This is a genomic window from Pseudomonas sp. MWU15-20650, from assembly GCF_023242475.1.
Classification (GTDB): domain Bacteria; phylum Pseudomonadota; class Gammaproteobacteria; order Pseudomonadales; family Pseudomonadaceae; genus Aquipseudomonas.
Genome location: NZ_JALJFG010000018.1, coordinates 1 through 104,028 on the forward strand (window position 1 = coordinate 1; position 104,028 = coordinate 104,028).

At 61.3% G+C, this 104,028-nt stretch carries 105 protein-coding genes and 1 pseudogene; 58 read left to right on the top strand and 48 right to left on the bottom strand.

The annotated features are described in order from the left end of the window. Window positions 1-73: 73 nt before the first annotated feature. Window positions 74-190, top strand: a pseudogene (locus tag M5B43_RS15155) (AraC family transcriptional regulator); the annotation flags it as partial. Between the two features lie 7 nt (window positions 191-197). Here the strand turns inward: M5B43_RS15155 and M5B43_RS15160 are convergent. Then, window positions 198-2,561, bottom strand: a complete 2,364-nt coding sequence (locus M5B43_RS15160; RefSeq protein ID WP_248750864.1) for a penicillin acylase family protein — start codon at window positions 2,559-2,561, stop codon at window positions 198-200. A gap of 157 nt (window positions 2,562-2,718) precedes the next feature. Between M5B43_RS15160 and M5B43_RS15165 the strand changes: the two genes are divergently transcribed. Both M5B43_RS15165 and M5B43_RS15170 read left to right on the top strand, forming a co-directional pair. Then, window positions 2,719-3,825, top strand: coding sequence for a GNAT family N-acetyltransferase (locus tag M5B43_RS15165; RefSeq protein WP_248750865.1), 1,107 nt, complete (start codon window positions 2,719-2,721; stop codon window positions 3,823-3,825). Next, complete coding sequence (locus M5B43_RS15170; protein ID WP_248750866.1) at window positions 3,822-4,700, top strand: hypothetical protein; 879 nt, start codon at window positions 3,822-3,824, stop codon at window positions 4,698-4,700. The genes M5B43_RS15165 and M5B43_RS15170 overlap by 4 nt, the downstream gene beginning before the upstream one ends. On the opposite strand, the gene M5B43_RS15175 is transcribed toward M5B43_RS15170, so the two are convergent. The 4 genes from M5B43_RS15175 to M5B43_RS15190 all read right to left on the bottom strand — a co-directional run bounded on the left by M5B43_RS15175 (window position 4,678) and on the right by M5B43_RS15190 (window position 7,337). Next, window positions 4,678-5,895 carry a DegT/DnrJ/EryC1/StrS family aminotransferase gene (locus tag M5B43_RS15175; RefSeq protein WP_248750867.1) on the bottom strand — a complete coding sequence of 406 codons (1,218 nt, stop codon included), beginning with the start codon at window positions 5,893-5,895 and terminating at the stop codon, window positions 4,678-4,680. The two genes, M5B43_RS15170 and M5B43_RS15175, sit on opposite strands and share 23 nt — an antisense overlap. Continuing rightward, entirely contained in the window at window positions 5,892-6,305 is a 414-nt protein-coding gene (locus tag M5B43_RS15180; protein ID WP_248750868.1) for an EamA family transporter, read from the bottom strand. Before M5B43_RS15180 ends, M5B43_RS15175 begins: the two co-directional genes overlap by 4 nt. Then, window positions 6,305-6,661: an EamA family transporter gene (locus M5B43_RS15185; RefSeq protein WP_248750869.1), complete on the bottom strand. Its 357-nt coding sequence runs from the start codon at window positions 6,659-6,661 to the stop codon at window positions 6,305-6,307. Before M5B43_RS15185 ends, M5B43_RS15180 begins: the two co-directional genes overlap by 1 nt. A gap of 97 nt (window positions 6,662-6,758) precedes the next feature. Further along, window positions 6,759-7,337, bottom strand: a complete 579-nt coding sequence (locus M5B43_RS15190; RefSeq protein WP_248750870.1) for a DUF6436 domain-containing protein — start codon at window positions 7,335-7,337, stop codon at window positions 6,759-6,761. 98 nt (window positions 7,338-7,435) lie between these two features. Here M5B43_RS15190 and M5B43_RS15195 point away from each other — a divergent pair, with 98 nt between their 5' ends. Continuing rightward, window positions 7,436-8,377: an alpha/beta hydrolase gene (locus M5B43_RS15195; RefSeq protein WP_248750871.1), complete on the top strand. Its 942-nt coding sequence runs from the start codon at window positions 7,436-7,438 to the stop codon at window positions 8,375-8,377. A gap of 131 nt (window positions 8,378-8,508) precedes the next feature. On the opposite strand, the gene M5B43_RS15200 is transcribed toward M5B43_RS15195, so the two are convergent. Then, window positions 8,509-9,261, bottom strand: coding sequence for a DUF2059 domain-containing protein (locus tag M5B43_RS15200; RefSeq protein WP_248750872.1), 753 nt, complete (start codon window positions 9,259-9,261; stop codon window positions 8,509-8,511). Window positions 9,262-9,392: 131 nt separating this feature from the next. Between M5B43_RS15200 and M5B43_RS15205 the strand changes: the two genes are divergently transcribed. Next, a complete protein-coding gene (locus M5B43_RS15205) occupies window positions 9,393-10,025 on the top strand; it encodes a 2OG-Fe(II) oxygenase (RefSeq protein ID WP_248750951.1) in 633 nt (210 codons plus the stop codon). Between the two features lie 111 nt (window positions 10,026-10,136). On the opposite strand, the gene M5B43_RS15210 is transcribed toward M5B43_RS15205, so the two are convergent. After that, entirely contained in the window at window positions 10,137-10,643 is a 507-nt protein-coding gene (locus tag M5B43_RS15210) for a transporter substrate-binding domain-containing protein (protein ID WP_248750873.1), read from the bottom strand. A 134-nt stretch (window positions 10,644-10,777) separates the two neighbouring features. Here M5B43_RS15210 and M5B43_RS15215 point away from each other — a divergent pair, with 134 nt between their 5' ends. After that, on the top strand, window positions 10,778-11,218 hold the full coding sequence (locus tag M5B43_RS15215) for a DUF4399 domain-containing protein (protein WP_248750874.1): 441 nt from the start codon (window positions 10,778-10,780) through the stop codon (window positions 11,216-11,218). A 67-nt stretch (window positions 11,219-11,285) separates the two neighbouring features. Here the strand turns inward: M5B43_RS15215 and serA are convergent, their stop codons facing one another. Next, window positions 11,286-12,515, bottom strand: coding sequence for a phosphoglycerate dehydrogenase (gene serA / locus M5B43_RS15220; protein ID WP_017139511.1), 1,230 nt, complete (start codon window positions 12,513-12,515; stop codon window positions 11,286-11,288). A 205-nt stretch (window positions 12,516-12,720) separates the two neighbouring features. On the opposite strand from serA, the gene M5B43_RS15225 reads away from it, so the two are divergent. The 4 genes from M5B43_RS15225 to M5B43_RS15240 all read left to right on the top strand — a co-directional run bounded on the left by M5B43_RS15225 (window position 12,721) and on the right by M5B43_RS15240 (window position 17,162). Continuing rightward, entirely contained in the window at window positions 12,721-14,115 is a 1,395-nt protein-coding gene (locus tag M5B43_RS15225; protein ID WP_248750875.1) for an FAD-binding oxidoreductase, read from the top strand. A gap of 22 nt (window positions 14,116-14,137) precedes the next feature. Next, a complete protein-coding gene (locus M5B43_RS15230) occupies window positions 14,138-14,803 on the top strand; it encodes a fumarylacetoacetate hydrolase family protein (RefSeq protein WP_248750876.1) in 666 nt (221 codons plus the stop codon). 400 nt (window positions 14,804-15,203) lie between these two features. After that, the gene (locus tag M5B43_RS15235; RefSeq protein ID WP_248750877.1) at window positions 15,204-16,127 is read left to right on the top strand and encodes an SdiA-regulated domain-containing protein; all 924 of its coding nucleotides are present in this window, start codon (window positions 15,204-15,206) and stop codon (window positions 16,125-16,127) included. A 120-nt stretch (window positions 16,128-16,247) separates the two neighbouring features. Continuing rightward, window positions 16,248-17,162 carry an SdiA-regulated domain-containing protein gene (locus M5B43_RS15240; RefSeq protein ID WP_248750878.1) on the top strand — a complete coding sequence of 305 codons (915 nt, stop codon included), beginning with the start codon at window positions 16,248-16,250 and terminating at the stop codon, window positions 17,160-17,162. A gap of 54 nt (window positions 17,163-17,216) precedes the next feature. Here the strand turns inward: M5B43_RS15240 and rpiA are convergent, their stop codons facing one another. Next, entirely contained in the window at window positions 17,217-17,888 is a 672-nt protein-coding gene (gene rpiA / locus M5B43_RS15245; protein ID WP_248750879.1) for a ribose-5-phosphate isomerase RpiA, read from the bottom strand. A gap of 137 nt (window positions 17,889-18,025) precedes the next feature. Here rpiA and ilvA point away from each other — a divergent pair, with 137 nt between their 5' ends. Together ilvA and M5B43_RS15255 are read left to right on the top strand one after the other, a co-directional pair. Next, window positions 18,026-19,540: a threonine ammonia-lyase, biosynthetic gene (gene ilvA / locus M5B43_RS15250; protein WP_248750880.1), complete on the top strand. Its 1,515-nt coding sequence runs from the start codon at window positions 18,026-18,028 to the stop codon at window positions 19,538-19,540. 41 nt (window positions 19,541-19,581) lie between these two features. Beyond that, window positions 19,582-19,995 carry a DUF2269 family protein gene (locus M5B43_RS15255; protein ID WP_248750881.1) on the top strand — a complete coding sequence of 138 codons (414 nt, stop codon included), beginning with the start codon at window positions 19,582-19,584 and terminating at the stop codon, window positions 19,993-19,995. A gap of 110 nt (window positions 19,996-20,105) precedes the next feature. Here the strand turns inward: M5B43_RS15255 and M5B43_RS15260 are convergent, their stop codons facing one another. After that, a complete protein-coding gene (locus M5B43_RS15260) occupies window positions 20,106-20,762 on the bottom strand; it encodes an HAD family hydrolase (protein ID WP_248750882.1) in 657 nt (218 codons plus the stop codon). Between the two features lie 143 nt (window positions 20,763-20,905). On the opposite strand from M5B43_RS15260, the gene M5B43_RS15265 reads away from it, so the two are divergent. Both M5B43_RS15265 and ptsP read left to right on the top strand, forming a co-directional pair. Further along, entirely contained in the window at window positions 20,906-21,385 is a 480-nt protein-coding gene (locus M5B43_RS15265; protein ID WP_053128161.1) for an RNA pyrophosphohydrolase, read from the top strand. A 22-nt stretch (window positions 21,386-21,407) separates the two neighbouring features. Further along, a complete protein-coding gene (ptsP, locus tag M5B43_RS15270; protein WP_248750883.1) occupies window positions 21,408-23,687 on the top strand; it encodes a phosphoenolpyruvate--protein phosphotransferase in 2,280 nt (759 codons plus the stop codon). A gap of 120 nt (window positions 23,688-23,807) precedes the next feature. Here the strand turns inward: ptsP and M5B43_RS15275 are convergent, their stop codons facing one another. Continuing rightward, the gene (locus tag M5B43_RS15275; RefSeq protein WP_248750884.1) at window positions 23,808-24,554 is read right to left on the bottom strand and encodes an NRDE family protein; all 747 of its coding nucleotides are present in this window, start codon (window positions 24,552-24,554) and stop codon (window positions 23,808-23,810) included. A gap of 217 nt (window positions 24,555-24,771) precedes the next feature. On the opposite strand from M5B43_RS15275, the gene lgt reads away from it, so the two are divergent. Both lgt and M5B43_RS15285 read left to right on the top strand, forming a co-directional pair. Continuing rightward, the gene (gene lgt, locus M5B43_RS15280) at window positions 24,772-25,584 is read left to right on the top strand and encodes a prolipoprotein diacylglyceryl transferase (protein ID WP_248750885.1); all 813 of its coding nucleotides are present in this window, start codon (window positions 24,772-24,774) and stop codon (window positions 25,582-25,584) included. A 51-nt stretch (window positions 25,585-25,635) separates the two neighbouring features. Next, window positions 25,636-26,469 (top strand): thymidylate synthase, encoded by an 834-nt coding sequence (locus M5B43_RS15285; RefSeq protein ID WP_248750886.1) that lies wholly within the window; start codon window positions 25,636-25,638, stop codon window positions 26,467-26,469. A 69-nt stretch (window positions 26,470-26,538) separates the two neighbouring features. On the opposite strand, the gene cadR is transcribed toward M5B43_RS15285, so the two are convergent. Then, window positions 26,539-26,988, bottom strand: coding sequence for a Cd(II)/Pb(II)-responsive transcriptional regulator (cadR, locus tag M5B43_RS15290; RefSeq protein ID WP_248750887.1), 450 nt, complete (start codon window positions 26,986-26,988; stop codon window positions 26,539-26,541). An 85-nt stretch (window positions 26,989-27,073) separates the two neighbouring features. Here cadR and M5B43_RS15295 point away from each other — a divergent pair, with 85 nt between their 5' ends. The 9 genes from M5B43_RS15295 to M5B43_RS15335 all read left to right on the top strand — a co-directional run bounded on the left by M5B43_RS15295 (window position 27,074) and on the right by M5B43_RS15335 (window position 37,364). Further along, entirely contained in the window at window positions 27,074-29,362 is a 2,289-nt protein-coding gene (locus tag M5B43_RS15295; RefSeq protein ID WP_248750888.1) for a heavy metal translocating P-type ATPase, read from the top strand. 16 nt (window positions 29,363-29,378) lie between these two features. Next, window positions 29,379-30,242 carry a LysR family transcriptional regulator gene (locus M5B43_RS15300; RefSeq protein WP_248750889.1) on the top strand — a complete coding sequence of 288 codons (864 nt, stop codon included), beginning with the start codon at window positions 29,379-29,381 and terminating at the stop codon, window positions 30,240-30,242. Window positions 30,243-30,489: 247 nt separating this feature from the next. Then, on the top strand, window positions 30,490-31,554 hold the full coding sequence (locus tag M5B43_RS15305; RefSeq protein WP_248750890.1) for a putative 2-aminoethylphosphonate ABC transporter ATP-binding protein: 1,065 nt from the start codon (window positions 30,490-30,492) through the stop codon (window positions 31,552-31,554). 1 nt (window position 31,555) lies between these two features. Then, window positions 31,556-33,268, top strand: coding sequence for a putative 2-aminoethylphosphonate ABC transporter permease subunit (locus tag M5B43_RS15310; RefSeq protein WP_248750891.1), 1,713 nt, complete (start codon window positions 31,556-31,558; stop codon window positions 33,266-33,268). 22 nt (window positions 33,269-33,290) lie between these two features. Next, window positions 33,291-34,313, top strand: a complete 1,023-nt coding sequence (locus tag M5B43_RS15315) for a putative 2-aminoethylphosphonate ABC transporter substrate-binding protein (protein ID WP_248750892.1) — start codon at window positions 33,291-33,293, stop codon at window positions 34,311-34,313. Between the two features lie 125 nt (window positions 34,314-34,438). Then, on the top strand, window positions 34,439-35,572 hold the full coding sequence (locus M5B43_RS15320; protein WP_248750893.1) for a TIGR03364 family FAD-dependent oxidoreductase: 1,134 nt from the start codon (window positions 34,439-34,441) through the stop codon (window positions 35,570-35,572). Then, the gene (locus M5B43_RS15325) at window positions 35,572-36,126 is read left to right on the top strand and encodes a phosphonate degradation HD-domain oxygenase (protein ID WP_248750894.1); all 555 of its coding nucleotides are present in this window, start codon (window positions 35,572-35,574) and stop codon (window positions 36,124-36,126) included. The genes M5B43_RS15320 and M5B43_RS15325 overlap by 1 nt, the downstream gene beginning before the upstream one ends. A 91-nt stretch (window positions 36,127-36,217) precedes the next feature. Further along, window positions 36,218-36,793 (top strand): hypothetical protein, encoded by a 576-nt coding sequence (locus M5B43_RS15330; RefSeq protein WP_248750895.1) that lies wholly within the window; start codon window positions 36,218-36,220, stop codon window positions 36,791-36,793. Window positions 36,794-36,815: 22 nt separating this feature from the next. Continuing rightward, the gene (locus tag M5B43_RS15335; protein WP_248750896.1) at window positions 36,816-37,364 is read left to right on the top strand and encodes a hypothetical protein; all 549 of its coding nucleotides are present in this window, start codon (window positions 36,816-36,818) and stop codon (window positions 37,362-37,364) included. Window positions 37,365-37,381: 17 nt separating this feature from the next. Here the strand turns inward: M5B43_RS15335 and M5B43_RS15340 are convergent, their stop codons facing one another. Next, window positions 37,382-38,761, bottom strand: a complete 1,380-nt coding sequence (locus M5B43_RS15340) for a DUF3482 domain-containing protein (RefSeq protein WP_248750897.1) — start codon at window positions 38,759-38,761, stop codon at window positions 37,382-37,384. After that, the gene (locus M5B43_RS15345) at window positions 38,754-40,133 is read right to left on the bottom strand and encodes a DUF2868 domain-containing protein (protein ID WP_248750898.1); all 1,380 of its coding nucleotides are present in this window, start codon (window positions 40,131-40,133) and stop codon (window positions 38,754-38,756) included. The genes M5B43_RS15340 and M5B43_RS15345 overlap by 8 nt, the downstream gene beginning before the upstream one ends. Before the next feature lie 69 nt (window positions 40,134-40,202). On the opposite strand from M5B43_RS15345, the gene M5B43_RS15350 reads away from it, so the two are divergent. Next, a complete protein-coding gene (locus tag M5B43_RS15350; RefSeq protein ID WP_248750899.1) occupies window positions 40,203-40,721 on the top strand; it encodes a dihydrofolate reductase in 519 nt (172 codons plus the stop codon). Between the two features lie 70 nt (window positions 40,722-40,791). Here M5B43_RS15350 and M5B43_RS15355 read toward each other — a convergent pair whose 3' ends face one another. Further along, window positions 40,792-42,180, bottom strand: coding sequence for an L-cystine transporter (locus M5B43_RS15355; RefSeq protein ID WP_248750900.1), 1,389 nt, complete (start codon window positions 42,178-42,180; stop codon window positions 40,792-40,794). Between the two features lie 241 nt (window positions 42,181-42,421). On the opposite strand from M5B43_RS15355, the gene M5B43_RS15360 reads away from it, so the two are divergent. Then, a complete protein-coding gene (locus M5B43_RS15360; protein WP_248750901.1) occupies window positions 42,422-43,480 on the top strand; it encodes a haloacid dehalogenase-like hydrolase in 1,059 nt (352 codons plus the stop codon). 199 nt (window positions 43,481-43,679) lie between these two features. Here the strand turns inward: M5B43_RS15360 and ilvD are convergent, their stop codons facing one another. The 3 genes from ilvD to M5B43_RS15375 form a co-directional block, all read right to left on the bottom strand. Continuing rightward, window positions 43,680-45,521 carry a dihydroxy-acid dehydratase gene (gene ilvD / locus M5B43_RS15365; protein ID WP_248750902.1) on the bottom strand — a complete coding sequence of 614 codons (1,842 nt, stop codon included), beginning with the start codon at window positions 45,519-45,521 and terminating at the stop codon, window positions 43,680-43,682. Between the two features lie 362 nt (window positions 45,522-45,883). Beyond that, window positions 45,884-46,342 (bottom strand): transposase, encoded by a 459-nt coding sequence (locus tag M5B43_RS15370; RefSeq protein ID WP_248750903.1) that lies wholly within the window; start codon window positions 46,340-46,342, stop codon window positions 45,884-45,886. 230 nt (window positions 46,343-46,572) lie between these two features. Further along, window positions 46,573-47,769 (bottom strand): class I SAM-dependent rRNA methyltransferase, encoded by a 1,197-nt coding sequence (locus M5B43_RS15375; protein WP_003195152.1) that lies wholly within the window; start codon window positions 47,767-47,769, stop codon window positions 46,573-46,575. Window positions 47,770-48,010: 241 nt separating this feature from the next. Here M5B43_RS15375 and M5B43_RS15380 point away from each other — a divergent pair, with 241 nt between their 5' ends. After that, a complete protein-coding gene (locus tag M5B43_RS15380) occupies window positions 48,011-48,877 on the top strand; it encodes an HDOD domain-containing protein (protein WP_248750904.1) in 867 nt (288 codons plus the stop codon). Between the two features lie 21 nt (window positions 48,878-48,898). After that, window positions 48,899-49,711: a bifunctional DNA-formamidopyrimidine glycosylase/DNA-(apurinic or apyrimidinic site) lyase gene (gene mutM / locus M5B43_RS15385; RefSeq protein ID WP_248750905.1), complete on the top strand. Its 813-nt coding sequence runs from the start codon at window positions 48,899-48,901 to the stop codon at window positions 49,709-49,711. Window positions 49,712-49,842: 131 nt separating this feature from the next. Here the strand turns inward: mutM and M5B43_RS15390 are convergent, their stop codons facing one another. From M5B43_RS15390 to M5B43_RS15410, 5 genes are all read right to left on the bottom strand, one after another. After that, window positions 49,843-50,094 carry a YfhL family 4Fe-4S dicluster ferredoxin gene (locus tag M5B43_RS15390; protein WP_003195146.1) on the bottom strand — a complete coding sequence of 84 codons (252 nt, stop codon included), beginning with the start codon at window positions 50,092-50,094 and terminating at the stop codon, window positions 49,843-49,845. A 226-nt stretch (window positions 50,095-50,320) separates the two neighbouring features. Continuing rightward, window positions 50,321-50,800, bottom strand: coding sequence for a pantetheine-phosphate adenylyltransferase (gene coaD, locus M5B43_RS15395; protein WP_003176711.1), 480 nt, complete (start codon window positions 50,798-50,800; stop codon window positions 50,321-50,323). 114 nt (window positions 50,801-50,914) lie between these two features. Continuing rightward, window positions 50,915-52,510 (bottom strand): GMC family oxidoreductase, encoded by a 1,596-nt coding sequence (locus M5B43_RS15400; RefSeq protein WP_248750906.1) that lies wholly within the window; start codon window positions 52,508-52,510, stop codon window positions 50,915-50,917. A gap of 37 nt (window positions 52,511-52,547) precedes the next feature. Continuing rightward, the gene (locus tag M5B43_RS15405) at window positions 52,548-53,093 is read right to left on the bottom strand and encodes a twin-arginine translocation pathway signal protein (RefSeq protein WP_248750907.1); all 546 of its coding nucleotides are present in this window, start codon (window positions 53,091-53,093) and stop codon (window positions 52,548-52,550) included. Window positions 53,094-53,120: 27 nt separating this feature from the next. Further along, window positions 53,121-54,548 (bottom strand): coniferyl aldehyde dehydrogenase, encoded by a 1,428-nt coding sequence (locus tag M5B43_RS15410; RefSeq protein WP_248750908.1) that lies wholly within the window; start codon window positions 54,546-54,548, stop codon window positions 53,121-53,123. Between the two features lie 145 nt (window positions 54,549-54,693). On the opposite strand from M5B43_RS15410, the gene M5B43_RS15415 reads away from it, so the two are divergent. Together M5B43_RS15415 and M5B43_RS15420 are read left to right on the top strand one after the other, a co-directional pair. Then, entirely contained in the window at window positions 54,694-55,365 is a 672-nt protein-coding gene (locus tag M5B43_RS15415) for a TetR/AcrR family transcriptional regulator (protein ID WP_248750909.1), read from the top strand. A 33-nt stretch (window positions 55,366-55,398) separates the two neighbouring features. After that, the gene (locus M5B43_RS15420; RefSeq protein WP_248750910.1) at window positions 55,399-56,253 is read left to right on the top strand and encodes a sulfurtransferase; all 855 of its coding nucleotides are present in this window, start codon (window positions 55,399-55,401) and stop codon (window positions 56,251-56,253) included. 30 nt (window positions 56,254-56,283) lie between these two features. Here M5B43_RS15420 and M5B43_RS15425 read toward each other — a convergent pair whose 3' ends face one another. The 4 genes from M5B43_RS15425 to M5B43_RS15440 all read right to left on the bottom strand — a co-directional run bounded on the left by M5B43_RS15425 (window position 56,284) and on the right by M5B43_RS15440 (window position 60,798). Next, on the bottom strand, window positions 56,284-57,279 hold the full coding sequence (locus M5B43_RS15425) for a hydrolase (protein WP_248750911.1): 996 nt from the start codon (window positions 57,277-57,279) through the stop codon (window positions 56,284-56,286). A gap of 63 nt (window positions 57,280-57,342) precedes the next feature. After that, complete coding sequence (rsmD, locus tag M5B43_RS15430; RefSeq protein WP_248750912.1) at window positions 57,343-57,960, bottom strand: 16S rRNA (guanine(966)-N(2))-methyltransferase RsmD; 618 nt, start codon at window positions 57,958-57,960, stop codon at window positions 57,343-57,345. Next, window positions 57,960-59,450, bottom strand: coding sequence for a pitrilysin family protein (locus tag M5B43_RS15435; protein WP_248750913.1), 1,491 nt, complete (start codon window positions 59,448-59,450; stop codon window positions 57,960-57,962). Before M5B43_RS15435 ends, rsmD begins: the two co-directional genes overlap by 1 nt. Further along, on the bottom strand, window positions 59,443-60,798 hold the full coding sequence (locus M5B43_RS15440) for a pitrilysin family protein (protein ID WP_248750914.1): 1,356 nt from the start codon (window positions 60,796-60,798) through the stop codon (window positions 59,443-59,445). The genes M5B43_RS15435 and M5B43_RS15440 overlap by 8 nt, the downstream gene beginning before the upstream one ends. A 338-nt stretch (window positions 60,799-61,136) precedes the next feature. Between M5B43_RS15440 and ftsY the strand changes: the two genes are divergently transcribed. From ftsY to rpoH, 4 genes are all read left to right on the top strand, one after another. Next, complete coding sequence (gene ftsY / locus M5B43_RS15445) at window positions 61,137-62,555, top strand: signal recognition particle-docking protein FtsY (protein ID WP_248750915.1); 1,419 nt, start codon at window positions 61,137-61,139, stop codon at window positions 62,553-62,555. After that, window positions 62,552-63,223, top strand: coding sequence for a cell division ATP-binding protein FtsE (gene ftsE / locus M5B43_RS15450; RefSeq protein WP_003234627.1), 672 nt, complete (start codon window positions 62,552-62,554; stop codon window positions 63,221-63,223). The genes ftsY and ftsE overlap by 4 nt, the downstream gene beginning before the upstream one ends. Then, complete coding sequence (gene ftsX, locus M5B43_RS15455; protein WP_248750916.1) at window positions 63,220-64,242, top strand: permease-like cell division protein FtsX; 1,023 nt, start codon at window positions 63,220-63,222, stop codon at window positions 64,240-64,242. The genes ftsE and ftsX overlap by 4 nt, the downstream gene beginning before the upstream one ends. A gap of 129 nt (window positions 64,243-64,371) precedes the next feature. Beyond that, window positions 64,372-65,226, top strand: a complete 855-nt coding sequence (gene rpoH, locus M5B43_RS15460; RefSeq protein ID WP_016972967.1) for an RNA polymerase sigma factor RpoH — start codon at window positions 64,372-64,374, stop codon at window positions 65,224-65,226. Window positions 65,227-65,354: 128 nt separating this feature from the next. Here the strand turns inward: rpoH and mtgA are convergent, their stop codons facing one another. Further along, complete coding sequence (mtgA, locus tag M5B43_RS15465) at window positions 65,355-66,077, bottom strand: monofunctional biosynthetic peptidoglycan transglycosylase (protein WP_248750917.1); 723 nt, start codon at window positions 66,075-66,077, stop codon at window positions 65,355-65,357. A 74-nt stretch (window positions 66,078-66,151) separates the two neighbouring features. On the opposite strand from mtgA, the gene M5B43_RS15470 reads away from it, so the two are divergent. From M5B43_RS15470 to trmB, 4 genes are all read left to right on the top strand, one after another. Continuing rightward, window positions 66,152-66,529, top strand: coding sequence for a DUF423 domain-containing protein (locus M5B43_RS15470; protein WP_248750918.1), 378 nt, complete (start codon window positions 66,152-66,154; stop codon window positions 66,527-66,529). A 71-nt stretch (window positions 66,530-66,600) separates the two neighbouring features. Continuing rightward, window positions 66,601-66,801, top strand: a complete 201-nt coding sequence (gene thiS, locus M5B43_RS15475; protein ID WP_032865944.1) for a sulfur carrier protein ThiS — start codon at window positions 66,601-66,603, stop codon at window positions 66,799-66,801. A gap of 64 nt (window positions 66,802-66,865) precedes the next feature. After that, window positions 66,866-67,660, top strand: a complete 795-nt coding sequence (locus M5B43_RS15480) for a thiazole synthase (RefSeq protein ID WP_032884143.1) — start codon at window positions 66,866-66,868, stop codon at window positions 67,658-67,660. Window positions 67,661-67,669: 9 nt separating this feature from the next. Then, window positions 67,670-68,395, top strand: a complete 726-nt coding sequence (gene trmB, locus M5B43_RS15485; protein WP_060753471.1) for a tRNA (guanosine(46)-N7)-methyltransferase TrmB — start codon at window positions 67,670-67,672, stop codon at window positions 68,393-68,395. An 84-nt stretch (window positions 68,396-68,479) separates the two neighbouring features. Here trmB and M5B43_RS15490 read toward each other — a convergent pair whose 3' ends face one another. The 9 genes from M5B43_RS15490 to M5B43_RS15530 form a co-directional block, all read right to left on the bottom strand. Beyond that, window positions 68,480-68,803 carry a DUF3392 domain-containing protein gene (locus tag M5B43_RS15490; RefSeq protein WP_003176691.1) on the bottom strand — a complete coding sequence of 108 codons (324 nt, stop codon included), beginning with the start codon at window positions 68,801-68,803 and terminating at the stop codon, window positions 68,480-68,482. Between the two features lie 19 nt (window positions 68,804-68,822). Beyond that, the gene (gene hemW / locus M5B43_RS15495; RefSeq protein ID WP_248750919.1) at window positions 68,823-70,025 is read right to left on the bottom strand and encodes a radical SAM family heme chaperone HemW; all 1,203 of its coding nucleotides are present in this window, start codon (window positions 70,023-70,025) and stop codon (window positions 68,823-68,825) included. Next, complete coding sequence (gene rdgB / locus M5B43_RS15500; protein WP_248750920.1) at window positions 70,022-70,618, bottom strand: RdgB/HAM1 family non-canonical purine NTP pyrophosphatase; 597 nt, start codon at window positions 70,616-70,618, stop codon at window positions 70,022-70,024. The genes hemW and rdgB overlap by 4 nt, the downstream gene beginning before the upstream one ends. Then, a complete protein-coding gene (locus M5B43_RS15505; protein ID WP_248750921.1) occupies window positions 70,615-71,049 on the bottom strand; it encodes a DUF4426 domain-containing protein in 435 nt (144 codons plus the stop codon). Before M5B43_RS15505 ends, rdgB begins: the two co-directional genes overlap by 4 nt. 21 nt (window positions 71,050-71,070) lie before the next feature. Beyond that, window positions 71,071-71,691 (bottom strand): methionine biosynthesis protein MetW, encoded by a 621-nt coding sequence (gene metW, locus M5B43_RS15510; RefSeq protein ID WP_248750922.1) that lies wholly within the window; start codon window positions 71,689-71,691, stop codon window positions 71,071-71,073. Between the two features lie 7 nt (window positions 71,692-71,698). After that, window positions 71,699-72,838 (bottom strand): homoserine O-acetyltransferase, encoded by a 1,140-nt coding sequence (locus M5B43_RS15515; protein WP_248750923.1) that lies wholly within the window; start codon window positions 72,836-72,838, stop codon window positions 71,699-71,701. A gap of 203 nt (window positions 72,839-73,041) precedes the next feature. Beyond that, window positions 73,042-73,629: a YggT family protein gene (locus M5B43_RS15520; RefSeq protein ID WP_248750924.1), complete on the bottom strand. Its 588-nt coding sequence runs from the start codon at window positions 73,627-73,629 to the stop codon at window positions 73,042-73,044. A 24-nt stretch (window positions 73,630-73,653) separates the two neighbouring features. Further along, entirely contained in the window at window positions 73,654-74,472 is an 819-nt protein-coding gene (gene proC, locus M5B43_RS15525; protein WP_248750925.1) for a pyrroline-5-carboxylate reductase, read from the bottom strand. Between the two features lie 34 nt (window positions 74,473-74,506). Next, the gene (locus M5B43_RS15530; protein WP_248750926.1) at window positions 74,507-75,193 is read right to left on the bottom strand and encodes a YggS family pyridoxal phosphate-dependent enzyme; all 687 of its coding nucleotides are present in this window, start codon (window positions 75,191-75,193) and stop codon (window positions 74,507-74,509) included. Window positions 75,194-75,250: 57 nt separating this feature from the next. Between M5B43_RS15530 and M5B43_RS15535 the strand changes: the two genes are divergently transcribed. Then, window positions 75,251-76,285, top strand: coding sequence for a type IV pilus twitching motility protein PilT (locus M5B43_RS15535; protein WP_248750927.1), 1,035 nt, complete (start codon window positions 75,251-75,253; stop codon window positions 76,283-76,285). 74 nt (window positions 76,286-76,359) lie between these two features. Here the strand turns inward: M5B43_RS15535 and M5B43_RS15540 are convergent, their stop codons facing one another. Beyond that, the gene (locus M5B43_RS15540; protein WP_248750928.1) at window positions 76,360-76,995 is read right to left on the bottom strand and encodes a C40 family peptidase; all 636 of its coding nucleotides are present in this window, start codon (window positions 76,993-76,995) and stop codon (window positions 76,360-76,362) included. 250 nt (window positions 76,996-77,245) lie between these two features. Between M5B43_RS15540 and M5B43_RS15545 the strand changes: the two genes are divergently transcribed. After that, complete coding sequence (locus tag M5B43_RS15545) at window positions 77,246-77,674, top strand: TM2 domain-containing protein (RefSeq protein WP_248750929.1); 429 nt, start codon at window positions 77,246-77,248, stop codon at window positions 77,672-77,674. Window positions 77,675-77,816: 142 nt separating this feature from the next. On the opposite strand, the gene M5B43_RS15550 is transcribed toward M5B43_RS15545, so the two are convergent. The 7 genes from M5B43_RS15550 to gshB form a co-directional block, all read right to left on the bottom strand. Continuing rightward, window positions 77,817-79,088 carry a dihydroorotase gene (locus M5B43_RS15550; protein WP_248750930.1) on the bottom strand — a complete coding sequence of 424 codons (1,272 nt, stop codon included), beginning with the start codon at window positions 79,086-79,088 and terminating at the stop codon, window positions 77,817-77,819. Further along, window positions 79,085-80,089: an aspartate carbamoyltransferase catalytic subunit gene (locus M5B43_RS15555; RefSeq protein ID WP_248750931.1), complete on the bottom strand. Its 1,005-nt coding sequence runs from the start codon at window positions 80,087-80,089 to the stop codon at window positions 79,085-79,087. Before M5B43_RS15555 ends, M5B43_RS15550 begins: the two co-directional genes overlap by 4 nt. A 24-nt stretch (window positions 80,090-80,113) precedes the next feature. Continuing rightward, complete coding sequence (gene pyrR / locus M5B43_RS15560) at window positions 80,114-80,620, bottom strand: bifunctional pyr operon transcriptional regulator/uracil phosphoribosyltransferase PyrR (protein WP_248750932.1); 507 nt, start codon at window positions 80,618-80,620, stop codon at window positions 80,114-80,116. Between the two features lie 81 nt (window positions 80,621-80,701). After that, window positions 80,702-81,139, bottom strand: coding sequence for a Holliday junction resolvase RuvX (gene ruvX / locus M5B43_RS15565; protein WP_003195067.1), 438 nt, complete (start codon window positions 81,137-81,139; stop codon window positions 80,702-80,704). After that, window positions 81,139-81,708: a YqgE/AlgH family protein gene (locus tag M5B43_RS15570; RefSeq protein ID WP_248750933.1), complete on the bottom strand. Its 570-nt coding sequence runs from the start codon at window positions 81,706-81,708 to the stop codon at window positions 81,139-81,141. Before M5B43_RS15570 ends, ruvX begins: the two co-directional genes overlap by 1 nt. A 98-nt stretch (window positions 81,709-81,806) precedes the next feature. Further along, on the bottom strand, window positions 81,807-82,712 hold the full coding sequence (locus M5B43_RS15575; protein WP_248750934.1) for an energy transducer TonB: 906 nt from the start codon (window positions 82,710-82,712) through the stop codon (window positions 81,807-81,809). Window positions 82,713-82,789: 77 nt separating this feature from the next. Next, complete coding sequence (gene gshB / locus M5B43_RS15580) at window positions 82,790-83,743, bottom strand: glutathione synthase (RefSeq protein WP_248750935.1); 954 nt, start codon at window positions 83,741-83,743, stop codon at window positions 82,790-82,792. Window positions 83,744-83,983: 240 nt separating this feature from the next. Here gshB and pilG point away from each other — a divergent pair, with 240 nt between their 5' ends. The 6 genes from pilG (at window position 83,984) to M5B43_RS15610 (ending at window position 93,818) form a co-directional block, all read left to right on the top strand. Then, the gene (pilG, locus tag M5B43_RS15585; RefSeq protein ID WP_124364796.1) at window positions 83,984-84,391 is read left to right on the top strand and encodes a twitching motility response regulator PilG; all 408 of its coding nucleotides are present in this window, start codon (window positions 83,984-83,986) and stop codon (window positions 84,389-84,391) included. Window positions 84,392-84,438: 47 nt separating this feature from the next. Then, window positions 84,439-84,804, top strand: a complete 366-nt coding sequence (gene pilH / locus M5B43_RS15590) for a twitching motility response regulator PilH (protein ID WP_248750936.1) — start codon at window positions 84,439-84,441, stop codon at window positions 84,802-84,804. A 12-nt stretch (window positions 84,805-84,816) separates the two neighbouring features. Beyond that, on the top strand, window positions 84,817-85,341 hold the full coding sequence (locus M5B43_RS15595; protein WP_248750937.1) for a chemotaxis protein CheW: 525 nt from the start codon (window positions 84,817-84,819) through the stop codon (window positions 85,339-85,341). Beyond that, entirely contained in the window at window positions 85,338-87,389 is a 2,052-nt protein-coding gene (locus M5B43_RS15600) for a methyl-accepting chemotaxis protein (protein ID WP_248750938.1), read from the top strand. The genes M5B43_RS15595 and M5B43_RS15600 overlap by 4 nt, the downstream gene beginning before the upstream one ends. 161 nt (window positions 87,390-87,550) lie before the next feature. Continuing rightward, window positions 87,551-93,370 carry an Hpt domain-containing protein gene (locus M5B43_RS15605; protein ID WP_248750939.1) on the top strand — a complete coding sequence of 1,940 codons (5,820 nt, stop codon included), beginning with the start codon at window positions 87,551-87,553 and terminating at the stop codon, window positions 93,368-93,370. Next, window positions 93,363-93,818: a chemotaxis protein CheW gene (locus M5B43_RS15610; protein ID WP_248750940.1), complete on the top strand. Its 456-nt coding sequence runs from the start codon at window positions 93,363-93,365 to the stop codon at window positions 93,816-93,818. Before M5B43_RS15605 ends, M5B43_RS15610 begins: the two co-directional genes overlap by 8 nt. Before the next feature lie 369 nt (window positions 93,819-94,187). Here M5B43_RS15610 and M5B43_RS15615 read toward each other — a convergent pair whose 3' ends face one another. Further along, window positions 94,188-94,475 carry a HigA family addiction module antitoxin gene (locus M5B43_RS15615; protein ID WP_073525967.1) on the bottom strand — a complete coding sequence of 96 codons (288 nt, stop codon included), beginning with the start codon at window positions 94,473-94,475 and terminating at the stop codon, window positions 94,188-94,190. 14 nt (window positions 94,476-94,489) lie between these two features. After that, a complete protein-coding gene (locus M5B43_RS15620; protein WP_248750941.1) occupies window positions 94,490-94,768 on the bottom strand; it encodes a type II toxin-antitoxin system RelE/ParE family toxin in 279 nt (92 codons plus the stop codon). Window positions 94,769-94,847: 79 nt separating this feature from the next. Here M5B43_RS15620 and M5B43_RS15625 point away from each other — a divergent pair, with 79 nt between their 5' ends. The 10 genes from M5B43_RS15625 to madM all read left to right on the top strand — a co-directional run bounded on the left by M5B43_RS15625 (window position 94,848) and on the right by madM (window position 102,292). Then, entirely contained in the window at window positions 94,848-95,117 is a 270-nt protein-coding gene (locus M5B43_RS15625) for a hypothetical protein (RefSeq protein ID WP_248750952.1), read from the top strand. Between the two features lie 37 nt (window positions 95,118-95,154). Next, the gene (mdcA, locus tag M5B43_RS15630) at window positions 95,155-96,825 is read left to right on the top strand and encodes a malonate decarboxylase subunit alpha (protein ID WP_248750942.1); all 1,671 of its coding nucleotides are present in this window, start codon (window positions 95,155-95,157) and stop codon (window positions 96,823-96,825) included. Continuing rightward, window positions 96,825-97,658, top strand: coding sequence for a triphosphoribosyl-dephospho-CoA synthase (locus M5B43_RS15635; RefSeq protein ID WP_248750943.1), 834 nt, complete (start codon window positions 96,825-96,827; stop codon window positions 97,656-97,658). The genes mdcA and M5B43_RS15635 overlap by 1 nt, the downstream gene beginning before the upstream one ends. Further along, window positions 97,658-97,957, top strand: a complete 300-nt coding sequence (locus M5B43_RS15640; RefSeq protein WP_024077886.1) for a malonate decarboxylase subunit delta — start codon at window positions 97,658-97,660, stop codon at window positions 97,955-97,957. Before M5B43_RS15635 ends, M5B43_RS15640 begins: the two co-directional genes overlap by 1 nt. Beyond that, window positions 97,950-98,792: a biotin-independent malonate decarboxylase subunit beta gene (locus M5B43_RS15645; RefSeq protein ID WP_248750944.1), complete on the top strand. Its 843-nt coding sequence runs from the start codon at window positions 97,950-97,952 to the stop codon at window positions 98,790-98,792. Before M5B43_RS15640 ends, M5B43_RS15645 begins: the two co-directional genes overlap by 8 nt. Then, window positions 98,789-99,559, top strand: coding sequence for a biotin-independent malonate decarboxylase subunit gamma (gene mdcE / locus M5B43_RS15650; RefSeq protein ID WP_248750945.1), 771 nt, complete (start codon window positions 98,789-98,791; stop codon window positions 99,557-99,559). The genes M5B43_RS15645 and mdcE overlap by 4 nt, the downstream gene beginning before the upstream one ends. After that, on the top strand, window positions 99,553-100,149 hold the full coding sequence (locus M5B43_RS15655; RefSeq protein ID WP_248750946.1) for a malonate decarboxylase holo-ACP synthase: 597 nt from the start codon (window positions 99,553-99,555) through the stop codon (window positions 100,147-100,149). The genes mdcE and M5B43_RS15655 overlap by 7 nt, the downstream gene beginning before the upstream one ends. Next, window positions 100,146-101,045: a malonate decarboxylase subunit epsilon gene (mdcH, locus tag M5B43_RS15660; RefSeq protein ID WP_248750947.1), complete on the top strand. Its 900-nt coding sequence runs from the start codon at window positions 100,146-100,148 to the stop codon at window positions 101,043-101,045. Before M5B43_RS15655 ends, mdcH begins: the two co-directional genes overlap by 4 nt. Before the next feature lie 67 nt (window positions 101,046-101,112). After that, window positions 101,113-101,526, top strand: coding sequence for a malonate transporter subunit MadL (gene madL / locus M5B43_RS15665; protein WP_248750948.1), 414 nt, complete (start codon window positions 101,113-101,115; stop codon window positions 101,524-101,526). 1 nt (window position 101,527) lies between these two features. Next, the gene (gene madM / locus M5B43_RS15670) at window positions 101,528-102,292 is read left to right on the top strand and encodes a malonate transporter subunit MadM (protein WP_248750949.1); all 765 of its coding nucleotides are present in this window, start codon (window positions 101,528-101,530) and stop codon (window positions 102,290-102,292) included. 40 nt (window positions 102,293-102,332) lie between these two features. Here the strand turns inward: madM and M5B43_RS15675 are convergent, their stop codons facing one another. Further along, a complete protein-coding gene (locus tag M5B43_RS15675; protein WP_248750950.1) occupies window positions 102,333-103,247 on the bottom strand; it encodes a LysR substrate-binding domain-containing protein in 915 nt (304 codons plus the stop codon). A gap of 145 nt (window positions 103,248-103,392) precedes the next feature. Between M5B43_RS15675 and M5B43_RS15680 the strand changes: the two genes are divergently transcribed. Continuing rightward, window positions 103,393-104,010 carry a hemolysin III family protein gene (locus M5B43_RS15680; RefSeq protein ID WP_046069907.1) on the top strand — a complete coding sequence of 206 codons (618 nt, stop codon included), beginning with the start codon at window positions 103,393-103,395 and terminating at the stop codon, window positions 104,008-104,010. Window positions 104,011-104,028 lie beyond the last annotated feature (18 nt).

Consider the following 104,028-nt stretch of genomic DNA (forward strand, 5'->3'; position numbering starts at 1 on the left):
GGCAAGCCCCCTCTCACATTAAGTCCACGGCGACTGGCGGGTGACCTCCACAAAATTCATCGACTTGAACCCCCGGCTCCTGATCCACCAATGCGGATTCCGCGATGCCCAGCACATGCGCAGCGTGTTCAATCGCAGGCAGGGGGTGACGCCGCAACCGTTCAGGCTCAACTTTGCGGCGCCCGGATGAGCGCTAGCTAGTGTGCCGATCTGGCCGGCAGTAGCTTGAGCGTGCCACGGGTATTGGCCGTGACCTCCTCCTCACTGAAATGCGCTTGTTCGTAGCCGCCTTCAATGTAGGTTTGCGCTTGGTCGCCATAGTGCCGGTCAAATGGCACACCGCTTTGCCCCACGGGGTTGATGGTCAAGGCGTGGGCCGGGTCGGCAAAGTCGATCAGCCGGCGCGTCGATGGACCGTACGTCACCGGCCACGGCGCGGGGCCAATCATGGCGGATTGGTTGTTCGGCACTTCGTGAGTACCGGGGGCGGGGAACGGGCCGACATTGAACAGCATGTCCAATGGCTTCTGCAGGCCCAGCGGGTGGCCGTGGGTCAGGGTGTGCGCCTTGCCCCACAGCCACTGTGACGGGTCATCGCCGAAGGTGGCCTTGAGGTGAGCCAGGCTGTTGTCCCAGGCGAGCTTGACGGTGTCGGCCCGCTTGCCGTTCCACCAGGGTGAATCCGGCGAGGCGGCCAGGCGCGGTAAGGCGGCGTCGATCATGCGGGTGGTCAGCAGGGTCTTGAACAGGGCGTCACCCAGTTTCGGGTGGAACGTCGCGTCGGTGAGGTTGAACAGGAACTGGTTGAACAACGTGGCGCTGGTGGACTCCAGCGGGTAATCACCTTTCCAGGCGGCCAACTGGTCCACCAGCTTCAACTGCGCCGGGTCCTTGACCACCTCACGCAGGACCGGCAACAGCGGCGCCAGCAGGCGTGGGCCGTAGGCGGTGGTGGTGCCCAGCTGCAATGCCTGGCTGTTGTTCACATCCCATTTCACGCTCTTGTCGCTCAACTGCGTATTCAACTGCTGGCCGCGGTCGGCCAGGTTGTAGTAACCGGGAATTTCCAGGCCGGTGGGCGAGGCCGGTTGGGCATTGGCAGACACCACATAGCCACGCGCCGGGTTTTCCTCCTGTGGGTTGGCGCTGAAGGGATAGAAGCCCAGCTTGTCGGCCTGGGCGGTACTGCCATCGAGAATGAATGCCGGGTTGACTCCCGCCGGGCGAATCGGCAATTGCGCCGCTGCCCACCAGCCGATATCGCCCTTAGCATTCGCCCAGACGATATTCAGGCCCGGCGCCGACACCTGGGCCGCCGCTGCACGCGCCTTGGCCAGGGTATCGGCGCGGTTGAGTTCGTAGAAGCCTTCGAGGATCGGGTTTTCGGTATCGAGGAACGCCCACCACATGGCAATCGGCGTCTTGCCGGCATTTTCACCGAGTACGTCATTGATGATCGGGCCGTGGGGCGATTGGCGCAGGGTGAGCGTGACCGGCGCCTGGCCCTTGACCTCGATCTGCTGCTCGCTGCTGGTCATGTCGGCCCATTGGCCGTGGTACCAGACTTGGTTGGGGTTGTCCGGGTTGACCTTTTCGGCGATCAGGTCGAGGTCGTCGTTCTGGAACATGGTCAGGCTCCAGCCGAAATCCAGGTTATGTCCCAGGAACGCCACCGGCACTAGCGCGTTGTGATAGCCATACAGCTCAAAGCCTGGCGCCGACAGCTGCGCCTCGTACCATACCGACGGCACCGAGAAGCGAATATGCGGGTCGCCCGCCAGCAACGGTTTACCGCTTTTGGTGCGATTGCCACTGATCGCCCAGGCGTTGCTGCCTTCGAACTGCGGCAAGCCGTTGTCGGCCAGGGCCTGGTCGCTCAGTGAGGCGATGGCGCCGAGGGTTTTCCAGTCGCTGGCGGCCAGGTTGAGTGCGCCCTTGGGTTGCCAGTCCAGGTCGAAGACTTTCAAGTAATCGCTGCCCAACTGGTCGCGAACGTAAGTCAGTACCGGCTCGGTGCGAAATGCCACGGCAAAGCTGTAGGCCATGTACCCGGCGACGCTGATGGTGTCCTCGGCGGTAAACGGCCGTTTGGCGATGCCCAGTACGTCGAACTCCATTGGGCTGGCGTGGCTGTCCTGGTACTGGTTGATGCCGTCCAGGTAGGCTTGCAGGGCCTTCCATGCCTTGGAGTCGTGGTCAACGTGCTCCACGTAGCTCAAGGCGCGTTCACGTATACGCAGGCTGCGGAACAATTTGTCGGTTTCCAGCAACTTGGGCCCCAGCACCTCGGCCAATTCGCCACGGGCCAGGCGCCGCATGATCTCCATCTGGAACAACCGGTCCTGGGCATGGACGTAACCCAGGGCCCGGTACAGGTCGGTCTCGTTCCCGGCGCGAATGTGCGGCACGCCACGGTCGTCGTAACGTACGGTGACCGAGCTTTGCAGGTTGCTCAGCATGACCGTGCCCTGGCGGGTCGGTTGCTTGCTGTAGACATACCAGCCGGCGCAGGCGGTGAGGGCGGCAATCAGGAGAGCAAGCACGGTCAGGCTGCGTTTCATGGAGGTCCTTGAGTCAGTCACCTTGAAAGTCAACGGAGTCTAATCGGTTTGGCGGGAACTGCGGGAAATGCTGATACGTTGCCGTGACAGGCGAGGTTCAAGTGCTCAGTGCCTCTAATGCGCTACTATTGCGCCCGTCATTCTTGAGCTTTTTTCCATGACTTGCGCCACGCAACCTATTCCGGACTCCAGCCAGCCAGAGGCTGCCTACGCCTGCTGCCTGGAAGCGCAGTCGCTGATCGGGCGCTTTTTGCAGCATCCGCCGGTGGGCTTTGACGCGCGGTTATCCGACCAGGGCCTGCCGTACTTTTTCACACCGTTCGACCTGTTGACCACCGCCGACGATGAGTTCGTGAGCCGTGTTCGCGGTTGGCCGGGCTACAACCTGTGGAATACCTGGCTGCGTATCGACAGCTGCTTTGTGGGCACCACCGTCAGCGAATACGCGCCGTTCCCCCAGAGCGTAGCGCCGCAGGATCTCGCACAATGGCTGCAATATGAGTGTGCGCCGCAGCGCAAACTCACCATCGTCAAGGACGTCCCGTGCAACTCGCCGCTGCTCAGCGACGCGGACAATCGCTACGCGCAAGCCTTGATCGATGAGTGCACACGGCGCGGCTTCATTAGCCTGGAGGGCCAGGCGCTGGCGTATGTGCCGATCAACTTCAGTACCGTCGACGAGTATCTGGAGCGCTTGTCCCACAGTCGTCGCCGTAACATCCGCCGCAAGCTACGCAGCCGCGAGGCGCTGCGCATTGAGGTGCTGGACACCGGCGATGCGCGCTTCAACGATGAGGCTTGGCTCACGCACTTGTACGGGTTGTACAAGGCGGTGTACGACCAGAGCGAGATCCATTTTGACCTGCTCACCCCTGAGTTTTTCCGCGGGTTGCTGACGGACGCCAACAGCAACGGGCGCGTGTTCTGCTACTGGCATTGCGACGAGCTGATCGGCTACAACCTGTGCTACGTGGAAGGGGGCAAGCTGCTCGACAAGTACATTGGCCTCAACTACCCATCGGCGTTGGAGTTCAACCTGTACTTCGTCAGCTGGTTTGTAAACCTGGAGTACGCGGTGGCCAACGGCTTGACGTTCTATGTGGCGGGTTGGACCGACCCGCAAGTCAAGGCCAGCCTCGGCGCCGATTTTACCTTTACTCGCCATCTGGTCTGGGTGCGCAACCCGCTGCTGCGCAAGCTGGGCAATCGGTTCCGCCATCACTTTGAAAGTGATTCGCAGTGGTTCCAGGAGAAAACCTCATGAGCCACAGCCGAGCGCCGTTGATTCTCGACTTTGACGGGGCTGTCAGCGACATTCCTGGTGCGGTGACCTTGCCGTTGCAGGCATGGCAGGAAAAAATCCGTTTCGGTTGCCGGTGGGCGCAGTTCAAGGAACTGGAAGTGGCCCTGCACGGCCAAATGCCCAGCGATTACGGCTGTGTGTTCACCGGTAGCGGCGATTATCACCATCTCAGCCAGCTGTTATTGAACCGCTTGCCCACGCAGCCGAAGTTCCAGTTGATCATCTGCGACAACCACCCCGACAACATGCGCTACCCGTTCGGCATTCACTGTGGGTCGTGGGTCTACTGGGCCAGCCGCTTGCCGCAGGTCGAGCATGTGCATGTGCTGGGCATCGGCTCACAGGATATTGGCCTGGGCCATGCCTGGGAGAATCACTGGTCGCCGCTGCTCAAGCGCAAGCTGACCTACTGGAACGTCAACGTCGACACGCGCTGGATGAACTGGATCGGCGCCGGTCGCAGTAATCGCGCTTTCAGCAATGCGGATGAGCTGATGCGTGCCTTCCTGGCGCAGTTTGACCGCTCGCTGCCGGTTTACCTGTCCATCGACAAAGACGTGCTGAGCCCGCAGGTGGTGAACACCAACTGGGACCAGGGCGAATTCCTGGAACAGCATTTGAACGACCTGATCAGCGCCTGCCAGGGTCAGATCATCGGTGCGGACATCACCGGTGATGTGTCGGCCTACCACTATGAAAGCAAGTTCAAGCGCTGGTTGAGCGCATCCGACGGTCAGGAAGAGTTGCCCGAGGCGCAAGTGCAGATCTGGCAACAGCAGCAGAACGAGCTCAATAGCCGTTTAGTGGCGCGCATCAATCAGGGCTGGCGACAATAGCCTTCAACTGAGCCAGTACCCGCTCAAAATGTTCGTCCGTCAGCCAATGGCTGTTACTGATCGACAGCGTACGGGCGGCGAATGCCTGGGCCTCAGTGATATCGCCGCCTGCTTCTAACAGTGGGGCGGCTGCGGGGTAGTCCGGCAAGGTGCGGATGAACAGGCGTGTCACCCCCAGCCCCGAAGTCCACAGCAGCGCCATCGCCGTATCCCGGGTGCGTGCACAAGGCATGATCACCATCAGGAACGGCCATGTGCCTTGTTGCCCTGGCCTGTCCATGACGACCGAGACCCCGGGCAAGGCATTCAAGCGTGCCGCACGGCGCAATGCGCGGGTGCGGCCTTGTTGCAAATAATCCGGCAAGCGCGCCAGTGCCGCGACGCCGACCTTCTGGCGATAGCCGCCCAGGCGGTGCAACGGGATATCGTTGACTGAAAAGTCGTCACCCACGGCGCCGACTTCGTCACCTTGTGCCAGCGCGGCGCGCAAGGCTTTGCCGTACACGTAGTGCAAGCCGCGCGGCTGATACAGCAGGGCGTAACCCCAGAGTTCGGCGCTGCGTTGCAGCTCCCAGCGCAGGCTGAAGGGCAGGTCGTGTCGGCACTGTCGATGCAGGGCTTGATGCAACGCCGGGTCACGACTGAACAGCACGCCGCCTTCTGCGGTCGTCAAACCCTTGCCCAGCGCCATGCTGAAAAAGCCTACGTCGCCTTTGAGCCCCACGCTGTTGCCGTCGTCGAGCGCGCCCATGGCCTGGGCGGCGTCTTCGATGACCGCTGCGCCGACCGCATCGGCAATCCGCTTGGCCGTATCAACGTCCGCCACGCGCCCGGCCAAGTGGGTGACCACGACGGCCAGGGTGCTGTCGTCACACAGGTGCTTGAGTTGCTGTTCGTCGAGGTCAATGCTGCCCGGCTGCAAATCACAGGGCACGACGCGCAACGGCGGGCAGTAATGCGCGGCCAATGCCACCAGCGGGCAGGTGTACGCCGGCACGATCAGCCGGGCGCGTCCGGGCATGCGCTGTTGCAAGACGCGCAAGGCGATGATCAGTGCGGCGGTGCCGGAGCAGGGCAGCGCCGGGAGTGGAATCGAGAACTGGCGGGCCAAGGATTGGGCGAGATCGCCCGAAAGGTTGAGCACATCCCGCCAGCGCAAGGGCAGGCCAGCGGTAGGCGGGATTTCCCGGGTCATGACGCCAGTGGCTGCGAAGGTTCGGCCTCGACGGTTTTACTCTCTTTGTCTTCGCTGCGCGCCAGGCAAAGAATGCCCGCAATGATCAGTGCGCCGCCGATGATTTTGGGCCAGGTCAGGGTGTCATCGAACAGCCAGACAGAGATCAGCGTCACACTGATCAACTCCAGGTGCGACGCCGCAAACGCCGGCCCTACGGGGGCGTACCTGAGCAAGGTCATCCAGGTGAAGAATGCGCCGATGTAGCCCACGAAGGCGCCGTAGATCCACGGTGCACCAAACACGCGCACCAACCAGGCGGCGTCCATCGTCAGCGGTTCGGCATGCACCGAGGCAAATTTGAAACTGACCTGCGCCAACGTGTCGAAAACGATCAGTGCGAGAAAGCCCAGGATATAGAAACGCTTCATCATTCAAACCCTACGACAGTCACGCCACAGGCAATCAGCATAATGCCGATCAACCGCCATTTGCTCAGGCTTTCCTTGAACAGGAAGCGGCCGGCAATCATGATCACGACAATGTTGATGGAACCCAGCATCACGCCGACCGACAGCGGTACCAGCGTGAGGAAAGCCAGCCACAATACGAATTCGAAGACATAGCAGATCACGCCCAGCCAGATCCACGGGCGCTGGAGCATGTGCTTCCAGTGAGCCACGCCGTCATGTTCGGCGCTGGCTGAGGCGGCGGCCTTGAATGCCAACTGGCCGGACGTATCCACGATAACGTTCAGCATCCAGAGGATGATGGTTAATTGGCTCATGTGTTCCTATTTCGTCTGCTGGCAATGTCACTGGACGCTTACAATACAGCAGCCTGCCGCTCGGGTGATTGGAGTTTGCCGCTCAAACAGCCTCCGTTCAGTTTGATGCCTTGCTCCACTGGCAGTAGCAACCCACCGCCAGGGTGTGGGTGGCATCGACTTCACGGCCGGCTTCAAGCGCTTGCAGGATCGGCTCGATAAAGCTGTTGCTTGAATTACACGTCAGCCCTTCGCTGTAGGGGCCGAAGTACGCGAGCTTGCCCGTGCGATCCCAAATGCCCACCGCCGGAGTGGCCGGCACCTGCTCGGCGCCGGGCAGCGCTGTGAGCGTTTTCATTTTGCGCAGGTTGTCGGGCAACTGGCCGTGGCTGCCGGCTTTTTGCAGGGCATAGAACTCCACCCCTTGCGGCGCATACTGCTCGATCAACTCGCCCAGATGCTGCTGGTTGCCGACATTGCACGGACAGGCCGGGTCCCAGAAGTGCACCAGGCGAATCGGGCCAGGCCCGCTGAGCTCGGCAGGCAGGCGCAGCGCATCACCGGAGAACACCGCCGTGTGTTCGCTGAAGGTGCGCAGGTAGCGGCCCTGGAACCAGTCATACGCCGCCCATAGCACGCCGGCGCAGATGATCAGGATCAGGCTGGCGAACAAGGCGGTACGGTAGGGCGGTCGCATTCAGATCAATCCTCGAAGGTCGCGTAGCTTGCCATGCTTGTCCTGACAGATGAATATCGCAGCTCGATATTCATCTTCACCGTAGTTTGGAAACCTTTATGCCTGTCACCTTTGACCCCGATCATCTGCGCGAAAGCTTGCGGCCCCTGGTGGATGCGCAACCGCTTAGCGCCGAGGCGCGGGTCTACCAGCGCTTTTATGGGCTGGACCTTGCCGCGCGCAAAGTACCGGCCGTGAGCCGCCTGGGACGTTGCGAGGTGGACGGGTTCGACGTGGTCACCCAGGTGTGGTGGCCGCCCCAGCCGGTGGCGACGCTGTTCATGTTCCACGGCTTCTACGACCACATGGGGCTGTACCGCAACGTGGTGGACTGGGCGTTGGACCAGGGCTTTGTGGTGATCGCCTGTGACCTGCCGGGGCATGGTTTATCCAGCGGCGCGCGTGCCAGCATCGATGATTTTGCGGTCTACCAAGATGTGGTGCAGGCGTTGTTCGTCGAAGCCAAGGCGTTGCAGCTGCCACAGCCGTGGCACCTGTTCGGGCAAAGCACCGGTGGCGCGGTGGTGGTCGACCACCTGCTCAACCATGGCGCAGGCAGCCCGGCCCAGGGCAAGACCTTCCTGCTGTCGCCCTTGGTACGGCCGCGTGCGTGGGGCTGGTCGCAAGTCAGTTATTACCTGCTGCGGCCGTTCATCAAAGGCATCGCCCGGCGGTTCAGCGAGAACACCCACGACCCCGCGTTCAAACCGTTCCTTGAAGCCGACCCGCTACAGCCGCGCCAATTGCCCACCGCCTGGGTGGGTGCGCTGGCGCGTTGGATCAAGCGCATCGAAGCGGCACCACGCAGCCCTCGGCGGCCGGTGATTGTGCAGGGTGAAGAAGACATGACGGTAGATTGGCAGCACAACTTGCAGGTGCTGCAGAGCAAGTTCGATCAGCCCGAGGTGTTGATGCTGCCGCGTGGCCGGCATCATTTGGCGAATGAGATTCCGGCGATTCGCGAAGAGTACTTCCGATACCTGACGGACCATCTGAAATAACGCGACCCAAATGTGGAAGGGGGCTTGCCCCAATGCCAGTCAGTTAAGCGCTAGAACGAGCAACCGCTCGCCACAGTGATAGTGTTCCTTCTTAACTGACTGGCATTAGGGCTTGCCCCCGCCCACATTTTCTACTGCGCCAGGCTGGAAGTGCTTTGGCCGACAGCCAGTCCCGCGCGAATGGCGGCCAGCGCCGCCTGGTAATACGCCCGGCCCTCGGGCGATTCGGCAAACGTGGCGAACTCTTCCAGCTCAGGGTCGGACAAATCCCGATAGACGTACAACAGTGTGTTGTTCAGATCATGGCCGATCTGCTGCATCAGCCGTTCGCGTTGGCCGTTCAACATGCCCTGCGCCTGGCCACCCCCCAACAGGCCGGGAATCATCTGGCTCAAGCTGTCGGCCGCCACGCCGGCAATCGCCAGGCTGACTTCCGCACCGGCTTCACGGGCGGGCAGGGCCTGGGCCAGGTGGCCAATGATCAGGCTGCGGGTCGCGTCGGCTTCGATATGTGGCAGGCCCTGGGCGTTTTTCGCCAATTGGTCGCGGCGGGTGGCCAGCAACTCAGCGGCGACGACCTTGCGGCCCAGGGGCGATTGGAAAAACGCCAGGGCAGGTTTCGGGTCCGCCAAGTGCTTGCGCAATTGCGCCTCGGCGCGCTGGTCCACAGCCTGGGCGGCGAAGCGTTTGTTGCTGTTGTCCACCAGCGCCTGGTACACCGCCGGCGGCAGGCTATTGCGGTAGCGTTGTTGGGCGGCACTGAGGGCGTCATTGAAATGCGCACGTTGTTCGGCCCAGCCGGCGACCTTGTATAACTGGTCATGGCCGTCTGCCCAAGCGGGCAAAACGCAGAACATCAACACGGAAAAAAACAAACGACGCATATGGACTCCTGTCAGTCGGCCACTATTGTCCGTGTCGGGCGTAGGATTTGTCGAGAAATCCTATCAATCACCTGACTAAAGTGCATTCAGACGCTCGGCGGCTCTGTCGGATTCACAGGCGTATGGATACTATGCGCGCCATGCAAATACCCCTCGATCACCCGCTGCTGCAACGCATTGTCGACGACCTGGCCGAAAAAGGCTGGTCGCAGCAGAATGGCTTCCTGCCCCAGGCTCTGACCCTGGAACTGGCGGCTGAGTGCCGTAAACGTGCCGCTGAAGGTGAACTGGCCCCTGCCGCAGTCGGACGCGGGCCGGCCCAGGAGATTCGCGAGGGGATTCGCGGTGACCATATCCAGTGGCTGGAGGAAGGCGACGCGGCTGTCTGCGACACCTATATGGCGGTGATGGACAGCCTGCGCCTGGCGATGAACCGCAGCCTGTTCCTCGGCCTGGAAGATTTCGAAAGCCATTTCGCGATGTACCCGCCCGGGGCGTTTTACCTCAAGCATGTGGACCGTTTTCGCGACGATGACCGGCGTATGGTCTCGGCGGTCATCTACTTGAACGACGCCTGGTTGCCCGAGCATGGCGGCCAGTTGCGCATGTACCTCAAGGGCGGCGTCGAATACGATGTGGTGCCCACCGGCGGTAGCCTGGTGGTGTTCCTGTCGGGCGAGGTGCCCCACGAAGTCCTGCCTGCTACGCGTGAACGCCTGTCCTTGACCGGCTGGTTTCGCCGGCGCGGTAACGAGCCGTTTTAAGCATGGAAAAGATTCGGGCACAGAGTGTGCTACGACGGCTGCCTTGGCCCATCTCTCAAGCCTGGCCTAGATCAAAATGTGGGAGGGGGCTTGCTCCCTCCCACAGTTGAATTATGGTGCCTTGATAGCCGGTGCATCGTTCTTGAACCACTTCTGCGTCAGTGCCTTTAAGCGGCCATCGGCTTTTACCTGCTGCAATGCCTTGTCCAAACTGCTCTTGAACGCCGGGTTACCCTTCTGGAAGGGAATCGCCAATTCCGGTTTTTTGAGATAAGCCTCGCTGAAATCGAACCGATCCCGCAGCTCGGCAGTCATAGCGATATGGTTGATGGCCACGTCGTATTTGCCGGTTTCCACCCCCGAAAGCAGGTCGCTGTCATCGGTGGTGATAAACGAAGGGCGCACGTCCATCTCCTTGGCCAATTGTTCGCCCAGCTCAACTTCAAAACCGGCGAGCTTTTCGCCGTCCTTGAAATTGAACAGTGGGGTGTTGGCTTCGAGGGCGATGCGCAGTTCGCCACGGTCAAATACGTCATCGATCAGTTCGGCGTGAGCCAAGGGGCTGACTAAAGTGCTTAGAAGGGGCAGTAAAAGTACAAGGCCAGGCGAAAAGCGCATGGTCACTCCTAAAGAATTCGTCTATGCGAGGCGCCGTTCAGCATCGCTTTGCTATGGTGTTGAGTGCCTTGGACAGCAATTTGTCGCGAAGTTGTCATAACCCAACAGATTTCCTGCAGAAACTGGAGAAGCGAATGAAAGCTCTATTGTCCCGTGCAACGATTGCCGGCTTGCTGCTGGGTGCCTCGATGTTGGCCACCGCTGCCGACGGTATCCCGCGCAGCGCTCCACCTGAAGGTGCCAAAGTGTTTATTGTCTCGCCAAAAGACGGCGCCACGGTCGATACAACCTTCACGGTGAAGTTCGGTATGGAGGGCTTGAAGCTGGCCCCAGCCACCGACCAGACCCCAGGCACCGGCCATCATCACCTGCTGGTCGACCAGAAAGCGCTACCGGACGCCAGCGTGCCGATCCCGGCCACTGACACCGTGATCCACTACGGCAAGGCCCAGACCGAAACCGAACTGACCCTCACCCCGGGCAAGCACACCCTGCAACTGGTCGCCGGCGACAAGCTGCACATGCAGTTCAACCCGACTGTAGCCTCCAAAGTCATCACCATTACCGTCAAGTAAGATTTGTTCAGACAAAAAAATGGGAGACCCCTGCGGGTCTCCCATTTTTTGTGCTGCTTTTAAAGCGTTAGAACAACACGCGGCTACGAATTGTGCCGTTGATGTGCTGCAGCTTCTCTTGCGCCAGGTCCGAATACTCGGCGTCTACGTCGATCACCACGTAGCCGACTTTCTCGTTGGTCTGCAGGAACTGACCGGAAATGTTGATGCCGTTTTCCGCGAAGACCTTGTTGATCTCCATCATCACGCCAGGGATGTTCTGGTGGATGTGCAGCAGACGGTGCTTGCCAGGGTGAGCCGGCAAGGCCACTTCCGGGAAGTTGACGGACGATACCGAGGTACCGTTGTCGCTGTACTTGACCAGCTTCTCCGACACTTCCAGGCCGATGTTGGCTTGGGCTTCAGCGGTAGAACCGCCGATGTGCGGGGTCAGGATGACGTTGTCCAGGCCGCGCAGCGGGCTTTCGAAGATGTCGTCGTTGGAGCGAGGCTCCACCGGGAACACGTCGATGGCGGCGCCGATCAGGTGCTTGTCCTTGATCGCGTCGGCCAGGGCGTCCAGCTTGACCACGGTGCCGCGTGCGGCGTTGATCAGGATGCCGCCTTTCTTGATGGCACGGATTTCCTTCTCGCCGATCATCCACTGGGTTTCAGCGGTTTCCGGAACGTGCAGGGTCACGATGTCGGACATACCCAGCAGCTCGGTCAGGCTGGCGACCTGGGTCGCGTTGCCCAATGGCAGCTTGGTCAAGGTGTCGTAGAAGAACACCTGCATGCCCAGGCCTTCGGCCAGGACCGACAGCTGAGTACCGATCGAACCGTAACCGACGATACCCAGCTTCTTGCCGCGGATTTCGAAGGAGTTGGCCGCGCTCTTGATCCAGCCGCCACGGTGGCAGGAAGCATTCTTCTCAGGGATGCCGCGCAGCAGCAGGATGGCCTCGGCCAGCACCAGCTCCGCCACGGAACGGGTGTTGGAGTACGGTGCGTTGAACACCGCGATGCCGCGCTCGCGCGCTGCATTGAGATCGACCTGGTTGGTGCCGATGCAGAAACAGCCGACTGCCACGAGTTTCTTGGCGTGGTCGAAGATCTCTTCGGTCAGCTGAGTGCGGGAGCGAATGCCGATAAAGTGCGCATCGGCGATCTTTTCCTTTAACTGGGCTTCCGGCAGAGAACTGGTGATGTACTCAATGCTGGAGTACCCAGCGGCTTTCAGAACGTCGACAGCCGATGGGTGGACGCCTTCCAGAAGAAGGAACTTGATCTTGCTCTTATCGAGAGAAGTCTTGCTCATCTGCGTAAACCTGTATCCCGGAGAAAAATGGCAGGGAATCGGATCGCTTAAGCTGACCCGGACGGCAGGAAAGCCGTCGCCGCAGAAACGCCCTTGGGCTCTGTCCTGCGGGGGCGGTATGCTAGCATACGCGCCCCGCTAAACACCTATTCCTGCGACGTGAAGCGTTCTCAGGATGACCATGAATTGTTCGAGAGTTCTGTCGATGACCCATCCTGCCCTGATTGATGAGCTAAAGACCCTGGTTGAGCCCGGCAAAGTGCTGACCGATGCAGACTCCCTGGAGGCTTACGGCAAGGATTGGACCAAGCACTTCGCCCCCGCGCCCAGCGCTATCGTGTTCCCCAAGACCACTGAGCAGGTGCAGGCCATTGTCCGTTGGGCCAATGAACACAAGGTGGCGCTGGTGCCATCCGGTGGTCGTACCGGCTTGTCGGCAGCTGCGGTGGCGGCCAATGGTGAGGTGGTTGTCTCGTTCGACTACATGAACCAGATCCTCGACGTGAACCTCACCGACCGCACCGCCGTGTGCCAGCCGGGTGTGGTCACCAAGCAACTGCAGAACGTCGCCGAAGAAAACGGCCTGTATTACCCGGTGGATTTTGCTTCCTCGGGTTCGAGCCAGATTGGCGGCAATATCGGCACCAATGCCGGCGGGATCAAGGTGATTCGCTACGGCATGACCCGCAACTGGGTCGCCGGCATGAAAGTCGTCACGGGCAAGGGTGATGTGCTGGAGCTGAACCGCGACCTGATCAAGAACGCTACCGGCTACGACATGCGTCAGCTGTTTATCGGCGCTGAAGGCACCCTGGGTTTTGTGGTCGAGGCCACCATGCGCCTGGACCGTGCGCCAAAAAACCTTACCGCGATGGTGCTGGGCACCACTGACTTCGACTCGATCATGCCGGTGCTGCATGCGTTCCAGAGCAAGCTGGACCTGACCGCCTTCGAATTCTTTTCCGACAAGGCCCTGGCCAAAGTCATGGGGCGTGGCGACGTACCGGCGCCGTTCGAAACCGAGTGCCCGTTCTACGCACTGCTGGAATTTGAAGCCACGACCGAAGAAATCGCCAACCACGCCTTGGAAACCTTCGAACATTGCGTCGAACAGGGCTGGGTGCTGGACGGTGTGATGAGCCAGAGCGAAACCCAACTGCACAACCTGTGGAAACTGCGCGAGTACATCTCCGAGACCATTTCCCACTGGACGCCGTACAAGAACGATATTTCGGTCACTGTCTCCAAAGTGCCAGCCTTCTTGAAGGAAATTGATGCGATCGTCGGTGAACACTATCCGGATTTCGAAATCGTCTGGTTCGGCCACATCGGCGACGGCAACTTGCACCTGAACATCCTCAAGCCGGAAAACCTGAGCAAGGATGAGTTCTTCGCCAAGTGCGCCACCGTGAACAAATGGGTATTCGAGACCGTTCAAAAGTACAACGGCTCGATCTCCGCCGAACACGGCGTAGGCATGACCAAGCGCGATTACCTGACTTACAGCCGCTCGGCGGTTGAAATCGAGTACATGAAGGCCGTGAAAGCGGTGTTCGACCCGAACGGGATCATGAACCCCGGCAAGATCTTCGCTGTTTAACCGCCCTTGAAGGAGTCGTTCCATGAGCTACCAGCACAAGTATGTCGACGGCACCAACATCCACTTTCCTGTGGGCAAAGTGGTGTGTATCGGGCGTAACTACGCCGAACATGCCAAGGAACTGGACAACCCGGTGCCAACCGAGCCGTTGCTGTTCATCAAGCCAGGCAGCTGTGTGGTGCCGTTGGACGGCGGTTTCAGCATCCCGACCGAGCGCGGTTCAGTGCATTACGAGGCGGAAATCGCGGTGTTGATCGGCAAGCCGCTGTCGAACAAGCCGAACCGTGAAGAAGTGCTGGACGCCATCTCGGGCTTCGCCCCGGCCCTGGACCTGACACTGCGCGACAAACAGGCAGAGCTCAAAGCCAAGGGGCTGCCGTGGGAAATCGCCAAATCCTTCGACGGCGCTGCGGTGATTGCGCCCTTCGTGGTTGGCAGCACCTTTGCCGACGTGACCGATATCGGCATTCGCCTGACCATCAACGGCCAAGTGCGCCAGGAGGGCAACAGCGCGCAGATGCTCAACCCGATCATCCCGATGATCCAACACATGGCAGGCTGCTTCTCCTTGCAGGCCGGTGACGTGATCCTCACCGGTACTCCGGCCGGCGTGGGGCCGTTGAATGTGGGGGATGAACTGGTGTTGGAGTTGGTGGGCGTGAACCGCTTCGAAAGCAGCGTTCGCTGATCGCCTGACTGAACATGCTCGAAATGTGGGAGGGGGCAAGCCCCGATGCCAGTCAGTTAAGCGCTAGAACGAGCAACCGGTAACCTGTGGCGAGCGGGCTTGTCCCGCGTTGGGGCGCGTAGCGCCCCTAAAGAAGGACGAATGCGGTGTATCCGATACTCCGCGCAGATAGCTTTTGGGGCTGCTGCGCACCCCAACGCGGGACAAGCCCGCTCGCCACAGTGATAGTGTTCCTTCTTAACTGACAGGCATTAGGGCAAGCCCCCTCCCACATTTGATTGTGTGAATCCTGGGCTTTTGCATTTTTTTCACACGTTACCCGGATAATCCCAAGCCTCCTGCGCGCGGGCCCGTTGATCCTGTGCTATCAACTAATGCTCTTATTCCGGAAAAGCGCTCAATGGCCGTGCCCCTGTCTTCTGTTACACCCAAGCCCCGTGCCCGTTTTATCCTGCGCTGGTATTCCTGGCTGTTCCTGGCTGGGGTGATTGTGTATGGCGTGGCCTGGGCCATGCACTGGGATGACCGGGGCGTATTGTGGGTGTCGGAGGGCTTTGAAAGCCCGGCCGCGCGGCAAGCGAGCGTGTGGCTGCCGGACTACCGTGCGGTCATCGACGCCAAGGTGCTGCCGGGCATGGAGAAGGACGAGGCGTCGGACTTGTCCTATAACCCACAGACTAAAACCCTGTTTTCCGTCATGGGTAAAAACCCGTTCCTCGTTGAACTGAACCTGCAAGGCGATGTGCTGCGCAAGATGCCGCTCAATGGCTGGAACAACCCCGAAGGCGTCACGGTAATGGAAAATGGCCTGATGGCCATCGTCGACGAGCGCAAGCATACCCTGACGATGGTGAAGGTCGATGCCAGCACCCAGCAGCTGAATATGGCTGACTTCACGACCTACGACCTCGGCCCGTCCAAAGACCAGAACAAAGCCTTTGAAGGTGTCACCTGGGACAAGCGCAACCAGCAGGTCGTGCTCGGCGAGGAGCGCCCACCGGCGTTGTTCACCTGGAAAAGCGATGGCAGCACGTTGACGGGTGACAAGCAAAAGGTCGCCAGCAACGAGCTGGACATGCGTAACCTGTCAGCCTTGGCTATCGACCCGCGCACTGGGCACTTACTGGTGTTGTCGGCCGATTCCCATCTGCTCCTTGAACTGGATGAGAAGGGCAAGCAAGTCAGCTTCATGACCTTGCTCGGTGGGTTCAATGGCCTCCAGCGCACCATTCCCCGTGCTGAAGGCGTGACCTTGGATGAAGACGGCACGTTGTACATGGTCAGTGAGCCGAACCTGTTTTATCGCTTCGAAAAGCAGAAGTAACGCTGCGATTACGTCGGACATTGCTCCAGGAGCGGCATTCGCCACACATCAGGCAGCGTTTAAGTTTAAATTCAGATGGGCGTGATATTCATCCGCCACTTTTGACTTTGAGCTTGCCCGATGCGTCGATTTGCCCGCCCCAAACCCGCGTTTTTCATGCTGTTGCTGATCGCCCTGGTGACCGCAGGGGTGTTCGCCCAGCACTTTCGTTTGTTCGAACGAGCCTGGTTCAACCTCCAGGCATGGCGCCAGCCTGCCGATGAGCGCTCCATTGGCCTGGATCATTACCGGGTCTGCCTGGAAGCCAAGGTTATCGAGGGGCTCAACGATGACGTCTCGGCCCTGACTTACGACCCCGTGCGCAACAGCCTGTTTACGGTCACCAATAAAAACGCCGAGCTGATCGAACTGTCCCTGGACGGCACTATCTTGCGGCGTATTCCCCTGCTGGGCTTTGGCGATGCCGAGGCCGTGGAGTTCATCAGCGACAACATCTACGTCATCAGTGACGAGCGCCAACAGCGGCTGATCAAGGTGCATGTGGACGATGACACGCGATTCCTCGATGCCGCCGACGCAGAGCAAATGACCCTGGGCGTGCACATCGGTGGCAACAAGGGCTTTGAGGGCTTGGCCTACGACTCGGTAGGCAAGCGTCTGTTCGTGGCCAAGGAGCGCGATCCGATGCTGATCTACGAGGTTCACGGCTTTCCCCATTTCAAACCGGAAAAAACCTACTCGGTACATGTGATCAACAACCCCAAGCGTGACGCGGGACTGTTTGTGCGCGACCTGTCGAGCCTGCAATACGACGAGCGCAGCGGCCATCTGCTGGCGCTGTCCGATGAGTCGTTCCTGGTGTTGGAGCTGGATATCGACGGTCGCCCGTTGAGCAGTCTTTCTCTGCTTGGCGGGCGCCATGGCCTGAAAAAACGTGTGCCTCAGGCCGAAGGAATCGCCATGGATAACGAGGGCACCTTGTACCTGGTCAGCGAGCCGAACCTGTTCTATGTGTTCAAGAAGCCAGAGTCCTGAACACCGCCCACCCATGTGGAAGGGGGGCAAGCCCCTCCCGCATGGGGGTTTGCATCAGGCCTTGAGGGTTTTTACGCCTTCCGGGGTACCCAGCAGCAGCACATCGGCCGGACGCGCGGCAAACAAGCCGTTGGTGACCACGCCGACGATCGCATTGATCTGAGTTTCCAGCGCCACCGGGTTGGTGATCTGCATATTGAAGACGTCGAGGATGATGTTGCCGTTGTCGGTCAACACTCCCTCACGGTACACCGGGTCGCCGCCCAGTTTCACCAGTTCGCGGGCCACGTGGCTGCGGGCCATCGGGATGACTTCCACCGGCAGCGGGAACGCGCCGAGTACCGGCACCAGCTTGCTGGCGTCGGCGATGCAGATAAAGGTCTTGGCCACGGCCGCGACGATCTTCTCGCGGGTCAGGGCTGCGCCGCCGCCTTTGATCAGGTTCAGGTGTGCGTCGCTTTCATCGGCGCCGTCGACGTAGAACTCCAGGTCGCTCACGGTGTTGAGTTCGTACACCGGAATGCCATGGCCCTTGAGGCGTGCGGCGGTGGCTTCGGAGCTGGCGACCGCGCCGTCGAACGCGCCTTTGTGCTGGGCCAGCGCATCGATAAAGCAGTTGGCGGTTGAGCCGGTGCCGACACCGACGATGCTCTTATCGTCGAGTTTAGGAAGGATTAAATCGACGGCGGCCTGGGCCACTGCCTGTTTGAGTTGATCCTGGGTCATGCGGGCTCCGGAGCGGGCGGGGAGTTATCGAGGGCGGCGAGTATAACCCAACAAAACCTCGGGATTCGTGTGGTCGTACGGCCGAAAGCCGGGTTAGACTCCTCGGCCCTGCCCAACTCGCCCAGTGATATCCGCCGATGCTTGAACAGTACGTCAAAAAGATCCTCACCTCGCGCGTTTATGACGTTGCCGTAGAAACCCCATTGCAGACTGCTCGCCAGCTCTCCGAGCGGCTGGGCAACAAGGTCTGGCTCAAGCGTGAAGACTTGCAGCCGGTGTTCTCGTTCAAGATTCGTGGCGCCTACAACAAGCTGACCCAACTGAGCGCCGAAGAGCGCGCGCGCGGCGTAGTGACTGCTTCGGCAGGCAACCATGCCCAGGGCCTGGCCCTGGCGGCCAAGGTGCTGGGGGTCAAGGCCACAATCGTGATGCCCAAGACCACCCCGGAGATCAAGGTCGAAGGCGTGCGCTCCCGTGGTGGCAAAGTGGTTTTGCACGGTGATTCCTTCCCGGAAGCGCTGGCTTACTCGCTGAAACTGGTCGATGAAAAAGGCTACGTCTACATCCACCCTTACGATGATCCGCACACCATTGCCGGGCAGGGCACCGTGGCGATGGAGATTCTGCGCCAGCACCCGGGGCCGCTGGACGCGATTTTCGTACCGGTGGGCGGTGGCGGGCTGATCGCGGGTATCGCGGCGTACGTGAAGTACCTGCGCCCGGACATCAAGATCATCGGCGTCGAACCGGACGACTCCAACTGCCTGCAAGCCGCCATGGCTGCCGGCGAGCGCGTCGTGCTGCCGACCGTCGGCATCTTTGCCGATGGCGTGGCGGTTGCGCAGATTGGCCAGCACACCTTCGACATCTGCAAGGATTATGTGGATGAGGTGATCACGGTCAGCACCGATGAGATCTGTGCGGCGATCAAGGATATCTACGACGACACGCGCTCGATCACCGAGCCGGCAGGCGCACTGGGGGTGGCGGGTATCAAGAAGTATGTGGAGAGCCGTGGCGTGACCGGGCAAACCCTGGTGGCCATCGACTCCGGCGCCAACGTCAACTTCGACCGTTTGCGCCATGTGGCCGAGCGCGCCGAGCTGGGTGAGGGCCGCGAAGCCATCATCGCGGTAACCATCCCCGAGAAGCCGGGTAGCTTCAAGGCGTTCTGCGAGGCCGTGGGCAAACGCCAGATCACCGAATTCAACTACCGCTACCACTCCGGCCGCGAGGCGCACATCTTCGTCGGCGTGCAGACCCATCCGGAAAACGATCCGCGCAGCACGCTGATCGCCAGCCTGACCAGCCAGGGGTTCCCGGTGCTGGACCTGACCGAAAACGAATTGGCCAAGTTGCACATCCGCCATATGGTTGGCGGGCATGCGGCCAAGGTCAGTGATGAAGTGGTGTTTCGCTTCGAGTTCCCCGAGCGGCCAGGTGCCTTGTTCAACTTCCTTAACAAGTTGGGCGGGCGCTGGAACATCTCGATGTTCCACTATCGCAACCACGGAGCGGCCGATGGCCGTGTGGTCGCCGGCCTGCAAGTGCCCGCGGATGAGCGCCACTTGGTGCCGGCTGCCTTGGCACAAATCGGCTACCCGTACTGGGATGAAAGCGAAAACCCGGCTTACCAGCTGTTCCTCGGTTGAGCGACTACGCTGACTGAGCGGCCTTTTAAGGAATCGAGACCATGGAAACGCTGACCACCCTCAAGGTTATCCACATCACCGCCACCGTCTTGCTGCTGCTCAGCGGCCTCGGCCTGGCCGTACTGGCCTGGCGCAAACGCAGCGTCGGCCCGGCAGCCACCGTGCAACGTCCGTGGGCGTTTATCTGGCTGCTGATGGGCATCTGCCTTGTCAGCATGCCGTTTACCGGCTGGTGGCTGGTGCACCTGGTCGGCTGGCCGCTGGGGCAAGCCTGGATCCTGGGTTCCAGTATCCTTTACACCGTCGCGGCGCTGGCCTGGTTCTGGCTGGTGGCGCGGCTCAATCGCCTGCGCAAAGGTGAGGGCGGTAGCCTGAACTTCACGTTGGTGCTGGCGGTGGTCAGTCTGGTGGGGTTTGTGGCGATTGCAGGGTTGATGGGCGCCAAGCCGGTTTAGGGCTTTAGACCGCGTTGGCTGCATCGGGAGCAAGCCCCCTCCCAATTTAACCGCGTACATCCCTTGGAGTGCGGTCGAGTGTGGGAGGCGGCTTGCCCTCGATAGGGTCTTCAGCCACGCAGCGTAATCACCGGCCAGCCGCGTTTTTCGGCTTCAGCGCGCAGGTTCGGATCCGGGTCCACCGCTACGGGGTGAGTGACTTGCTCCAGCAACGGCAAATCATTCATCGAATCGCTATAGAAGTAGCTGTCCTCCAGGCTGTGCCCGGTTTCCTCGAGCCAACGGTTCAGGCGCGTCACCTTGCCTTCACGGAAGCACGGCACATCGGTGCTGCGCCCGGTGTAGCGGCCGTCTTGCATCTCGCATTCGGTGGCAATCAGCGTCTCGACACCCAGTCGGGCGGCGATTGGCGCGGTGACGAAGCGGTTGGTCGCGGTGATGATCACCAGCTTGTCGCCGGCGGCGCGGTGCTTGGCCAGCAATTGCACCGCCTGCGGCAGCATGATGGGCTCAATGCAGTCGCGCATATAGTCGTTGTGCCACTCTTCGAGCTGGGCCATTTCGGTGCGGCCAAGGATTTCCAGGCAGAAATTCAGGTAGGCGGCGTTATCCAGTTGGCCGGCCAGGTAGTCCTGGTAAAACTCGTCGTTGCGAGCCTTGTAGGCCACGGGGTCGAGAATCCCGCGTTCACAGAGGTAATCGCCCCACGCGTGATCGCTGTCACCGCCAAGAAGGGTGTTGTCCAAGTCGAATAAAGCCAGGCGCATTGCAGTTACTCGCTGAAAAGTCTGTAAAAAGGCGTCCAGAATACGGTCTTTTCACAAGAGTGCACATAAGGTAAGAAGCCTCGTTGCCGCTTGATGAACCTTTGTGGAACAATGCGACGACATGCGTTTGCGAGGTTGTTGCCGTGATCGACCCCGATGGTTTCCGTCCTAATGTCGGGATTATTCTTACGAATGATGCCGGACAGGTGCTATGGGCTCGCCGAATCAACCAAGATGCCTGGCAGTTTCCTCAAGGTGGAATCAACCCCGACGAAACCCCTGAAGACGCCTTGTACCGTGAGTTGAACGAAGAAGTCGGCCTTGAGCGTGAAGATGTGCAAATTCTGGCCTGTACTCGCGGCTGGTTGCGCTATCGTTTGCCGCAACGCCTGGTGCGTACTCACAGCCAACCGCTGTGCATCGGCCAGAAGCAGAAATGGTTTCTTTTGCGCCTGATCTCCAACGAGCAGCGGGTGCGGATGGATTTGACCGGTAAACCGGAGTTCGATGGCTGGCGCTGGGTCAGCTATTGGTACCCGTTGGGCCAGGTGGTGACATTCAAGCGCGAGGTTTATCGTCGCGCTCTCAAAGAGCTTGCCCCGCGCCTTTTATCGCGCGACTGACGACGGAGTTCGACCCCGAGCCATGCTCAATACGCTGCGCAAGATCGTCCAGGAAGTTAACTCCGCCAAGGATCTCAAGGCGGCGTTGGGGATTATTGTGTTGCGCGTCAAGGAAGCCATGGGCAGCCAGGTCTGCTCGGTTTACCTGCTGGACCCCGAGACCAACCGTTTTGTGCTGATGGCCACGGAGGGCTTGAACAAGCGCTCCATCGGCAAGGTCAGCATGGCACCCAATGAAGGTCTGGTGGGCCTGGTGGGGACGCGTGAAGAACCCCTGAACCTCGAAAACGCGGCCGATCACCCGCGTTATCGCTATTTTGCCGAAACCGGTGAAGAGCGCTACGCCTCGTTCCTTGGCGCACCGATCATTCACCACCGCCGCGTCGTCGGCGTGTTGGTCATCCAGCAAAAAGAACGCCGCCAGTTCGACGAAGGTGAAGAAGCCTTCCTTGTGACCATGAGTGCGCAGCTCGCCGGCGTTATCGCCCACGCCGAAGCGACGGGCTCGATTCGCGGCCTGGGCCGCCAGGGCAAGGGCATCCAGGAAGCCAAGTTCGTTGGCGTGCCGGGTTCGCCGGGCGCTGCGGTCGGTACGGCAGTGGTCATGCTGCCCCCGGCAGACCTCGATGTGGTGCCGGACAAGACTGTCGGCGACATCGACGCTGAAATCAAACTGTTCAAGACCGCCCTGGAAGGCGTGCGCGCCGACATGCGCAACCTGTCGACCAAGCTGGCTACCCAGCTGCGCCCGGAAGAACGGGCGCTGTTCGACGTCTACCAGATGATGCTGGATGACGCGTCCCTGGGGAACGAAGTCAAGACGGTGATCAAGACCGGCCAGTGGGCGCAGGGCGCGTTGCGCCAGGTGGTGACCGACCACGTCAACCGTTTCGAATTGATGGACGACGCCTACCTGCGCGAGCGCGCCTCGGATGTGCGCGACCTCGGTCGCCGCCTGCTGGCCTATCTGCAGGAGGATCGCAGCACCAACCTGGTCTACCCCGACAACACCATCCTCATCAGCGAAGAACTGACCGCCACCATGCTCGGCGAAGTGCCGGAAGGCAAACTGGTGGGGTTGGTCTCGGTGTTGGGCTCGGGCAACTCCCACGTCGCGATCCTGGCCCGGGCCATGGGTATTCCGACGGTGATGGGCTTGGTGGACCTGCCGTATTCCAAGGTCGACGGCATCGACATGATCGTCGATGGGCATCGGGGTGAAGTCTTTACCAACCCTAGCGAATTACTGCGCAAGCAATACGCTGAGGTGGTGGAAGAAGAGAAACAATTGGCGCTGGGCCTCGATTCGTTGCGTGAGCTGCCTTGCGTAACCCTCGATGGCCACCGCGTACCGCTGTTGGTGAACACTGGCCTGTTGGCCGATGTCGCCCGTGCGCAACAACGCGGCGCAGAAGGGGTAGGGCTGTATCGCACCGAAGTGCCGTTCATGATCAACCAGCGTTTCCCCAGTGAGAAGGAGCAGCTGGCGATTTATCGCGAGCAACTGTCCGCCTTCCATCCGTTACCGGTGACCATGCGCAGCCTGGACATTGGCGGCGACAAGTCACTGTCGTATTTCCCGATCAAGGAAGACAATCCCTTCCTTGGCTGGCGTGGCATCCGCGTTACCCTCGACCATCCTGAAATCTTCCTCGTCCAGACCCGTGCCATGCTCAAGGCCAGCGAGGGCCTGAACAACCTGCGCATCCTGCTCCCGATGATCTCCGGCACCCACGAGCTGGAAGAAGCCCTGCACCTGATCCACCGCGCCTGGGGCGAAGTGCGCGACGAAGGCGCCGACGTACCGATGCCGCCGATTGGCGTAATGATCGAAATCCCGGCGGCGGTGTACCAGGCCAAGGAATTGGCGCGGCAGGTGGACTTCCTGTCGGTAGGCTCCAACGACCTGACCCAGTACCTGCTGGCGGTGGACCGTAACAACCCACGGGTGGCCGACCTCTACGACTACCTGCACCCGGCGGTGCTGCAAGCCCTGCAACACGTGGTGCGCGACGCCCATGCCGAAGGCAAGCCGGTGAGCATCTGCGGTGAAATGGCCGGTGACCCCGCGGCGGCGGTGCTGTTGATGGCGATGGGCTTTGACAGCCTGTCGATGAACGCCACGAACTTGCCGAAGGTGAAGTGGATGCTGCGCCAGGTAAACGTGAGCATGGCCAAGGAACTGCTGGCGGAATTGATGACCATCGACAATCCGCAAGTTATCCACAGCTCGCTGCAGCTGGCGCTGAAGAACCTGGGGTTGACCCGCATGATCAACCCGGCCTCTGCCAAAACCCTCTAGCGCCTGGCGCCGATCCAAATGTGGGAGGAGGCTTGTTCCTGATAGCGGTGTATCAGTCAAACGTCTGGTGACTGATGCCTTGCAATCGGGAGCAAGCCCCTTCCCACATTGGTGGTGTGGTTAGAAATTGAGTTCTACCTCTCCGAGCCGCCCACCCAAAGGCCCGAAGCTACGCTCCACCATGCGCCGCGTGCCGTCGGCATTCACAATCAGCGCCGTGCTCGCCCGCGTCCCGTAGCTGGGGCTGGCAATGAACACGCTCGACAGCAGGCTTTCTGTGGCCAACCCCACGCCGGTGTCCGGCAAGTCCGCGAAAGGCGCGGTTTGCGTGTCGCTTAAAAGGCCCAGCAACGCCTCAGGCTGCGGGTGCTCCAGCAACGCTTTCAACGCCGCCTTGGCCTTGACCAGCTTCGGCCAAGGCGTATCCAGCCCGGCATTGGACAGCCCATAGACGCCCGGCGCCAGCAGCGTGGGATCGATCTCGTTGGCGTTGTAGTGCCACAGTTCATCCCGCGTGCCCAGCAGCAGGTTAAACCCGGCGTATTCAATCGATCGGCCGTTAACGTCGGCCAAGTAGTCGTCAATCGGCAGCGATCCACTGAGAAAGCGCGCAACCAGTTCGCCGCGCGACTTGCGTGCGGGCGGTTGGTGCGGGTTGCGAATATTGGTCAGGGCAGCGAACCGCCCTTCGGCGTTGACACCCAGCCAGGTACCGCCGGCTTCCTGGTCGCGGCCGGCGTAAACCTGTGGCGCATCCGGCCACTGAGCCAACGGCAGGCTGGGGCGGGCGTAGAACTCATCACGGTTGGCCGCGACGATCAGTGGCTGGGCATGGCCCGGTCGCCAGGCAAAAACAATCAGGCACATGGGGCGATCCCTTTTGTGTTTTTCCCAACTCTACCCATAGAACCGCGGGCGTTCCATCGTATCGAAGTTGGGCGGCACACCTTCCATCCGTTAACATGCCGGGCTGTTTGGTGTGTATGTGCACTTCTTAATTTGATATCGCAGCTGTAACGCAGGCTTAATCGCACACCGGCATGGTCCGGTGCGTCATGACTAAATGTTTTAACGAGGAGTCGCAATGCTGCCTTACCCGCAGATCGACCCGGTGGCCCTGGCCATCGGTCCGCTGAAAATCCATTGGTATGGGTTGATGTACCTGATCGGCATCGGCGGTGCCTGGCTGCTGGCTTCCCGGCGCCTGAACCGTTTCGACCCGACCTGGACCAAGGAGAAACTCTCCGACATGGTGTTCTGGATGTCGATGGGGGTAATCGTCGGCGGGCGCCTGGGGTATGTGTTGTTCTACGATTTGCCGGCGTATATCGCCAACCCGACGCTGATCTTCGAAGTGTGGAAGGGTGGCATGGCGTTCCACGGGGGGTTCGTCGGCGTCATGATCGCGGCCTGGTGGTTCGGCCGCCGTAATGGCAAGTCGTTCTTCCAGCTGATGGACTTCGTCGCACCGTTCGTACCGATCGGCCTGGGCGCCGGGCGTATCGGTAACTTTATCAACGCGGAGTTGTGGGGTAAGCCGAGCGACGTGCCATGGGCCATGGTGTTCCCGCCGTTCAGCGACCCGGCGCAATTGCCGCGCCATCCGTCGCAGCTTTACCAGTTCGCCCTGGAAGGTGTGGCACTGTTCCTCATCCTTTACATCTTCTCGCGCAAGCCACGTCCAACCATGGCGGTGTCGGGGATGTTCGCGCTGTTCTACGGGATCTTCCGCTTCATCGTCGAATTCGTACGGGTGCCGGATGCGCAGTTGGGCTACCTGGCATGGGGCTGGTTGACCATGGGCCAGATCCTCAGCCTGCCGATGATCATTGCCGGCCTGGGCCTGCTGTGGTGGGCTTACAACCGCCCGCAAGGCATCAAGAACACCGCGCTTTAAATTCGAATGCCGGGGCCTTTTGGCCTCGGCTTCAACGATACGGGTAATGACATGAAGCAATATCTCGAACTACTGAACGACGTCGTGACCAATGGATTGACCAAAGGCGATCGCACCGGCACCGGCACCAAGGCCGTGTTTGCCCGTCAGTATCGGCATAACTTGGCCGACGGCTTCCCGCTGCTGACCACCAAGAAGCTTCACTTCAAGAGCATCGCCAACGAGCTGATCTGGATGTTGAGCGGCAACACCAACATCAAGTGGCTCAACGAAAATGGCGTGAAAATCTGGGACGAATGGGCCACCGAAGAAGGTGACCTCGGGCCGGTGTACGGCGAGCAGTGGACCGCCTGGCCGACCAAGGACGGCGGCACGATCAACCAGATCGACTACATGGTCCACACGCTCAAGACCAACCCAAACAGCCGCCGCATCCTGTTCCATGGCTGGAACGTCGAGTACCTGCCGGACGAGACCAAGAGCCCCCAGGAAAACGCACGCAATGGCAAGCAAGCCTTGCCACCGTGCCACCTGCTGTACCAGGCGTTCGTGCATGACGGTCATCTGTCGATGCAGTTGTATATCCGCAGTTCCGACGTGTTCCTCGGCCTGCCATACAACACCGCCGCCCTGGCGTTGCTGACCCACATGCTGGCCCAGCAGTGCGACCTGATCCCTCACGAGATCATCGTCACCACCGGCGACACCCACGCCTACAGCAACCATATGGAACAGATCCGCACCCAGCTGGCGCGCACGCCGAAGAAGCTGCCGGAACTGGTGATCAAGCGTAAACCTGCATCGATCTACGACTACACGTTCGAAGATTTCGAGATCGTGGGCTATGACGCTGACCCAAGCATCAAGGCTGACGTGGCGATCTAAAGACTGTCCTGGTCTTAAGGGATGGGCTTGTGTGGGAGAGGGCTTGCTCCCTCCCACATTGGGTCCCTGTCAATGGCCGTGGCTTCTGCCCACATGGGAGGGCTCAGCCTCGCTGGCCGCAACGCTCCCGCTGACTTCCAGCCGCTGCAAAATCCCGCACTGGTCCAGCCCCGGCCCGCCACCGCAGCGCTGGCGCAGGTCCAGCAATTGCTCCTGCAACGCCAACAGCCCATCAATCCGCGCTTTCACATGGTGAATATGCTCGTCGATCAACGCGTTCACGCTTTCGCACTGGTCCTGTGGGCTATCACGTAGCCCCAGCAGGCTGCGGATCTCTTCCAGGGTCATGTCGAGGCTGCGGCAGTTGCGGATAAACACCAGCCGCTCGGTGTGCGCCTGGGTGTACACGCGGTAGTTGGCGTCGGTACGCGCGGGCGGCGGTAGCAAGCCTTCCTTCTCGTAATAACGGATGGTTTCCACCTGGCAGTCGGTCAGTTTGGCCAATTCGCCGATCTTCATCGCAGCAATCTCCAAATGGGTGCTTGACCCTATAGTGGCTACAGGGTCTTTACTTGGCAACAGGCACCTTTACGGACGCGACAGAATGAGCGATTCCATCCACACCCCAAATAAGCATAAGCATGATCACCAGCACGATCATGCTCATGACCACAGCCACGATCATGGCGCCAAGCTGACACCGGTCAAACAGCACGACCATGCCAGCCACGGCGACTCCTGCTGTTCCAGCAAGGCTGCGCCAGCCGTGGTGAAGCTCAGCGACGCGCCGACAGCCGGCTCGCGCCTGAGCACCTTTCGCATCGAAGCCATGGACTGCCCTACCGAGCAGACGCTGATCCAGAACAAACTGGGCAAGCTTGCCGGTGTGCAGCAACTGGAATTCAATCTGATCAACCGCATCCTCGGCGTCACCCATGACCTGCCGAGCACTGCGCCGATCATCGAGGCGATCAAATCCCTCGGGATGCAGGCCGACCCTATCGAAGAAGGCGTCCCGGCTGCCGAACCGCCCGCCAAGAAGCATTGGTGGCCGCTGGCGGTGTCCGGCGTGGGCGCGCTGGGTGCAGAAGTGCTGCATTTCAGCGGTGTGGCGCCGACCTGGGTGATCGCGCTGGTGGCGCTGGTGTCGATCCTCAGTGGTGGCCTCACGACCTACAAAAAGGGCTGGATTGCGCTCAAAAACCTCAACCTGAACATCAACGCCCTGATGAGCATTGCGGTAACCGGTGCCGTGCTGATTGGCCAGTGGCCGGAAGCGGCGATGGTGATGTTCCTGTTCACTGTGGCCGAGTTGATCGAGGCCAAGTCCCTGGACCGTGCGCGCAACGCCATCAGCGGCTTGATGCAGATGACGCCGGAGCAGGCCACGGTGCAGCAAGCTGACGGTTCATGGTTGGAGCAAGAGGTCAAAAGTATTGAACTGGGCGCGATCGTGCGGGTGAAGCCCGGCGAGCGCATTGGCCTGGACGGTAAAGTCACGGCCGGCCAGTCCACCATCGACCAGGCACCGATCACCGGTGAAAGCCTGCCGATTGAAAAGACCGTGGGCGATAAGGTCTTCGCCGGCACGATCAACCAGGCAGGCTCTCTGGAATACAGCGTGACGGCTGCGGCCAACAACTCCACCCTGGCGCGCATCATTCATGCCGTGGAACAGGCCCAAGGCGCACGGGCGCCGACTCAGCGTTTTGTCGACAGCTTCGCCAAGGTCTACACCCCGGCGGTGTTCCTGTTTGCCCTGGGCGTGGCGATTATTCCACCGCTGTTCATGGCGGGCGTCTGGTTCGACTGGATCTACCGTGCTCTGGTGCTGTTGGTGGTGGCGTGCCCCTGTGCCTTGGTGATCTCTACCCCGGTGACCATCGTCAGCGGCCTGGCGGCAGCGGCGCGTAAAGGCATCCTGATCAAGGGCGGTGTGTACCTGGAGGGTGGTTACAAGCTTGACTACCTGGCCCTCGACAAGACCGGCACGATCACCCATGGCAAACCGGTGCAAACCGATTACCTGGCGCTGTTCCCCACTGTCGAAGACAGCGTCCCGGCCTTGGCTGCCAGCCTTGCCGCGCGCTCCGACCACCCGGTCTCCCTGGCGATTGCCAATGCGGCTGTGGATAAAAACCTCGCGACCCACACTGTGGATAACTTCGAGGCATTGGCCGGTCGCGGCGTGCGTGGCGATATCAACGGAGAAACCTACCACTTGGGCAACCATCGCTTGGTGGAGGACCTTGGCCTGTGTTCGCCGGCGCTGGAAGAAAAGCTCTTCGCCCTGGAAAAACAAGGCAAGTCCGTGGTGTTGCTGCTCGACAAGTCCGGCCCGCTGGCGCTGTTCGCCGTGGCCGACACGGTCAAGGACAGCAGCCGCGAAGCCATTCAGCAACTGCACGACCTGGGTATCAAGACCCTGATGCTCACAGGCGACAACACCCACACCGCCCAGGCGATTGCCGCCCAGGTCGGAATTGACCAGGCCCAGGGCGACTTGTTGCCCACCGACAAACTGCACGCCATCGAAACCCTCTACGGCCAAGGTCGCCGGGTGGGGATGGTCGGCGACGGCATTAACGACGCTCCGGCTTTGGCCCGCGCCGAAATTGGCTTTGCCATGGCCGCGGCGGGCACCGACACCGCCATCGAGACCGCCGACGTAGCGCTGATGGACGATGACCTGCGCAAGATTCCGGCTTTCATTCGGCTTTCCAGGCAAACGTCGAGTATCCTCAAGCAGAACATCGCCCTGGCGTTGGTGATCAAGGCGATCTTCCTGGCGGTCACGTTCCTGGGCATGGCGACCATGTGGATGGCGGTGTTCGCGGACATGGGCGTAAGCCTGCTGGTAGTGTTCAATGGCCTGCGCCTGTTGCGCAAATAGAGGATGAGAGGGTGGTGTGCTGAGTGCCGAGTTGAAGGCGTTTTTTATGGTCGCCCGCCTGGGCAGCATTACCCAGGCGGCGAAAAAACTCGGCTTGAGCCAGCCCACGGTCACCACCCAGATTCGCAACCTGGAAAGCCAGTACGGCGTTGAGTTGTTCTACCGCGGTGGCCGCCGCCTGACGGTCAGCGACGAAGGCGCGCGCCTGCTGCCGATGGTCAAGACGCTGTTGCAGCAGGAAGCGGATATCGAATTTTTCCTGCGCAACAATGGCCAGGTCCAGGGGGCGCTGAGGATTGCCGCGACGGCGCCGTACTACATTCTCGACCTGGTCAAAGCCTTTCGCGAGCGCCTGCCTCAGGTGGAGGTCTCGGTGGAAATCGGCAACTCCCAGCAGGTACTCGAAGCGTTGGACGATTACCGCGTCGACGTCGCTGCTTCTTCGCAATTGCTGGAAGACCCCCGCCTGATCCGCCGTGTGCTGGGCACCGACCCTTTGGTGTTGGCAGTGCATCGCAATCACCCGTTGGCCAAGCTCGACCATGTACCGTTGAGCGCGCTTGCCGGGCATACGCTGTTGATGCGTGAGGCCGGCTCCACCACCCGCAGGCTGACGGAAGACATGCTGCAGGGTGCCGGTGTGAGCTACGGGCCGCTGCTGGAAATTGGTAGCCGCGAGTCGATCCGCGAGGCCGTGCTACGCAATATCGGCATCAGCATCATTGCGCGACAGGAAGTCCCGCATGATCCGCAGTTGCGGGTGCTGACCATCGAGAATGCGCCGCAGATTCCGGAGTATCTGTATTGCCTCAAGGAGCGCAAAGGGGCGCGGTTGCCGGCGGCGTTTCTTGGCTTGGCTCAAGAAATGTCACCCCTCTGAATTTTTCGCTGGCTTTGAGGGCCTCTTCGCGAGCAAGCCCGCTCCCACATTTGATCGCGTTTCAACATGAGAATGCGGTCAACCTGTGGGAGCGGGCTTGCTCGCGAAAGCGGTAGGCCAGGCAACTCATCACCATGAGTCCTACACAAATCCACCAATACCACTATCACCGCCTTTTGCCTTTCTGCCACACCCGTTACGCATTGCCTCCCTAGCATGGCCTTCATCCGTTCGATGAGGTGCCACCATGCACACAGCCCTGACCCAACCCGGCGCACCGATGAAAGTGCGTGCAATCCAGAAACGCTTTGGCGCGTTTACCGCGCTGGACAACGTGTCGCTGGACATCGCTGCCGGCGAGTTGGTGTGCCTGTTGGGCCCATCCGGCTGCGGCAAGACCACACTGTTGCGTTGCATTGCCGGCCTGGAGCGCCAGGACAGCGGCGAACTTTACCTGGGCAACCGGGATGTTTCCTTGCTGCCGCCCCAGGCGCGGGACTACGGGATTCTGTTCCAGTCCTACGCGCTGTTCCCCAACCTGACGGTGGAGGCGAACATCGGCTACGGCCTCACCGGCAGTGGCCGTGATGAAGTGCGCAAGCGTGTCGGGCAGATGCTTGAATTGGTGGGCCTGCTCGGCAGCGAAAAGAAATACCCCGGCCAACTGTCCGGTGGCCAGCAACAGCGGGTTGCCCTGGCCCGTGCGCTGGCGCCGGCACCCTCGTTACTGCTGCTGGACGAGCCGATGTCGGCCCTCGACGCTCGGGTGCGTGAGCACTTGTGCACCGAGCTGCGTCAACTGCAACGGCGCCTGGGTATTACCACGCTGATGGTGACCCACAACCAGGACGAGGCCATGTTGATGGCCGACCGCATTGCCGTGATGAACAACGGCAAGGTTGAGCAATACGCCACGCCCCAGGAAATCTACGACCGCCCGGCGACGCCATTCGTGGCGGAGTTTGTCGGCCAGGGCAACTGGTTGCCGTTCAGCCGCAACAGCGCCAGCCACGCCCAGGTCGGCGGGATGAATATGCGCCTGGCCGACGATGCTGGCGTGGCGAAATCCGGGCGCCTGTTCTGTCGCCCGGAAGCCATCAGCGTCAACCCGCCGGTGCATGAAGAAAACCTGTTCCCGGCCAAGGTGCGTGAGATCACCTTCCTCGGTAACCGCTGCCGCATGAGCTTTGAGCTGGAGCAGTTGCCCGGCCATCCGTTGCTCGCCGAACTGGCCCCCGAAGCCATGCCGCGCCTGGGCGCCCAGGACATCTGGGTGGCCTTGCCGCCGCGCAGCCTGCAGGTGTTTGCCTGAGATGGCCTCTGTCATGACATTGCCGATTGCGCGTCAGGTTTCCCGCGTCGAGTGGGGCGATCGCATTTTCGTGGTGGGCGGCAAACTGCTCTGGTTGTGCCTGCTGGGTATCGCCGTCTTGCTGCCGTTGCTGGCGATTTTCTGGCGCGGTTTCAGCAGCGAAGCCGGGCAGGGCGGCGGGCTGGTGGCCGCGCAGGCGCTGGTGACCAGCGCCAACTTCCACTGGTTGCTGGGCAACAGCCTCAAAGTCTCCCTCAGCGTAGCGGCCATCGTCGTACCGCTGGCCTATCTGTTTGCCTATGCCCTGCAACGCACGTTGATTCCCGGTAAAACCTTCTGGCGCGGCCTGTCGCTGCTACCGTTGATGGCACCGTCGATGTTGCCGGGCATTGCGCTGGTCTACCTGTTTGGTAACCAGGGGCTGTTGCGCGGCGTGCTTTCGGACAACATCTACGGCTTCTGGGGCATTGTGCTTGGTGAAGTGATCTACACCTTCCCCCATGCGCTGATGATTTTGTTGTCAGCCCTCTCGTTGGCGGATGCGCGCTTGTTCGATGCTGCCTCCAGCATGGGCGCCAGCCCGGCGCGGGCGTTTCGCAGCATCACTTGGCCAGCCACGCGCCAGGCCGTGTTCGCCGCCTTTTGCCTGGTGTTCACCCTGACCATCACCGACTTCGGCGTGCCGGTGGTGGTCGGTGGTGATTACCAAGTGCTGGCGCTGGAAGCCTACAAGGCGGTAGTCGGCCAGCAACAGTTCGGTCGCGGTGCGCTGATCGGCATGGTGCTGCTGCTGCCGGCATTGTTCAGCTTTGGTGTGGATACCTGGCTACGCCGTCGTCACGGCGATGCCATGAGCGGTCGCGCCCAGGTCTTTCAGCCCGCCCCGTCACGGCTGCGCGATGGCTGCTACCTGGCCATTGTGGTGTTGATCTGCGCGGTGTTGCTGCTGGTATTTGGCATGGCGGTGTATTCCTCGCTGGTGAAGTTCTGGCCGTACAACCTGTCGCTGTCGCTCAACCACTACCAGTTTGAAGACACCGCCGGTGGCGGCTGGCTGGCCTATCGCAACAGCCTGAGCATGGCCCTGTGCACGGCGCTGATCGGCAGCGTGTTGATCTTCACTGGCGCCTACCTGATGGAAAAGACCAAGGGCCAGAAGGGCCTGAACCTGGCGCTGCGCATGCTCAGCTTTGTGCCGATGGCGGTGCCGGGGTTGGTGCTCGGCCTGGGCTATGTGTTCTTTTTCAACCTCAACGGCAACCCGCTGCATGTGTTCTACGGGACCATGACCCTGCTGGTGGTGTGCACCATCGCGCACTACCTGACCACCGCGCAGATGACCGCGACCACGGCACTGCGCCAGCTGGACGGTGAGTTCGAAGCCGCCGCGCTGTCCCTCAAGGCGCCGCTGTACCGCCACTATCTACGTGTGACGGTGCCGATCTGCCTGCCGGCGCTGCTGGACATCGTGCGCTACCTGTTTGTATCGGCGATGACCACCGTGTCGGCCGCGATCTTCCTCTACAGCCCCGACACCATCCTCGCCGCCGTCGCTGTATTGAACATGGACGACGCGGGCAACGTGGGCGGTGCTGCGGCCATGTCCACCCTGATTCTGTTCACTTCGGCCGGCGTCTCGCTGCTGCTGGCGTGGGCCTCACGTGGCGCGTTGCGCCGTTCCCAAGCCTGGCGCCAGACCGCGCCGGGTCAATAACTTTCCCTGAAGGAGGTGCTCCATGTTCAAGCCCCTGGCGCTGGTCGCTGCGGTACTCACTGCATTCAGCCTGAATGCCTTCGCCAAGACCGAGCTGACCGTGTACACGGCCCTCGAAGCCGAGCAGTTGAAGACCTACAAACAGGCTTTCGAAAAGGCCAACCCTGACGTCGAGATCAAGTGGGTGCGCGACTCCACCGGCATCATCACCGCCAAGCTGCTGGCCGAGAAAGCCCGCCCGCAGGCTGACGTGGTCTGGGGCCTGGCCGCGTCGAGCCTGGCGATCCTCGACCAGCAAGGGATGCTGGACAACTACGCACCCAAAGACCTGGACAAGATCGGCAAACATTACCGTGACCCCGCCAACCCACCGGCTTGGGTAGGCATGGATGTCTGGGCCGCGACCATCTGCTTCAACACCGTCGAAGCCGAAAAGCAGGGCCTGAGCAAACCGGTGAGCTGGCAAGACCTGACCAAGCCGGAATACAAGGGCAAGATCGTGATGCCTAACCCGGCGTCGTCCGGTACTGGTTTCCTGGACGTGAGCGCCTGGTTGCAGACCTTCGGTGAGAAACAGGGCTGGCAGTACATGGACGACCTGCACCAGAACATCGGCCAGTACGTTCACTCCGGTTCCAAGCCGTGCAAGCTGGCGGCTTCAGGTGAATTCCCGATTGGCATTTCCTTCGAATACCCGGCGGTACAGCTCAAGCGCCAGGGCGCCCCGCTGGACATCATCCTGCCCAAAGAGGGCCTGGGCTGGGATATCGAAGCCACCGCTGTGATCAAGGGCACGGCCCACGCCGATGCCGCGAAGAAACTCGCCGACTTCTCCGCAAGCCCTGCCGCGATGGAGTTGTACAAGGATAACTTCGCTGTCCTTGCCCAGCCGGGTATTGCCAAGCCGCAGACCGAATTGCCGGCTGACTACGAGCAACGCTTGATCAAGAACGACTTTGCCTGGGCTTCGAAAAACCGCGACAGCATCCTGACCGAGTGGCGCAAGCGCTATGACGGCAAGTCGGAGAAAGTGGCGGGTCAGTAAGGTTTTCGTTTGGGCTGATGGCCTCTTCGCAGGCAAGCCAGCTCCCACTTTTGAAGGTGTTCATACATCAAAATGTGGGAGCGGGCTTGCTCGCGAAAGCGGTCGCAAATGTAAGGCATCACTTCATGACACACCACAACGACTTACTGATCATCGGCGCCGGCATTCTCGGCCTGTCCCACGCCTATGCGGCGGCCAAACGCGGCCTCAAGGTCAAGGTGTTCGAGCGCAGCGCCACGCCATTGGGGGCTTCGGTGCGCAACTTCGGCCAGGCACTGGTCACCGGCCAACCGCCTGGGCCAATGCTCGACCTGGCACGGGAAAGCCGCGAGATCTGGGGGCAATGGGCGCAGGTGGCCGGGTTGCAGCTCAAGCGTAATGGCTCGTATCTGTTCGCTCGCACGCAAGCAGAAGAACATCTGCTTGAGGCTTTTTGCGCCGGCCGCGCGCAGGAGCACGGCTACAACGTCGAGTTGTTGCAAGGTGCGGCGATGAAAGATTTGTACGGCGGCCAGTTTCGCCATCATCGCGCGGCACTGCACGGCAAGGATGATCAGCAGCTGTATTCTCGCGAGGCGATCCCGGCGTTGATCCACTACCTCAGCCAGGCATTGAAGGTGGAGTTTCACTTTTCCACCCTGGTACGTGACGTCGAGCCAGGCCATGTACACACCACGGCGGGCAGTTTTCGTGGCGAGCAGGTCATCGTGTGTTCCGGCCACGACTATCAGACCCTGCTGGCCGAGCCCATCGCCCAGCTCAACCCGCAAGTTTGCCGTCTGCAAATGTTACGTGCCCGCCCCGTGGGCAACCTGAACCTGCAACACGCGTTGCTCACCGGTTTGAGTTGCGTGCACTACGGCGCTTTTGCCGACCTGCCGCAAGCGGCGCCGGTGCAAGCGCAAATCCTGCGTGAAGCCCCGCACCTGCATGAACATGGGATTCACCTGCTGATCAGCCCGACGCCCCACGGCGAACTGATCATTGGTGACTCCCATGACTATGGCAGTGACGCATCGCCCTTCAATGCCGAGCAGGTCGATGACTGGATGATCGAGCTGGCCGAACAGACGCTGGGCTGCAAGATCCAGGTGGTCGAGCGTTGGCAGGGTGTCTATGGCTCGCGCGGGCCAGGGCCGTTTTCCTTTGTACGTGCTGCCCCCGGCGTCAGCGCCGCGTTGATGCACACCGGCGTGGGCATGAGCGTTGGGCCTGCCATGGCTGAGCGAAATATCACCACACTGTGGGGAGAGGCGTGATGAACCCGGAACAGGCGATTGCCGACGTCTTTGGGCTGTACGAGCGGCACGGGATGGCGGATTACATTGGTGAGCCGGTCTCACAGCTCGAGCATATGTCCCAGGCCGCGCAGTTGGCGATGGCCGAGGGCTTTGACGATGAGGTGGTGCTGGCGGCGTTCTTCCACGATATCGGGCATCTCTGCGGCCAGGGTGGCGAGAACATGGGCGGTTATGGCGTGGTCAGCCACGAGCGGCTGGGTGCCGATTACCTGCGCCGCGCAGGCTTCAGCGAACGCCTGGCCAAGTTGGTGGAATACCACGTGCAGGCCAAGCGTTACCTGACCTTCAGCCAGCCGGACTATTACGCGCGTTTGAGCGAGGCCAGCCGGCGAACCCTGGGTTACCAGGGCGGCGTCATGAGCGCCGAAGAGGCTCGAGCCTTTGAGCAAGACCCGTTGTATGCCGTGAGCTTGCGTATGCGCCACTGGGACGAAGAGGCCAAGCAAAGGCATGTACCGGTGCTGGATCTGCAACTGCTCAAAGCCAAGGCCGCGCGACTACTGGCCGCGTAGACGGGCCCTACACACATCGCAGAGACGCCGCCTGGAGCCTCGATAGGCGCCCCACTAAGGTGCTTGCTTCTTAACCATGGGAGCAACGCAGATGCGCTATTTAAAGGTGGTTGCGCAGGATCAAACGGGAGATGGCCGGGCGAATACAGTGCGGCTTCAGTTCTACCAACGTACGCAATGCGATCAGGGCAGGTTGCTCAATGAGGCCGTGGCCTATGATTTCACATCAGACGGGAAGGTAGATTACAGCCGGGGAGACGTTACCAATAACGGTCGGGAAAACAGTCTTGATCGGGTGTTGCTGGACAGATTCGCTAATGCGTATTTGAAGATTAATTGGGTGAACCGCGGCTCCAGTACACGACGCTATATGAAGATTTTTTCCGAAGACTTCTATAAGGACGGCACCCCCGACACCGTGCGCCTGCATTTACATAAAGGCCCAGGGCTGCTGAGTTCGGACGCTCAGGTGTCTTGGAGCGCCGCTTATGATTTTGATAACAACGGCGAACTTGAGTGGAATATTCATGCCGACATCAACTGCGATGGCGTCATTGATGAGGTTGACAAGCACTTGGTCCAGCAATTGGCTGAGCTGTATTTGAAGTTCAATTGGCACACACCTGAGCCCTTCGACGCCAAGGTTGTTGATATCAAGGCACATTGATCCACAAGGAAGGGAGCACGTGATGCGCTATTTAAAAGCCGCTGCCCAAGACAGAAGCGGCAATGGAAAGGCAGATACCGTCTTTTTGCATTTCTATGAACGCGCAGCGGGCGGGTTCGACGAGCTGGTTCATGAGGCGTTTGCCGTTGATATGAATGGCGATGCAGACGTGGATCTTCAAACCGTTGTAGACATTGACGTTGATGGCAAAAATATTGTCATCGATTACCAATGGCTCAAGGTCTTCGTCAATACGTTTCTTAAGTTGAAGTGGTTTAACAGCGGCGAAAGCTGGAAGCGCACCTTGGTGGTTGTCGCCGTCCATGAATACGAAAAAAGCCCGCCCAATGGGGTGAAACTCAATTTTCTGGAACGGCGTAGCGCTGTGCGTAAACCGACGCTGGCTTATCAGGCCGAAGCCTACGACGGCTACGGGAACGGTGAGCTGGAATGGTTTACCCAGACCGATATGGATAAGAACGGCGTGGTTGATCAGCTCGATAAAGAACTGATCCGCTCCCTGTGCAGCAGTTTCCTGGCATTTGAATGGTACACAGACAACACCGTTTGACGCTGCTTACTGAGCGCTCAAGGCACGGGCCGCGGTTCATTCAGTTGAGCCGACAATGCCTGGACCTGCTCCTGGCGCTCGGCCTGGCTCAATTTGGCGTGGGGGTTGAGGGACGACCATTGCGGGTGGGCGCGGGCCTTGTGCAGGGCGTCCGGCAGCTTGCCCTCGCGCCAGGTTTTGTCCTGGGGCGTATCGACCTTGATGCTGTGCATCGCCGCATGCCCGCGCAGGTTCAGGGCCTTGAGCAGTTGACGTTGGCGCAGGGCGAGCAGGCGCAGCACGCTGTCATCGACGGTGAGTTCGCGTTGGCCCTTGATCTTGCCCAGCAGGCGGGCGCCATAGCCGCGCGCGGTTTGCAGCGCGCCACCGGCAATCGCACCGGCCAGGGCAGCGGCGCCGAGGGTCAGGCCACCGACCAGTAAATCCACACCGGCACCGGCGGCGGCGCCTGCGGCAATACCGCCACCGACGCGCACGCCAAGTTGTTTGAGTGTTTCGGGGTTGAACAGGTCATCACCCCAGCGGCCATCCAGCAACGGCAAATCACTGGCAGCGGCGTCCTGTGGGCGGAAGCCAAACAGCTTGAGCAAGGCTTCCACGCACTTCTGTTCGCGCTGGCGCACGGCTTTGCGCAAATCGCCGATGGCTTGCTGTTCGTCTTCGGTGACCACGCTGCGCCGGCACGCGGCGCAATCGATCAATAGCTCGGCGATCAATCGCGCCGCGCTTTGCTGGCGCGCCTGGCGCTGGGCCTCTTGATCGAGGATCAGGCGTTCCAACTGTGGCCGTGCGTTTTCCAGCAACAGGGCCAGGCTTTCGTACAATCGGCGCTCACCGTCTTCTGGCGGCGCGACACTGTCGAAACGCACCAGGGCGTGTAGCCCAAGACGGGCCAGGGCTTCGCGCCAGTCCGGCTCGCGGTGGTCGCTGCTGGAGACAAAATTGAGTACCGGCAGCAACGGCTTGCCGCAGCTGGCGAGCACGTGCAGCTCATCACGGTATTTGGCCAGTACCGGCTCGCGAGCATCGATCACATAGAGCCCCGCGTCCGACGCCAGCAGTTGGCGCAGCACCTTGGCTTCTTGTTCGAAACGCTGGCGCGCCTCACTGCCTTCGAGGAAACGCGCCAGGCGGTCCGGGCCATCCAGGCGTTCGCCAGGGCGATCCAGGCGTTCCAGGTAGTCGAACAGGGCGATGGCGTCTTCCAGGCCGGGCGTGTCGTACAGTTCCAGCAAGGCTTCGCCATCGACCGATAGGCGTGCACCTTCCACATGCCGCGTGGTGCTGGGGCGGTGTGAGACCTCGCCGAAGCCCACGTCACGGGTGAGCGTGCGCAGCAGCGAGGTCTTGCCGACGTTGGTGTGGCCGACCACGGCGAGCTTCAGTGGTTTAGTCATGACCGGTCTCCAGCCAGTTCAGCGGCGCGCAGTCGGCAAACGGCAACTCAAGGTGTTGCAGCGCAGTGTGCCAATCGCCCAACCGCTCGGCATCCAGGGCCTGACCCGACGGGGCTTGCAGCAGCCAGACGCGGGTGGCGGTGGCGCTGCGTGCCAGCTCGGCGATCAGCGCCAGGCTGCCACGGTCGGGCGAGCGGCGCGGGTCGCAGGCGATGGCCAGGCGCGCGGGCGGAAAGCGCGTGAGCTGGTCCAGCAGTTTGTTGCGCGATTCGCGGCTGTCGAGGATGCCGGCATTTTTGACGCTGGCCGGTAACTTGGGCGGCCAGGCGTGCTGGTCGTCGAGTTCGATGGCCACCAGCAGGGCGCCGTCGCTTTCCAGCTCACTGATGCCGCCGCTGACGTGGTGCAACTGTTCGGGTGCGGCGTCGTTGATACCCAGCCGTTCGCTGCTCGGCATCAGGCGTTCGCGTAACTGGCTGTAGCCGGGCAGGTTGAGGTCCAGGCGCAAGGCCGCGCGCCCACGTTTCCAGCGCCACAGGCACAGCAGGGCGAGGATCAACCGGGGCAGCAAGCCGTAGACCAGCAGCACGCCGACCAGCCAGGCGGCCCAGGCTTGGCGAGCGCTTTCGATATTCAGGGCGGAGTCGCCGCTGGCGCGGATCATCGCCACTGTCGGCACGTCGAAGCCAAGCAAGGCCGGCAGGGTACCGAGGGCCTGGGTCACGGCGACAAAGGTGTCGGCGCCGAGGATGGTGGTTTCCCACACAAAGCCGTAGCGCCGAGTGGCCAACAGCGTCAGCAGGATCACCATGGCGCTGAGCAATGCCAGCAACCACAGGCTGTTGACCAGTACTCCGACCGCCCAGCGATTGAGTTTCTGTCGTTGCAACAACAGCAGCAACGCCGGCGCCAGCTGCGCGGCCTTGGCATCACGCGCGAGTTTTTCGCTGAGCCACAGCCACAGGCGTCCGAGGCTGGCACTGTGTTCGCCGGCAAACAGCAGGCCCAAGGCCCAGCTGGTCAGCAGGATCAGGTTCAAGCCGAGCAGGCTGCCCAAGGCCCAGAACACATTCACTGGGGTCAAACCGTTACCCAGTGCGGCAAAGGCCAGGCCGGCGCCGCTGATGACGGCCACCACTGCCAGCAGCACCAGGGCCAGGCGTGCGCCTTGCAGCCAGCGCACAAGGGCGGCGCTCAGGCCGTCGCGCTCGGCCAGGTGCAACGCGCGTTGCATAATCCGCGTCGGCAAGTCGCCCCCGGCCGTGCGGGCCAGGCGGTTGGCTTCCAGGTCTTCCAGGGGGCCGGCGTGTTCTTCACGCAGGCGCACGGTCTCCGTCAGCCAGAGTGCGTGCAGGGGAGTCAGTACAGTCACGCGCCATCCTGTTGAGCAAGTGAGGTTGGAGCATAACCGCTGACTCGCGGCTCTGGTATTCTCATCGCCATGAAAAAAACTCTTCCTTTAAGCCTGATCGCAGCCCTCGGTGAAAACCGTGTGATCGGCGTCGACAACAGCATGCCCTGGCATTTGCCGGGGGATTTCAAATATTTCAAGGCCACCACGCTCGGCAAGCCGATCATCATGGGGCGCAAGACCTGGGATTCCCTGGGCCGACCGCTGCCGGGGCGCTTGAACATAGTGGTCAGCCGTCAGACCGATCTTGAGCTTGAAGGTGCGCAAGTGTTTCCGTCACTGGACGCGGCGGTAGCGCGGGCTGAGGAATGGGCGCTGGAGCAGGGCGTCGATGAGCTGATGCTGATCGGCGGCGCGCAGCTGTATGCCCAAGGGCTGGAGCAGGCGGATCGCCTGTATCTGACGCGGGTGGCATTGAGCCCGGAAGGGGATGCGTGGTTTCCCGAGTTTGATTTGAACCAGTGGAAGTTGGTGTCGAATCTGGAGAATCCAGCCGAAGGTGATAAGCCGGCTTACAACTTCGAGGTGTGGGAGAGGAGCAGCAGCTAGCTTTGAGCTACAAGCTGCAAGTAAAAGCAGATGGGCTCTTACTTGCAGCTTGAGGCTTGTAGCTTGTAACTCAGCTAACCAGCTGCCCATGCTCATCGGCATTCAACAGCGCTTTATCCGTCTGCCCCATGATCTGGCTGGTAATCGCCCCCGCCGTCATCGAACCGTTCACGTTCAGCGCCGTACGGCCCATGTCGATCAGCGGCTCGACAGAAATCAGCAGCGCCACCAGTGACACCGGCAAGCCCATCGCCGGCAGCACGATCAGCGCAGCAAAGGTCGCCCCGCCACCCACACCGGCCACACCCGCCGAACTCAAGGTCACAATCGCCACCAAGGTCGCGATCCACAGCGGATCCAGCGGGTTGATGCCCACGGTCGGTGCCACCATTACCGCCAACATCGCAGGGTAGAGACCGGCGCAACCGTTCTGGCCGATGGTCGCGCCAAACGAGGCGGCAAAACCGGCGATGGATTGTGGGATACCCAGGCGGCGGGTCTGCGCTTCAATGCTCAGTGGAATGGCAGCCGCACTCGAGCGGCTGGTGAAGGCAAAGGTCAGCACCGGCCACACCTTGCGGAAGAAGCGCAGTGGGTTGACCCCGGCCAGGGACAGCAGCAGGCCATGCACCACGAACATCAGGCCGAGTGCCAGGTACGACACCACCACAAAACTGCCGAGCTTGATGATGTCTTGCAGGTTGGAGCCGGCGACCACTTTGGTCATCAGCGCCAACACACCGTACGGCGTCAACTTCATCACCAGGCGCACCAGGCGCATCACCCAGGCTTGCAGGGTGTCGATGGCATTCAGGACCTTCTGGCCTTTTTCCACGTCATCCTTGAGCAGTTGCAGCGCGGCAACCCCAAGGAACGCCGCGAAAATCACCACGCTGATGATCGACGTCGGTTTGGCCCGCGCCAGGTCGGCGAACGGGTTTGCCGGTACGAACGACAGCAGCAATTGCGGGATATTCAGGTCGGCGACCTTGCCTGCGTAATCGCTCTGGATCACTTGCAGGCGCGCCATTTCCTGGGTGCCGGCCACCAAGCCTTCGGCGGTGAGGCCGAACAGGTTGGTCAGGCCGATGCCGATCAGGGCCGCGATGGCGGTGGTGAACAGCAGCGTTCCGATGGTCAGGAAGCTGATCTTGCCCAGGGACGAGGCGTTATGCAGGCGTGCCACGGCACTCAGGATCGAGGCGAACACCAGCGGGATCACGATCATTTGCAGCAATTGCACATAACCATTGCCGACCAGGTCAAACCAGCCGATCGAGGCTTTGAGTACCGGATGACCGTCGCCATAAATAGTGTGCAACGCCGCACCGAACAATACGCCAAGGACCAGAGCGAACAGGACCTTCTTGGCCAGGCTCCAGCGGGTATGACGGGTTTGCGCCAGGCCCAGCAACAGGGCCACGAACACCAGTAAGTTGAGAATCAGGGGCAGATTCATTGAAGCTCCGTTGAAAAGGCAGCCAATCGCGTGAGCCTGCGATTGCGAACCGGGAAGCCTAACAGCTTGAAATATATTGATTTAATACCGATATGGAATGGTGACTGTCGTTTTTGGAATAAGCGTTTGACGCTCATGCGCATGGCTCTGGCGTTATCACGATGCAAGCGGTCGTCCTCGGGCGATAACTGTCACACAGATTTGTTAGCGTCGATGTCTTTCACTCAGGGAGAAAACGCTTATGAAGCTTGCGCCAACATTACTTGCCGCCGCCTTCTGCCTCGGCCTCGCCGGCCAGGCATTTGCTGCCACCGAGTTGAAGCACTGGCCGGCACCCGCCGCCGAGCAACTGAACAAGATGATCGCCGCCAATGCCAACAAAGGTAACTTCGCGGTGTTCGACATGGACAACACCAGTTACCGCTACGACCTTGAAGAGTCCTTGCTGCCCTACCTGGAAAACAAGGGCCTGATCACCCGTGAAACGATGGACCCGTCCCTGAAGCTGATGCCGTTCAAGGACACCGCTGACCACAAGGAAAGCCTGTTCAGCTACTACTACCGCCTCTGCGAAGTCGATGACATGGTCTGCTACCCGTGGGTGGCGCAGATTTTCTCCGGCTTCACCCTCAAGGAACTCAAGGGCTATGTGGATGAGATGATGGCCTCCGGCAAGCCCGTGCCGGTCACCTATTACGAAGGCGACGTGGTGAAGACCTCCGAGGTGCAGCCACCGAAAGTCTTTACCGGCCAGGCCGAGCTTTACAACAAGCTGATGGAAAACGGCATTGAGGTGTATGTGATGACCGCCGCCTCCGAGGAGTTGGTGCGCATGGTCGCCGCCGATCCGAAGTACGGCTACAACGTCAAACCCGAGAACGTCATTGGCGTCAGTACTCTGCTTAAGGACCGCAAGACGGGCGAGTTGACCACCGCGCGTAAACAGATCGCGGCCGGTAAATACGACGAGAAAGCCAACCTCGGCCTGGAGCTGACCCCTTACCTGTGGACCCCAGCCACCTGGATGGCCGGCAAACACGCGGCGATCCTCACCTATATCGACGAGTGGAAAAAGCCGGTGATCGTCGGGGGTGATACGCCGACCAGCGACGGCTATATGCTGTTCCACGATGTGGACGTGGCGAAGGGCGGCATCCACCTGTGGGTCAACCGCAAAGACAAATACATGACCCAGCTCAACGGCATGATGGCCAAGCACGCGGCCGCGCAAGCCAAGGAAGGGTTGCCGGTGACCGCGGACAAGAACTGGGTGATCGTCAAGCCGGACGAGATTCAGTAACAGGCTGAACGCGGTCGAAATAGGGGGGAGGGGCTTGCTGCCGATTGGGGCGGATCACTCAGCACAGGTATTGCCTGGCACGCCGTTATCGGGAGCAAGCCCCCTCCCACAGTTTGATCTTCAGTGTTTCGCAAGGTCATGGTCAGGCAAAAAAATGCCCCGCACTTGGCGGGGCATTTTTATACGCAGCGATTAAGGCTTACAGGCCGTCAAGCATCGCCTTGTTACGCACGGCGCCCTTGTCGGCACTGGTGGCCAGCAACGCATAAGCCTTCAACGCCGTGGTGACTTTGCGCGGGCGCTTCTCCACCGGCTTCCAGCCCTTCTTGTCTTGCTCGACCCGGCGTGCGGCCAGCTCTTCGTCGCTGATCAACAGGTTGATCGAGCGGTTCGGAATGTCGATCAGCACTTTGTCGCCGTCCTGTACCAGGCCAATCGCACCGCCAGCAGCGGCTTCCGGCGAAGCGTGGCCGATGGACAGGCCCGAGGTGCCGCCGGAGAAACGCCCGTCGGTCAGCAGGGCGCAGGCTTTGCCCAGGCCCTTGGATTTCAGGTAGGACGTCGGGTACAGCATCTCCTGCATACCCGGGCCACCTTTGGGGCCTTCGTAGCGGATGATCACGATGTCGCCTTCTTTGACTTCGTCAGCGAGGATGCCACGTACCGAACTGTCCTGGCTTTCGTAGATCTTGGCGCGGCCTTCGAAGACGTGGATGGACTCATCCACACCCGCCGTTTTGACCACACAGCCGTCGAGGGCGATGTTGCCGTACAGCACGGCCAGGCCGCCTTCCTGCGAGTAGGCGTGCTCGACACTGCGGATGCAGCCGTTTTCACGGTCGTCGTCGAGGCTGTCCCAACGGGTCGACTGGCTGAACGCGGTCTGCGTCGGGATGCCGGCCGGGCCGGCCTTGAAGAAGGTGTGCACCGCTTCGTCGTCAGTCAGGGTGATATCCCACTTGGCGATGCCTTCGGCCAGGGATTTGCTGTGCACGGTCGGCAGGTCGGTGTGCAGCAGGCCGCCACGGGCCAGGGAACCGAGGATCGAGAAGATCCCACCGGCACGGTGCACGTCTTCCATGTGGTACTTCTGGATATTCGGCGCGACTTTGCACAGTTGCGGCACGTGACGGGAGAGACGGTCGATGTCGCGCAGGTCGAAATCGATCTCGGCTTCCTGGGCGGCGGCCAGCAGGTGCAGGATGGTGTTGGTGGAACCGCCCATGGCGATGTCCAGGGTCATGGCGTTTTCGAACGCCTTGAAGTTGGCGATATTGCGCGGCAACACCGACTCATCGTTCTCGCCGTAGTAGCGCTTGCACAGCTCGACGATGGTGCGGCCGGCCTGCAGGAACAGTTGCTCGCGGTCGCTGTGGGTGGCCAGTGTGGAACCGTTGCCCGGCAAGGCCAGCCCCAGGGCTTCCACCAGGCAGTTCATCGAGTTGGCGGTGAACATGCCGGAGCACGAACCGCAGGTAGGGCAGGCGCTGCGCTCGTATTCCGCGACCTTCTCGTCAGAAGCGCTGGAATCGGCGGCGATGACCATGGCGTCGACCAGGTCCAGGCCGTGGGAGGCGAGCTTGGTCTTGCCGGCTTCCATCGGGCCGCCGGAGACGAAGATCACCGGGATGTTCAGGCGCAGGGCGGCCATCAGCATGCCGGGGGTGATCTTGTCGCAGTTGGAAATGCACACGATGGCGTCGGCGCAGTGGGCGTTGACCATGTACTCCACGGAGTCGGCGATGATCTCGCGGCTCGGCAGGGAATACAGCATGCCATCGTGGCCCATGGCGATGCCGTCATCCACGGCGATGGTGTTGAATTCTTTCGCCACGCCGCCGGCGCGTTCGATCTCGCGGGCGACCAGTTGGCCCAGGTCCTTGAGGTGGACGTGGCCGGGTACGAACTGGGTGAACGAGTTGGCAATCGCGATGATCGGCTTCTTGAAGTCATCATCTTTCATCCCCGTGGCACGCCACAGTGCGCGCGCGCCGGCCATGTTGCGGCCGTGGGTGGATGTTTTCGAGCGGTAATCAGGCATTGGAGCACTCCGGGCGGCTAATCAAGTACTAAAGGGGAGTGAGCTTCTAATTGACGACTGGAACACCCGAAAAATGGCCGTGGTGTCCGGAAGTTGCCACTCGCATCGCGGGATCGCCGCTTGCTTGGGCCTCGAGCTCATAAACCCGCCGGGGGATGACTGGCGATGAATAGGGCCGATTCTACACCGCTGGCGGCTGGAGGGAATGGCCGAAACCGTGAAGATAGCGGCTACGGGACGTGCGGGTGGCTGTAGGAGCGAGCTTGTTCGCGAAAAACGTCAACGATAACGCAGCGCTATAGATAGCCCGTCTCGCCTATTGGTTTTTCGCGAGCAAGCTTGCTCCTACAGTGGAGGGTGGTTCAGAGCCAGACGGCGTCCCATAGTGGGTACTGGCCGATATGCGCCACCAAACCCGCCCGCAAGGGATTGGCGACGATATAACGCGCCATTGTCTTCAAGTCGTCCTCCCGACGCAGCGCTCGATCAAAGTAGCCCTTTTGCCACAGTGTCCCTTGGCAGCTCCTCGCCTTGTTAATGGCGTGTGCACTTCGCGACTTGGTGATCCGCATCAGTCTCGGCAAATCGCCGTTGTGCAATTCAACCAGCCAATGGAAATGGTCCGGCATCACCACCCATGCCAGCGAAGACGCCTCTCCGTCGTCCTGAGCCTTTCTGAATTCGCGAACAAGCAGGCGGCCAATGCGCCAGTCCTGGAAGATTAGCTGTCGTTGATGCGTGACAGCGGTGAGCAGGTAAATGCGGCCGGATTCTGAATAGCGGCCTGTGCGCAGCCGATGTGCGTTTTGTTGGTTGGACATTCCTTCGTCCTCTTCGTGTGGGTAGAAGAGAGACGGTAGGAGGCTGCAGTGTCTATTGGCGTTTAAACACTGGTTCTGAATATGTCATGCCTTACTGTAGGAGCGAGCTTGTTCGCGAAGAACGTCAACGATAACGCAGCGCTATCAGCTAGCCCGCGTCGCCTATTGGTTTTTCGCGAGCAAGCTCGCTCCTACAGTTGATCCGGCTTCAATTCAAACCGGTCGGGGTGTCAGCTATTAGGCAACAACCGGCACGTAATGCTCTTGATATAGCGCGTCTCGGCGATCGCCGGGTGCACCGGGTGATCCGGACCCTGGCCGCCGCGTTCGAGCATCTGGATGTTGCGGTCCAGGTGGCGGGCGCTGGTGAGCAGGATGTTTTGCAGATCGTCTTCCGGCAGGTGCATGGAGCACGAAGCGCTGACCAGGATGCCGTCCTTGCTGAGCAGGCGCATGGCTTGCTCGTTGAGGCGGCGGTAGGCGCCTTCGCCGTTTTTCATGTCTTTTTTGCGTTTGATGAAGGCCGGTGGGTCGGCGACGATCACGTCGAAGCGTTCTTCGCTGGCCTTCAATTCTTTAAGCGCTTCAAAGACGTCGCCTTCGATGCAGGTCATCTTCTCGGCGAAGCCGTTCAGCGCGGCGTTGCGCTCAACGCCGTCGAGGGCGAAGGCGGAAGCGTCGACGCAGAACACTTCACTGGCGCCAAAGGCCGCTGCTTGCACGCCCCAGCCGCCGATGTAGCTGTACAGGTCCAGTACACGCTTGCCTTTGGCATACGGGGCCAGGCGGGCGCGGTTCATGCGGTGGTCGTAGAACCAGCCGGTTTTCTGGCCCTGGATCACCGGAGCCTCGAATTTCACGCCGTTTTCTTCCAGCGCGACCCATTCCGGCACCAGGCCGAACACGGTTTCGACGTAGCGATTGAGGCCCTCGGCGTCACGTGCGGCGGAGTCGTTCTTGAACAGGATACCGCTCGGCTTGAGCACTTGGGTCAGGGCGGCGATCACGTCTTCTTTATGGGCCTCCATGGTCGCCGAAGCGATCTGCACCACCAGGATGTCGCCGAAACGGTCGACCACCAGGCCCGGCAGCAGGTCGGAATCGCCGTAGACCAAGCGGTAGAACGGTTTGTCGAACAAGCGGTCACGCAGGGACAGGGCCACGTTGAGGCGGTGCACCAGCAGCGACTTGTCCAAAGGCAACTTGATGTCGCGCGACAGCAGGCGGGCGCAGATCAGGTTGTTCGGGCTCATGGCCACGATGCCCAGGGTCTTGCCGCCGGCCGCTTCGAGGATGGCCTGGTCGCCTGCCTGGAAGCCGTGAAGTGGGGTGGCGGCCACGTCGATTTCGTTGCTGTAGACCCACAGGTGGCCGTTGCGCAAACGACGATCGGCGTTGGCTTTGAGACGCAGGCTTGGCAGGGACATGACGTCGCTCCGGAAAAAAGAGCGGGAGTATAACGTGTTGCGCATTACTTGGCGGCACCGCCGGACATGTGGGAGGGGGCTTGCTCCTGATAGCAGTGTATAAGCTGATATCCAAGTGACTGATTCACCGCAATCGGGAGCAAGCCCCCTCCCACATTCGATCGGGTTTGAGTTGGGTTTTTGGGTGTCGGCCACGTCGGCATAAGGGGTAGAATTCGCGCCTAGCCCAGAGTGTGTACTTATGTCCCAAGAGCTTTCCGCCGAGCAGATCCAACAGGCCCTGCAAGGCATCAGCGTACCGCCCCAACCGCAAATCATGGTGGATTTGCAGATGGAGCAGTACATGCCTGACCCGGACCTGGAAGTGATCGCGCGGTTGATCTCCCAGGACCCGGGCTTGTCCGGCGCGTTGCTCAAGATCGTCAACTCGCCGTATTACGGCCTGAGCAACAAGATTGCCTCGATCCAGCGTGCGGTGAACCTGCTGGGCAGCCGGTCGGTCATCAACCTGATCAACGCCTTGTCGATCAAGGGCGAAATGAGCGACGACACTATCGTGACCCTCAATCGTTTCTGGGACACCGCCCAGGACGTGGCCATGACCTGCCTCACCCTGGCCAAGCGCACCGGCTCCCAGGCCGTGGACGAAGCCTATGCCCTGGGGCTGTTCCACGATTGTGGCGTGCCGTTGATGCTCAAGCGTTTCCCCAATTACATGGCCGTGCTGGAAGAGGCTTACGCCAATGCCGGCGCCGATTGCCGTGTGGTCGACACCGAGAACAACGCGTTCAATACCAACCATGCGGTGGTCGGCTATTACACCGCCAAATCCTGGCGCCTGCCGGAGCATGTGACCGACGCCATCGCCAATCACCACAACGCCCTGGCGATTTTCAGCGATGAGTCGTCACGTAATCCGCAGCTTAAAAACCTGCTGGCAATCCTGAAAATGGCCGAGCATATCTGCTCGTCTTATCGCGTGCTGGGCAACCAATCGGTTGACCATGAGTGGGATGCGATTGGCCACTTGGTGCTGGATTACGTGGGCCTGTCGGACTACGACTTCGAGAGCCTGAAGTTGTCGATCCGCGAACTGGGCGCACACTGACCCATTTTTCGAGAGGTACACATGCCCGAGTTACCCGAAGTCGAAACCACACGGCGCGGGATTGCGCCGCACCTGGAGGGCCAGCGCGTCAGCCGCGTGGTGGTACGCGAGCGCCGTCTGCGCTGGCCGATCCCGGACGACCTGGATGTGCGCCTGTCCGGGCAGCGCATCGTGCTGGTAGAGCGGCGGGCGAAGTACCTGTTGATCAACGCCGAAGTGGGAACCTTGATCAGTCACTTGGGCATGTCGGGCAACCTGCGCCTGGTGGAGGTCGGCATGCCGGCGGCCAAGCATGAGCACGTGGACATCGAACTGGAGTCGGGCCTGGCCCTGCGCTACACCGACCCTCGGCGTTTTGGCGCGATGCTCTGGAGCCAGGACCCGCACAACCACGAGCTGCTGATTCGCCTGGGGCCGGAGCCGTTGACCGACCTGTTTGATGGTGAGCGCTTGTTCCAACTGTCTCGCGGGAAGTCGATGGCGGTGAAGCCATTCATCATGGACAACGCGGTGGTGGTAGGCGTGGGTAACATCTATGCCACGGAAGCACTGTTTGCGGCGGGGATCGACCCGCGCAGGGCCGCCGGCGGCATTTCCCGTGGTCGCTATTTGAAGCTGGCGATCGAGATCAAGCGCATTCTGGCGGCGGCGATCGAGCGGGGCGGCACGACATTGCGGGACTTTATCGGCGGCGATGGGCAGCCGGGGTATTTCCAGCAGGAACTGTTCGTCTATGGCCGTGGAGGCGAAGGGTGCAAGGTCTGTGGGGCCGAGTTACGCAATGTGGTACTGGGGCAGCGGGCGAGCGTGTTTTGCCCTAAGTGCCAGAGTTGAGTGCGGTGTGATGGCGATATCGCCATCGGGGGCAAGTCGAATCGTCGCACCGCCCCTCCCACATTTGAAATGCATTCCAAGTGTGGGAGGGGGCTTGCCCCCGATGAGGCCCTAACAGGCACTAAAGAAGTTCAAGCCTTACCGGTAATCTTCCGGTACTTCTCCATCAACTGCTCTTCAGTCTCAGGGTGCGCTTCATCCAGCGGGATGCAATCCACCGGGCAAACCTGCTGGCACTGTGGTTCGTCGTAGTGACCGACGCACTGGGTGCACAGGTTGGGGTCGATCACGTAGATCTCTTCGCCCTGGGAAATGGCAGCGTTCGGGCACTCGGGTTCGCAGACGTCGCAGTTGATGCAATCGTCGGTGATGATCAGGGACATGGAAACTCCTGCCAGGGCTGTCAGCCAGGGCATCTGAAAACGAATGCGCGCAATTGTGCCGCATTGGCGCCCGCAGTGCGAGCCCGTGGCAAGTCCTAATGCCGTTCGCAGTATCTGTGGCGAGGGAGCTTGCTCCCGCTGGGACGCGAAGCAGCCCCGCTCTGCTTGAAAAGATTGGGACTGCGGCGCAGTCCGGCGGGAGCAGGCTCCCTCGCCACAATGAGCCTTACTTCTTGAAGCGCAGCGTCAGCGCATCCGCCACAGCCGGGTGCACGAACTTGGTGATATCTCCGCCCAACGCCGCGATTTCACGGACCAACGTCGAGGAGATGAACGAATAACGTTCCGACGGCGTGAGGAACAGGCTTTCCACGTCCGGCGCCAATTGGCGGTTCATGTTGGCCAACTGGAATTCGTATTCGAAGTCCGACACCGCGCGCAGGCCACGGAGGAACACATTGGCGTTCTGCTCTTTGGCGAAATGCGCCAGCAGTGTCGAAAAGCCCACTACTTCCACGTTAGGCAGGTGCTTGGTGACCTCACGCGCCAGCTCCACGCGCTGTTCCAGGGGAAACAGCGGGTTTTTCTTGGGGCTGGCAGCGACCGCGATGATCACATGGTCGAACAAGCGAGAGGCACGTTCGACCAGATCGCCATGGCCTTTGGTAATCGGGTCGAAGGTACCTGGGTACAACACTCGGTTCATCGCGTCGTCCTGGCGGAGTCCGTTGGGGAACCGGATGGTATCGCAGCCATCCCGGTCGGCCAAGTCAACTTATGCATAAGAAAGCCGTATAGACAGCGTGAATGCCGTGTTTTTTCACGCTGTTTTCAGACGTTCGGCCAAGGCTGACGCCAGTTGCGCGGTCAACCCGTACACCGATAATTGGGGGTTGGCCCCAATACTGGTGGGGAACAGCGAGCCGTCGTGGATCGACAGATTGCGCAATTGGTGATGGCGGCCGAGGCTATCGGCCACCGCGTTTTTCGGGTCTTCACCCATGGCGCAACCGCCCATCACATGGGCACTGCCCAGCGTCGTGCGGTGCAACTCCAGGCTCAAACCGTCGATCAGGCTGCGCGCCTCGGCCAAGGTGTTTACATACCGTGCATCGTGATGCAGCGGCTTGACCGACCGGGCACCTGCCGCGAACTGGATTTCGGCCATGCTGTGGAAGGCCCGGCGCAGGCCATCCCAGGCATAGGGCGAGACTTCATAGTCGAGCACTGGCGTGCCGTCGCCGCGTAACTCAACCGTGCCGCCAGGGCTGTCGGGGTGAAAACCGTCGCGCAAAAGCGCGAGCATGGCGTGGGTGTGGGGCAGTTGGCTCATGTCCAACGCGTTGCCAGTGCCGTAGCCACCGAACAGGGTGCTGGCCAAGCCTGGATGTAAGGGCGGCGCCTCCAGCTTGTAGGACATCTTACCGGTGGTGCCGTCCAGCCATTGGAAGTGGTCGGAATAGATCGACTGCGGCGCGCCGTAGAACGGGTTGATCACGTCGTCGAACTGCCCGGCGGAGAAGTTCACCAAGTGCAGGAACGTACGTTTGCCCAGCCGTGAATGCGGGTCGGGCGCGTCCGAGCGCATCAACAGCGCCGGGGTGTTGATGCCGCCGCCCGAGAGTACGTAATGCTTGGCCTTGACCGTGATCTTGCGGCCGGTGGGCGCCACGCACCGCTCGTCCATGGCCACGCATTCCAGGCTGCTGATGGTGTCGCCGCTGTACTTGAGGTGCTCGGCGCGGGCCAGGTAGAGCAGCTCACCGCCTTTTTCCAGGGTGGCTGGGATGGTCGTTACCAGCATCGATTGCTTGGCGTTGACCGGGCAACCCATGCCGCAATACCCCAGGTTGAAGCACCCACGCACGTTGCGTGGGATCACATGCCAGCTGTAGCCGAGCTTTTCGCAGCCTTTGCGAATCACATCATTGTTGGCATTCGGTGGCATCGCCCACGGTGCGATGCCCAGGCGCTGTTCCATTTTCTCGAACCACGGCGCCATCTCGGCACTGCTGTGGCCTTTCACTGCGTATTCGCTGGCCCAGTGGGCGAGGGTGGCGTCCGGCGTGCGGAAACTGGACGTCCAGTTGATCAGCGTGGTGCCGCCTACCGCCCGGCCCTGCAAGATGGTGATAGCGCCATCTTTGCTCATGCGGCCGATACCTTCCTGGTACAGGCTGGCATAGGCTTCGTCTTCCAGCAGCTTGAAGTCACTGCTGGTCTTGAGTGGGCCTTCCTCGATCAGCAGTACCTTGTAGCCGGCGGCGCTGAGGATTTCGGCGGTAGTGCCGCCACCGGCGCCGCTGCCGATGATTGCGACATCGGCCTCCAGGGTCAGGTCGTTATCGAGGGCTGCGCCATTATGGGTTTTCCAGCCACGGGCCAGGCCGTCGCGGAACAGATCGGGTACGGGCATCGAGGTCGTCTCTGGTTTTTATTGTGAGGGATGCACATCAGATTTTCGGTGGGCCGGGGTAGCCGCAGTGGGCCCAGGACTCGGGTCGGAAGTACCAGGCCATGATCACCAGCTTGAGCAGCGAGCCCTGGCCCATGCGCAGCAGGTTCAGGTAGCTGTTTTCCCAGCGGTGCAGGAAGTTGCGGATTTGCTCCGCGCTGGCGTTTTCCCAACTGCCCCAGATGCCGGTCAACGGCCCGCGGGTGATACCCATGCCCAGCACGTCGAACAGTTGCTGGGTGAGCTTGAACATCTCCGGCGACAGGTGCTGCAGGCTGTAGTCGAGCTTTTTCAGGGTGCTGTCAATCCCGGCGACCACTGCCTCGGCGCTCGCCGCGCCTTCCAGCAGTACTGGGATGACCGCACGCAAGAACGGCAAGTCACTGGCGCGCAACATGGCAAAGCCACTGGCCGGGGTGCTGCTGGAGCAGCCGCTGAGGCTGGCGCCCAGCCCGGCGGTGGCCAGGAAGGCACTGGCGCACAGGCCGATTTTCAAGACGCCGCGCCGTGACAGCGTGGGTGAGTCAGTCAGGCTAGGGTTCATTGTTTTAGAGTCCCGAAGGTCGCGGTATCAGCGGATGAACAGCTTCTGAATCAACGTCTGGATCGACTTTCCATAGGGCGGGTAGATCAACTTCGCGGCGTTCAGGCGCTGTTTAACCAGCACGCCCTTGGCCTTGCTGAACGTCAGGAAGCCCTCATGCCCGTGATAATGGCCCATACCCGACGGGCCGATGCCGCCAAACGGCATGTCGTCCTGGGCCACATGCAGCAGGGTGTCGTTCAGGCACACGCCACCTGAGTGGGTTTCATGCAGGACCCGGTCCTGCTCGCCCTTGTTGTAGCCGAAGTAATACAGGGCCAGTGGGCGTGGACGCTGGTTGATGTAGGCAAACGCCTGGTCGAGGCCGCGATAAGGCACGATCGGCAAGAGCGGGCCGAAGATTTCATCCTGCATCACGGTCATGTCGTCACTGACGTTCAGCAACAGGCTGTGTGGCATTCGCCGCGCCTGACCCTGGTCGTACAGCGCAATCAGCGTGGCACCCTTGTCGGTGGCGTCCTTGGCGTAGGCATTGAGCCGGGCCAGTTGCCGCTCGTTGATGATGGCGGTGTAGTCCGGGTTGTCAGTCAGGGTCGGATAGAACCCTCGAACGGCCTTGGAATACGCCTCGACAAAGCCTTCCACACGATCTTCCGGCACCAGCACATAATCCGGTGCCACGCAGGTTTGCCCGGCGTTCAGGGCTTTGCCGAAGGCAATGCGTTCGGCGGCATCCTTGAGCGGTACATCGGCGGAGACAATCGCCGGCGACTTGCCGCCCAACTCCAGGGTGACGGGGGTAAGGTGTTCGGCGGCGGCGCGCATCACGTGCTTGCCAATACTGGTGGCGCCGGTAAACAGCAAGTGATCGAAGCGCAGCTTGGAAAACGCCATGCCCACTTCGGCTTCACCCAGTACTACGCATACCAGGTCCTCGGGGAAGATCTTGGCCAGCAGCGCCTTGAGCAACTCGCCCGTAGCCGGTGTGGATTCGCTGAGCTTGAGCATCACCCGATTGCCGGCAGCCAGCGCGCCCACCAGTGGGCCAATGGCCAGGTACAGCGGGTAGTTCCAGGGCACGATCACCCCGACGACGCCCAACGGTTGGTAAATGACTTTGGCTGAAGCGGGTTGGAAGGCAATGCCGACAGCGCGGCGGGAGGGTTTCATCCACCCCTTGAGGTGTTTGCTGGCATAGTGAATGCCATGCAGGCTGGGCATCAGTTCGGCAAACAGGGTTTCGTCGGCGCTGCGATGGCTGAAGTCCTGGCTGATCGCGTTGATCAGCGCCTGGCGTTCGTCACTGAGCACCTCCCGCAGGGCCTTGAGCCATTGCTGGCGTTGCGCGGCTGGCGGCATCGGGTTGGCAGCGTAGGCGCGGCGTTGGGCGTCGAACAGCGCCTGGAGTTGATCCAGCGCCTGGGAATCTTGCAGGTAGGCAACGTTGGCAGGCATGGCGCAGTTCCCGATTGTTATAGGTCTGCCTGGATTTTTAGAGTCATTGCTCTAAATTGTCAAATAACATTGCAGCAACATCCAGATTTATCCTAGTCGGGATAGGCCGTAAGATGCCCCATCACGTGTATAGAAGCTGATCCCCATGGCACCACGAGTAAAGACCAGCGAACGCATTGTGCAAACCAGCCTGGAGCTTTTTAACCAGCAGGGCGAGCGCAGTGTCAGCACCAATCACATCGCCGCCCATATGGAAATTTCCCCGGGCAATCTGTACTACCACTTCCCCAACAAGCAGGCGATCATCGCCGTGCTGTTCCGCGAATATGAAGCCCTGGTAGACAGTTTCCTGCGTCCACCCCAAGGCCGTGCCGTCACCGTCGAAGACAAACGCTTCTACCTGCAGGCGGTACTGGCTGGCATGTGGCGTTACCGTTTCCTGCACCGTGATCTCGAACACTTGCTGGAAAGCGACCCGGAACTGGCTACCGGCTACCGGCGTTTTTCCCAGCGTTGCCTGATTCAGGGGGGCGCCATTTACCAAGGGTTTGTCGATGCCGGTATCCTCACTATGGACCCGGTGCAAACCGAGGCCCTGACGCTTAATGCCTGGATCATCCTCACTTCGTGGGTGCGTTTCCTGTGTACCACCAATGAAAACTCCACCCATTTGAGCGCCGAAGCGATAAAGCGCGGGGTGTACCAGGTGCTGGTACTGGAGGCGGGTTTTGTCACCCCCCAGGCCAAGCCGGCGGTGGATGCCTTGTTCAAAGAGTTTTATGTGCCGTTGAATCAGGCACTGGAAGAAGTGAAGTAGGACCTTTCCCTAATCTGTTTACAGGAGTCCGTCATGCCGCTTGCCCAACTGATCAGCCCCCAGCAATTGGCCGAACGCCAGAAGGCCGGTGGGTTGGTGACCCTTGATTGCCGTTTTGCCCTTGAAGACCCGGACTACGGGCTGTGCAGCTATGCCGAAGGGCATATCGAGGGTGCGCAATATGCTGACCTGGAGCGGCACCTCAGCGGCCCGGTGACCAAGGGGGTGACGGGGCGTCACCCGCTGCCGGCGGCGGATACGTTCGCCCAGCAACTGCGGGCATGGGGGATCAGCGCGGACACCGATGTTGTGCTTTATGACGACGGCCCTGGCGCCTACGCTGCGCGGGCCTGGTGGTTGCTGGCCTGGTTGGGCAAGCGTGATGGCGTGTTTATTCTGGATGGTGGCCTCAAGGCTTGGCATGCCGCGGGCTTTCCATTGAGCCTGGATGCGCCGGTGATCGAGCCGGGGACCTTTGCCGGCACGCCGGACAATCGTTTGCTGCTGGACGCCGAACACCTGCAAAAACGCCTGGGCGAAGCGGGCATGACGCTGATCGACGCGCGTGGCCAGCCGCGTTTTCGCGGTGACGTGGAGCCCATCGATCCGGTTGCCGGGCACATTCCCGGCGCCCAGTGCGCGGCGTTCACTGAAAACCTGGGCAGTGATGGTCGCTTCCTTGCGGCCGATCAGCTCAAGCAACGCTTTGCCGCACAGTTGCAGGGCCGTTCGCCGGATGACCTGGTGGCGTATTGCGGTTCCGGCGTGACGGCCTGCCACAACCTGTTCGCCTTGTGCCTGGCGGGTTACCCGCTGGGCAAGCTGTATGCGGGGTCGTGGAGTGAGTGGATTACTGATCCGGCCCGGGAAATTGCGACAGGCGACTAAGGCTAGACCTGCAAGCCCCCTCCCGCATGTTTAACTGTGTTGTGCCAGCAACCACTGCGGGATCCGGCGTTCCAGGTAATAGCCGGGACACTTCAGCGAACCCTCCACAAACCCCACATGCCCGCCCTTGGCCAGCAACTCAAATTCGGTGCAAGCCGACAATTCGCTAGCCTCGGGCAGGCTGTGGGCAAATACGAACGGGTCATCGGCCGACTGGATGATCAACGTCGGCGTGCGGATTTCACCCAGGTAATACCGGCTCGAGGCTCGGCGATAATAGTCTTCAGCACTTAAGAAACCATGCAGCGGCGCAGTCACTCGCCCGTCGAAGTCCCAGAACGTACGCATTTTTTCCAGCGAGCCCAATGACTCCAGGGTTTTCAACCCGTCAGTGCGGCCGTCCTGTAGAAAGCGGCGTTGCTTGACGCGGATATACGCCAACATCTCGCGCATGAAGTGTTTTTGATAAACCCGCGAAAAACCCAGGCCGATACGATCCGCGCACTGGTCCAGGCGAAACGGCACCGACACCGCCGCTGCGCCTTGCAACCCCGACGCTTCGCCGGTTTCACCCAGGTGCTTGAGCAGCACATTGCCCCCCAGCGAATAGCCCACGGCATACAGGGGCGCCAGTGGCCGCTGGGTGCGCAGGTGGGCAATCGCCGCTGCCAGGTCTTCGCTGGCGCCGGAGTGATAACTGCGTGCAAGCAGGTTGGGCTCGCCCGAGCAACCGCGCCAGTTCAAGGCGGCACTGGCCCAGCCTTGTGCAGCGAGGGCTTTTTGCAGGCCGGCCACATAGGGCGAGTTGGACGAGCCGGTCAGCCCATGCAGTACCAGCACCAGTGGCGCTTGCGCGTCATGGGGGCCGTGCCAGTCGAGGTCGAGAAAGTCGCCGTCATCCAGCCACAGGCGTTCGCGCTGGCGTTCGATATGGGTAGTCGGGCGCCACAGCGGTCCCCACAGTGTTTGCAAGTGAGGGTTGCCGAGGCCGAAGGCGGGTTTGAATGTTTCAAGGGCAGGGTTCATGAAGATCTCTGTGGCAAGCGGACTGGTCGTGGCGAACGGGCTCGCCACAACTCTCACTACAGATCAGGCCGCGTCTTCTACCAAGCGATGCCACAACGCGTAATACACCCGACCGGACTTCTGCTCCCGGTGCAGGCGCCAGGCGCCCGGCAGGCCGAGTGTGGACGGTGCGCTCTCGCTTTCAGTGTAGATCCAGGCATCCGGTGCCAGCCACTGGCGCTCTTCCAGCAAGGCACACACGGTCGGCAGCAGGTTCTGGTTGAACGGCGGGTCGAGGAACACCACATCGTATTCAGTGGCCTCCTGGGTTTCCAGGTAGCGCAACGCGTCGGCAGTTTGCACCTGGCCGGTCGTGCAGCGCAGTGTACCCAAGTGTTCCTTGAGGCTGGACACCGCCACATTGCTCGCATCCAACGCCTGGCCTAGCGCCGCGCCGCGGGACAACGCCTCGAGGAACAGTGCGCCGCTGCCGGCGAACGGGTCGAGTACCTTGGCCCCGCCAATGTACGGCGCGAGCCAGTTGAACAGGGTTTCACGTACGCGATCCGGTGTTGGGCGCAAGCCCACGACATCGGGGAAGCTCAGCTTGCGGCTGCCCCATTCGCCACCAATGATGCGCAGTTGGCCCACACCGTTATGGACGTTGTGGACGGGTTTTTTCGGGCGAGATGAACTGGCCATTAATGCTCCGGAACCCCGAGCGGCTGCTCGGCAGGTTTATCAGTGGGGGGCGGTAGTGGCTTTTGCGCAATCGTCGGGCCGGCGGTCACGATGACCATCTTGTCGGCGCTCAAGTGTTTGTTCATTGCAGCCTTGACCTGCTCTACGGTCAGGGCCTGGGATTGTTTCATGAAATCTTCCAGATAGCTCAGCGGCAGGTTGTAGAAACCCATGGCGCCCAACTGGCCGACGATGTCCGCATTACTGGCGGTGGACAGCGGGAAGCTGCCGGCCAGTTCGCGCTTGGCGTCATCCAGTTCTTTTTGCGTCGGGCCGGTCTTGAGGTAGTCGGCCAGCACGTCCTCGACCAGGCGCAGGGTGCCGCCGCTCATTTGCGCGCGGGTCTGCAGGTTGATCATGAACGGGCCACGTGCCTGCATCGGGGAGAAGCCGGAATACACGCCGTAGGTCAGGCCGCGTTTTTCACGCACCTCGCTCATCAGGCGGGTGCCGAAGCCGCCGCCGCCAAGGATCTGGTTACCCAGGGACAAGGCTGCGTAGTCCGGATCGGCGCGGTCAATGCCCAGTTGTGCGAACAGCAAGTGTGTCTGCTTGGACGGGAACTCGATATGGCTCAAGCCCGCCTTTGGCTCGGTCGGCTGGGCGATCTTCGCCAGGGCCGGGCCCTTGGGCAGGGATGCCGACACCTTGGCCGTCATGGCTTCGGCTTCGGTGCGGGTCAGATCGCCCACCACGGCAATCACCGCATTACCCGCGGCATAGGCTTTGGCGTGGAACGCCTGTAACTGCGCAAGGGTAATCTTCGGAACGCTCTCAGGCGTGCCTTCGCTCGGGTGTGCGTAGGGGTGGTCGCCATACAGGCGCTTGAACAGTTCAAGGCTGGCCAGCTTGGCCGGGTTCTGTTTCTGGTATTCAAAACCGGCGAGGATCTGGTTCTTGATCCGCGCCAACGAATCGGCCGGGAACGTCGGCTTGCCAAGCACCTGGTCAAACAGTGCCAGGGCGGCTTCGCGCTTATCGCTGTCGCTCAGGCTGCGCAACGACACCAGCGCCATATCGCGGTAGGCGCCATTGCCAAAGTCGGCACCCAGGCCCTCAAAACCACTGGCGATCTGGCTGACATCCTTGCCCGGCACGCCTTCGTTGAGCATGGCGTTGGTCATCAGCGCCAGGCCCGGGGCGTCGCCGTCCTGGCTACTGCCCGCCGCAAACAGGATGCGCATGTCGAACATCGGCAGCTCATGGGCTTCGACGAACAGCACCTTGGCGCCTTCGGCGGTGGTCCAGGTTTGCACGTCGAGCTTACGGTTGGTCGGCGCCTTGCCGTCCAGCTCCGCCAGGGATTGCAGCTTGTTGGCGGATTGAGCCTTGTCCAATGCCTGGCTGGCGACGGACTCGCTCGGGCGCAGGAAGTACACGGTACTGGCCGCAATCACGGTGAGGGTGATCAGGCCGGGCAGGATCAGGCGGTTGCTTTTGCGATCACTCATGAGCGTTCTCCTCAGGCAAAACATGGGCGACGCTCAGACGTTCGCGGGTGAAATAGGTGCGCGCGGCCTTCTGGATATCTTCCGGGGTCACGCTTTGCAGGTCTGCCAGTTCGGTGTCCATCAGCTTCCAGGACAGGCCGACGGTTTCCAGTGAACCAATGGCGGTGGCCTGGCTGGTGATGGAGTCGCGCTGGTACACCACGCCGGCAATGACCTGGGCGCGGATACGCTCCAGTTCTTCACGGGTCGGCGGCTTGGCTTTCAACGCATCCAACAGGCGCCACAGGCCGGCTTCGGCTTGGGCAATGGTTTTCTTCTTTTGCTGGTTCGGGGTGGCCGTCAGGGTAAACAGGCTGTCACCGCGGGTATAAGCGTCGTAGCTGGTGGAAGCGGCGGATACCAATTCTTCACCGCGCTCCAGTTGCTCTGAAATACGCGCGCTGTAGCCACCATCCAAGAGGGCCGAGATCAGGCGCAGGGCTTGCACCGAACGCTTGTCTTCGGCGGTGGCCAGGCCGGGCACGTTGAAACCGAGGATCACGCTCGGAAGTTGGGTCTGTACCCGCATCGTCAACAAGCGCTCGCCGGGTTCGGCCAGCTCCAGTGGGATCTTCGCCGGTGGTACGTCACGCTTGGGGATCGGGCCGAAGTAGCGTTGGGCCAGGTTCTTCACCTCATCCGGAGTCACGTCGCCCACCACCACCAACGTGGCGTTGTTCGGCACGTACCAGGATTGGTACCAGTGGCGCAGCTCTTGGACTTTCATGCGCTCAAGGTCGGCCATCCAGCCGATGGTCGGCGTGTGATAGCCGCTGGCCGGGTAGGCCATGGCCTTGAAGCGCTCGTAGGCTTTGGACATCGGGTTGTCGTCGGTGCGCAGGCGGCGTTCCTCCTTGATCACCTCGATCTCGCGGCTGAACTCGTCGGCCGGCAGGCGCAGGCTGGCCATGCGGTCGGCCTCGAGTTCGAAGGCGACACCCAGGCGGTCACGGGCCAGCACCTGGTAGTAGGCGGTGTAGTCGTCACTGGTGAAGGCATTTTCTTCGGCGCCCAGGTCGCGCAGGATCAGCGAGGCTTCGCCCGGGCCAACCTTGGCGCTGCCCTTGAACATCATGTGCTCCAGGGCGTGGGACAAACCGGTCTGGCCCGGGGTTTCGTAGCTCGAACCGACCTTGTACCAGACTTGGGAAACCACCACCGGCGCACGATGATCTTCGCGCACGACCACTTTAAGGCCGTTATCCAGGGTGAATTCATGGGTGGGTTGTGGGTCGGCAGCCAGAGCTGAAAGGGGCAGACAAACTGTGCTGAGCAGCAGGCCTGCGGCGCGGCGGGCTAGAGCATTCATTCGTTTTTAAACCTGTTGGACTGCCCGCTTGGTCTTAGCGTCGGCGGGCGAGGAGGTGCTAGGATACTGATCCGATTTAGGGACGGCCACTGCGGTCGTCATCTTATCCTGGGTCCAGTCGTAGGAATGTTGGAATAGATGGTGGGTTTCTCCGACGATCTTCAACTTTTCGGCGATTTTATCGCTTCAGTCCTATATTGAAACGATTTGCTAAGGCCTTTATTTACGCCTTACAAAATGTTGCGCATGAACAAGCGGGCTTTAACGCAGTCTGTTCTGCATCGAATTTATTTACCGAGGCGCCCTGGCGCATCGCTACTTTGAGATAGCCGTCCTCCATGTTTGGTTCCAACGACGACAAGAAGAACCCAGCTGCGGCTGGCGAGAAAAAAGGCCTGTTCGGATGGCTGCGCAAAAAGCCGCAGGAACCCGTCGTCGAACAGCCGCAGGTTCAATCTGAGCCGGTTCCCGAGCCTATAGTAGAAACCCAGCCGATTGCTGAAGCCCCTGCTCCGGTGGTGTTGCCGATGGCAGAGCCGGTGTTGCAGCCGGTGGCTGAAGCCACGACGGAACCTGAGGCAGAGCCGGCGCACAAGCCGTGGCTTGAGCTGCCGGTGGCCGAAGAGCCGGTTGCACTGGTTGAGGATGTGCAGGCCGAACATGTGACGCCGCCGATTCCAGTGGTGGTTGAGCCCGTGGAGGTGGTCGTCGAAGCGCCCGCGCCGGTAATTGTCGAACCCACTCTGGCACCTGTCGTCGTTGCCGCTCCCGCTGTTATCGAGCCGCCGGTCGCCTTGGAGCCTGTTGCCGTTTCCCCGGAAACCAGTAAAACCGGCTTCTTCGCCCGCCTCAAGCAGGGCCTGAGCAAGACCAGCGCCAGCATCGGCGAAGGCATGGCCAGCCTGTTCCTGGGCAAGAAGGTGATTGATGACGAGCTGCTGGAAGACATCGAAACCCGCCTGCTGACCGCAGACGTGGGCGTTGAGGCCACGGCCGTGATCATCCAGAGCCTGACCCAGAAGGTCGCGCGCAAGCAGTTGACCGACGCCGACGCACTGTACAAGTCCTTGCAGGCCGAGCTGGCCGCGATGCTCAAGCCCGTGGAAGCCCCACTGGTGATCACGCCGAAGAAACCGTTCGTGATTCTGGTGGTTGGCGTAAACGGCGCCGGCAAGACCACCACCATCGGCAAGCTGGCCAAGAAGCTGCAATCGGAAGGCAAGAAAGTCATGCTCGCCGCCGGCGACACCTTCCGGGCCGCCGCCGTAGAGCAGTTGCAGGTCTGGGGTGAGCGCAACAAGATCCCGGTGATTGCCCAGCACACCGGTGCGGACTCCGCCTCGGTGATCTTCGACGCCGTGCAAGCGGCCAAGGCCCGTAACATCGACGTGTTGATCGCCGATACCGCCGGTCGCCTGCACACCAAAGACAATCTGATGGAAGAGCTGAAGAAAGTCCGCCGTGTGATCGGCAAGCTCGACGCCGATGCGCCGCACGAGGTCTTGCTGGTCCTCGACGCTGGCACCGGCCAGAACGCCATCAGCCAGGCCAAACAATTCAACCAGACGGTGCAACTGACTGGCCTGGCATTGACTAAGCTCGACGGCACGGCCAAGGGCGGCGTGATCTTTGCCTTGGCTAAACAGTTCGGGTTGCCGATTCGTTATATCGGTGTCGGTGAAGGTATCGACGACTTGCGCACCTTTGAGGCCGAACCCTTTGTACAGGCACTGTTTGCCGAGCGGGAGCGTTCATGATTCGATTCGAACAGGTCGGTAAACGCTATGCCAACGGGCATGTAGGCTTGCATGAGCTGAGCTTTCGAGTGCGTCGCGGCGAATTCTTGTTTGTCACCGGCCATTCGGGCGCCGGCAAAAGTACGCTGTTGCGCCTGCTGCTGGCCATGGAACGCCCGACCACCGGCAAGTTGCTGCTGGCCGGCCAAGACCTGGCCACCATCAGCAATGCGCAGATTCCATTCCTGCGCCGCCAGATCGGCGTGGTGTTCCAGAACCACCAGTTGTTGTTCGATCGCACGGTATTCAATAACGTTGCCCTGCCGTTGCAGATTCTCGGGTTGTCCAAGGCCGAGATCGTCAAGCGTGTGGACTCGGCCCTGGAGCGCGTGGCGCTGTCGGACAAGACCGATCTGTATCCCGGAGATCTGTCCACCGGCCAGCAACAGCGCGTCGGCATTGCCCGCGCCATCGTCCACCGTCCGGCCTTGCTGCTGGCGGACGAGCCCACCGGTAACCTCGACCCGCGCCTGGCGGCCGAGATCATGGGCGTCTTCGAAGACATCAACCGGCTGGGCACCAGCGTGCTGATCGCCAGTCACGACTTGGCCCTGATTGCCCGCATGCGTCACCGCATGCTGACCCTGCAACGCGGCCGCCTGATCGGTGATGGGGAGGCTGGCGTATGAGTGCCACACGTAGTCCCAAAGTGTCCGAGCGCGTGGCGCCCAAACCGGCTGACCCGCAACCGCCCAAGAAAAAACGCGATGAAGATGATGGTCCGGATTTTGGCACCTTGGTGCGCGCCTGGGTCGAAAGCCATCGCGCCAGCCTGTTGGACAGCCTGCGTCGTCTGGGTAAACAGCCAATTGGCAGCTTTTTCACCTGCCTGGTGATGGCTGTGGCCTTGAGCCTGCCGATGGGGCTGTCGCTGTTGCTTAACAATGTGGAGCGCCTGGGCGGTTCCTGGCAGCGCGCGGCGCAGATTTCCCTGTACCTGAACCTCGACGCCAGCACCAAGGACGGCGAGAGCTTGCGTGACGACATCAAGAACCTGCCGGGCGTAGCGGATGCCGAGTACATCAGCCGCGACCAGGCCCTTGAGGAGTTCCAGCAGCAATCGGGCCTGGGTGAGGCGCTCAAGGAACTGCCGCAAAATCCGCTGCCGGGCGTGGTGTTGGTGACCCCTGACGAAGTCGATAAGCCAGCCCTTGAAGCCCTGCGACAAAAACTCGCAGAGATGCCCAAGGTGCAACAGGCGCAACTTGATCTAGTCTGGGTAGAGCGCCTGGCCGCCATTCTCAAGCTGGGCGACCGTTTTGTGTTTGGCCTGACAGTGCTGTTGGTGTCTGCATTACTTTTGGTGATAGGTAATACCATTCGTCTTCATATTGAAAACCGTCGCACCGAGATAGAAGTGATTAAACTGGTCGGCGGCACGGACAGCTATGTGCGTCGTCCTTTTCTGTACATGGGCGCGCTTTATGGCTTGGGTGCCGGGGTTTTGTCCTGGGGCGTGCTGGCGTTTGGCCTTAATTGGTTGAACGACGCGGTTGTCGGGCTGGCTGGTTTGTACGGCAGTGATTTTGCCCTGGCCGGCGTGCCGGTTGCCGATGGTCTGTCCTTGTTGCTTGGGGCGGTGCTCTTGGGGTATATCGGTGCTTGGATTGCGGTCGCACGGCATTTACGTGAGCTGGCACCGAAGTAGTTAATGTCAGATTAATGTGGTTTCGTTTGTATTGACCGTATCAGCGGTTTAGGGAACTTATCCTACGGTTCCCGGTCAATTTTCGCAGTGCTGAACTGCACGAGTTATGTGAGTCGGAGGTTTTTTCGTATGACCACTTCTTTGCAACCTGCTTATGCCTTGGTCCCGGGTGCGAACCTGGAGGCTTATGTGCACACGGTGAACAGCATTCCATTGCTGACGCCTGAGCAGGAGCGTGAACTGGCCGAGAGTCTCTACTATGAGCAGGATTTGGGGGCGGCTCGGCAGATGGTGCTCGCCCACCTGCGTTTTGTTGTACATATCGCCCGTAGCTATAGCGGCTACGGCCTGGCCCAGGCTGACCTGATCCAGGAAGGCAACGTCGGCCTCATGAAGGCTGTAAAGCGCTTCAACCCTGAAATGGGCGTGCGCCTGGTGTCGTTCGCTGTGCACTGGATCAAGGCGGAAATCCACGAGTTCATCCTGCGCAACTGGCGCATCGTGAAAGTGGCGACCACCAAGGCCCAGCGCAAGCTGTTCTTCAACCTGCGCAGCCAGAAAAAGCGCCTGGCGTGGCTGAACAACGAGGAAGTCCACCGTGTGGCCGAAAGCCTTGGTGTGGAGCCCCGTGAAGTTCGTGAGATGGAAAGCCGCCTGACCGGTCATGACATGGCCTTCGACCCAGCCGCCGAAGCGGATGACGACAGCGCCTTCCAATCGCCGGCCAACTACCTGGAAGACCACCGGTACGACCCGGCACGTCAACTGGAAGATGCCGACTGGAGCGACAACTCCAATCACAACCTGCACGAAGCGCTGGAAGTGCTGGACGACCGTAGCCGTGACATCCTCTACCAGCGCTGGTTGGCGGAAGACAAGGCTACGCTGCACGACCTGGCGCAGAAGTACAACGTGTCGGCCGAGCGGATTCGTCAGCTTGAAAAAAGCGCGATGAACAAGCTGAAGTTGTCCATCGCCGCCTGACTTGAGCTGCGACACCGTCAAAGTGTGGGAGGGGGCTTGCTCCCGATAGCGGATTACCAGTCGATTTATGTGTGACTGATCCACCGTTATCGGGAGCAAGCCCCCTCCCACTTTTGTTTTGTGTTGTATCAGTCGGACCAGGGCGCCTTGCGGGAGTTATTCAGCTCGACCAGGTAACCATTCCCACCCAGCTGGCTCATCTGCTGGCGAATCCAGGCGGCGCGCCGCGCCACATAAGCGGTCGGATGGCTGGCACTCCACACCCGTGGGTTAGGCAACACCGCCGCCAGGTAACTGGCCTGCTGGCGTGAAAGCCCTTTGGCGCTCACCCCGAAATGGTGCCGCGCCGCCGCTTCTGCGCCGAACACGCCTTCATCCCATTCCACGCTGTTGAGGTACACCTCAAGAATCCGCTGCTTGGGCCACAGTATTTCGATCAGCCCGGTAAACCACGCCTCCAGGCCCTTGCGCAGATAACTGCGGCCGGCCCACAGGAACAGGTTCTTCGAGACTTGTTGGCTCAACGTACTGGCGCCACGAATCGAACCGCCGCGCTCGTTGTGCAGGATCGCCGCCTGGATCGCGCCGAAGTCGAAGCCCCAATGCTGCGGGAAGCGCTGGTCTTCGCCGGCCATCACCGCCACCTTGAGGTCGTCGCAGATTTCGTCCCACGGCACCCAGGTGCGTTGCAGGTCAATGGGTTCGCCGTCGATCCAGGATTCGATCTTGCGCTCCACCATCAACCCCGTGAACGGTGGTGGAACGACACGAAACAGCAGCACCAGCAGAACGCTACCGATGGCAAACCATTTCAGGGCTTTGAGAAAACGCTTGAAGAGGACACGCAGCATAGAGATGGCTTGGCCGAACCCGTTGAGCGGGCCATTATACAGACCCTGCCCATTGCGTCTGACTGGAGTTCCTCATGCTGCGTGGCTTTCTGATGTTGGCGGCTTTTTTTGGCTTCACCGGTGTTGCCCTCGGCGCGTTCGCCGCCCACGGCCTGAAAAACCGCCTGAGCGCCGAATACCTGGCGATCTTCCACACCGGCGTGACCTATCAGTTGGTGCACACCCTGGCGTTGTTCGGCGTAGCGCTGTTGGCGGTGCACATTCCTGGCCGACTGGTCACCTGGGCGGGCGTCGCGTTTACCGTCGGCATCCTGTTGTTTTCCGGCAGCTTGTATGTGCTGACCCTGACCGGCGTCAGTAAGCTGGGCATCATCACCCCTTTTGGTGGGCTGGCATTCTTGCTGGGCTGGTTCTTCCTCGGGCTGTCCGCGTGGCGCCTGCAGGCCGTCTGACCAAGGGACTTGGGCACACCACGCCAATCGGGCTAGAATGCTGGCCCCTAAAAACGATGGCGGCCCGTGGCATGCGCATTCAGTTGAACGGCGAATCCTTTGAACTGCCCGACGGTGAAACCGTTGCGGCCCTGCTGACCCGTCTGGATTTGACCGGGCGTCGTGTCGCAGTGGAGCTCAACCTGGATATCGTCCCGCGTAGCCAGCACGCCGAGACCGCGCTCACCGAAGGTGACCAGGTCGAAGTGGTGCACGCCATCGGCGGCGGCTAGCCGTCCGGCGCTCAAGTGCGCCAACTCGCATTCTGCAGAACCTCATCCAAACAGAGGATTTCCCATGAGCATCGTTCGTAGCGACAAGCCCTTCGTCCTGGCCGGTCGTACCTACCAGTCCCGCCTGCTGGTCGGCACCGGCAAGTACCGCGACATGGAAGAAACCCGCCTGGCCATCGAGGCCTCGGGTGCCGAGATCGTCACGTTCGCGGTGCGCCGCACCAACCTCGGCCAGATCGAAGGGGAGCCGAACCTGCTCGAAGTGCTGTCGCCCGACCGCTACACCTTCTTGCCGAACACCGCCGGTTGCTATGACGCCATCGAAGCCGTGCGCACCTGCCGCCTGGCCCGTGAGCTGCTTGACGGCCATAACCTGGTGAAGCTGGAAGTGTTGGCCGACCAGAAAACCCTGTTCCCCAACGTGATCGAAACCCTCAAGGCCGCTGAAACCCTGGTCAAGGAAGGCTTCGACGTGATGGTCTACACCAGCGATGACCCGATCATCGCGCGCCAACTGGCCGAAATCGGCTGTATCGCCGTGATGCCCCTGGCCGGCCTGATTGGCAGTGGCCTGGGGATCTGCAACCCGTATAACCTGCAGATCATCCTCGAAGAGGCCAAGATTCCGGTGCTGGTGGATGCGGGCGTGGGCACTGCCTCCGACGCCACCATCGCCATGGAGCTGGGCTGTGACGCGGTGCTGATGAACTCGGCCATTGCCCATGCCCAGCAGCCGATCATGATGGCTGAAGCGATGAAACACGCAATCGTTGCAGGCCGCCTGGCATACCTCGCCGGGCGCATGCCGAAAAAACTTTACGCCAGCGCCTCCTCGCCGCTGGATGGCCTGATCAAGTAAGAGCTATTGATGACTGAATCAAACGAAACGCCGAACACCGTGGAAGAAGGCGACGAGTCCAAGCACCGCCGTATCAAGAGTTTTGTGATGCGCGCCGGTCGCATGACCGAAGGCCAGCAAAAGGGCCTGGAACAAGGCACGCCGCTGTTCGTATTGCCATTGGCCGACGCGCCGGTGGACTACGACCAAGTGTTCGGCCGTTCGGCCCCGCGTTCCCTGGAAATCGGTTTCGGCATGGGGCATTCCCTGCTGGAAATGGCTGCGGCGTCGCCGGAACAGGATTTCATCGGTGTGGAAGTGCACCGCCCAGGTGTCGGCGCGCTGCTTAACGGCGTGCTGACGCAGGGTTTGACCAACCTGCGGGTCTACGACTGCGATGCGATTGAAGTGCTCAACCGCTGCATCGCCGACAACAGCCTCGACCGCCTGATGCTGTTCTTCCCCGACCCGTGGCACAAGGCTCGTCACCACAAGCGTCGTATCGTCCAGGCTTCCTTTGCGGAGCTGGTGCGCAGCAAGCTCAAGGTGGGTGGGATCCTGCACATGGCCACCGACTGGGAACCGTATGCCGAATACATGCTGGAGGTGATGAACGTCGCCCCTGGCTACCGTAACCTGGCCGAAGACGGCAAATGCGTACCGCGCCCGGCAGAGCGCCCGATCACCAAGTTCGAACGCCGTGGTGAGCGGTTAGGGCATGGGGTGTGGGACTTGAAGTTCGAGAAGTTGGCTTAATCAGCTATCAACGTTGAAATGCAGTGAAAATGTGGGAGGGGGCTTTTGCCCCCTCCCACATTTGTTTTTGCAGGGTGCTCGGGACTAGCGGCGGTCTGCCACGACGCCAATCAACACCAGCACCACCACCAGCACCGGCGCCAGGCTGTAGTTATTGAACTGGCTCAACCCCCGCACAATCCACGGCGTCGCGTAGATCAACGCTGCACCACTACCGATCATGCACAGCAGAGCCATCAACGGCACGCGCAATGCACCGGCGATGCTGCCCAATCGCGCTTCCACCCAGCCTTTGATGTCTGCGCCAAACAGCACCAGCAAGCAGCCCACAAGGGCCAGGGAGATTTCCGACAGGTTACTGCGGCTCCAGCGGGATACGGTGGCGAGGAGGTCGAGTACCAGGTCCATGCGATTTCCTTAAGAGCTATCAGCTCAAAAACTTTTGCAACAGGTCATTGAGAAAGAGTTGCCCACGGTCGGTTGCCACCAGGCGTGACGGTTCGACCTGCATTAAGCCACTTTGTTCTGCATCGCGACGGGCCTCGTCGAGGCTCGCCAGTTCGAGGCCGGTGCGTTCGGCGTAGAGCTTGGCTTCGACGCCGTCAGTCAGGCGCAAGGCGTTCATCAGGAACTCGAACGGAAGCTCTTCGTTGGTCAGCTCTTTCGCTCCGGCCTGGAAGCTTTTGGCCGGGTTGAGGTAGTCCTTGGGCGCGCGGGTTTTCCAGGTGCGCACGATTCGACCGTCCGGATGGCTGAGCTTGCCGTGGGCGCCAGCGCCGATGCCGATGAAGTCGCCAAAGCTCCAGTAGTTCAGGTTATGCCGCGCCGGGCGACCCGGTTGGGCATAGGCCGACACTTCGTATTGCGCGTAACCGTGTTCGGCAAGCAGCGCCTGGCCGGCTTCCTGGATGTCCCACAGCGTGTCGTCTTCCGGTAGCGTCGGCGGTTGGTTCCAGAATACGGTGTTGGGTTCCAGGGTCAGTTGGTACCAGGACAAGTGCGTCGGCTTGAGTGCAATCGCCTGGCGCAGATCGCCCAAGGCGTCGTCCAGGGACTGATCGGGCAAACCATGCATCAAGTCCAGGTTGAAATTATCGAACCCGGCCTGGCGCGCCATGTCGGCAGCACGTACGGCTTCATCACCGTTATGGATGCGACCAAGAGCCTCGAGTTTTTCCTGCTGGAAGCTCTGGATGCCAATGGACAGGCGATTGATCCCCAGCTGGCGATACGCCACGAACTTCTCTTGCTCGAAGGTTCCAGGGTTGGCTTCCAGGGTGATCTCGATATCGCTGGCAAACGGGATGCGCGCTTCTACGCCCTTGAGCAAGCGGCCCAGCGCGGCGGCGCTGAACAGGCTGGGTGTACCGCCGCCGAAGAAAATCGAACTCAGTTCCCGGCCGTAAACGGCGTGCAGGTCCTGATCGAGGTCCGCCAGCAACGCGTCGACATACTCTTCTTCCGGCAGCACGTTACTCGCGGTATGGGAGTTGAAGTCGCAATACGGGCATTTACGCACGCACCACGGGATGTGGATGTACAGCGCCAGGGGCGGCAGGTGGGGCAGGGCCGCCCGTGGTGTTTGCGCGCCACCGTGGATCAGTGGCTGCGCAGAGGTGTTCTGGGTCATTTCAGGCCCAGGCGTTGGCGCAGCAAATCCATTGCGCGGGCGCGGTGGCTGATCTGGTTCTTGTCGGCCGGGCTGAGTTCGGCGCTGGAGACATTGCGCTCCGGCACCCAAAACAGCGGGTCATAGCCAAAGCCATGCTCGCCACTGGCTGCGTGCAGGATGCGCCCCTGCCACAAGCCCTCGCACAGGATCGGCAACGGGTCATCCGCATGCCGCACCAAGGCCAGCACGCAGACGAATTGTGCACCGCGTTCGTTATCCGGTACGCCCTTGAGGGCGTCCAGCAACTTGGCGTTGTTGGCCGCGTCGCCCTTGCCGTCGGCATAACGCGCCGAATAGATGCCAGGGGCGCCGCCAAGAAAGTCCACCGCCAGCCCCGAGTCATCCGCCAGCGCCGGCAGGCCCGAGATACGTGCGGCATTGCGCGCCTTGAGGATGGCGTTCTCGACGAACGACAAGCCGGTCTCTTCAGGTTCGACCTGGCTGAATTCGCCAATCGAGCGCAGTTGCACGGACTCACCGAGCATGGCTTGCAGTTCTTTGAGTTTGCCGGCGTTATGGCTGGCCAGTACGAGTTGGGTAAGGTTCATCATTCGGCCGGGAAAAGTTCTTGGACAAAACTGAAACTGTGGGCCTTGCCCCCGGTTTCAACGTTAATCGTGAAGGTCTTGAATTCCTGCTGTGGCACTGAGTAGGGGGCGAGGTAATTGGTCGCACCCTTTTCGGTGATCTGCTTGAACGTCAGCACTTCGCTCTTGCCGCTCAAGTCCTTGAGGGTGCCGGTCACCTGCGCTACCACCGGCGTCACGCCCTTGAACACGGACACGTTGATCAGGCCCTTATTCTTGCTGCGAACCACTCCTACCGCCTGGGCGGTTTCCGGTTGCAGGAAGCTGGAGGTAAAGGTGTTGTAGCGCACGGTGATATCGCCGAATTCCTTCGTGCGATTGGGATCGATAACGTCGGCGGCCATGGCGTGGGTGCCAAGGAGTGCGGTCAATAGAAAAACAGCCAAACGACTCATGAGCGTCCCTCTTGAAGATGATTAGACGGCAATTTGGTGGTCGGCCAGGCCAGGGCTGCTGACCCGGTAGATACCGATTTCGCCCAACAGGTTGGGCCATAGCTTACTCGCCCAGCCGTGGCGGTGCTGTTGATCGACGGCCAGGCGGTTGATCACTTTGGCTTCACGCTCACCGCACAACGCCTCGAAGTCTTCGAACGTACAGAAGTGGATGTTTGGCGTGTTGTACCAAGTGTATGGCAGGAAGTCCGAGACCGGCATGCGGCCCTTGGTGGCCAGGTACCAACGGCAGCGCCAGTGGCCGAAGTTGGGGAACGTGATGATGCACTGGCGACCGACGCGCAGCATTTCATCGAGGATGCGGTCCGGGTAGTGCACCGCTTGCAGGGCCTGGGTCATCACCACGATGTCGAAGCTGTTGCTGGCAAAGTTGCCCAGGCCCTTGTCCAGGTCCTGCTCGATCACGTTGATGCCCTTGGCCACGCACTGGGCGATGTTGTCCGGGTCGTTTTCCAAGCCATAGCCGGTGACTTGCTTGTTGTCGCGCAGCCAGCTCAGCAGTTCGCCATCGCCGCAGCCAAGGTCGAGCACACGGCTGCCGGCGGGGATCCAGTCTTGGATGATTTCCAGGTCGGCTCTCATGGCGTTCTCACAAAGTAATGCGGTTCATGTAATTGCCAAAAGCCTGCAAGTAGCGCGGGATCGGGATCAGGAAGGCGTCATGGCCTTGCGGTGCGTCGATCTCCAGGTAGCAGACGTCTTTCTTGGCGGCCATCAGGGCGTCCACCAGCTCGCGGGAGCGGGCCGGCGAGAAGCGCCAGTCGGTGGTGAACGACATCACGCAAAACTTGGCCGTGGCGCTCTCGAAGGTTTTCGCCAGGTCGTCATCGAAGTTGGCCGCCGGGTCGAAGTAGTCCAGCGCCTTGGTCATCAACAGGTAGGTATTGGCGTCGAAACGCCCGGAGAACTCTTCGCCCTGATAACGCAGGTAGCTTTCCACCTGGAATTCGACGCTGTGGAAATCGTAGTTGAGCTTTTCGCTCTTGAGGCCACGGCCGAATTTCTCGCCCATGGAGTCATCGGACAGGTAGGTGATATGCCCGACCATCCGCGCCAGCATCAAGCCGCGCTTGGGGATCACGCCGGCTTCCTGGAACGAACCACCATGGAACTCGGGGTCGGTGAGGATCGCCTGGCGCGCCACTTCGTTGAAGGCGATGTTCTGCGCCGACAGCTTGGGGGCCGAGGCGATGGCCAGGCAATGGCGCACGCGGTCCGGGTAGCTGATGGTCCACTGCAGTGCCTGCATGCCGCCGAGGCTGCCGCCAATCACCGCAGCCCACTGGCGCACGCCCAGCAGGTCGGCGAGGCGCGCCTGGCTGTGCACCCAGTCTTCCACGGTCAACACCGGGAAGTCTGCGCCGAACGGTTTGCCGGTTTCCGGGTTGAGGCTGCTGGGGCCGGTGGACCCATTGCAACCGCCCAGGTTGTTCAGGCTGACCACAAAGAATTTTTGGGTGTCGATGGGCTTGCCGGGGCCGATGCAGCTGTCCCACCAGCCGGGCTTGCGGTCGTCGACGGAATGAAAACCGGCGGCGTGATGATGGCCGGACAAGGCGTGGCAGATCAGCACGGCGTTGCTCGCCGTTGCGTTCAGCTGGCCATAGGTCTCGTAGATCAGGTCGTAGGCCGGCAGTGAGCGACCACAGGCCAGGGCCAGCGGTTCGCTGAAGTGCGCCACTTGGGGCACGACCAGTCCAACAGAATCGGGGGGGAAGGCAGCTGGCATCGACCCTGCTCTCGTTTAAATGAGGCGTAAGTCTAAAGAGCGGGGCCCCTAGCGGCAAGCAAAGGCCTGCGTGGATTCAATTCAATATGCAGATACAAAATGTGGGAGGGGGCTTGCTCCCGATTGCAGTGGGTCAGCTACCGATAAGCTGACTGATCCACCGCTATCGGGAGCAAGCTCCCTCCCACTGGGTTTAGTGCATTTCAGATCAGCCCGAACAGCTCCTTAGGCATGAATGCGTAGTAGGCCAGGCGCGGAATCACCCAGCTTTGCAGCAGCTGGATCGCGATAAACGCGAAGATTGGCGAGATGTCCAGGCCACCCAGGTTCGGGATCAGGCGACGGAACGGTGCGAGTACCGGCTCGGTAATCTGCGCAACCAGCTCGGCGCCCGGGCTGCGGCTGCCCGGTGCGACCCACGACAGGATCACGCTGATGATCATCGACCAGAAGAGGATCTTCAAAAACAGCGAGAAGATGCCGATCAGTCCCCACGGCAACAGCAACACCGTGAAGGCTTGGTAGCCGTTGAGCATCAGGATCACCACAAACAGCAAAATCTGCAGCAGCAGCGCGAGCACCAGCGACGACATGTCCAGGCCAAACAGGCTCGGGATAACTCGGCGCAGGGGCTTGAGCAACGGCTGCGTGGCCTTGACCACGAACTGGCAGAGCGGGTTGTAGAAGTTTGCCCGCACCAGTTGCAGGATAAAGCGCATCAGCACGATCAGCAGGTACAGGCTGCCCAAGGTCTGGATGATGAAAATGGCAGCGTCATTGATTCCGAGCATGTTTGTTTCCTATGTAGGGGACGACTATTTGCCCAACTGCTCGGCCATTTCTGCCGAACGATGTGCCGCGGCACCCAGTGCTTTTTCCACCAGGGCTTCAAAGCCCCCGGCCTGGAACGATTCGATGGCGGCCTGTGTGGTGCCGCCGGGGGACGTGACGCGGCGGCGCAATTCGGCAGCATCCACATCGCTTTCGACGGCCATGTTCGCGGCGCCCAGGGCGGTTTGCTCGGCCAGTTGCTCTGCGACTTCGTGTGGCAGGCCGAGTTTCACGCCGGCGGCGGTCATGGCCTCGATCAGCAGGAAGAAGTAAGCCGGGCCGCTGCCGGACACGGCGGTGACGGCGTCCAGCTGCTGCTCCTGCTCAAGCCACACGGCCAGACCCACGGCAGACAGCAGCGCCTGGGCCTGGTCACGTTGTTCGGCGGTCACTTCAGCCGTGGCATACAACCCGCTCACGCCCTTGCGCAGCAGCGCCGGGGTGTTGGGCATGCAACGCACGATTGGCTGGGCACCGAGCCAGTTGGTCAGGCTGGCACAGGTGATACCGGCGGCGATGGACACAATCAGTTGATGGGGCTGCAGGCTCGGGCGCAGGCTCTCGCACACGGCCTTCATGGCTTGTGGCTTGACCGCCAGCACGATCACGTCAACGCCCTGGATGGCCTCGGCGTTGTCGGCGAAGGTTTCGATACCGTGTTCGGCGCTGACGCGCGCGCGGGAGTCGGCGCCAGGGTCGCTGGCGCGAATCTGCTGGGCTTGCAGCCCCTTGGCCCGCAAGCCGCCGATCAGGCTGGCCGCCATGTTACCGGCGCCGATAAAGGCAATACGCGTGTTGCTCATGACAGGTCCTTATTTTCGAGGGAAGTCAGCCATTTCATGGCTGGCCGTAGTCGCGGGCGCCAAACAGGGCGGTACCGATCCGCACCCAGGTGGCGCCTTGGGCGATGGCCGACTCAAGGTCGTGGCTCATGCCCATGGAAAGTGTGTCCAGCGGCAGCTTCAAACTGGCTTGCAGCTCGCTGACCTTGGCGAACGCTGCGTCTTGCGCGGCGCGATCTTCAGTCGGCTCGGGGATCGCCATCAAACCGCGCAGCTTCAGGCGCGGCAAGGCGCTGATGGCGCTTGCCAGGGCCGGCAGGTCGGCAGGCGTACAGCCGGATTTGCTGGCTTCGCCACTGACGTTGACCTGGATACAGATATTCAGCGGCGGCAGGTCGGCCGGGCGTTGTTCGGACAGGCGTTGTGCGATTTTCAGGCGGTCCACGGAATGTACCCAAGCGAAGTTCTCGGCGATCGCGCGAGTCTTGTTCGATTGAATGGGGCCGATGAAGTGCCAACTCAAGGGCAGGTCGGTTAATTCGGCCTGTTTGCCCAAGGCTTCCTGCAGGTAGTTTTCGCCAAAATCGTGCATCCCGGCGGCATGGGCTTCGCGCACCGCTTGGGCGGGTTTGGTCTTGCTCACGGCCAGCAGGTGGATGCTGCTTGCGTCACGTTGCACGGCGTCGGCTGCGGCGCGGATGCGCTGGCTAACCAAGTCGATGTTGTCTGCTATCGTCGACATTCAAGATGCGCCCGTGGATATGGAGTCCGCGGCATTCTACTGGAAATGGAAAGCCCTATGGATATCACTGAACTGCTGACGGCCAGCGTGCGCCGTGGCGCCTCTGACCTGCATCTGTCGGCCGGCCTGGCGCCGATGCTGCGCCTTGATGGCGAAGTCTGGCCTCTGGACGGGCCGGTGCTTTCACCACCGCAAGTTGCGGACTTATTGAGTCCTTTGCTCAACCAATACCAGCAAAAGGATTTCGAAACATCTCTTGAAACGGATTTTGCCTTCGAGCTGCCGGGTGTCGCGCGGTTCAGGGTGAACGTATTCCGACAGGATCGCGGTGTGGGCGCGGTGTTTCGCACTATCCCGACCGAGGTCCAGAGCCTGGCAGACCTCGGGTTGGGCGAGGTATTCCAGCGTATCGCCCAGTTACCCCGTGGCCTGGTGCTGGTGACCGGCCCCACCGGCTCGGGTAAGTCCACCACCCTGGCGGCAATGATCGATTACCTCAACCAGCACCGACGGCAACACATCCTGACGCTGGAAGACCCCATCGAAGTTATCCACAGGCCGAAAATGGCCTTGGTCAACCAGCGCCAGGTGCACCGTGATACCCACAGCTTCTCAACGGCCCTGCGCTCGGCGTTGCGGGAAGACCTGGATGTGATCCTGATCGGCGAATTGCGTGACCTGGAAACCATCCGCCTGGCGCTGACGGCGGCAGAGACGGGGCACCTGGTATTCGGCACCCTGCACACCTCATCGGCGGCAAAGACGGTAGACAGGCTGGTGGACGTGTTTCCAGCGGGCGAGAAGGCCATGGTCCGCTCCATGCTGTCGGAGTCATTGCAGGCGGTGGTATCCCAGGTACTGGTGAAGAAGGTTGGCGGCGGGCGGATGGCCGCTCACGAGATCATGTTGGGTACGCCGGCCATCCGTAATCTGATCCGCGAGGACAAGGTGGCGCAAATGGTCTCGGCGATTCAGACCGGTGGGGCGCTGGGGATGAAAACCCTGGATATGAGTTTGAAGGCGTTGGTTGGTGCGGGGCTGATCAGTCGGGAGCAAGCGCGGGAGAAGGCGAGGGTGCCTGCAGACATCTAAATCAGGACGCCAGTACAGAACAAGTGTGGGAGGGGCTTGCCCCTCCCACATTTTTACTGCATTTCAGCCTGGGATCAGCGCTGGACTACCCGCAGGTTGTTCTGCTCTTTCGGCAGAACCCGCTTGGCGATTACGTAGTTCTTGTCCCAGAACGGCTTTTTCAGCGTGTCGATGCTGACCGACTTGCCACGACGCGGTGCGTGGATAAAGCGGTCGTTGCCCAGGTAGATGGCCACGTGGTTGACTTGGCGGCTTTTGAGCTTGAAGAACAACAGGTCGCCCGGTTTCAGGTCTTTACGGTCAACCTTCAGCCCGTGGCCGGCGGCCATGGCGTTGGAGGTGCGAGGTAAATCCACTGCCTTGACGTCGTTAAACGCATATTTTACCAAGCCGCTGCAGTCGAACCCTTTACTTGGGCTGCTACCGCCCCAACGATAAGGAGTACCGAGCACGTTCACGGCGCGGCTGAGGACGTTGCTGCTTTGTTTGGTATTCACGGCCAATTGGGTATGAAGCGCTTTACCGTGGGCCTTGCTCACATGAGTCGGGCGGTTGACGGTCAGCTTTACCGACTTGGCTGTGCTGGGTGTGCTGTGGACTTTAGGGGTGAAACCGTTAACGTTCGGAAGTCGTTGCTCACGATTGGTGGCGTGGGCGGCCAGTGGCATTAATAGGCAGATGGTTAGCCATGTCTTGAAAAATGGTCGCATTAGGCGTGGCTCTTATGGGTTTGCGCGCAACTTTATAACAGGTTTTTGTGCCGTTCTCAGGCCGTTTGTCGACTGAACCTTGAGGTCAAATTCAGGAAAAACGCGACGAATCGCCACAATTGTCCTACACAAGTCAGGCGGTATAAGGCTTTGAGGGGAGGGAAGATACCATTTGCCGTACGTCGGGCGCCCGTAAAAAAGTCACAAAGAAAATGAAAAAATTTATCTATTAAGGCAAAAGAGGTACTCCATGAACACCTATCAACAGGTTGGTCCGCAGCAAGACACTCACAGTAAGGTGATCGGTTACCTGCTCTGGATTTTCGGTTTTACCGGGGCGCATCGCTTTTATTACGGCAAGCCCGTTACCGGTACGATCTGGTTTTTCACCTTCGGCCTGCTGGGTATTGGTTGGCTGATCGACCTGTTCCTGATCCCTGCCATGGACCGCGAAGCCGACCTGCGTTTCACTGCCGGCCCTATCGAATACAACGTGGCCTGGATTCTGCTGGCGTTCCTGGGTGTGTTTGGCCTGCACCGCATGTACCAGGGCAAATGGATCACCGGTTTGATCTACCTGCTGACCGGTGGATTGTTCCTGATCGGGGTGCTGTATGACTTCTGGACCTTGAATACCCAGATTTCGATTCGCAACGCCGAGCGCAACGCCGGACGCTGAATCTCTCGGCCACACAGAGAACCCATATGCAGGAGGGGGCTTGCCCCCGATTGCAGTGGGTCAGCTCCAGATAAGCTGACGGGTCCACTGCTATCGGGAGCAAGCCCCCTCCCATATTGACTGTACTCGCTTTAAACCGGGTTCAAGCCTGGTAGCTGATCCGCCCATCCATCAAGGTGTACCGCACTGTCGCCGGCAGGCTATGGCCGATGAACGGGCAGTTTTCGCCTTTGGACAGCCAATGCTCTCCGGCAATCGTGGAGCTGGCCAGGTCAAACAGCACCAGATCCGCCGGCGAACCCACCTCCAGCTTACCCGCCGGCAGGCGCAAGGCGTCGGCCGGGCCGGCCGTCAGGCGTGACAGCAATGTCGGCAGGTCGAGCAAGCCATCTTCCACCAGTGTCATCGCCAACGGCAGCAGTAATTCCACACTGCTGATGCCCGGCTCGGTTGCACCAAACGGCGCCAGCTTGGCGTCACGCTCGTGGGGCTGGTGATGGCTGGAGATCGCCGACACCACACCCGACTTCACTGCCGCACGCAAGCCGTCACGGTCGGCGCGGGTGCGCAGCGGCGGTTGCACGTGGTACAGGCTGGAGAAGTCGATCAGCGCCTCATCGGTCAGGATCAACTGGTACAGGGCGACATCCGCCGTTACCGGCAGGCCACGGGCCTGGGCCTGGGCGATCAGGGCGACGCCCCGGGCGCTGGTCAGTTGGCTGAAGTGAGCACGCACACCGCTTTGTTCCACCAGCAGCAAGTCGCGGGCTAGCGCTACGGTTTCGGCGGTTTCAGGAATGCCTGGTAAGCCGAGGAAGCTGGCGACAGCACCTTCGTGGGCGAGGCCGCCTTCGGCCAGGTCGTGGTCCTGGGAATGGAAGATCACCGTCAGGTCGAAGGTGGCTGCATATTCCAGGGCGCGGCACAGCGTGCGGGTGCTGCGAAAGCTCTCCAGGCCGTTGCCGAAGGCCACGCAACCGGCGTCGCGCAGGGCGATCAACTCGGCGAGCTGTTCGCCTTCCAGGCCTTTGCTCAGGGCTCCGATAGGGAACACTTTGCAATTACCGGCTTCACGGGCGCGGTCGAGGATCAGCTCGGTCACGGCCGAGGTGTCCAGGACTGGCTTGGTGTGCGGCGGGCAGCACAGGCTGGTCACGCCACCGGCGGCGGCGGCGCGGGTTTCGCTGGTGATGTTGCCTTTGCGGCTGTAGCCCGGTTCGCGCAGGGCGACGTTCAGGTCTACCAGGCCCGGTGCGGCCACCAGGCCCTTGGCGTCGATGGTCTCGACGGCCGTGAAGCCATTGGGTGCGGCGCCGATGGCGACGATCTTGCCGCCGTCCAGGTGCAGATCGGTAACGTGATCCAGGCCACTGGCCGGATCGATGACTCGGGCGCCGAGAATGCTGAGCTTCACTGGGCGTTCTCCTGCTCGAATTGACGTTGTGCGGTTTGCCCGCTCATGGCCATGGACAGCACGGCCATGCGGACAGCGATGCCGTAGGTCACCTGGTTCAAGATCACTGACTGCGGGCCGTCGGCCACCGCCGACTCAATCTCCACCCCACGGTTGATCGGGCCGGGGTGCATCACGATGGCATCCGGCTTGGCACCGGCCAGGCGCGCCGTGGTCAGGCCGAACAGGCGGTAGAACTCGCCTTCGCTCGGCAGCAGGCCGCCGGCCATGCGTTCGCGTTGCAGGCGCAGCATGATCACCACGTCCACGTCCTTGAGGCCCTCGGTCATGTCGGTGTAGACCTTCACGCCGTATTGCTCAATGCCGATCGGCAGCAGGGTTTTCGGGGCGATCACGCGGATATCCGGGCAACCCAGGGCCTTCAGGGCCAGCATGTTCGAGCGTGCCACCCGCGAGTGCAGGATGTCGCCGACGATGGCCACCGAGAGGTTCTCAAAGCCGCCCTTGTGCCGACGGATGGTGAGCATGTCGAGCATGCCCTGGGTCGGGTGGGCATGGCGGCCGTCGCCACCGTTGATGATCGCGACCTGCGGGCACACGTGCTCGGCGATGAAGTGCGCGGCACCGGAGTCGCCGTGGCGCACCACGAACATGTCGGCGGCCATGGCTTCCAGGTTGCGCAGGGTATCGAGCAGGGTTTCGCCTTTGCTTGCCGACGAAGTGGACACGTTCAGTGTGATCACGTCGGCCGACAGCCGCTGGGCCGCCAGTTCAAAGGTCGTGCGGGTGCGGGTGGAGTTCTCGAAGAACACGTTGCAAATGGTCTTGCCGCGTAATAGCGGGACCTTTTTCACTGCCCGGCCACCGACTTCGAGGAACGAGTCGGCGGTGTCGAGGATCTCGGTGAGCAGTTCGCGGGGTAAGCCGTCGAGGGACAAAAAATGTTGCAACTGGCCCTGAGCATTGAGCTGCAGCGGGCGCTTGGCATCTAGAGGCGTCATCGCGGGGACTCTTTACAAGGCGGTTTAAAGGGCAAGGTCTTGCAGTTCGAGTTCGAGCGGCGTAGGACCGGACAATTTTACCCGTTGGTGGGCTTGCAGGGACAGTGTTGCGCCGACGACATCGGGGCTGATCGGCAATTCGCCAGCATCCAGGTCAAGCAGGCACACCAGGGTTACGCTGGCCGGGCGACCGTAGTCGAACAACTCGTTCATGGCCGCGCGGATGGTGCGGCCGCTCATCAATACGTCATCGATCAGTACCAGGTGCTGGCCTTCGATCTCGAAGGGCAGGGCCGAGGGGCGCACCTGCGGGTGCAGGCCGTTCTGGCTGAAGTCATCGCGGTAGAAGGACACATCCAGGGTACCCAGCGGCGAGTCACTGCCCAGTTCCTCCAACAACGCTTGGGCGACCCACACACCGCCAGTACGAATGCCGATAAAGCGTGGTTCGCTGATGGCGCGGTGTTGCAGGTGCGCCTTGAGGCGGGTCGCCATGTGGCTGATCAGGTCGGCGGGATTGGGCAGGCTCATGGTGGCTCCTTCAAGGCCGTGCGCGGCGGGGGCCGGCAAGGTCTGGGCTCAAACGTAAAAAGACGCGGCAAGCCGCGTCAGTCAGGATTCAAATAAAGCGGTGTTTTCATCCAGCCAACCCTGCAACAGCAAGGCGGCGGCGATGGCGTCCACGGGGTTGTCGCGGTAGCTGCCCTTTTGACCGCCACGATCGCGGCGTTCACCTTTGGCTTCGAAGGTGGTCAGGCGTTCGTCATGGGTATAGAAAGGCAGGTTGTAGCGGCCATTGAGGCGGCGGGCGAACTTTTCGGCGCGCAGGCACATGTCGCTGGGCGTGCCGTCCATGTTCAAGGGCAGGCCGACGACCACGGCATCGGGCTTCCACTCCTTGATCAGGGCTTCGACCTGGTTCCAGTCCGGCACGCCGTTCTGGGCTTTCAAGGTACACAGTTCGCGGGCCTGGCCGGTAATCACCTGGCCGACCGCAACGCCGATCTGCTTGGTGCCGTAGTCAAAGCCGAGGATCAGTCGCAAAGCCATCAGGCGTGCCCCGCCTGGCTGGTCAGCAGGCTGAGGTTGACCCGCAGCTTGGCCGCCGCGGCTTCCAGGCGCAGTTCACTGGGCGTATTGAACAGGATTTCGGCGTCGAACGGGCAGGTCAGCCAGGCATTGCTGGCCAGCTCCGCCTCCAGTTGCCCGGCTTCCCAGCCGGCGTAACCCAGGGTGATCACGCTTTGCTCGGGGCCGACACCGTCGGCGATAGCGAACAATACGTCCTGGGACGTGGACAGTGACACGCCTTCAAGGTCTACCGTGGCTTGGAATTTCGGCCCGGTGGGGTGCAGCACGAAACCGCGGTCGGTCTGCACCGGCCCACCGATGTAGATGGGCACACCCTGGCAACGGGCCGGCGGGTCGATCTCCGGGCGCAGTTGCTCAAGGATATCGGCCAGGTTCAGCTCTTGCGGGCGGTTTACCACCAACCCCATGGCACCATTGGCCGTGTGCTCGACGATATAGGTCAAGGTCTGCGCAAAGTTCGGGTCGGCCATATGGGGCATGGCGATCAGGAATTGGTGCTTGAGGTAGGTCGGGCTGACATTTTTCATGTCCGCTAGTGTGGCGTTGGAGGGGCGAACTGACAAGCTGGAGTGCACCCTAATTGTCGCCACAGGGGCCGTAACCACAGCCGCAGGGGGGCGTAGGGTCAGTTGCTGGACAACCGATCACCCTTGGCAAACCGCCAGGTGCGGATGATTTCCAGGCGGTCCACGTCATTCAGGTCGCCGGTGAAGGGCGCGAAAGGCGCAGCAAGGCGCACGATGCGCTGGGCCGCCTGGTCCAGCAGTGGCTGGCCGGACGATTCCAGGACCTGCACTTCATAGAGCGAACCATCGCGGTTGATCGACACCAGCAAGCGCAAATTGCCATAAATCTGTTGGCGCCGGGCCTCGTCCGGGTAGTTGAGGTTGCCGATGCGCTCGACCTTCTTACGCCATTCGTCTTTATACCAGGCGCCTTTGTCGCGCATGGTCGAGGCCGCGTTCAGGCGGTAGATGCGCGGGCGCTTGGCGTACAGCTGTTGTTCGTTGGCCAGTTCGGCTTCGAGGCTGGAGATCTGGTCGGAAAGCTGCGAGCTGTCGAAAGTCGGCGCGGGTTTCACGGGCTCGGGTTGCGGCTCGGTCTTGGCTTTTTCGCGCTGGGTCGGGGCTTTTTGCGGTTTGGGCGCGACGGTGGTCACGGCGGCCTTGGGCGCGGCCTGCTTGACCTCGGGCTTGGGCGTCGGCGGCGGGGAGACCTTATTGACCTTGTTGTCCTGGAAGGGCGCCACTTCGGTGGTCTTGGGCACGGCTTTCTTATCGAGGGTGCCGCTGCCTTGCTGGTTTTCCTGGGCGAGAAAGTCGGCCTTCTCGGGCTTCTTCTCGCTTTTGAACGTGGCGAGGGTGATTTCCAGGGTCTTGGTGATCTGTTTGGGTTCGGCGAAGGTGAAGCCCAGGCCGAGGAGCAGCGCGAGGTGAATCAACGCCGCGAGAAACAAGGTAAATCCAAGCCGATCAGCCGGGCGCACGCCGCTGTGGGAGAGTTCGGGGGGCAGATCGGACGGGAGTGTCATGACAAGAAAACCAACATCGCGCGTTTCACAGGTGGCGCATGATAACGCAATGTTGGTTTGTGTCCGGCTGTTCTATGTCACTTGGCTTGTAGCTTGCGCTCAATGGCTGCCATCAACATTTCGCCGATGTTCGTGCCAAAGGCGTTGTCGATCTCGCGAATACAGGTCGGGCTGGTGACGTTGATTTCGGTGAGGTTCTCACCGATTACGTCGAGACCTACAAACAGCAGGCCTTTTTCCCGCAGGGTAGGGCCGACTTGAGCAGCGATCCAGCGATCCTTCTCCGTTAGTGGCCGTGCTTCACCGCGACCACCGGCAGCCAGGTTGCCACGGGTTTCGCCCGCTGCCGGGATACGCGCCAGGCAGTAGTCCACGGGCTCGCCGTCGATCATCAGGATGCGCTTGTCGCCGTCCTTGATCGCCGGCAAGTAGGCTTGGCCCATGATCTGCTGGGTGCCCAGGGCGGTCAGGGTTTCCAGGATCACCGAGAGGTTAGGGTCGCCCGCACGGTGGCGGAAGATCGAGGTACCGCCCATGCCATCCAGCGGCTTGAGGATCACATCGCCGTGCTTGGCGGCGAATTCACGCAGCACATCGGCGCGGCGGCTGACCACGGTGGGCGGCGTGCATTGTGGGAACAGGGTGGCGAACAGCTTTTCATTGCAGTCACGCAGGCTCTGTGGCTTGTTGACGATCAGCACCCCGGCGCGCTCGGCCTGCTCCAGCAGGTAGGTGGAGTAGACGAACTCCATGTCGAACGGCGGGTCCTTGCGCATCAGGATCACGTCCAGGTCGCTCAGGGGGCTGTCGATTTCATCCTGCAGTTCGAACCACTTCTCAGGGTTGGCAAACACCTGCAGCGGTCGCATGCGCGCCCGGGCCTCGCCGTCGCCCTGGTACAGGTCGCGCTGCTCCATATAGAACAGGGTCCAGCCACGGGCCTGGGCGGCCAGCAGCATGGCCAGCGAACTGTCCTTTTTATAGGAGATGCTGGCGATAGGGTCCATGACAATGCCGACGCGAACGCTCATGGGGGGAATTCCTCTAGCAAATTAGGGCGCATAAAAGTGGCGTCAGAGTGGCGCTGTGGTTGTTGTGGGTCAAGGAAAAACCACCGGACGGGTGCCTCGATAGATTGCTCCCCGAGACTGTGCTAAAAAGACTGCCACGGCGCAGCAGCCCTTCAACTCCAAGGCTTGCGGCGCTCATCCTGTGCAACATCAGGCAGTACACACCGAAAACCGATTCGCTGTGGCGATGGTAGAGCAGATATGGAACAGCATTCCAACGCCTTGAGGGTGATGGTGATCGACGATTCGAAAACGATCCGCCGCACCGCCGAGACCTTGTTGAAGAACATGGGGTGCGAGGTCATCACGGCCATCGACGGTTTCGATGCGCTGGCCCGGATTGTGGATCATCACCCGCACATTATCTTTGTCGACATCATGATGCCGCGCCTGGATGGCTACCAGACCTGCGCCCTGGTGAAGAACAACCCGGCGTTCAAGTCGATCCCGGTGATCATGCTGTCCTCCAAGGATGGCCTGTTCGACAAGGCCAAGGGGCGTATCGTTGGTGTCGATCAGTTTTTGACCAAGCCTTTCAGCAAGGAAGAACTGCTGGGCGCAATCAAGGCCTATGTGCCTGCCTTCGCCGCAGTAGAACAAGCACACTGACGCCAGCCCCACCAGGGCTGGCGCCGACCAATGTAGTGGGGAAAACCATGGCACGTGTTCTGATCGTCGACGATTCGCCGACTGAAATGTACAAACTGACCGGCATGCTGGAAAAGCATGGCCACCAGGTCCTGAAAGCCGAAAACGGTGCAGATGGCGTGGCCCTGGCTCGCCAGGAAAAGCCCGACGCCGTGCTGATGGACATCGTGATGCCGGGCCTTAACGGTTTCCAGGCGACGCGCCAACTGTCCAAGGAGCCGGAAACCAACGGTATCCCGATCATCATCATCACCACCAAGGATCAGGAAACCGACAAGATCTGGGGGGCGCGCCAGGGTGCCAGGGATTACCTGACCAAGCCGGTGGACGAAGACACCCTGATCGCCACGCTGAACAAGGTGCTGGCCGGCTGACGGCACACCATCATGACCGAGTCGCAAACCGCCTTTGAGCTACTGCTGGACATCGACCGTCGCTGCCGCCTGCTGGCCGCCGACCTGCCGTCCCAGGAAACCCGCCTGCAGCGTTGGAGCGGGATCGCTTTCCGTGTGGGGTCAAACGGGTATGTGGCGCCCATGGGCGAAGTTGCCGAGGTGTTGCATGAACCCCGCTGCACGTTGATGCCTGGGGTCAAGCCTTGGGTCAAGGGCGTGGCCAACCTGCGTGGGCGGCTGCTGCCGGTGATGGACCTGGGCGGGTTCCTTGGCCTTGGGCTGTCCAAGGCGCGTAAGCAGCGGCGGGTGCTGGTGGTGGAATTCAACGATCTGTTTGTCGGGCTGCTGGTGGACGAGGTGGTGGGAATGCAGCATTTCGCGCTCGACGCCTGGTTGGCGAGCACCGCCTCCGGCGCGCCGTATATCCAGGGTCAGTTCGACGGTGACCTACTGTGGCAGGTCTTCAGCCCCTTCGCCCTGGCCCAGGCCCCAGGCTTCATGGATGTTGCCGCATGACCACCGCTACCCCGCCCAAACCCCAAGCCGCCTCGCGCAGCCGCTCGCAGATCATCGTGCTGTTTATCGCCCTGATCGTATTCATCATGTTGCTGTTCGCCAACTTCGCGTACCTCAACACCCAGTCCACCTACGACAAACAGTACATCGGCCATGCCGGTGAACTGCGTGTGCTGTCCCAGCGCATTGCCAAGAACGCCACCGAGGCCGCCGCGGGCAAGGCTGCGGCGTTCAAGCTGCTGGGAGACGCGCGCAACGACTTTGCCCAGCGCTGGGGCTACCTGAAGAAAGGCGACCCGCAAACCGGCCTGCCTGCCGCCCCCAATGCGGTACGCGCCGAAATGCGCGCGGTGCAGACCGACTGGGAAGCGCTGCTGAAAAACACCGACGCGATCCTCGCCAGCGAGCAGACCGTATTGTCGCTGCACCAAGTGGCCGCGACCCTGGCCGAAACCGTGCCGCAATTGCAGATGGAGTCGGAAAAGGTCGTCGACATCCTGCTGCAACGCGGTGCCCCGGCCAGCCAGGTGGTATTGGCCCAGCGCCAATCGTTGTTGGCCGAACGTATCCTCGGCGCGGTCAACACCGTGCTGGCGGGCGACGATACATCGGTGCAGGCCGCCGATGCCTTTGGCCGCGATGCCAACCGTTTCGGCCAGGTGCTCAACGGTATGCTCCAGGGCAACCCGGGGCTGCGCATCAGCCAGGTCGAAGACCACGACGCCCGTGCACGGCTGGCGGAGATTGCCGAACTGTTCGAGTTCGTCTCCGGCTCTGTGGATGAAATCCTCGAGACCTCGCCGCAACTGTTCCAGGTACGGGCGTCGGCGAGCAATATTTTCAACCTGTCGCAAACCCTGCTCGATGAAGCCTCGCACCTGGCCACCGGCTTTGAAAACCTGGCCAGCGGGCGCAGCTTCGACACCATCGGTGGTTACGTGCTGGGCTTGCTGGCGCTGGCCTCGATCATCCTGATCGGCTTGGTGATGGTGCGCGAGACCAACCGCCAACTGCATGAAACCGCCGAGAAGAATGAGCGTAACCAGAACGCGATCATGCGCCTGCTGGACGAGATTGAAGACCTGGCTGACGGCGACCTCACCGTGACCGCTTCGGTGACCGAGGACTTCACCGGCACCATTGCGGACTCCATCAACTACTCCGTGGACCAATTGCGCGATCTGGTTGCCACCATCAACCTCACCGCCGGGCAGGTCGCCGGCGCGGTGCAGGACACCCAGGCCACCGCCATGCACCTGGCGCAGGCGTCGGAGCATCAGGCCCAGCAGATTGCCGAAGCCTCCACCGCGATCAACCAGATGGCCCAGTCCATTGACCAGGTCTCGGCCAACGCCGCCGAATCCTCGGCGGTGGCGGAGCGTTCGGTCGAGATTGCCAACAAGGGCAACGAGGTGGTGCACAACACCATCCACGGCATGGACAACATTCGCGAACAGATCCAGGACACGGCCAAGCGCATCAAGCGCCTGGGCGAGTCGTCCCAGGAGATTGGCGACATTGTCAGCCTGATCGACGACATCGCCGACCAGACCAACATCCTCGCCCTTAACGCGGCGATCCAGGCCAGCATGGCCGGCGATGCCGGGCGCGGTTTTGCGGTGGTGGCCGACGAAGTGCAACGGCTGGCCGAACGCTCGTCGGCGGCCACCCGGCAGATCGAAACCCTGGTGCGGGCGATCCAGGCCGACACCAATGAAGCCGTTATCTCCATGGAGCAGACCACCACCGAAGTGGTGCGCGGCGCGCGGCTGGCCCAGGACGCCGGCGTGGCGCTGGAAGAGATCGAAGGCGTGTCGAAAACCCTGGCGGCGCTGATCCAGAGTATCTCCAATGCGGCGCAGCAGCAGACCTCGTCGGCGGGCCAGATTTCCTTGACGATGAACGTGATTCAGCAGATCACCACACAGACTTCGTCGGGTTCCACCGCGACCGCCGAGAGCATTGGTAACCTGGCGAAGATGGCCAGCCAGTTGCGTCGGTCGGTGTCGGGTTTCACGCTTCCACCGCCTAAAAAGGTGGATGATTGAAAGGCAGTACACCTGTGGGAGGGGGCTTGCCCCCGATCGCGGTGGGTCAGTTGATACATGGGCTGGCTGACACACTGCCATCGGGGGCATGCCCCCTCCCACATCGGACTTGCATTGGTTTCAAGCACAGCAGCAACCCATGAATTCTAAGCGGAGCAGTTATGGTTGATCGGCACGACTACGTGGCCCTCGAATGGGTCAAGGGTGACATTGCCGAAACCCTGAAACAGGCCCGTTCGGCGCTGGACGCGTATGTTGAAACCAGCGACGGCGACGCGATCAACGAGTGCCTGGCCGGGATTCACCAAGTGCATGGCGCACTGCAAATGGTCGAGTTCTACGGCGCGGCGCTGCTGGCCGAGGAGATCGAGGAACTGGCCCTGGCCCTCCAGGCCGAGCGCGTCAGCCAGCGCGATGAAAGCATCCGCTTGTTGCAACAGGCCCTCGGTCAATTGCCGCTGTACCTGGACCGCGTGCACAGCGCCCGCCGCGATTTGCCGCTGGTGGTGCTGCCGCTGCTCAACGACCTGCGCAGCGCGCGCGGTGAGAGCCTGCTGTCGGAAACCAGCTTGTTCAGCCCACAGCTGCTGTTGATTGCGCCGTTGCCGGATGAAGCCCTGGCCCAACGCGCACCACCGGACTTGCATGAGCAATTGCGCCAGTGGCATTCACTGCTGCAACAGGCTTTGGCCGGGCTGCTGCGCGAAGACCATGGCCCCAGCAACCTTGAAGACATGGCGCGGGTCTTCGCACGCCTCGAAGCGCTGTGCCAGGGCGCGCCGCTGTTACCGTTGTGGCAGGTCACTTCGGCGCTGGTCGAAGGCATGCTCACCGGCGTGATCGCCAATAGCCCGGCGTTGCGCAGCCTGCTCAAGGCCAGCGACAAGCAACTCAAGCGGCTGCTGGCCCAGGGCATTGGCGGCATCAACCAGGCTGCGCCGGATGAGCTGCTCAAGAGCCTGTTGTTCTACGTCGCTAAAGTCACCCGGCCGACACCCCGCATGCAAAGCCTGAAGGAGCGCTACGGCCTGGATGAAGCCTTGCCTGACAGCGCGGTGGTCGATGCCGAGCGCGCGCGGCTGGCCGGGCCGGATCGCAACGCCATGGGCTCGGTGCTGGGCGCCTTGTGTGAAGAGTTGGTGAGGGTCAAGGAGCGCCTTGACCTGTTTGTACGCAGCGACCGTCAACACGCCGGCGACCTCGACGCTCTGCTGGCACCGTTGCGGCAAATCGCCGATACCTTGGCCGTACTGGGGTTTGGCCAGCCGCGCAAAGTGATCATCGACCAGCTTGCCGTGGTATTGAGCCTGGTCCAGGGGCAACGCGAGCCCAGTGATGCGGTGTTGATGGATGTCGCCGGTGCATTGCTTTATGTCGAAGCGACGCTGGCGGGAATGGTCGGTACGGTTGAGCCGGAAAGCCGTGAAGAGAGCCGTCTGCCCACCACCGACCTGACCCAGATCCATCAACTGGTGATTCGTGAATCCTGCCAATGCCTCAAGCAAGCCCAGGAGCTGGTCATCGATTGTATCGAGGCCGATTGGGACCGCCAGCGCCTGGAGTCCCTGCCGGAGCTGTTGAGCCAAGTGCGTGGCGCCCTGTCGATGATTCCCTTGCCCCGCGCGGCAAGCCTGATGCGGGGTTGCACCGATTACGTCGATGAGCAATTGATGGGCAACGATGCCGCGCCGTCAGACGTGCAGCTGGGGCATTTTGCCGAGGTGGTCAGCAGCTTGGAGTACTACCTGGAACGCATGCTCCAGGACCCCGATGCGGCCGGTGAAAAAGTGCTGGAGTTGGCGACCCAAGGCTTGAGCGCCCTGGGTTACCTGCCGGCCGAAAAGCCGTGGCGCCAGGCACTGGTTGCCCCCGACGGCGTACTGTCGAGCGAAACGGCGCCCAGCCAATCCCAGTTCGACGCGCTGGCCAGCCCCACCTCGCGCCTGAATCCGCCGGCGCTGCAACGCCCGGGCAGCCTGCTGCCACCACCGTCCGACGAAGAGCCGATTGACGATGAGCTGCGCGAGGTCTTCCTCGAAGAAACCGATGAAGTCCTCGAGGTGCTGCACCGCTACCTGCCCAACAGCGCAGACAAAACCGCCCAAGGCGAAATGCGCCGCGCCTTCCACACCTTGAAAGGCAGCGGCCGCATGGTGCGTGCCCTGGTGCTGGCCGAACTGGCCTGGGCTGTGGAAAACCTGCTCAACCGCGTGCTGGAGCGCAGTGTGGTCCTTGGCCCTGAGGTGCAACAGGTGCTGGATGACGCAGTGGCACTGCTGCCGGAATTGATCGCTGACTTTGCCACCGACGACCAGCGCCAGCGCGATGAGGTCGACGCCTTGGCCGCCCGTGCCCACGCCCTGGCCAGTGATGCTGCCGTGCCGGCCACTGAGCCCCATGACCCGATGTTGCTGGAGATCTTTCGCAACGAAGCCCAGAGCCATCTGGACAGTCTCAACCACTTCCTGCAACTGGCCGCCGAACACGTGCCGCTGCAAGTCAGTGACGAGCTGCAACGCGCCTTGCACACCCTCAAGGGCAGCGCCTATATGGCCGGCGTGCTGCCTATCGCCGAACTGGCGCGGCCGCTCGATCATCTGACCCGTGAGTACAAGGCCCACCGCCTGCCGATGGACCTGGATGAAGTCGAGTTGCTACTGGAAGCCGAAGGTCTGTTCCAACGTGGCTTGCGCCAGTTGGACAGCGGCCCGTTGGTGTCGATCAAGGGCGCGGCCGACGTGATCAGCCGCACCCAGGCCCTGCTCGAACATCAGCTTCAAGCCCTGCTGGACGCACCGAGCACCGGCCTGCGCATCAAGCGCGATCCGCACCTGATCACCAACTTCCTGGCCCAGGGCATGGACATCCTGCTCGACGCCGAAAGCCTGCTGCGTCGCTGGCAGCAACATCCCGGCGAGCGTCAGGAACTGACGGCCTTGCTGGATGAACTGACCACGCTGGGAGAGGGTGCACACCTTGCCGACCTGCACCCCATCGACGAGTTATGCGAGGCCTTGCTCGACCTGTATGGCGCCGTGGAAGAAAGTAGCCTGGCAGTCAGCACGGCATTTTTTCATGAAGCCGAGCAGGCCCATGACGCGTTGATCAACATGCTCGACCAGTTGGCCGCCGGTCAGGAAATCAGCCCGGCGCCGGCGCGGGTAAAAGCCTTGCGCGAGTTGCTCGATGATGCCCTTGACCCGTCCGCCACCGGCCTGATCAAAAGCGACGGCAGCCGCGCGTTGAGCATTGCCGAGCTGGGCGCGGCGACCGAGCAGTTGAGTCATGAAACGGCGATGGACGACGAGATCGTCGAGATCTTCCTCGAAGAAGCGGTGGACATCCTCGACAGCGCCGGGCAGTCCCTCAAACGCTGGTTGCTCGACCCCGACAGCGCGGCACCGTTGTCCTCCTTGCAACGTGACCTGCACACCCTCAAGGGCGGTGCGCGCATGGCCGAAATCGGCGCGCTGGCCGACCTCGCCCATGAGCTCGAATGCCTTTACGAAGGGCTGGTAGACCGCCGCTACAGTTACTCCACCGAGCTGTCCCACGTGCTGATGGCCAGCCATGAACGGTTGGCCTTGCAGCTGGAAGAGTTGCAGCAGCATCAGCCGTTGAGCGACAGCACCGAGTTGGTCGCCAAGTTGCGTGAACTGCGCCAGAGCAGCGCGCCGGCAGCGCCGGTTGCGGCGCCGAACGCCTCGGGTGCGGACCCTGAGTTGCTGGAGATCTTCCTCGAAGAGGCCGCCGATATTCTCGACAGTTCGGGCAGCGCGCTGCTGCGCTGGCAGGCCGAGCCTGGCAATCGCCAGGAAGTGGAAACCCTGCTGCGCGACCTGCATACCCTCAAGGGCGGCGCGCGCATGGTCGAGATCGGGCCGATTGGCGATTTGGCCCATGAGCTGGAGTTCCTCTACGAGGGCCTGTCCGCTGGGTTATTGGCACCGACCGCTGAACTGTTTGCGTTGCTGCAAGGGTGTCACGACCGTCTGGCGCAGATGATCGACGCCGTAACAGACGGGCTGCCGGTGGGCTCGGTGGACAAGCTCATCGAACGTATCAAAAGCCTGGTCCACCCAAGCGATGAGCCGGTGATGCCCGTGGGGATGGCGGCGAGCAAGGCGGAAGCGGCAGTCGACCCGGCGGCCGACATGGTGAAGATTTCTGCGGACTTGCTTGATGATCTGGTCAACCTGGCCGGCGAAACCTCGATCTTCCGGGGGCGTATCGAGCAGCAAGTCAACGACGCACGCGTTGCCCTGATCGAGGTGGAAACCACCATCGAGCGCATGCGCGACCAACTGCGCCGACTCGACACCGACACCCAGGGCCGTATTCTCAGCCGGCAACAGGCCGAGGCTGAGCGCCTGGGCTATGAAGAATTCGACCCGCTGGAAATGGACCGCCATTCGCAGTTGCAGCAACTGTCCCGGGCGTTGTCCGAGTCCGCCTCCGACCTGCTCGACCTCAAGGAAACCCTCGACCGTCGCAACCAGGATGCGCACGACCTGTTGCAGCAACAGGCGCGTATCAACACCGAGTTGCAGGAGGGCCTGATGCGCACGCGCATGGTGCCCTTTGAGCGCATGCTGCCACGCCTCAAGCGCATCGTACGCCAGGTGGCGCAGGAGCTGGATAAGGACGTGGAGTTCGTGGTCGGCAATGCCGAAGGCGAGATGGACCGCAACGTGCTGGAGCGCATGGCGGCGCCGCTGGAACACATGCTGCGCAATGCCGTCGACCATGGCCTGGAATCCCGCGAGGTGCGCTTGCAGGCAGGCAAGCCGGAGAAGGGTCGCATCACCCTGGACCTGACCCACGAAGGCGGCGATATCGTCTTCGACATGCGTGACGACGGCGCGGGTGTGCCCCTCGAAGCGGTACGACGCAAGGCGATCAAGCGCGGCCTGCTCGACCCCAATCAAGAGATCAGCGACCGTGACGTGTTGCAGTTCATCCTGCAACCGGGTTTTTCCACCGCGGAAAAAATCACCCAGATCTCCGGGCGTGGCGTGGGCATGGACGTGGTGCATGAAGAAGTGCGCCAGCTCGGAGGCTCGATGGTCATAGAGTCGACATCCGGCGTGGGCGTGCACTTTCGCATTCGCTTGCCGTTCACCGTGTCGGTCAATCGGGCCTTGATGGTGCAATGCGCGGACGATCAATACGCGATCCCGCTCAACACCATCGAAGGCTTGGTGCGCGTGCTGCCCCATGAATTGGCCGGGCACTATCAGCAAGACCCGCCGCGCTATGAATACGCCGGCCAGCGCTACGAATTGTTTTATCTGGGCGACCTGCTGCACACCGTCAGCCGCCCCAAACTGCTCGGCCAGTACCAGCCGGTGCCGGTGCTGCTGGTGCAGTGCAATGAGCGGCGCGTGGCGGTGCATGTGGATGCCATGGCCGGTACCCGGGAAATCGTGGTCAAGGGCCTGGGGCCGCAATTTGCCGGCGTGCAGGGGGTGTCCGGGGCGACCATTCTGGGCGACGGGCGTGTGGTGCTGATCATCGACTTGCTGGCGCATATCCGCGCACGGCAACCGGCGTTGCCGGCCCAGGCGGCCGATGCGCCACTGGTCCTCAACGACCCGCTGAAAAAACGCCCGCTGCTGGTGCTGGTGGTGGACGATTCAGTCACCGTGCGTAAAGTCACCAGCCGCCTGCTGGAACGTAACGGCATGAATGTACTGACCGCCAAGGACGGTATCGACGCCATCGCCGTACTCGAAGAACACACCCCGGACCTGATGCTGCTCGACATCGAAATGCCGCGCATGGACGGCTTTGAAGTGGCGATCCAGGTGCGCAACGACCCCCGGCTGATGCGTCTGCCGATCATCATGATCACCTCGCGTACCGGCCAGAAACACCGCGACCGCGCCATGGCCATCGGCGTCAACGACTACTTGGGCAAGCCGTTCCAGGAGTCGGTGCTGCTGGAAAGCATTGCCTATTGGAGCAAGTCCCATGCTTGACCACCGCACCAGCCAACTCACCGGCCTGCTGCTGCCCCTGGCCGATCGCAACTTGGTACTGCCCAACGTCGCCATCGCCGAGCTGATCGACTTCCAGCGTGGCGAACCGGCCAGCGATGCGCCGCCATGGTACTTGCGGCAGGTCACGTGGCGCGATCGACAGATTCCGCTGATCAGCTTTGAAGCGGCCTGCGGCGAGGCCAGCATGACGGGCGAACGCTCACGCATCGTGGTGTTGAATGCACTGGGCGGGCGACCGACGTTGAAATTCATTGCGCTGGTGATCCAGGGCATTCCCCGCTCGTACAAGCTTGATAGCGAACTGGCCTACGTGGACGTGCCCCTGTGCCCGCTGGAACTGGCGGCGGTGCAAGTGGGCGAGCAGGTGGCGAAGGTGCCGGATTTGATGGGGCTTGAAGCGTTGTTGGTGGAGTCCGGCCTAGCGTAAACACGCGTGTCGCGCCGCTGCGGTTGAAATTATCGTTTTAGACGAGAAAAGCAGATTTGTTATCAAATTAAAGTGATCGTTAGCATTTTTATCGGAGATGGCTGATGACGCGCGGCTACTCATCATTTTCCAGCTTGCCCAAGAGCGGCTCAAGGAAGTGCTCGTGGACTGCTATCTAACATGCGCTACTGAGCAAATGTGGGAGGTGCGGTGCGACTATCCGACTTGCCCCGATAGCAGTGTATCAGCCACACATTTATCAGCTAACCCACTGCGCTTTTGTAGGAGCGAGCAAGCTCGCTCCTACAGAGGGCGATGTACGCTTAACTGACTGGCATCAGGGTAAGCCCCTCCCACTTTCTCCACACCTCAATCAATCCGCGCAAACCGCTCAATTATCGGTTGCTCCCGATGCTCGGCCTGCCATAAGTCGTAGGCACTTTGCATCGACAACCATAACTGGGCAGTACTCACGCCGGCCCGTTCCAACCGAACGGCAAGGTCCGGGCTGACCGGGGCGTGGCCATGCAGGATCCTTGAAAAAGTCTCACGGGCGAAACCAAGGCGTCGCGCCATCTCGGTAATGGTGATGCCCAAGGCTGGGATAACGTCCTCAAGTAAAATTTCACCTGGGTGAGGTGGGTTGTGCATACCCATATCAATGCCTCTACTCAGTGGTAGTCAAGATAGTCGACCAGTTCGACCTGATCGTCGAACATCCGAAAAATGATGCGCCAGTTACCACTTATGCTGACGGACCAGTAGTCGATCAGGTCGCCCTTCAAACGATGGAAGCGCCAGCCGGGCAGGGCCAGTGCATCTGGGTGCTCGGCTTTGTCCAGAATGAGCAGAACGCGGCGCAAGCGCTTTGCATGATTCGCGTTGATGCCTCTGGTTGAACCGGTCTCATAGAAGGCCCTGAGTCCCTTATGTTTCCAGCTAACGATCATGGCACGATTGTGATGTGATGCATCACACTCTGCAATAGCCTTGCATCGGGTTTAACGGTCGGATTCATGATGTCTGCCCGTGGCACGATTCGGATGGAAAAGGCTAGAGAGGCGGGTTCCGAGCAACAACCTGAAGACCTTCGACCTGGACATTTCCCAGCGCGCCATCATGCTCGGGATTCAGCAAATGGCCGAGTTGGGGCAGTTGCTGGTCGATAGGGCACTGGAGCAAGCCTCCTCCCATATTTTGATTTCACTTGGCTGGGGTCAGCGTTTGCTGATGAACAATTACTCTGACCGTAACGATCTGCCACCCAGCTTGATTGATGGCTCTCTGAATCACTCCTAAGGTACAGCCCACGACAGCAAACTCCCGTGGAGCGACCATGACAACAACCATCACCCCCGACTCGCGCTGGACGCGGCGGCGCGACGAGAAGCAGCGGCGGCTCGGGCTGGTCAAGAGATTCGCAGACGGGGCGGTGTTGCCCAGTGACAAGATCGTCGAGGCCCTGGAAGCGCTGATCCTGCCCGGCGACCGCGTGGTGCTGGAGGGTAATAACCAGAAGCAAGCCGACTTCCTCTCGCGCTCCCTGGCCAAGGCCGACCCGGCCAAGCTCCACGATTTGCACATGATCATGCCCAGTGTCGGCCGTTCCGAGCACCTGGACCTGTTTGAAAAAGGTATCGCGCGCAAGCTCGACTTCTCTTTCGCCGGCACCCAATCCCTGCGCATCAGCCAGTTGCTGGAAGATGGCTTGCTGGAAATCGGTGCGATCCATACGTACATCGAACTCTATGCGCGGCTGGTGGTGGACCTGATCCCCAACGTGGTGCTTTCGGCCGGCTTCATGGCCGACCGCGCCGGCAATATCTACACCGGCGCCAGCACCGAAGACACCCCGGCGCTGATCGAGCCCGCAGCCTTCAGTGATGGCATCGTCATCGTGCAGGTCAACCAGTTGGTGGACGACGTCACCGACTTGCCTCGCGTCGACATCCCCGCCAGTTGGGTCGATTTCGTGGTGGTGGCCGACAAGCCGTTCTACATCGAACCGCTGTTCACCCGCGACCCGCGCCATATCAAGCCGGTGCATGTGCTGATGGCGATGATGGCGATCCGTGGCATCTATGAAAAACACAATGTGCAGTCGTTGAACCATGGGATCGGCTTCAACACCGCCGCGATTGAATTGATCCTGCCCACCTATGGCGAGTCCCTTGGGCTCAAGGGCAAGATCTGCCGCAACTGGACCCTCAACCCACACCCCACTCTGATCCCCGCCATTGAAAGCGGCTGGGTGCAAAGCGTGCATTGCTTCGGCACCGAGCTGGGCATGGAGAACTACATCGCCGCACGGCCGGATGTGTTCTTCACCGGCCGCGACGGCTCCCTGCGCTCCAACCGGATGTTTTGCCAACTGGCTGGCCAATACGCGGTGGACCTGTTTATCGGTGCCACTTTGCAAGTGGACGGCGACGGGCACTCCAGCACCGTGACCCGTGGCCGTCTCGCCGGATTTGGCGGCGCGCCGAACATGGGTCACGACCCGCGTGGTCGCCGCCACGGCACTCCCGCCTGGCTGGATATGCGCCACGACGATGCGCCTGAGGCTTTGCTGGAGCGCGGCAAAAAACTCGTGGTGCAAATGGTTGAGACCTTCCAGGAGGGTGGCAAACCGACCTTTGTCGAGACCCTCGACGCGGTGGAAGTCGCACGCAAAAGCGGCATGCCCCTGGCGCCGATCATGATCTATGGCGACGACGTCACCCATTTGCTCACCGAGGAAGGCATCGCCTACCTGTACAAGGCGCGTTCCCTGGAAGAGCGCCAGGCGATGATCGCCGCCGTTGCCGGTGTGACCGCCATCGGCATGCGCCACAACCCTAAAGACGCCGCGCGCATGCGCCGCGAAGGCTTGATTGCCTTGCCCGAAGACTTGGGCATTCGCCGCACCGACGCCACCCGCGAGCTGTTGGCCGCCAAGAGCGTGGCCGACCTGGTGGAGTGGTCCGGTGGCTTGTACAACCCGCCTGCCAAATTCAGGAGCTGGTAATGCGTGCGCTCAAACTGCATGAACTCAGCCTCGCCGATCGCCTGGCGGATATGGCCGTCGATGCGCTGATTGATGAGGCGGATTTGTCGCCTAAACCCGCCCTGGTGGATCGGCGCGGCAATGGCGCCCACAGTGATTTGCACCTGGGGCTGATGCACGCGTCGGCGCTGTCGTTGTGGCCGATGTTCAAGGAAATGGCCGAAGCTGCGCTCGAAATCGGCGAAATCGGCTTGCCCTTGCGCGAAGCCTTGGGGCGTATTGGCCGTGAAGGTGAGCAAGCGATGCTCATCACCACCAACGGCGTAAACACTCATCGCGGCGCGATCTGGGCCCTCGGTTTGCTGACCGCAGCGGCCGCCCTGGAACCCCGCGCCGTCACGCTGACAGCAGCCAAACTGGCCTTGCTCAATGACCGCTTCGCCCCACAACCCCTGAGCCATGGCGCGCAGGTGGCCCAGCGCTATGGCGCACGGGGTGCCCGTGAAGAAGCACAGTTGGGCTTCCCCGCCGTGATGCAACGCGGCCTGCCGCAACTGCACAAAAGCCGCCAGCAAAACGTCGGCGAGCAGAACGCACGCCTGGATGCCTTGCTCGCCATCATGACCGAGCTGGCCGACACCTGCGTGCTCTACCGTGCCGGCACCGAAGGCTTGACCACCCTGCACCAGGGCGCCCGAGCCGTGCTCGACGCCGGCGGCAGCGCAACCCTCGCCGGGCGTCGCCAACTGCACGAACTGGACAATCAACTGCTGGCGCTGAATGCCTCCCCGGGCGGCGCCGCCGACCTGTTGGCCGCCTGCCTGTTTATCGACCGCCTCGACGGAGCGTTGTGATGGAAACCTTATCCTTTGAATTCCCCGCCGGGCAGCCGCCTAAAGGCCGTGCGCTGGTGGGTTGCGTCGGCTCCGGCGATCTGGAAGTGCTGCTGGAACCCGGCACGGCCGGTACGTTGACCATCCAGGTGCAGACCTCGGTGAACGGCGCCGAACAGCGCTGGCAGCACCTGTTCGAGCGGATCTTCCAGGAGCAGACGCCGCCCGCGTTGAAGATCGATATCCACGATTTCGGCGCCACGCCCGGTGTGGTGCGTTTGCGCCTGGAACAGGGTTTCGAGGAGATCGGCCATGACTGACTTGCTCGCCCAACACAGCTTTGTCGAACTCGGTGCACGGCAGCGTGCCAAGGCATTGTTGGATGCCGGTTCCTTCCGTGAATTGATCGACCCGTTCCAACGCGTGATGTCGCCGTGGCTCAGCCGCCAAGGCGTGGTGCCCCAGGCCGATGACGGCGTGGTGATCGCCAAGGGCAGCATGGCCGGCTTGCCGGTGGTGGTGGCTGCTATCGAGGGCAACTTCCAGGGTGGCAGCCTCGGTGAAGTGGGCGGCGCGAAGATCGCGGGCGCCCTGGAGCTGGCCGCCGAAGACAACCGCAAGGGCATCCCGACCCGCGCCGTGCTGCTGCTGGAGACCGGTGGCGTGCGCTTGCAGGAAGCCAACCTCGGGCTGGCGGCGATTGCTGATATCCATGCGGCGATTGTCGACCTGCGCCAGTACCAGCCGGTGATCGGCGTGGTGGCGGGCAGTGTCGGTTGCTTTGGTGGCATGTCCATCGCGGCCGGGCTGTGCAGCTATCTGGTGGTCACTCGCGAGGCACGCGTTGGCTTGAACGGCCCGCAGGTGATCGAACAGGAAGCCGGCCTGGAAGAATACGACTCCCGCGACCGGCCTTTCATCTGGAGCCTTACGGGCGGTGAGCAACGCTTCAACAGCGGCCTGGCCGACCGCTACGTGGCGGATGATGTGGCGCAGATTCAACAGACCGTCAGCGCGCTGTTGCAGCAAGGCTTGCCCGCGCAACAGCGCAGCCGCTGTGCTGATTTCTACCTGGCGCGCTTGGCCGAGCTGGACGCCACTGTGCAAATCGAGCCGGCGACGGTTCGCGCGCTGTATCAGGGAGAACACTCATGAGAGGGTTGCAGTGGTTTAACGCATTGAGCGCCGGGGCCACCCCCGTGGTGGGTTTGCCGGACTCGTTGAAAGTCGCAGACGGTGTATTGGGTGAGCAGGCGGTGCGCTTTATCGCCGTGGTCACCGACCCGAAGAACCGCTTCCCGCGTGCGCGCAACGGTGAGGTCGGTTTGCTGGAAGGTTGGGGGCTCGCCAAGGTCGTTGATGAAGCCATCGCGACGGGTGACAAACGCCCGCTGATCGCCATCGTCGACGTGCCCAGCCAAGCCTACGGCCGTCGCGAAGAAGCCCTCGGCATCCATCAAGCCCTGGCCGCCGCTGCTGACAGCTACGCCCGCGCACGTCTGGCCGGCCACCCGGTGATCGCGTTGCTGGTGGGCAAGGCCATGTCCGGCGCGTTTCTCGCCCACGGTTACCAGGCCAATCGCCTGATTGCCCTGCGCGACCCTGGCGTGATGGTGCACGCCATGGGCAAAGCCTCGGCCGCGCGTGTGACCTTGCGCAGTGTCGAGGCGCTGGAAGCCCTGGCCGCCAGCGTGCCGCCGATGGCCTATGACATCGACAGCTATGCCAGCCTTGGCCTGCTGTGGGAGACCTTGACGGTCAACCAGATTGAACAGCCCACCACGGAGGACGTGGCGCGGGTCAGCGATTGCCTGGTGCAGGCGATCAAGGATATTGGCAGCACCGACTTGGGTGGCCGCCTGGGCGCGACTAATCGAGCCGCTTCCAGCCACGTGCGTCAGCTGTTGCGGGAGCAATGGTGAACGCCCACGACTTGCTCTGGGGCATGACCCCGGCGCACCTGCCCGCCGATGCCCCGGCCTGGGCGCTGGCCGCGATCAGTGCCGGTCACCCGGTGGTGGTGCGGCGTGCCAGCGCAGAGCCAGATTATGTGGCCGTGGGTGTGCGCGGGCGTTTGCGTGAGCAGCGGTTGGCGGCGGTGATGCCCATTGTTGCGGTACAACGGCGAGTGACGCCGGAAGCCTTGCGCGGGGTGACGTCGCCTCGGGATCTACCGGCGTTGCGCGCGCTCGATCTACTGCGGCCGGTGCTGGCACAGGAGGCATGGGGCGTTACCGGCAGTGCGGGTTTCGAGTTGGCCAGCGGCATTCAAGCGTTGCACGCACAGAGCGATCTGGATTTGATGCTGCGCACACCCCAGCGTCTTGAGCGCGGCGCGGCCGAGGATTTGCTGGCGATATTGGACACCGCACCGTGCGCCGTGGACCTGCAATTGCAAACCCCGTTTGGCGCGGTCGCGTTGCGCGAGTGGGCGGGTGGATCACGGCGTGTCCTGCTGAAAACCGCCAGCGGTGCACACCTGGTACTCGACCCTTGGCAGGCCGTGGCATGAGCAGTCTTCTGGTCTTTCCGGGGCAGGGCGCCCAGCGCATCGGCATGCTCCAAGCGCTGCCAGCCGACCTGCTGGAAGAAGCCAGTGATGCCTTGGGTGAAGACGTTCGTCAGCTCGATTCGGCGCAAGCCTTGGCGAGCACGTGGGCTGTGCAACTGTGCCTGTTGATCGTTGGCGTCGCCCAGGCTCGCCAGTTGCAGCGCACACCTGATTTTGTCGCGGGCTTGTCCATCGGTGCCTATCCGGCGGCGGTGATCGCGGGGGCACTGGCGTTCGACGAGGCCATCAAGCTCGTCAGCCTGCGCGGCGAACTGATGCAAAACGCTTATCCGCAAGGTTATGGCATGACCGCGATCATCGGCCCGTCGTTATCCACCGTCGAAAGCGTGCTGGCCGAGATCCACAGCCTGCAGACGCCGGTCTATCTGGCCAATATCAACGCCGACAACCAGACCGTCATCGCCGGCAGCAACGAGGCGATGCAGCGTGTCGCCGAGCGCGTCAAAGGCAACGGTGTCGCCAAGCGACTGGCTGTCAGCGTGCCGTCCCACTGCGCGCTGCTGGAGCAACCCGCCCACATCCTGGCCCAGGCTTTCGGCCCGCTCAAGGCGCCGCGCATCACCTACCTGAGCAGCACCCGTGCACGGCCCATCCACAACCCCGAGCAGCTTCGCGATGACCTGGCTTTCAACATGTGCCGCGTTGTCGACTGGCGCGGCACTGTGCAAAGCGCCTACGAGCGCGGCGTGCGCCTGCAAATTGAACTGCCCCCGGGCGCCGTGCTCACCGGTCTGTCACGCCGGGTGTTTGAACAAGGTACGGTGATCGCTTGCGAGGGCGCACGCCTGGATACCTTGCAGGCCCTGCTGGACGAGGAGGAGCGCCGCCACCGATAAAGCACCATCCAAGGCTTTCGAAGCACAAAAACAACAATTTCGATGAAGCACTTTGAGGACGACAACAATGATTATTTACGGTGTGGCCTTGCTCGCGATCTGCATGCTCGCGGGCGTGATCATGGGCGACATGCTGGGCGTATTGCTCGGCGTGAAATCCAATGTGGGTGGGGTAGGGATCGCGATGATCCTGCTGATCTGCGCGCGGCTGTGGATGCAAAAACGCGGCGGCATGACCAAGGAATGTGAGATGGGCGTCGGCTTCTGGGGGGCGATGTACATCCCTGTGGTTGTCGCGATGGCCGCGCAACAAAATGTGGTCACGGCCCTGCATGGCGGCCCGGTCGCGGTGCTGGCGGCGATAGGTTCGGTGGTGGTCTGTGGTTGCACCATCGCCCTGATCAGCCGCACCCACAAGGGTGAACCCTTGCCCGCTGAAGAGCCGCCGATGACGCCGGCACCTGTCGTGGGAGGCCGCTGATATGTGGGCGCTTATCGAAAAAGGCTTGGAGACTAACGGCCTGGTCACCGCGTTTGCCTGCGTCGGCGTGGTGATGTGGATTTCTGTGGTGCTGTCCAAGCGCCTGACCTTCGGGCGCATCCATGGGTCGGCGATTGCCATCGTTATCGGGCTGGTGCTGGCTTGGGTTGGCGGCACCCTGACGGGCGGGCAAAAGGGCCTGGCAGATATGGCGCTGTTCTCCGGTATCGGCCTGATGGGCGGCGCCATGCTGCGCGATTTCGCCATTGTTGCCACGGCCTTTGAAGTTCAAGCCACCGAGGCGCGCAAGGCCGGGTTGATTGGCGTGATTGCGTTGCTGTTGGGCACCGTGCTGCCGTTCATCGTTGGCGCCAGCATGGCGTGGGCGTTTGGTTATCGCGATGCGATCAGCATGACCACCATTGGTGCGGGCGCCGTGACCTACATCGTCGGCCCGGTGACCGGTGCGGCGATCGGCGCGACGTCGGATGTGATGGCGCTGTCGATTGCCACCGGGTTGATCAAGGCGATCCTGGTGATGGTCGGCACACCCGTTGCGGCTCGCTGGATGGGCCTGGATAACCCGCGTTCGGCGATGGTGTTTGGTGGGCTGGCAGGGACAGTGAGTGGCGTCACGGCGGGGCTGGCGGCGACGGATCGGCGCTTGGTGCCGTATGGCGCGCTGACGGCGACGTTCCACACTGGGCTTGGGTGTTTGCTGGGGCCTTCGCTGCTGTACTTCATCGTGCGTGGGCTGGTGGGTTGACCTTGGAGTTTGCGGTGGTGGGTCTGGCGCGATAGCGATCTCAAACCTGCCGATTGGCATACATCCGACACTCGGCCAACAAGGCCAGCAAATTCGGATCACGCTCCTTGGCCTTCAAGAACACCACACCGATATGCTGCTGCAACCGATACCGGGGTTGCAGCGGTATGAGCTTCACGCGGTTCTCATACACGGCCGCAATCCTGCCTGGCAGTAGCGCATAACCCACGCCCGAACTGACCATGCTCAACAAGGTGAAGATGTCGTTCACCTGCATCGCCACCTTTGGCTCGAACCCTGCCTGCTTGAACACGCGGTTGCCATCCTGGTGAGTGGCGAAGCCTTGGGTGAGCGTGATGAAGGTCGCGTCGCGCACGTCGGCCAGGTCGATTTCCTGCTCGCGGTCCAAGGGGGAGTCGGCCGGGGTGGCGAGGAAGATGTCGTCGCAGAACAGCGCGATCTGCTCGCAGTCGGGGTCGTTGGCACGTTCGTCGAGGGAGATGAGGATCGCGTCGACTTCCATGTTCTTGAGCTTGTAGAGCAGGTCGAAGTTGGAGCCCAGGATCAGGTCGATATTCAGTTCGCTGCGCCTGATTTTCAGGCCCATGATCAGCTGCGGCACGGTCTTCACCGTCAACGAGTACAACGAACCGAGCTTGAAGCGCTCGGCGGAGAACCCGGCGGCCTCACGGGTCAGGCGCACGCTGTCGACCACGTCGGCGATGAGCTTCTGCGCGCGCTCTTCGAGCACGTAGGCGCTTTCCAGTGGGGTGAGGTTGCGGCCCTCGTGTTTGAACAGTGGGCAGCGCAAGGCGCTCTCCAGGGAGTGGATGGCGCGGTGCACACTGACATTGCTGGTTTGCAGCTCGGCGGCGGCGCGGGCCAGGTTGCCGGTGCGCATGAACGCCAGGAAGATCTCCAGCTTCTTGAGGGTTAACTCTTCGTCGATCAGCATGGCCGCGGGCTCTTGTTCGATTGCACTCGATTGTGCCCGTAAACGCGGCTGTCGTCGCTGGAACGTCACACGCCACTTGCACTCTTATGCGCAAGGCGGGACGCTTGTCCGCGTGTTCTTAAGGGTTACAGGAGGTCGGTGACAGATGTACCACGGGGAACGATTCAACGCCTGGAGCCATTTGCTCGGTGCAGTCGCGGCGTGTATTGGCGCCGTGTGGATGTTGGTGGTGGCCAGCCTGGACGGCAGCCCCTGGAAGATCGTCAGCGTGGCGATCTATGGTTTTACCCTGATGGTGTTGTACAGCGCGTCGACGGTGTACCACAGCGTGCAGGGGCGGCGAAAAGCGATCATGCAGAAGGTCGATCATTTTTCGATCTACCTGCTGATCGCCGGCAGCTACACACCCTTTTGCCTGGTAACACTGCGCGGGCCGTGGGGCTGGACGCTATTTGGCATCGTGTGGGGGCTGGCGGTGATTGGCATCCTGCAGGAGATCAAGCCGCGTTCGGAGGCACGCATTCTGTCGATCGTGATTTACGCGGTGATGGGCTGGATCGTACTGGTGGCGGTCAAGCCGCTGATGGCGGCGCTGGGCACGGCAGGGTTTATCTGGTTGGCGTCGGGCGGGGTGTTGTATACCGTCGGCATCATCTTCTTTGCCCTGGAGGACCGCCTGCGCCATTCCCATGGCATCTGGCACTTGTTTGTGATCGGCGGCAGCCTGCTGCATTTCGTGGCGATCATGCATTACGTGCTCTAAAGGTGGGAGGGGGCTTGC

Excerpts from the sequence above, each read along its gene's own strand:
- M5B43_RS15160 (WP_248750864.1), bottom strand. The coding sequence starts at position 2,561 with ATGAAACGCAGCCTGACCGTGCTTGCTCTCCTGATTGCCGCCCTCACC.
- M5B43_RS15165 (WP_248750865.1), top strand. The coding sequence starts at position 2,719 with ATGACTTGCGCCACGCAACCTATTCCGGACTCCAGCCAGCCAGAGGCT.
- M5B43_RS15170 (WP_248750866.1), top strand. The coding sequence starts at position 3,822 with ATGAGCCACAGCCGAGCGCCGTTGATTCTCGACTTTGACGGGGCTGTC.
- M5B43_RS15175 (WP_248750867.1), bottom strand. The coding sequence starts at position 5,895 with ATGACCCGGGAAATCCCGCCTACCGCTGGCCTGCCCTTGCGCTGGCGG.
- M5B43_RS15180 (WP_248750868.1), bottom strand. The coding sequence starts at position 6,305 with ATGAAGCGTTTCTATATCCTGGGCTTTCTCGCACTGATCGTTTTCGAC.
- M5B43_RS15185 (WP_248750869.1), bottom strand. The coding sequence starts at position 6,661 with ATGAGCCAATTAACCATCATCCTCTGGATGCTGAACGTTATCGTGGAT.
- M5B43_RS15190 (WP_248750870.1), bottom strand. The coding sequence starts at position 7,337 with ATGCGACCGCCCTACCGTACCGCCTTGTTCGCCAGCCTGATCCTGATC.
- M5B43_RS15195 (WP_248750871.1), top strand. The coding sequence starts at position 7,436 with ATGCCTGTCACCTTTGACCCCGATCATCTGCGCGAAAGCTTGCGGCCC.
- M5B43_RS15200 (WP_248750872.1), bottom strand. The coding sequence starts at position 9,261 with ATGCGTCGTTTGTTTTTTTCCGTGTTGATGTTCTGCGTTTTGCCCGCT.
- M5B43_RS15205 (WP_248750951.1), top strand. The coding sequence starts at position 9,393 with ATGCGCGCCATGCAAATACCCCTCGATCACCCGCTGCTGCAACGCATT.
- M5B43_RS15210 (WP_248750873.1), bottom strand. The coding sequence starts at position 10,643 with ATGCGCTTTTCGCCTGGCCTTGTACTTTTACTGCCCCTTCTAAGCACT.
- M5B43_RS15215 (WP_248750874.1), top strand. The coding sequence starts at position 10,778 with ATGAAAGCTCTATTGTCCCGTGCAACGATTGCCGGCTTGCTGCTGGGT.
- serA (WP_017139511.1), bottom strand. The coding sequence starts at position 12,515 with ATGAGCAAGACTTCTCTCGATAAGAGCAAGATCAAGTTCCTTCTTCTG.
- M5B43_RS15225 (WP_248750875.1), top strand. The coding sequence starts at position 12,721 with ATGACCCATCCTGCCCTGATTGATGAGCTAAAGACCCTGGTTGAGCCC.
- M5B43_RS15230 (WP_248750876.1), top strand. The coding sequence starts at position 14,138 with ATGAGCTACCAGCACAAGTATGTCGACGGCACCAACATCCACTTTCCT.
- M5B43_RS15235 (WP_248750877.1), top strand. The coding sequence starts at position 15,204 with ATGGCCGTGCCCCTGTCTTCTGTTACACCCAAGCCCCGTGCCCGTTTT.
- M5B43_RS15240 (WP_248750878.1), top strand. The coding sequence starts at position 16,248 with ATGCGTCGATTTGCCCGCCCCAAACCCGCGTTTTTCATGCTGTTGCTG.
- rpiA (WP_248750879.1), bottom strand. The coding sequence starts at position 17,888 with ATGACCCAGGATCAACTCAAACAGGCAGTGGCCCAGGCCGCCGTCGAT.
- ilvA (WP_248750880.1), top strand. The coding sequence starts at position 18,026 with ATGCTTGAACAGTACGTCAAAAAGATCCTCACCTCGCGCGTTTATGAC.
- M5B43_RS15255 (WP_248750881.1), top strand. The coding sequence starts at position 19,582 with ATGGAAACGCTGACCACCCTCAAGGTTATCCACATCACCGCCACCGTC.
- M5B43_RS15260 (WP_248750882.1), bottom strand. The coding sequence starts at position 20,762 with ATGCGCCTGGCTTTATTCGACTTGGACAACACCCTTCTTGGCGGTGAC.
- ptsP (WP_248750883.1), top strand. The coding sequence starts at position 21,408 with ATGCTCAATACGCTGCGCAAGATCGTCCAGGAAGTTAACTCCGCCAAG.
- M5B43_RS15275 (WP_248750884.1), bottom strand. The coding sequence starts at position 24,554 with ATGTGCCTGATTGTTTTTGCCTGGCGACCGGGCCATGCCCAGCCACTG.
- lgt (WP_248750885.1), top strand. The coding sequence starts at position 24,772 with ATGCTGCCTTACCCGCAGATCGACCCGGTGGCCCTGGCCATCGGTCCG.
- M5B43_RS15285 (WP_248750886.1), top strand. The coding sequence starts at position 25,636 with ATGAAGCAATATCTCGAACTACTGAACGACGTCGTGACCAATGGATTG.
- cadR (WP_248750887.1), bottom strand. The coding sequence starts at position 26,988 with ATGAAGATCGGCGAATTGGCCAAACTGACCGACTGCCAGGTGGAAACC.
- M5B43_RS15295 (WP_248750888.1), top strand. The coding sequence starts at position 27,074 with ATGAGCGATTCCATCCACACCCCAAATAAGCATAAGCATGATCACCAG.
- M5B43_RS15305 (WP_248750890.1), top strand. The coding sequence starts at position 30,490 with ATGCACACAGCCCTGACCCAACCCGGCGCACCGATGAAAGTGCGTGCA.
- M5B43_RS15310 (WP_248750891.1), top strand. The coding sequence starts at position 31,556 with ATGGCCTCTGTCATGACATTGCCGATTGCGCGTCAGGTTTCCCGCGTC.
- M5B43_RS15315 (WP_248750892.1), top strand. The coding sequence starts at position 33,291 with ATGTTCAAGCCCCTGGCGCTGGTCGCTGCGGTACTCACTGCATTCAGC.
- M5B43_RS15320 (WP_248750893.1), top strand. The coding sequence starts at position 34,439 with ATGACACACCACAACGACTTACTGATCATCGGCGCCGGCATTCTCGGC.
- M5B43_RS15325 (WP_248750894.1), top strand. The coding sequence starts at position 35,572 with ATGAACCCGGAACAGGCGATTGCCGACGTCTTTGGGCTGTACGAGCGG.
- M5B43_RS15330 (WP_248750895.1), top strand. The coding sequence starts at position 36,218 with ATGCGCTATTTAAAGGTGGTTGCGCAGGATCAAACGGGAGATGGCCGG.
- M5B43_RS15335 (WP_248750896.1), top strand. The coding sequence starts at position 36,816 with ATGCGCTATTTAAAAGCCGCTGCCCAAGACAGAAGCGGCAATGGAAAG.
- M5B43_RS15340 (WP_248750897.1), bottom strand. The coding sequence starts at position 38,761 with ATGACTAAACCACTGAAGCTCGCCGTGGTCGGCCACACCAACGTCGGC.
- M5B43_RS15350 (WP_248750899.1), top strand. The coding sequence starts at position 40,203 with ATGAAAAAAACTCTTCCTTTAAGCCTGATCGCAGCCCTCGGTGAAAAC.
- M5B43_RS15355 (WP_248750900.1), bottom strand. The coding sequence starts at position 42,180 with ATGAATCTGCCCCTGATTCTCAACTTACTGGTGTTCGTGGCCCTGTTG.
- M5B43_RS15360 (WP_248750901.1), top strand. The coding sequence starts at position 42,422 with ATGAAGCTTGCGCCAACATTACTTGCCGCCGCCTTCTGCCTCGGCCTC.
- ilvD (WP_248750902.1), bottom strand. The coding sequence starts at position 45,521 with ATGCCTGATTACCGCTCGAAAACATCCACCCACGGCCGCAACATGGCC.
- M5B43_RS15370 (WP_248750903.1), bottom strand. The coding sequence starts at position 46,342 with ATGTCCAACCAACAAAACGCACATCGGCTGCGCACAGGCCGCTATTCA.
- M5B43_RS15375 (WP_003195152.1), bottom strand. The coding sequence starts at position 47,769 with ATGTCCCTGCCAAGCCTGCGTCTCAAAGCCAACGCCGATCGTCGTTTG.
- M5B43_RS15380 (WP_248750904.1), top strand. The coding sequence starts at position 48,011 with ATGTCCCAAGAGCTTTCCGCCGAGCAGATCCAACAGGCCCTGCAAGGC.
- mutM (WP_248750905.1), top strand. The coding sequence starts at position 48,899 with ATGCCCGAGTTACCCGAAGTCGAAACCACACGGCGCGGGATTGCGCCG.
- M5B43_RS15390 (WP_003195146.1), bottom strand. The coding sequence starts at position 50,094 with ATGTCCCTGATCATCACCGACGATTGCATCAACTGCGACGTCTGCGAA.
- coaD (WP_003176711.1), bottom strand. The coding sequence starts at position 50,800 with ATGAACCGAGTGTTGTACCCAGGTACCTTCGACCCGATTACCAAAGGC.
- M5B43_RS15400 (WP_248750906.1), bottom strand. The coding sequence starts at position 52,510 with ATGCCCGTACCCGATCTGTTCCGCGACGGCCTGGCCCGTGGCTGGAAA.
- M5B43_RS15405 (WP_248750907.1), bottom strand. The coding sequence starts at position 53,093 with ATGAACCCTAGCCTGACTGACTCACCCACGCTGTCACGGCGCGGCGTC.
- M5B43_RS15410 (WP_248750908.1), bottom strand. The coding sequence starts at position 54,548 with ATGCCTGCCAACGTTGCCTACCTGCAAGATTCCCAGGCGCTGGATCAA.
- M5B43_RS15415 (WP_248750909.1), top strand. The coding sequence starts at position 54,694 with ATGGCACCACGAGTAAAGACCAGCGAACGCATTGTGCAAACCAGCCTG.
- M5B43_RS15420 (WP_248750910.1), top strand. The coding sequence starts at position 55,399 with ATGCCGCTTGCCCAACTGATCAGCCCCCAGCAATTGGCCGAACGCCAG.
- M5B43_RS15425 (WP_248750911.1), bottom strand. The coding sequence starts at position 57,279 with ATGAACCCTGCCCTTGAAACATTCAAACCCGCCTTCGGCCTCGGCAAC.
- rsmD (WP_248750912.1), bottom strand. The coding sequence starts at position 57,960 with ATGGCCAGTTCATCTCGCCCGAAAAAACCCGTCCACAACGTCCATAAC.
- M5B43_RS15435 (WP_248750913.1), bottom strand. The coding sequence starts at position 59,450 with ATGAGTGATCGCAAAAGCAACCGCCTGATCCTGCCCGGCCTGATCACC.
- M5B43_RS15440 (WP_248750914.1), bottom strand. The coding sequence starts at position 60,798 with ATGAATGCTCTAGCCCGCCGCGCCGCAGGCCTGCTGCTCAGCACAGTT.
- ftsY (WP_248750915.1), top strand. The coding sequence starts at position 61,137 with ATGTTTGGTTCCAACGACGACAAGAAGAACCCAGCTGCGGCTGGCGAG.
- ftsE (WP_003234627.1), top strand. The coding sequence starts at position 62,552 with ATGATTCGATTCGAACAGGTCGGTAAACGCTATGCCAACGGGCATGTA.
- ftsX (WP_248750916.1), top strand. The coding sequence starts at position 63,220 with ATGAGTGCCACACGTAGTCCCAAAGTGTCCGAGCGCGTGGCGCCCAAA.
- rpoH (WP_016972967.1), top strand. The coding sequence starts at position 64,372 with ATGACCACTTCTTTGCAACCTGCTTATGCCTTGGTCCCGGGTGCGAAC.
- mtgA (WP_248750917.1), bottom strand. The coding sequence starts at position 66,077 with ATGCTGCGTGTCCTCTTCAAGCGTTTTCTCAAAGCCCTGAAATGGTTT.
- M5B43_RS15470 (WP_248750918.1), top strand. The coding sequence starts at position 66,152 with ATGCTGCGTGGCTTTCTGATGTTGGCGGCTTTTTTTGGCTTCACCGGT.
- thiS (WP_032865944.1), top strand. The coding sequence starts at position 66,601 with ATGCGCATTCAGTTGAACGGCGAATCCTTTGAACTGCCCGACGGTGAA.
- M5B43_RS15480 (WP_032884143.1), top strand. The coding sequence starts at position 66,866 with ATGAGCATCGTTCGTAGCGACAAGCCCTTCGTCCTGGCCGGTCGTACC.
- trmB (WP_060753471.1), top strand. The coding sequence starts at position 67,670 with ATGACTGAATCAAACGAAACGCCGAACACCGTGGAAGAAGGCGACGAG.
- M5B43_RS15490 (WP_003176691.1), bottom strand. The coding sequence starts at position 68,803 with ATGGACCTGGTACTCGACCTCCTCGCCACCGTATCCCGCTGGAGCCGC.
- hemW (WP_248750919.1), bottom strand. The coding sequence starts at position 70,025 with ATGACCCAGAACACCTCTGCGCAGCCACTGATCCACGGTGGCGCGCAA.
- rdgB (WP_248750920.1), bottom strand. The coding sequence starts at position 70,618 with ATGATGAACCTTACCCAACTCGTACTGGCCAGCCATAACGCCGGCAAA.
- M5B43_RS15505 (WP_248750921.1), bottom strand. The coding sequence starts at position 71,049 with ATGAGTCGTTTGGCTGTTTTTCTATTGACCGCACTCCTTGGCACCCAC.
- metW (WP_248750922.1), bottom strand. The coding sequence starts at position 71,691 with ATGAGAGCCGACCTGGAAATCATCCAAGACTGGATCCCCGCCGGCAGC.
- M5B43_RS15515 (WP_248750923.1), bottom strand. The coding sequence starts at position 72,838 with ATGCCAGCTGCCTTCCCCCCCGATTCTGTTGGACTGGTCGTGCCCCAA.
- M5B43_RS15520 (WP_248750924.1), bottom strand. The coding sequence starts at position 73,629 with ATGCTCGGAATCAATGACGCTGCCATTTTCATCATCCAGACCTTGGGC.
- proC (WP_248750925.1), bottom strand. The coding sequence starts at position 74,472 with ATGAGCAACACGCGTATTGCCTTTATCGGCGCCGGTAACATGGCGGCC.
- M5B43_RS15530 (WP_248750926.1), bottom strand. The coding sequence starts at position 75,193 with ATGTCGACGATAGCAGACAACATCGACTTGGTTAGCCAGCGCATCCGC.
- M5B43_RS15535 (WP_248750927.1), top strand. The coding sequence starts at position 75,251 with ATGGATATCACTGAACTGCTGACGGCCAGCGTGCGCCGTGGCGCCTCT.
- M5B43_RS15540 (WP_248750928.1), bottom strand. The coding sequence starts at position 76,995 with ATGCGACCATTTTTCAAGACATGGCTAACCATCTGCCTATTAATGCCA.
- M5B43_RS15545 (WP_248750929.1), top strand. The coding sequence starts at position 77,246 with ATGAACACCTATCAACAGGTTGGTCCGCAGCAAGACACTCACAGTAAG.
- M5B43_RS15555 (WP_248750931.1), bottom strand. The coding sequence starts at position 80,089 with ATGACGCCTCTAGATGCCAAGCGCCCGCTGCAGCTCAATGCTCAGGGC.
- pyrR (WP_248750932.1), bottom strand. The coding sequence starts at position 80,620 with ATGAGCCTGCCCAATCCCGCCGACCTGATCAGCCACATGGCGACCCGC.
- ruvX (WP_003195067.1), bottom strand. The coding sequence starts at position 81,139 with ATGGCTTTGCGACTGATCCTCGGCTTTGACTACGGCACCAAGCAGATC.
- M5B43_RS15570 (WP_248750933.1), bottom strand. The coding sequence starts at position 81,708 with ATGAAAAATGTCAGCCCGACCTACCTCAAGCACCAATTCCTGATCGCC.
- M5B43_RS15575 (WP_248750934.1), bottom strand. The coding sequence starts at position 82,712 with ATGACACTCCCGTCCGATCTGCCCCCCGAACTCTCCCACAGCGGCGTG.
- gshB (WP_248750935.1), bottom strand. The coding sequence starts at position 83,743 with ATGAGCGTTCGCGTCGGCATTGTCATGGACCCTATCGCCAGCATCTCC.
- pilG (WP_124364796.1), top strand. The coding sequence starts at position 83,984 with ATGGAACAGCATTCCAACGCCTTGAGGGTGATGGTGATCGACGATTCG.
- pilH (WP_248750936.1), top strand. The coding sequence starts at position 84,439 with ATGGCACGTGTTCTGATCGTCGACGATTCGCCGACTGAAATGTACAAA.
- M5B43_RS15595 (WP_248750937.1), top strand. The coding sequence starts at position 84,817 with ATGACCGAGTCGCAAACCGCCTTTGAGCTACTGCTGGACATCGACCGT.
- M5B43_RS15600 (WP_248750938.1), top strand. The coding sequence starts at position 85,338 with ATGACCACCGCTACCCCGCCCAAACCCCAAGCCGCCTCGCGCAGCCGC.
- M5B43_RS15605 (WP_248750939.1), top strand. The coding sequence starts at position 87,551 with ATGGTTGATCGGCACGACTACGTGGCCCTCGAATGGGTCAAGGGTGAC.
- M5B43_RS15610 (WP_248750940.1), top strand. The coding sequence starts at position 93,363 with ATGCTTGACCACCGCACCAGCCAACTCACCGGCCTGCTGCTGCCCCTG.
- M5B43_RS15615 (WP_073525967.1), bottom strand. The coding sequence starts at position 94,475 with ATGGGTATGCACAACCCACCTCACCCAGGTGAAATTTTACTTGAGGAC.
- M5B43_RS15620 (WP_248750941.1), bottom strand. The coding sequence starts at position 94,768 with ATGATCGTTAGCTGGAAACATAAGGGACTCAGGGCCTTCTATGAGACC.
- mdcA (WP_248750942.1), top strand. The coding sequence starts at position 95,155 with ATGACAACAACCATCACCCCCGACTCGCGCTGGACGCGGCGGCGCGAC.
- M5B43_RS15635 (WP_248750943.1), top strand. The coding sequence starts at position 96,825 with ATGCGTGCGCTCAAACTGCATGAACTCAGCCTCGCCGATCGCCTGGCG.
- M5B43_RS15640 (WP_024077886.1), top strand. The coding sequence starts at position 97,658 with ATGGAAACCTTATCCTTTGAATTCCCCGCCGGGCAGCCGCCTAAAGGC.
- M5B43_RS15645 (WP_248750944.1), top strand. The coding sequence starts at position 97,950 with ATGACTGACTTGCTCGCCCAACACAGCTTTGTCGAACTCGGTGCACGG.
- mdcE (WP_248750945.1), top strand. The coding sequence starts at position 98,789 with ATGAGAGGGTTGCAGTGGTTTAACGCATTGAGCGCCGGGGCCACCCCC.
- M5B43_RS15655 (WP_248750946.1), top strand. The coding sequence starts at position 99,553 with ATGGTGAACGCCCACGACTTGCTCTGGGGCATGACCCCGGCGCACCTG.
- mdcH (WP_248750947.1), top strand. The coding sequence starts at position 100,146 with ATGAGCAGTCTTCTGGTCTTTCCGGGGCAGGGCGCCCAGCGCATCGGC.
- madL (WP_248750948.1), top strand. The coding sequence starts at position 101,113 with ATGATTATTTACGGTGTGGCCTTGCTCGCGATCTGCATGCTCGCGGGC.
- madM (WP_248750949.1), top strand. The coding sequence starts at position 101,528 with ATGTGGGCGCTTATCGAAAAAGGCTTGGAGACTAACGGCCTGGTCACC.
- M5B43_RS15675 (WP_248750950.1), bottom strand. The coding sequence starts at position 103,247 with ATGCTGATCGACGAAGAGTTAACCCTCAAGAAGCTGGAGATCTTCCTG.
- M5B43_RS15680 (WP_046069907.1), top strand. The coding sequence starts at position 103,393 with ATGTACCACGGGGAACGATTCAACGCCTGGAGCCATTTGCTCGGTGCA.